Origin of the sequence: Frigoribacterium sp. VKM Ac-2836 (assembly GCF_013248995.1) — a bacterium.
Lineage (GTDB): Bacteria > Actinomycetota > Actinomycetes > Actinomycetales > Microbacteriaceae > Frigoribacterium.
On sequence record NZ_JABRPK010000001.1, the window covers coordinates 568,179 to 683,521 of the forward strand.

Genomic DNA, 115,343 nt, shown 5'->3' on the forward strand with positions numbered 1-115,343 from the left:
ACTGGGACGCCGAGCCCGAGCGGGTTGCCGGCGACGTCGAGGCGCTCGGTTACCCCCTGTTCGTGAAGCCCGCCCGAGCCGGGTCCAGCGTCGGGGTGTCGCGTGTCGATTCACCCACCGAGTTGGGCGCGGCCATGGCCAAGGCGTTCGTCGAGGACCACAAGGTGCTCGTCGAGTCCGCGGTCCTCGGCCGCGAGATCGAATGCGCCGTACTCGGTGGGCGGGACGGGGCGTCGCCGCGTACCTCGGTCGCGGGCGAGATCGTCCTGGCGAGCGATGCCTTCTACGACTTCGAGTCGAAGTACCTCGGTGCCCCCGGGGCCGACCTGGTCTGCCCCGCCGACCTCGCGCCCGACGAGCTGGCCGAGATGCAGCGGCTCGCCGCCCTGGCCTTCGAGGCCATCGACGGCACGGGCCTCGCCCGCGTCGACTTCTTCTTGACCGACGGCGGCTGGGTCATCAACGAGGTCAACACCATGCCCGGCTTCACGCCCATCTCGATGTTCCCTGCCTGCTGGCTCGCGAGCGGCCTCAGTTACCCCGAGCTGATCGACGAGCTGATCGCGCTCGGCCTCGAGACCGAGCGCTGAGCGTCCCTGCCCGGTGACCGGGCCGGTGGTGTGCAAGAAGCGAGCGCCAGGCCCCGGCAGCGCTAGGAGGTCGGGGTGGCGGAGGGCTCGTCGGCCGACCCGGCCGAGCCGGGCAGATCGCCCGCGCCGACGCACTTCTTGCCGTCGTTCGGCAGATAGCCGACCGCGTCGGCCAGGTCGCGCAGCACGTTGCCGCCGTTCGCCTTGGTGGTGTCGACGATCACCTGGACGCCGGGGTCCCGACCGTACGTGGTGAGGATCGAGGTCTCGGCGTCGTCCGGGTCCTGGTCGACCAGCCAGTCGACGCCCTGGATGTCGTAGCAGGGCAGGTCGGACACCGCGGGCGTCTCGACGCCGCAGTGCAGCAACACGCTCGTCGGCGAACCCCAGGCGCCGGTCGCCTGGGCATCGGTCTCGCGGCGGTCCTGCCCGTCGTCGACCACCTCGGGCAGGTGGACGGTGACCTGGGCGCAGGCCGGGTCGTTCGCCCCCGCGGCGGGCTGCATCGGGACGGCCTGCGCGCAGCCGACGAGCGTCGTCGCGAGGCCGGCCCCGACGAGCACGAGGGCCGAGGCGCGAAGGCGGGGACGGAGGCGCGCGGCGAGGCGCGAGGACGGGTTCGACATCGCATCCAGGCTACCGTTCAGCACATGGAACGACGCTCCACGGAACCCCGCCCGGACGACGCCGACACCGTCGAGGGCGTCGGTGAGCTCGCAACCCTCGCCCGCATCCTGCCGCGTCTGCCCCGGGGCGACGACACGCTGCTCGGGCCGGGCGACGACGCCGCCGTGGTCGCCGCCCCCGACGCACGGTTCGTCGTGACGACCGACCTCATGGTCCACGGGCCCGACTTCCGTCGTGCCTGGTCGACGCCCCACGACCTGGGGTGGAAGGCCGCGGCGTCGAACCTGTCGGACGTGGCGGCGATGGGTGCGCGGCCCACAGCCCTCGTCGTGGCCCTCGCCGTGCCCGGCGACACACCGGTGACCGACCTCGAGGACTTCGCGGACGGCCTGCGCGAGGGGTGCGCCGCCATGGCCCCGGGCACGGGTGTCGTCGGCGGCGACCTCTCGGTCTCGCCGACCTTCACCGTCGCGGTGACGGCGTTCGGCGATCTCGAAGGCCGGGCCCCGGTGCGACGGGACGGCGCTCGACCCGGTGACGTCGTGGCGGTCTCGGGGGCGCTCGGTCGGTCCGCGCGCGGACTCGACCTGCTGTTCCGCCTCGGGGTCGACCACGAGGGGGTGCCCGATGCCGCAGCCGCCCGTGCCCTCCGTGATCGAGACCCGGACGTGGGCTGGCACCTCGCGCCCACCCCGCCCGTGGCCGCAGGTCGCTCGGCAGCGCGTGCCGGTGCGACCGCGATGCTGGACCTCTCGGACGGGCTCGCCCTCGACGCCGGTCGCGTGGCACGCGCCAGTGGGGTCGTGATCGACCTGTCGGGCGCGGAACTGGGTGACGACCCGCGGCTCGCCCTCGGGGGAGGCGAGGACCACACGCTCTTCGCCACGTTCCCGCCCGACGTCTCGGTGCCCAGCGCCTTTCGCGTCGTCGGGACGGTCCGCGACCCGGCAGGAGGCGCGCCCCGCGTCACCGTCGACGGTTCCGACCTCGGCGAGGCCGGCGGGTGGGACCCGTACCGCCTGTGGTCGGGGGCGCAGGGCTGAGAACCCGACCCGCGCCTCCTGTGGTCCGGCTCAGTCGCGCAGAGCGAACCAGACCGTCGTGTCGCCGTACTGCTTCTTCACGTCGAGGGTGAGACCGTCCGGCCAGCCCGGCTCGCCGTCTCGCGAGGCGCGCTCGACGACGACGAGGGCCTGCTCGTCGAGCGAGGGCAGCAGCGCGACGAGGTCGGCGGTGAGCTCGGCGGCGGACAGCTCGTAGGGCGGGTCGAAGAAGACCAGGTCGACGAGCGCCGAGCCTCCTTCGAGGTACGACCGCACGGGCTGACCGACCACGTCGACCCGCGGGGGAGTGCCCTGCGGCGGCCGGGGTGCCCGGGCCAGCACCGATTCGACGTTGCGGCGCAGCACCTTCGCCGCGGCCGGCGCCTTCTCGACGAGCACGACCGAGGCGGCCCCCCGCGACGCGGCCTCGAGCCCGAGTCCGCCCGTGCCGGCGTAGAGATCGAGCACACGCCTGCCCCGGATCTCGTCGCGTGCGTCGAGTGACGAGAACAACGCCTCGCGCACCCGGTCGCTCGTGGGCCGGGTGCCGACCTTGGGGACGACGAGCGAGAGGTTGTCGGCGAAGCCGGAGATGATGCGGGACATGGGGTCAACCATGCCAGGTCGTCCCGGGTGGTCAGGCGCCCTCCGGTTCGAGCAACTCGACAACGCATCGCCGTCGACGGCCGCGCCCGGTCGTCGGACCTGCACAACCGAATTGTCGACGACCGCGTCGGTCGACAGCATCGGATGCCATGACCAGCGTTGATCGTACTGTGAGGCCCTCGTTCACCAAGTCGCTGTTCGCGGGGCGCATCGCCTCCGAGCTCGTCCTCCCGTACCCGGGGATGACCGTTGCCGAGAAGGCCCGGGTCGAGACGGTCTCCGCGTCCGCCCGCGAGGTGCTGGCCGGATACGACCCCCTGAAGGCCGAACGCGACGGGTGGATCGGTGACGACACGATCCGTGAGCTCGGCGAGCGGGGCCTCATGGGGCTCTTCGTCTCCGAGGAGTACGGCGGCCTGGGGCTCGGCCAGAGCGCCTACTGCCGGGTCTACGAGGAGTTCGGACGGGTCGACGGCACCCTGGCCACCGTCATGGGGGTCCACCAGTCGATCGGCACCAAGCCGCTGCACCTCTACGGCACCGACGACCAGAAGGCCCGGTGGCTGCCCGACCTGGCGAGCGGGCGGAAGCTCGCCGCCTTCGTGCTCACCGAACCGAACGTGGGCAGCGACGCCTACGCGCTCGAGACCCGGGCCGAGAGACAGAGCGACGGCAGTTGGCTGCTCAACGGCGAGAAGCGGTGGATCGGGAACGGCGACAAGGACGTCCTGACGGTCTTCGCGCAGAGCGACCTCGGGCACGTCGCGTTGATCGTCGAGAAGGGCATGGAGGGGCTGAGCACCGGGCCGCGCTTCGAGACCCACGGCCTGAAGGCCAACCACCTCCAGCGCGTCCACTTCAACGACGTCCGGGTGCCCGCGGAGAACCTCCTCGGCGAACCCGGCGACGGCTTCCGCATCGCGGTCAACACGCTCAACAACGGACGCATGTCGATGGGGACGGCCATCGCCGGCGGCATGAAGCGGTTCCTCGAGCTGAGCCTCGAGCACACGGAGGCGCGGCACCAGTTCGGCAGGCCGTTGGCCGACTTCGAGATGGTGGGTGACAAGCTCGCCTGGATGACGCAGCAGATCTACGGGGTCGAGTCGATGTCGTACCTGACCACGGGGCTCGTCGACCGCGGTGACACCGACTTCGCACTGGAGTCCGCCCTGACCAAGGTCGCGGCGAGCGACACCGGGTGGTACGCCCTGAACCGGGCCGTGCAACTGCACGGCGGCGAGGCCTACATGGAGGGCCATCCGCTGTCGAAGGCGCTGCGTGACTTCCGCATCTTCCCGATCTTCGAAGGAGCCAACGACGTCCTGCGGGCGTTCGTCGCCCTGAACGGCCTCAAGACCCTGAGCGAAGAACTGCCCGACGTGGCCTCGCTGCGCCTCGGTGACCCGGGTCGGGCCCTGGGGGTGTTGGCACCGTACGTCGCGGGGCGCGTGCAGCGTCGCGTCCGTCCCGATCGACCGGTCGGGGTTCACCCGGCGCTCGCGAAGCAGGCCGCGGCACTCGGCGACCAGGTCTCCCGGTTGCGCGAGCGCACCGAGGGCGCCCTCCGTACGTACGGCAAGAAGGTGCAAGAGAAGCAGCTCGTCCAGAAGCGCCTCGCCGACGCGGCGAGCGGCATCTACGCGCAGACCGCCGTCCTGTCCCGCGCCACGGCGGCCCTGCAGGAGGCGCGGCCCGACTCCGACGCGGAGCGTCACCTGGCCGTCGGCTTCTGCAAGCAGTCCGCCCGCGCGGTGGGGCGACAGCTGAGGGCGCTCGAGGTGAACGACGACGGGCACGTGGCCGATCTCGCGAAGGCGACCCGCGCCTCCGGCCGGTACACCTTCTCGCTCTGACCGGGTCCGATCCCGGGGCGGCCGGAAGGGGGCTCTGTCGGGGGCGGGCGCTAGCGTGGTGTCCGTGCCCGACTCACCTCTCGACGCGTCGCTGGCCGGGGCCCTCGGCGGCCGCACGGCCAGCGCCCTGCAGAAGGCCTTCGGCCTGCGCACGGTCGGCGACCTGCTGACGCACTTCCCGCGACGCTACGCTCGGCGGGGCGAGCTGACGGCACTCGACCAACTGCCGCTCGGCGAGTCCGTCACGATCGTCGCCCAGGTGCTCGACGTGCGAGAACGCACCATGCGCGCCCGGCGGGGGTCCATCCTCGAGGTGCGCATCGGCGACGGTCAGGGCATCCTCACGCTCACCTTCTTCAACCAGGCCTGGCGGGCGAAAGACCTGGTGCCCGGTGCACGCGGCATCTTCGCCGGCAAGGTCGGCGACTACCGGGGCCTGCGTCAGCTCGCGCACCCCGACTACGAACTCTTCGACGCCTCGCACGAGGCCGTCGCCGGGGTCGGCGACCAGCAGGCCCAGAAGTGGGCGAAGCAACCGATCCCGATCTACCCGGCCAGCGCCTCCGTGGCGTCCTGGCAGGTGCAGAAGTCGGTCGAGGTGCTGCTCGACGGCCTGCCGCCGATCGGGGACGCGGTGCCCGCGTCGGTCCGGTCCGAACTCGACCTGATGCCAGTGTCCGAGGCGTACGAGCGCATCCACCGTCCCGAGACCGACCGCGACCACCTCACGGCGCGTGACACGCTCCGGTTCGACGAGGCCTTCGTGCTGCAGAGCGCCCTGCTGCAGCAGAGGGCTCTCGTTCGTCGGTCGGCGGCGACTCCCCGTCGTGCCGCGGCCGCCGGTCTGCTCGCCGCGTTCGACGCCGCCCTGCCCTTCGAGCGCACGGGCGACCAACGTCTCGTCGGTGACGAGATCACCCGCGACCTCGAGGCCGACGTGCCGATGAACCGCCTGGTGCAGGGTGAGGTCGGCTCGGGCAAGACGCTCGTGGCCCTCCGGGCCATGCTCGCGGTGGCCGAGAGCGGCGGCCAGTCGGCCCTGCTCGCCCCGACCGAGGTCCTCGCCGCTCAACATCTGCGGTCCATCACGGCCACGCTCGGGCCCGATCTGGCGGCCCGCCTCCGGCCGACCCTGCTCACCGGTCAGATGACGGTCGCGCAGCGCAAGAAGGCACTGCTCTCGATCGTCAGCGGCCAGGCGCAGATCGTCGTCGGCACCCATGCCCTGATCAGCGAGACCGTCGAGTTCTTCGACCTCGGTCTGGTGGTCGTCGACGAGCAGCACCGCTTCGGCGTCGACCAGCGCGAGGCCCTGCGCAAGAAGGGCGCGACGCCGCCGCACGTGCTCGTCCTCACGGCGACGCCGATCCCGCGCACGGTGGCGATGACGGTGTTCGGCGACCTCGACGTCTCGACCATCGCCGAGCTGCCGAAGGGCCGTCAACCGATCGAGTCGTTCGTCGTGCCCCTCGCCGACCACCCGACCTGGGGCGGACGCATCTGGCAACGCTCGGCCGAAGAGGTGGCGAAGGGGCGACAGGTGTTCGTCGTCTGCCCCGCGATCGACGCGGTCACGGCCGAACCGGGCGATCCACCCGGCTCCGACCCGGCCCCCGGCGACGACCCGGGGGAGGGCGACTCCGACTCTCCCGCACCCGAGCGGGCGAGTGTCGAGGGCGTGATGGCGCGCGTGCCGACGATCCCCGTGCTCGACGGCCTGCGCATCGAGGCCTTGCACGGCCGGATGTCCTCCGACGAGAAGGACGACGTCATGCGCCGCTTCGCGGCCGGTGACATCGACGTACTCGTCGCGACGACGGTCATCGAGGTCGGGGTCGACGTCCCGAACGCCTCGACCATGGTCGTGCTCGACGCCGACCGCTTCGGCGTCTCGCAGCTGCACCAGTTGCGCGGCCGGGTCGGCCGAGGCGGCCACCCGGGGCTCTGCCTGTTGGTCACGCACGCGGCGGCCGACACGGTGGCCCGAGAGCGGGTCGACGCCGTCGCGGCGACCCTCGACGGCTTCGAGCTGGCGCAGGTCGACCTCGACCTGCGCCGCGAGGGCGACGTGCTCGGCAACCTGCAGTCGGGCGGCCGTTCGTCCCTGCGTCTGCTGCGGGTGGCTCGCGACGGCGACCTCATCGGTCTGGCTCGCGAGCACGCCGCCGAGCTGCTCGAGGCCGATCCACGTCTCGACGATCACCCCGCCCTCGCTGCGGCCATCGCCCGTCGACTCGACGACCGGGGCCGTGAGGCCATGGGCAAGAACTGAGCGCGCCGTGGTGCGTGACGTGTCCTCGAACCGTCCGCCGTCCTGGGTGTCCGTCCGGGGTCGGCGGGATACAGTGACCGGATGAGCAGGATCGCCGTCGTCCCGGGTTCGTTCGACCCCGTGACCCTCGGTCACGTCGACGTGATCGCCCGGGCCGCCAACATCTTCGACGAGGTCCACGTGCTCGTGGTGCACAATCCGGAGAAGAGCGCACTGCTGCCTCTGGCGCAGCGGGTCTCGTTGCTCACCGAGTCGCTGCGGGCCGCGGGGCTGCCCGAGACCGTCACGGTCCACAGCTGGAGCGTCGGGCTGCTCGTCGACTACTGCACCGAGGTCGGGGCGAGTGTGCTCGTCAAGGGCATCCGGTCGCAGGTGGACGTCGCCTACGAGACCCCCATGGCGATCATGAACCGCAGCCTCGCCGGCGTCGAGACCGTGTTCCTGCTGCCCGATCCGGCCCATGCGCACGTGTCGAGCTCGCTCGTCCGGCAGGTGGCCTCACTCGGCGGCGACGTGTCGCCCTACGTGCCCGAGGCCGTCGCCGCCTACCTCAGCACCACCTGACCCCGATCCCACCCCACGAGGACGCCGCGATGACCACGACCAACGACCCGACCGTCGAGCCCGCCGCCGTCCACGCGGCCGGTTCCTCGCCCACGATGTCGCTCGACGAGGTCCAGCAGCGCGCGAGGGGCATCCTCGAGGCCGTCGCCACCGTGATCGACGGCAAGGACGGTGCCATCTCGACGGCGCTCACCGTCCTCCTGGCCGAGGGGCACCTCCTCATCGAGGACGTCCCGGGCGTGGGCAAGACGCAGCTCGCCCGGGCCCTCGCCAAGGCCGTCGACGCGACCGTCACCCGCATCCAGTTCACCCCCGACCTGTTGCCGAGCGACATCACGGGCGTCTCGGTCTACGACCGGCAGAGCGGTGGGTTCGAGTTCAAGCCGGGCCCGGTCTTCGCGAACGTCGTCATCGGTGACGAGATCAACCGCGCCTCGCCGAAGACGCAGTCGGCCCTGCTCGAGAGCCTCGAAGAGCGCCAGGTGACGGTCGACGGCATCACCCATCCCTTGCCCTCGCCCTTCCTCGTGGTGGCCACGCAGAACCCGGTCGAGATGGAGGGCACGTACAACCTGCCCGAGGCGCAGCGTGACCGGTTCATGGCCCGCATCTCGCTCGGCTACCCCGACGCGCTGAGCGAACTGCGCATGCTGCAGCAGCGCGAGCGCGTCAGCCCGCTCGACACCCTGCGTCCGCTCGTCTCCCTCGACGAGCTCACTCGCATGATCGCCGCCGTGCGGACGGTGTACACGGCGCAGGCGGTCGAAGAGTACGCGGTCCGCATCGTGCAGGCGACCCGGGTCCACCCCGACGTGAGACTCGGTGCCAGCCCCCGGGCGACCCTGCAGCTCATGAGGGCGGCCAAGTCCTGGGCCGCGCTCAACGGTCGTGGCTACGTGGTGCCGGACGACGTCGACGCCCTCAGCGGTCCCGTCCTCGGTCACCGGGTGATCCTCGCCGGTCGAGCCGGGGCGGGCGCCGTCTCGGCGGCCTACGACCTCGTCGCCGAGGTCGTCGCACAGACTCCCGTGCCGCTCGGCGACGCGACCGACGCGCGCTGACCGTGAAGCGCGGTGGGGTCCCCAGACCGACCGGCCGGGGTGTCGGCGTGCTCACCGCCGGCGTGCTCGTCGTGCTCGTGGGCTGGTTGCTGCAGGCCCCGGCCCTGGTCTTCGCCGGCGCCACCCTCGTCGTCCTGATCGGTGCCGTCACCATCTCGCTCCTCTTCCGCACCGCCGACGTGCGCGTCACGCGTCGCTTCTCGCCCGACCGGGGCGTCGCCGGGTGGTCCGCCGTCGAGAGGGTCTCGATCCTCCCCCGTGGGGGCCGGACCTCCGGTGCCGTCCGGGTCCGCGAGCAGTTGCCGTTCGGGCGTCTGTCCGACTCCGAGTCCGCCGCCGTCCTGCTGGTGCCGGGCCGTGCCTCCTCGGCCGTCTTCCGCCATCACGACCTGCCGCGCGGTCGGCATCGCATAGGACCCCTGCACGTCGATCTCGTCGAGTCGTACGGCGTCGCGCGGCGACGCGTCGTGGCCGAGGGCGTGGCCGAGTTCGTGGTCGTGCCCGAGGTCGTCGAGGTGGGCCTCGGGCGCGAGTCGCGGGCCCTCGGCGACGGGTCGAGGCGGCAACGCGAGCACAGCCTCGCCGGTGGCGAGGACGACCCGGTCACCCGCGAGTACCGCCGAGGTGACCCGATGCGTCGGGTGCACTGGAAGGCCACCGCGCGTCACGGCGAGCTCATGGTCCGGCAAGAAGAACAGCACGGGCTGCCCAGCGCCCGGGTCGTGATCGCCGTCGCGGCCGATGGTTGGTCGGACGTCCGCCCGACTCGGCAGCCGACCACCGGCGTCCGGGCGAAGGCGGGGACCGCGGCGATCCCCCTCGTCAGCGACGCCTTCGAGTGGGCGGTCTCGTTCGCCGCGACGATCGCGGTCGAGGTCGGCCACGCGGGGTCGGCGACCGTGCTGGCCACTCCCGGCGGGGCTCTCGTCGCCCGGCACGACCCCGACTCGACCACGGCGTTCCTCGACGACCTCGCCGATCTCCGGCTCGACGACGCCCTCGGCGGGTCGGCCCCCTCGCCGTCGCCCCGCGAGCCCGTCGTGGCGGTCGTCTCGGGTCTGGGGCGAGCCGACCTCGACTTGCTCGTCGCCTCCAGGGCTCCCGGGTCGTCGGCGGTCGCGGTCGTCGTCACACCGGCCCTGCCCCTCGGCACCGGCCTGACGTCCCGACCCGCGCGCCCGGTCGACGGTGCCATCCGAGCGGGTGAGGGCGTGCTGGCACCGGACGAGGTCGCCGACTCCCTCCGCGACTCCGGCTGGCGGGTCGTCGAGACCGACTCGAGCGTCGACGTCGGTCGTCTGATCGTGACCACGGGGGTCCTCGATGACTGACTCGTCGACCCGCGTGGGCTTCTTCGGGGCCGAGCCCGAGGGCAGGGCCCGTGCGCAGGTCTCGGCACTGCTCTGGCTCGTGCTCGTCCTCTCGCTGGCCAGCCTGCACCCCGTCTTCGTCGGGTTCGGCTGGTGGATCGCGGGTGCCGTCGTGGCCGCGGTCGTGCTGGGTGGGTCCCTCGCGATCCGGACCCTGGGAGGCGCTTCCTGGTTGGGCGTCGTCGGTGGGGCCGTCCTCGGTTCGCTCGTGACGACGGCGTTCGCGTCGGGAGGGACGGCTCTGCTCGGCGTCGTGCCGACCGGGGCGACCTTCGCGCGCCTCCCCGAGCTCTCGGCGCAGGCGAACGCGGCGATCGTCGACGGATCGGCCCCCGTCGAGGTCAACGACGGGTTGCTGGTCACGGTGGCCCTCTCGGTGTTGATCGTCGCGGTCGTCACCGACCTGCTGTCGTCCGTCGGCCAGTTGACCGTCGTGACCGGGGTCTTCCCGGCCCTCGTGCTGGCCGTGCCGACCTTCGTCCCGGGTGTGGAGACGAGCTGGCCCTGGGTGGTGGCGACCGTGCTGGCCTACCTCGTGCTGCTGATGGTCTCCACCGGTCGGCGTCCCTCGCGTGCGGGCCTCGTCGGGGCCGCCGCCTCGGTCGCCGTGGCCGGGTTGCTCACGGCCGTCGTGCCCCTCTCGGGCGTGGCGCCGTTGACCGGCTCGGGCACCGGCACGGGTCTCGCGACCGGCGTGAACCCGATCATCGACCTGGGCGACGACCTGCGGAGGGGAGCCCCGGTGACGGTCCTCTCGTATCGGACCGACGACGCCGAAGGGCAGTACCTGAAGCTCGTCGACCTCGTCGACTTCTCCGGCCGCACCTGGAGTCCTGCCGACGTGTCGCTCGACCCCCTCAACACGCTGGACGCCCTCCCGGACGCGCCGGGCATCGATCCCGGCACCGCGCGCCGTGACGTCACGACCGACGTCACGATCGGGGCGCTCCGCAGCCCGTACCTGCCCGTCCCGGTGCCGCCGACGACCATCGAGGGCCTCGACGGCCGGTGGCGGTTCGTCGACGAGAGCGGCGTCACCGTCCGCAGCGACTCCGAGGGCACGCAGGGTCTGGAGTACGAGGTGACGAGCCGACCCGTGGACCCGAGCCCCGAGCAGGTCGTCGCGTCGCTCGACGACACGGGGCCCGACATGGCGCCCTACCTCTCGGTCGACGAGGTGCCGCAGACCGTCACCGACCTCGCCGCCGAGGTGACCGCCGGTTCGGCCAATCCGTTCGACGCGGCCGTCGACCTGCAGGACTTCTTCCGCGACGGCGATTTCACCTACTCCGAGGACACCCCGGTCGACCGTGGCTACGACGGCAGCGGGCTCGACGCGATCGAGACGTTCTTGCAGGTCCGCAGTGGTTATTGCGTGCACTTCGCGTCGGCGATGGCGGTCATGGCCCGAACTCTCGGCATCCCGTCCCGTGTCGCCGTGGGCTTCCTGCCGGGCGACCTGCAGGGCGTCGGTGACGACGCGGCCTTCCGGGTCAGCAGCGACGACCTGCACACCTGGCCCGAGCTGTACTTCGCCGGCCTCGGATGGGTCCCGTTCGAGCCGACCGTCGGGCTCGGCGCCCCGCAGCAGTACCTGCAGCAGACCGGTGTCGAGCCGAGCGACGTCCCCTCCGACGACGCCGGCACCGCCCCCGACGCCAGCGCGGCCCCTTCGGCGTCCACCGCCCCGACGAGCGCGGCCCCGAGCACGGACGCGACGGCGACGTCCGCCGCCAGCGGATCGGGCGGGGGCGGGGGAGCCCTCCCGTCGATCGTCCTCTCGGTGCTGGCGGCCCTGCTGCTCGCCTGCTTGGTCGTCCCCTCCGGCATGCGCGCCGGTCGTCGTCGCCGTCGGCTCTCGGCGCCTCCGCCCGACCTCGCCCTGCACGCCTGGCGCGAGGTCGTCGACACGGCCCGTGACCTCGGCGTCCCCGTGACGGCCGGGATGACCCCGCCGGCCGTGGCCGAGCTCCTGGCACGACGCATGGGTGAGGGCGGCCGAGGCGGAACCCCGCCACCGCCGACGACCTCCGGTCGGACGTCGAGGTCTCAGGAGGCGCGGGTCGCGACCTCCGCGCTGCTGGACGCTCTGCAGGCCGAGCGCTTCGGTGCCGCGCCGGCGGCCCCGCGGGTGCAGGCCGACGCCCGCTGCGTGATCGACGGACTCCGCGCCTCCTCGTCGCTCGGGCAGCGGGTGACCGCGACGCTCGCCCCGCGGTCGCTCGTCGGGGGCACGGAGGCGGCGTCCGGCTCGACGGCGTAAACTCCCTGCTCGTGCCTCATTTCACCAAGACCCCTTACACCGTGCCGGTGTTCGACCTCGTGCACCGTCCGGGCGAGATGCGCGAGCACGAGCTCGAGGTCGTCGTCCCCGAGAAGCTCGGCGAGGGCCAGATCTCGGTTCCGCAAGGTGCCGAGCTCGAACTCGACGTCAAGCTCGAGGGACTGCACGACGGCATCCTGGTGTCCGCCCACGTGTCGGGCACGGCGGTCGGTGAGTGCAGCCGGTGCCTCCGCGACATCTCCGAGCCCGTCGAAGTCGATTTCGCCGAGCTTTTCGCGTACGATGTCGACGAAGCTTTTGACTATCAGGTTCAAGACGATCACGTGGATCTTGAACCCGTGGTCAGAGACGCAGTGGTTCTGTCACTGCCCTTCCAGCCGGTCTGTCGGCCGGATTGTCCGGGCCTCGACCCCGAAACGGGCGAGCGTGTGGACGACATCCCCGACTACCAGCCCCGCGAAAACGTCGACCCCCGCTGGTCGGCCCTGGCAGGGTTCCAGGCTGAATCGGCGCCCGCCGACGGCACGTCACAGGGAACCGGTCGCATCGACCAGGGCCCAGCCGACGAGCAGCACTGAACACCACCGCGTCACCCACCATCGTCAGACCCAGGCACCCGTGAGGGCGCCGACAGAGAGAAGAGAAACCCATGGCCGTCCCGAAGCGCAAGCAGTCACGCTCCAACACGCACGCTCGTCGTTCGCAGTGGAAGGCCACGCCGGTCCAGCTCGTCAAGACGATCGAGAACGGCAAGGTCACCTACAGCCTCCCGCACCGTGCCAAGGTCGTCGAAGACAGCGCCGGCACCGCCCTGTACATGGAGTACAAGGGCCGCAAGGTCGCCGACGTCTGATCACCGACGTGAACCCGTCCACCCTCGCGGTGAGCGCATGAGTCAGCCCGAGTCGAGCCCTGGTGCCGACCGGGCTGTTCTCTTGTCCCGGTTGCAGATCGACCTCAGCGACGACCTGATCGATCAGGCGCTCACGCACCGGTCGTACTCGTACGAGCACGGCGGTGTCGGCAACAACGAGCGCCTGGAGTTCCTCGGCGACTCGATCCTCGGCCAGGCCGTCACGGTCATGCTCTTCACCGAGAACCCCGACCTCGACGAGGGCGACCTCGCCAAGCGCCGGGCGAGCCTCGTCAGCACCGTCGCGTTGGCCGAGGTCGCGCGCATCATCGGGCTAGGGCCGCACCTGCGTCTCGGTCGCGGCGAAGAGCTGACCGGTGGGCGCGACAAGCATTCCATCCTCGCCGATACCGTCGAGGCCATCATCGGGGCCACCTACCTCGAGGCCGGTGGCGAGGTCGCGACGGCACTCGTGCTGCGCCTCGTCGCCCCGCTGCTCGTCGACCCCGATCGCTTCGGCGCCGCCATGGATCCCAAGACCAGCCTGCAAGAGCTCTCGGCGACCCTCGGCCGGGGCATGCCGTCGTATTCGGTGACCGACAGCGGCCCGGACCACGACAAGCGGTTCCACGCGGTCGTCGCCCTGGGTGACGAGCACGGTGTGGCCGAGGGGTCGGGCAGCAGCAAGAAGCAGGCCGAGATGGCCGCCGCGCTCGAGGCCTGGACGACCCTGAACGCGTCGGCCGCCGGAGTGGCAGCCGCTCGTCGCGCCACGGCCGCCTCCGCCGGCTGACCGTGCCCGAACTGCCCGAGGTCGAGGTCGTCCGCGCCGGTCTGCACCCCGTCGTGGCGGGGGCCGTGGTGACCGGGGTCGACGTGCTCGACCAGCGGTCGCTCAAGCGGCACCGGGGGCCGAGCGACGACTTCGTCGACCGGCTCGTCGGCGGCACCATCGACTCGGCCGTCCGCCGGGGCAAGTTCCTCTGGTTCCCCTTCGAGCCGGCGGCCGCGCACAGGCAGCCCCTGGCTCTGGTGGCGCATCTCGGCATGAGCGGGCAAGTGCTGCTCCGCAGCCGAGATGCCGAGCCCGATCGCCTGATGCGCATCCGACTCGATGTCGACAGCCCCTCGCTCGGTCCCGTGCGGCTCGCCTTCGTCGACCAGCGCATCTTCGGTTCGATGGCCCTCGACGAGACGGTGCCCACGCTGGACGGGCGGGCGGCGGGATTCGCCGGCTCGCGCCTCCTGGGTGCCGAAGCCGAAGCCGAAGCCGACACCGACACCGGCGCCGGCGCCGGCACCGATGCCGACCCCGCCGCCTGGGTACGACGGATCCCGCAGCAGGTCTCGCACATCGCCCGGGACCCGCTCGACCCGGCCTTCCACGAGCCCGGGGTCATCGCCCGCCTGTTGGCGCGCCGCACCGGCGTCAAGCGGGCCCTGCTCGACCAGGGGTTGCTCAGCGGGGTCGGCAACATCTACGCCGACGAGAGCCTCTGGGCCGCGCGGGTGCACCCCGAGCAGCCCACCGAGTCGCTCTCGAGGGCCCGCGCGCGCGTGCTGCTGGCCGAGGTGCGGCTGGTGCTGCTCAAGGCCCTCGGCGAGGGCGGCACGAGCTTCGACGCCCAGTACGTCAACGTCAACGGCCAGTCGGGCTACTTCAGCCACAGTCTGAACGCCTACGGGCAGCAGGGTCGCCCCTGTCCGCGGTGCGGCACCCCGATCGTGCGTGAGGCCTTCATGAACCGCTCGAGCCACTTCTGCCCCCGGTGCCAGCGGGTGCGCACACGGTGATCCGCACCCGCTGACCGCGGCGACTCCGGGCCACCCACCGTACGGCCGAGCGTCCCGTCGAGCCGCAGGGCACGGGACACCGTCGCCGCGACGGAGTGGTGGGCGCTTACTCGCCGTAGATCGGCTGAAGGCGCACAGCGTTGGCGCGGGAGCCCAGGACGAGCGCCTGCCGTGGTGAGGTCGCGACGAACGTCGTGGGAGCCGAGGCGGGCGACAGGCTCAGACCGCCACCCACGTAGGCCCACCTGAAGTTCTGGTTCTTCGCGCCGCGGGTCGAGCAGGGCTTGGCCAGGAGACGCGAGTTCTTGGCGACACCCGAGGCCGTGAGGCACAGCCCCTCGGCCGAACCCGTCGCGCGTACCTGCCCCGAGGCGCCGATCACCGGGAAGCTCCACTCGTCGGCGTCGCTGCCCGCCTCCAGGGGGTTCGAGATGTCGTACTGGTTGTACGTCACCTGCTTGCCCGACCGGGGCGTGCCGACCGAGATGATCGCGGGGCGACCCGGGACCACGGTCGTGATGCCGACGAAGTCCACGGTGGCACGGTTGCCATCGGGCTCGTCCGCCTGGGCCGCCGCCGTGCCGACGCAGAGCCCGGTCAGGATCGTGGCCGTGGCCAAGCTGATCGCACCGAGGCGCTTGAGGATTCGATTCGTGTTCAAGGGGTTCTCCTGTGATCTGCGATGACTGTCATCACTCAGAGAAATGTTAGATGCCAAAGTAGAGATGTCAAACGTGACGATCCCTGCCCTCCGGTGCCGTGTCCGGTCCGCCTCCGCTCGCCCGCCCCGCCTCCCCGGGCGGGGGGCCTCCACCCATATCCTGGGGGACGGGTGACGACCTGCCGCCCCGTCCCGGTCCGCCCCGTCCACCACCCGCCACGAGCCCCGAGGAGGCGCGGCGCATGTACCTGAAGAGCCTCACGCTCAAGGGCTTCAAGTCGTTCGCCTCCGCGACCACGTTCGCGTTCGAGCCGGGGGTCACCTGCGTCGTCGGCCCCAACGGTTCGGGCAAGAGCAACGTCGTCGACGCCCTCGCCTGGGTGATGGGCGAGCAGGGGGCGAAGAACCTGCGTGGCGGCAAGATGGAGGACGTCATCTTCGCGGGCACTTCGACCCGCGGGCCGCTCGGGCGGGCGCAGGTCGTCCTCACCATCGACAACTCCGACGGCGCGTTGCCGATCGACTACACCGAGGTGACGATCAGCCGCACCCTGTTCCGCAACGGGGTCAGCGAGTACGCCATCAACGGCGAGGGCTGTCGTCTGCTCGACGTGCAAGAGCTGCTCAGTGACTCCGGCCTCGGCCGCGAGATGCACGTCATCGTGGGGCAGGGGCAGCTCGACGCCGTGCTGCACGCGACCCCCGAAGACCGTCGTGGTTTCGTCGAGGAGGCCGCCGGAATCCTGAAGCACCGTCGCCGCAAAGAGAAGACGCTGCGCAAGCTCGACGCCATGCAGACGAACCTCACGCGGCTCAGCGACCTGGCCGGCGAGATCCGTCGCCAGCTCAAGCCGCTCGGACGTCAAGCCGAGATCGCCCGCGAGGCGCAGACCATCGCCGCCGTGGTCCGCGACGCCCGTGCCCGCCTGCTGGCCGACGAGGTCGTCACCCTGCGCGAGTCGCTGTCGGCCCAGTCGAGCACGGAGTCCGAGCGCAAGAGTGAGCGCCTCGTCCTGCAAGAACGACTCGAGCGGAACAAGCACCGCGAGCACGGGCTCGAGCAGGCCATGGTCGGCGACTCGGTCGACGAGGCGCGCCGCGTCGCCTTCGCACTCGAGTCGGTCCACGATCGCCTCCGTAGCCTGTCGAGCCTGGCGCAGCAACGCCTCCAGCTGCTCGCCCAACAGGCGGATCAGCCGGCCGCGGTGACCACCGTCAGCTCGGGCATGGTCGCCGACGCCCGCGACGAGGCCGATCGCCTGCGCGGTGACGTCTCGCAGGCCGAGGCGGCGGTAGGAGCAGCGGGGGCCGAGTTGGCCACGGTCCGCGCATCGCTCGACGCTCTCGACGTCGAGATCCAGGCGCAGAGCGCCCTCGTCTCTCAGCACGACCTCGACGCGACCCGGTTGCTTGGTGCCCTCGAGACGGCGAGATCGGGGCTCGCCGCCGTGCGCGGCGAACAGCTGCGTCAGCGCGCCGCCCTCGAGGCCGCCCAGGCGCGACGCGACGCGGGACGCGCCGAGTACGCCGAGCTCGAGCAGCGGTCCCCGCGGGGCGACTCGGACGGCCCCGACCACGCGGCCGTCCAGGCCGAGGCGGAAGAACGGCTGACGGCCCTGACGTCGAGCGTCGACGAGCTTCGCGAGCGCCTGCACGCCGCCGAACGCGAGCGCGACGCCCTCGCGGCCCGACGCAGCGCGCTCTCGCTCGCCCTCGACCGGAACGACGCGACGACCGCCCTGCTCGCCGCCGGCCGGCCGGGCGTCCGCGGCCTGGTCGCCGAGCACGTCCAGGTACGTGCCGGCTACGAAGCCGCCATCGCCGCCGCACTCGGAAGCGTGGTCGACTCCGTGCTGGCCGACGACGTCGAGGCCGCGGTCGAGGCCGTCGCTCACGCCGCCGAGGCCGAGCTCGGCCGGGTCGAGATCGTCGTCGCCGAGCCCGTGCGGCCCCTGACGACGCTCGACGTCGACCTCCCACCCGGCGCGGTCGCCGCCACGACCGTCGTCACCGCGCCTCCCGGGGTGCTCGGCCTGCTGGCCGCCACCGTCGTCGCCGACGACCTCTCGATCGCGCGTGCGGCCTGGCGCGCCCTCGCCGGCCACCCCGTGCCGGTCACGGTCATCACCCGGACCGGCGAGGTGCTGACGGACTACGTGCTGCGCGGCGGGTCGGGCGCCGAGCGGTCGCGTCTCGAACTCGTCGCCGAGCGGGACGCGGCGGCCGATCGCCTGACGGGGGTCGCCACCGAGATCGAGCGGCTCGCCCCCGAGCTCGCCGCCGTCCGTGAGCGGCTCGCGGCGACGCGCACCCGTGCGAAAGAGGCGGCGGCGGCAGCCCGGGACGAGGAGGCGCGGGTCACCGCCCACGGGCAGGAGCTCGGCCGTCTGCGTGCGCGGGTCGAGGCCGCCGAGGCCGAGGTCGACCGGCTCTCGGCCGCGCTCGACGTGTCCGTCGAGGCCGTCGACACCGCGAGCCGCGCCGTCGACGCCGCCTCGGCCGCACACGACGAGCACGCCGCCCGCCCTCGTCCGTTGCTCGACGCGTCGGCGCGGGGCGACCTCCTGGCCGAGGTCGAGGCGGCTCGGGCCGTCGAGACCGAGCGTCGGATCGCCCTCGAGACCGTGCGCGAACGGGTCCGGGCCGAGTTCGCGCGGGCCGAGGCGCTGCAACGCCAGCTCGACGAGCAGCGCGCGGCCGCCGAGCTCCAGGCCCGTCAGACGGTCCTGCGGCAGCGGCAGACGGCTGCCACGTCGTCGGTCCTCGAGGCCCTGCCCGAGACACTCGACGCGGTCGCGCGGTCGGTGGCCGAGGCGCGGAAGGCGCTGGCCGAGGCCGAGGCCGCCCGGGCCGAACAGAACGCCGAGCTGCAGGCGCTGCGCCGGGAGGAGCGCGAGCTGCGGGATCGGCTCGGTGCCGTGACCGAGAGCGTGCACGGCCTCGAGATGGAGATCTACGAGAAGAAGCTGCACCTGTCGGGGCTGCTCGACCGGGCCGGCTCCGAGCTCGGTCTCGTCGAGGACGTCCTCGTGGCCGAGTACGGCCCGCACCTGCCGGTGCCGAGCGATGACCACGTCGCGACGCTTCGGTCAGCCGACGACGAGGTCGACCTGGTCGACGTCGACGCCGCGGGCGAGGTCGACGCCGCGGGGGAGTCCCCGGCTGAGGCGGACGACCGCGACGACGCGACGGGTGTCCGGGCCGAGGCGGCGCCTCCTCGGGGTGTGCCGTTCGAGCGGACGGCCCAGCGACGACGCCTCGCCGTCGCCGAGAAGAAACTCGAACGACTCGGCCGGGTCAATCCGTTGGCCTTGGAGGAGTTCGCCGCGCTCGAGCAGCGCCACCTCTTCTTGACCGAGCAGCTCACCGACCTGACCGGCACCCGGAAAGACCTGCTGACGATCATCGACGAGATCGACGACAAGATGCAGACCATCTTCGCCAGCGCGTTCGCCGACACGCAGGCCGCCTTCGACCGAGTCTTCCCGGTCCTGTTCCCCGGCGGCAGCGGGTCGTTGCACCTGACCGATCCGGACGACCTGCTGGCGACCGGGATCGAGGTGACGGTGAGGCCGGCCGGCAAGAAGATCGAGCGGCTCTCGCTGCTCTCGGGCGGTGAACGCTCGTTGGCCGCCGTCGCGCTGCTCATCGCGATCTTCAAGGCCCGCCCGAGCCCGTTCTACATCATGGACGAGGTCGAGGCCGCCCTCGACGACGCCAACCTCGGCCGGTTGTTGACCATCTTCGAGGACCTGCGCGAGTCGAGCCAGCTCATCGTCATCACGCACCAGAAGCGCACGATGGAGATCGCCGACGCCCTCTACGGCGTCTCGATGCGCCAGGACGGCGTCAGCGCCGTCGTCGGCCAGCGTGTCGTGGCCGAGCGCGGCAGCGCCGCTCCCGCCCCCTCCTGACCCGTCGGCCGCCCGCTCTCGTCCGCCCGGCTCAGCCCCTGCCCCTTCTCCCTGCGCATTTCGCGACGAGAGGGACTCCGACTGCCTGCTCGGAGAAGAACTGAGCGGCGCGTCGCGCAGGAACTGTCGGGTTCGGCCCGCCCTCAGTCTTGGGATCAGTCGGGTTCGGCCCGGCGCGAGCCCGCCTGGTCGCGCCTGCTGCAGAAACGCAGGAGGCGCGACCTGCCTGGTCGCGCCTCCTGCGTTCTCGACGTGCCCCGTGGGGCACCGTGCCGTCAGTCGATCGGCGTGTCGATGACCCCGCCGTTGATGCTGAGCACGCGCCAGGCGGTGCCGTCCCACTCGACGGTGTTCGCCGAGGCGTTCTCGATGTGGGGTACTTCGCGGCCGAGGATCTCGGCGAGCGTGAAGCGGATGATCGTGCCGTGGCAGACGACCACGATGTGGGCGTCGTCGCCGTCGAGGGGCAGCCGCGTGTCGCGGATCATCTCGAGCGCGCCGATGCCCCGGGCAGCGACCGACCCGCGCGGCTCGATGTCGGGGTAGTCGGTGTTCGGCTCGTCGGGGATCGGCGACTCGGGGGTGCGGCCCTCGTGCGAGGCGTAGTCGCGCTCGATCAGTTCGTCGTAGGCGTCACCCAGCTCGATGCCGAGCTCGGCGGCGATGATCTGCGCCGTCTCGCGGGCGCGTCCGAGGGGCGAGGACGCGATGGCGCTCCATTCGACGCCGGCCAGCAGGCGAGCCGCCTCGAGGGCCTGGCCTCGGCCCGTGTCGTTCAGGGGGATGTCCGACGAGCCCTGCAGCTTGTCGGCGAGGTTCCAGTCGGTCTGGCCGTGGCGGATGAGTTCGAGGCGCATCGGGGTGTTCCGTTCGTGGTGCGGTCGCGGGGGTGCCGCGGGGGAGTGGCGACGGGCGGCCCCGGGTGGAGGCCGCCCGTCGGGGGATCAGTGGTCGCCGTCGGTGTTCGTGGTGACGCTCGCCTTCGCACGGGCGTCCCGGCGGGTCTTCGCGAGGCTGGCGACCGTGGCGACGGCGATCGTCAGCACGATAAAGCCGAGCGAGAACCAGATGGGGATCTCGGGGATCCAGGTGATCGGCTCGCCGCCGTTGATGAAGGGGACCTCGTTGACGTGCAGGGCGTGGAACAGCAGCTTGACGCCGATGAAGGCGAGGATGACCGCGAGGCCCTGGGCGAGGTAGACGAGGCGCTCGAGCAGACCCGAGATCAGGAAGTACAGCTGGCGCAGGCCGAGCAGCGAGAACGCGTTCGCCGTGAAGACGATGTACGCCTCTTGCGTGAGGCCGAAGATCGCGGGGATCGAGTCGAGCGCGAAGAGGACGTCGGTCAGGCCGATGGCGACCATCACCAGGAAGAGCGGGGTGAAGAGGCGCTTGCCGTCGACCTTGGTGGTCAGCTTCTGGCCGTCGTAGTCCTTCGAGGTCGGGATGACGCGACGCAGGGCGCGGATCAGCTTGCTGTCGGCCTCGTCCTTCTCGTCGTCACCGTGGCCGCCCTTGACCTGGCTGTAGGCGAGCCAGAAGAGCAGGATGCCGAAGAGGTAGAAGACCCACGAGAAGTTCTCGATGATGACGACGCCCGCCGCGATGAACAGGCCGCGCGACAGCAGGGCGATCGCGATGCCGACGAGCAGCACCTTCTGCTGGTAGATGCGGGGGACCGCGAAGCTCGTCATGATGATCAGGAAGACGAAGAGGTTGTCGACCGAGAGGGCCTTCTCGGTGATGTAGCCGGCGAAGTACTCGCCACCGAAGGTCCAGTTCGAGAAGACGCCGACGCCGACGCCGAACAAGATGGCGATGCCGATGTAGACGCCCGACCAGACCGCCGACTCGCGGATGGTCGGTTCGTGCGGGGTGCGCACGTGACTGAAGAAGTCGAAGAACAACAGGCCGATGATGCCGGCGATGGTGATCGCCCAGGTCAAGAAGTGGACGTCCATGTGTGTACCTCCAGTACGCAGCGGGTACCGAAGGTCTCCTCCACTCGCGTCGCGCCCTGATCAGGACGGCTGCGAACCGGTGCACCGGGTCGAGATCGGTCTCTTCCGTATTGACGACGCCACCGCGCGGGAGTACTCCCCTTCAACCCGGCGAGCTTACAGCCTCTGCACGTCCGCGGTCTCGCCCGGGGCCGAATATGCTGATCCGCATGGCTTCTCCCTGGTCCCTCTCCGGTGCCCTCCGTGGCATGTTCGCCAAGAAGACGATCGACGAGACCACGTGGGACGACCTCGAGGCCGCCCTGATCGGTGCCGACTTCGGCCCCGATGTCACCGAGCAGATCGTCGACGACCTGCAGGCCAAGGTGCAGCGCTACTCCACGACCGACCCCGCCGACCTCAAGCGCATGCTGCGCGAGACGCTCGAAGAGCGGTTGTCGAAGCTCGACTCGACCCTCAAGCTCAGCGCCCGCCCGGCCGTCGTTCTGATGGTCGGCGTCAACGGGGTCGGCAAGACGACGACCATCGGCAAGTTCGCCAAGTTCCTGCGCAACTACGACCGATCGGTCGTCGTGGGTGCGGCCGACACCTTCCGTGCCGCCGCCGTCGAGCAGGTCGCGACCTGGGCCGATCGTGCCGGGGCGCGCATCGTCCGCCCTCAGCAGCAGGGTCAAGATCCTGCGTCGGTGGCGTTCCAGACGGTCGAGCTCGCGATGCGCGAAGGGATCGAGATCGTCCTGATCGACACGGCCGGTCGGCTGCAGACCAAGTCGGGCCTCATGGACGAGCTCGGCAAGATCAAGCGCGTGGTCGAGAAGCAGACCGAGATCGCCGAGGTGCTGCTCGTGCTCGACGCGACCACCGGCCAGAACGGCCTGGCGCAGGCGCAGGCGTTCATCGAGCACGCCGGGGTCACCGGGCTCGTGCTGACGAAGCTCGACGGTTCGGCCCGCGGGGGCTTCGTGCTCGCGGTGCAAGAGCAGACCGGCATCCCGATCAAGCTCGTCGGTCAGGGTGAGGGCATCGGCGACCTCACCGGCTTCACGCCGCACGTGTTCGTGCAGAACCTCATCGCCTAGTCACACGGCCTGGCGCCCGGCGCCGGCCTCGAGCAGGTGCCGCAGCGCCTCGGGCACGACCTCGCCTCTGGCCTCGGTCGCCCGGGCCCAGAGCCGGCCCGCCCGGTAGGACGACCGCACGAGCGGCCCCGCGAGCACGCCGCTGAAGCCCATGTCCTCGGCGATCTCGCGGAAGTCGACGAACTCGTCCGGGTGCACCCACCGGGCGACCGGCAGATGCCGGGGGCTGGGGCGGAGGTACTGGGTCAGCGTGATGATGTCGGTGTGCGCCTCACGGAGGCGTTCGAGGGCGTCGATCACCTCGTCGCGCTCTTCGCCCATGCCGAGGATCAGGTTCGATTTCGTCACGAGCCCCGCCTCGTGGCCCTGCGTGATGACGTCCAGCGACCGCTCGAAGGTGAACGCGGGTCGGATGCGCTTGAAGATGCGCTGCACCGTCTCGACGTTGTGCGCGAAGACCTCGGGCCGGGCGTCGAACACCTGCCCGAGCAGTTCGGGGCGACCGTTGAAGTCGGGCACGAGGATCTCGACGCCCGTGCCCGGGTTCAACTCGTGGATGCGACGGATGGTCTCGGCGTACAACCACGCGCCTCCGTCGTCGAGGTCGTCGCGCGCGACGCCGGTGACCGTCGCATAGCGCAGCCCCATCTCGCGTACCGATTCGGCGACCGAGAGGGGCTCGCGACGATCGATCGGACTCGGCTTGCCGGTGTCGATCTGGCAGAAGTCGCAACGGCGGGTGCACTGCGAGCCGCCGATCAGGAAGGTCGCCTCGCGGTCTTCCCAGCACTCGAAGATGTTGGGGCAGCCGGCCTCCTGGCAGACGGTGTGCAGCTTCTTGTCGACCACGAGCTCGGTCAGGGCCTGGTACTCGGGGCCCTGTTTGGCGGTGGTCCTGATCCAGGTCGGCTTCTTCTCGATCGGGGTCTCGGCGTTGCGGGCCTCGACGCGCAGCAGGCGTCGGCCCTCGGGGGCGGTCGTCGTCATCGGTGGGCTCCCACGGGGTCGGGTCGGGCCGGCGCGCGGCCGACGGTCTGTAGGTCGGTCAGGTAGGCGGTCAGGGCGGCCTCGAGGGCGTCGACGGCGTCGGTGACGGCCACGCGCCTCCCGGAGGCGCGGGTCAGGCTGGTCACGCCGGCGTCGGTGATGCCACAGGGCACGATCTGCGCGAAGGGCGCCAGGTCCGCGTCGCAGTTCAGCGCCACGCCATGCATCGTGACCCCCTCGGCGACCCGCACGCCGACCGCCGCGACCTTCTCGTCGGCGAGAGGTCCCCGCACCCAGGCACCGCTGCGCCCGGCGACGCGGACGGCCGGAACACCCAGGCCCGTGCAGGCCTCGATCAGGCACGCCTCGAGCGCCCGGACGTGCGCGACGACGTCGAGCGGTTCGGGCAGGCGCACGATCGGGTATGCCACGAGTTGGCCGGGGCCGTGCCAGGTGATGCGCCCACCGCGGTCGACCGGGACGACGGGGGAGCCGTCGCGCGGCAGGTCGGCCGGCTGGGTGCGGGTGCCCGCCGTGTAGACGGACGGGTGCTGGCAGAGGACGAGAGCCGAGTCGAGCCGCCCGGCCACGACGGCGGCGTGCAGTTCTCGCTGCAGGCGCCGGCCGTCGTCATAGTCGAGCGGAGCACCCGTGACGCCCAGGCGTCGCGTCGTGGTCATGCCTCGAGGGTAGCCATATTGATGCACCGAGTTCAACAAAGACGCGACCGGGAGGCGCGGGCACGCAGCGCAGGACCGTGACGGTCGGTTAAGATGGGCGCACCATGGCCACTTTTGGAACCCTCTCCGACCGCCTCGCGGAAACGTTCAAGAACCTCCGCAACAAGGGCAAGCTGAGCCCCGCCGACGTCGACGGCACCGTGCGCGAGATCCGCCGCGCGCTCCTCGACGCCGACGTCGCCTTCGGCGTCGTCAAGGCGTTCACGAACACGGTGCGCGACCGCGCCCTCGGCGACGAGGTCAGCAAGGCCCTCAACCCCGCGCAGCAGGTCGTCCAGATCGTCAACGAAGAACTGGTGCAGATCCTCGGTGGTCAGCAGCGTCGGCTCGAGTTCGCCAAGAACCCTCCGACCGTGATCATGCTCGCCGGCCTCCAGGGTGCCGGTAAGACCACCCTCGCCGGCAAGCTGGCGAAGTGGCTCGCGAAGGACGGCCACACGCCCATGCTCGTCGCGGCCGACCTCCAGCGCCCCAACGCCGTCACGCAGCTGCAGGTCGTGGGTGAGCAGGCCGGCGCGCACGTTTTCGCGCCCGAACCCGGCAACGGCGTCGGCGACCCCGTCAAGGTCGCCAAGCAGGCGATCAAGTACGCCCGAGACAAGCAGTACGACACCGTCATCGTCGACACGGCCGGCCGTCTCGGCGTCGACGCCGAGCTCATGAAGCAAGCCGCGAACATCCGCAAGGCCGTCGACCCCGACGAGGTGCTCTTCGTCATTGACGCCATGATCGGTCAGGACGCGGTCGCCACCGCGAAGGCCTTCCAGGACGGCGTGGACTTCACCGGCGTCGTGCTCTCGAAGCTCGACGGCGACGCCCGCGGTGGCGCCGCCCTCAGCGTCGCGTCGGTCACGGGTCGGCCCATCATGTTCGCGTCGACGGGCGAGTCGCTCGACGACTTCGAACCGTTCCACCCCGACCGCATGGCGAGCCGCATCCTCGACCTCGGCGACATCCTCTCGCTCATCGAACAGGCTCAGCAGGCCTTCGACGAAGACGAGGCGATGGCGGTCGCGCAGAAGATCGCGACGGACTCGTTCACGCTCGACGACTTCCTCACGCAGATGCAGCAGCTGCGCAAGATGGGCTCGATCAAGGGCATGCTCGGCATGCTGCCCGGTGCCAAGGGCATGCGCGAGCAACTCGACAACTTCGACGAGCGCGAGATCGTCCGCACCGAAGCGATCATCCAGTCCATGACCCGTCAAGAGCGCGCGATGCCGAAGCTGCTCAACGGCTCGCGTCGCCTCCGCATCGCCCGCGGCTCGGGCATGACCGTCACCGACGTCAACCAGCTCGTCCAGCGTTTCGAGCAGGCCTCCAAGATGATGAAGACCGTCGCCAAGGGCGGGGTGCCCCAGGTTCCCGGCATGGGGCCGATCCCGGGTGCCTCGTACGCGGGCAAGAAGGCCCAGCCCAAGAAGAAGGGCTCGAAGGCGGGCAACCCGGCCAAGCGGGCCGCTCAGAACGCGGCCCTCGCGACCGGTGCCAAGCCCGCGTCCTCGGCGCCCGGCGGCTCGGGCTTCGGTCTCGGCGGCGGCGGGGCCACGCCCGGCGGTACGGCACCCTCGCCCGAAGAACTGGCGTCGCTGCAGAAGATGCTCGGACGAGGCTGACGCGACCCGCGCCTCCCGACCTCTGACGCCCGTCCCGCCCTCCGGCGGGGCGGGCGTCCTCGCATCCGGGCCCGGTTCGGGGCCGGGGTCTCACTCGGCTGCCGAGAGCCCCTCGTCGAATTCGCGCACGAGCGACGCGACGACGGGCCGCAGGTCGCCCCCGTGGGCGGCGGCCACGGCGAGCTGACGCTGGTAGCTGGCCCCGCGGTCGGTGATCGTGGCGAGCGAGTGCAGTTCGTCGACGCAGCCGAGTCGCTCGGCGGCCGGCTCGAGGGAGGTGACGAGCTCGCGCAGATCGTCCGTCACGAGTCGTTCGTCACCGGCCGCGTTCTGGATCACGATGGCGTCCATGCCGTACCGGGCAGCGCGCCACTTGTTCTCGCGAACGAACCACGGTTGCATGCGTGGCAGGGTCTCGCCGCGGTCGAGACGCTCGGACATGTCGTCGACCAGGCACTGCACCAGGGCCGTCACGGCCGCGAGTTCGTCGGTCGTCGCGATGCCGTCGAAGACCCGGGTCTCGAGGGTGCCCCACTTCGGTGAGGGGCGGAGGTCCCAGCGCAGTTCGCTGTGGTCGTCGATGACGCCGGTGTGGGTCATGTCGGCGACCATGGCTTCGTAGTCGGACCACGAGTCGAACTGGGGCGGCAGGCCCGCCGTCGGCAACTGCTGGAACATCAACGCACGGTTCGAGGCGTACCCGGTCTCCTCGCCGACCCAGAACGGGCTCGACGCGGTCAGGGCTTGGAAATGCGGCAGGTAGGTCAGCATGCCGTTCGAGATCGGTAACACCTTGTCGCGGTCGTCGATGCCGACGTGCACGTGCACGCCCCAGATCATCATCTGGCGGCCCCACCAGCGCGTGCGGTCGATCAAGGTGGCGTACCGCTCCTTGTCGGGGGTCACCTCTTGGTCGGAGTAGCGGCTGTACGGGTGCGTCCCGGCGCACATCAGGTCGGCACCGAGTACCGAGGCGGGTCCGCGGACCTGGTCGATCGTGCCCTTCAGGTCGTCGACGGCGTCCGCCACCCGGTGGTGGACCCCCGTCACGACCTCGACCGTGTTGGTCAGGAGCTCGTTCGTCAACCGCTCGGGGCCGCCGTCGTTGACGTGGGCGAGGTCGGCCAGGATCGCCGGTGCGTGCGGAGCCAGCTCACCGGACTCGTGGTCGACGAGCGCGAGCTCCCACTCGACGCCGAGGGTCGACCGCTCTGAGGTCGTGAAATCGATGCGCATCCGCGTGGCCTTCCCGTGGGCGTCAGGGCGGGTCCATCCTGCCAGTCGGCTGACCGAGGGGGCCGTCGGGCGGGCGGTCCGGCGCCACCGGACACGTCGCGCGACGCCGAGGAGGCGCGGTGCCGAACACGAGGACGCGCAATTCGTGCAGATGGCCTTTCGTCTGCAACAATGGGAGGTCGAGTCTTCTGTCGTCCGACCCTCTAATCAGACGACGTTCGACTCCCATCAGAGCTTTCGAGCCGAGTGTGCCCCCACGCTCACGGCTGGCAACTCGCCCACATCACATCACACAGGAGAATTGTGGCTGTCAAGATCCGTCTCAAGCGCATGGGCAAGATCCGCGCCCCCTACTACCGCATCGTCGTCGCCGACTCGCGCACCAAGCGTGACGGTCGCGTCATCGAAGAGATCGGCAAGTACCACCCGACCGAGGAGCCCTCGTTCATCGAGGTCGAGTCCGAGCGTGCTCAGTACTGGCTCAGCGTCGGCGCCCAGCCGACCGAGCAGGTCGCCGCGCTGCTGAAGCTCACGGGCGACTGGGGCAAGTTCAAGGGCGACGCCGACGCCGTCAGCACCGTCAAGACCAAGGCCCCCAAAGAGGCCTTCGTCGCCGACGAGAAGAAGAAGCCGGTCCTCGTGCCCAAGACCGAGAAGCCCGCGGTCAAGGCCGAGGCTCCCGCCGAGTCCAGCGACGACGCCGAGACCACCGAGGCGTAGTCGGTGCTCGCACCTGCACTCGAACACCTCGTCCGGGGGATCGTCGATCACCCGGACGAGGTGCAGGTCGTGGAGAAGAACTCCCCGCGGGGTGACGTCCTCGAGGTGCACGTCCATGCTGACGACCTCGGTCGCGTCATCGGTCGTGCCGGTCGCACCGCCAAGGCTCTTCGCATCCTGATCACGGCATTGGCCGACGGCAAGCGTGTCCGGGTCGACGTCGTCGACGGCGATCTCTAGAACCGTGCCGTCCGATCGCAAGACCGAACTCCGGGTGGGGCGCCTGACCAAGGCTCACGGCCTCAAGGGCGCCCTCAAGCTCGAACTCTTCACCGACACCCCCGAGCAGCGTTTCGTGCCGGGTGCCGTGTTCCGCCTCCAGGTTCCCGCCGAGAGCGCTTGGCACGAGAAGACCCTGACCCTCACCGAGTTGCGCTGGTACAACAGCCACCCGGTGGGCTTCTTCGAGGGGGTCGACGACCGCACGGCCGCCGAGTCCCTCGTCAAGGCGATCCTCTGGGTCGATCAAGACATCGATGAACTGCCGCACGAAGACGACGCCTGGTACGACCACCAGCTGGTCGGCCTCCGCGTCGAGCGTGACGGCGTCGTGGTGGGAACCGTGGCCCGGGTCGACCACCTGCCGGCCCAAGACCTGCTCGCGGTCGACACCGCCTCGGGCGAAGTGCTCGTCCCGTTCGTCTCGGCCCTCGTGCCGAAGGTCGACGTCGAAGCCGGCGTGGTCGTCGTGACCCCGCCCCAGGGCCTCTTCGAGGAGCTGGCCGACGACTCCGACGACGAGGACGAGACGGCCGTCGTCGACCCAGCCGTCTCCGGCGACGACGAGTCGGCCGCCGACGCCGTGCCCGCCTCCGACGACGAGCGCTGACCCGTGCGCATCGACATCGTGTCGATCTTTCCCGAGTTCTTCGGGGTGCTCGACATCTCGTTGCTGGGCAAGGCCCGTCAGCAGAAACTGCTCGACGTCGAGGTGCACGACCTCCGTGACTTCACGCACGACAGGCACCGCACCGTCGACGACACGCCCTATGGTGGCGGCGCCGGAATGGTGATGCGCCCCGAGCCCTGGGGCGAGGCGCTCGATCACGTCTTCGGCGAGACGTCCACGCCCGACGACACGATCATGATCGTTCCGTCGCCCGCGGGCACTCCCTTCACTCAGGCCACGGCGCGCGAGCTCGCCTTCGCGCCGCACCTGGTCTTCACCTGCGGCCGTTACGAAGGCATCGACCAACGCGTCGTCGAGCACGCCGCCACCCGCGCGACGGTGCGAGAGATCAGCCTCGGCGACTACGTCCTGAACGGTGGCGAGGTGGCGGTCACGGCGATGATCGAGGCCATCGGGCGGCTCGTCCCCGGTGTCGTCGGAAATCCCGAGAGCCTCACCGAAGAGAGCCACGAAGACGGCCTGCTCGAGTACCCCAGTTACACGAAGCCGGCGTCCTGGCGGGGCCTCGACGTGCCTCCTGTGCTGTTGAGTGGTAACCACGCGGCCATCGCGACGTGGCGACGGGAACAGCAACTCGAACGCACCCGCCGGGTGCGGCCCGACCTGCTCGACTGACCCGTCACGGCTCGTCGATCTACCCGGCGTGTGTCACGGGCCCGCCACGGGGTGTCGGGCGGTCAGCACGAGCGGCCCGTCCTCGGTGACGGCGACGGTGTGTTCGACATGGGCGGCCCGAGAACCATCGGCGCTCCGCAACGTCCAGCCGTCGACGTCGGTGACGATCCGGTCGGTGCCCCGCATGAGCCACGGTTCGATCGCGACCACGAGTCCCGGCCGCACCGGCCAGCCCTCGCCCGCTCGGCCGTCGTTGGGCACGTGCGGGTCGCCGTGCATCGTCCGTCCGACTCCGTGGCCGCCGAACTGCAGGTTGACCCCGTAGCCCGCGGCCCGGGCGACCCGCCCGATCGCCGCCGAGACGTCGCCGAGCGTGGCACCCGGCCGCAACTCCTCGATCCCGGCGTCGAGCGCTCGCTCGCACGTGTCGATGAGGTGGAGGTCGTCGGGCGAGGCGTCCCCGCCGACGACGAACGACACCGCCGAGTCGGCGACCCAACCGTCGACCGAAGCCGCGAAGTCGAGGCTGAGCAGGTCCCCGTCATGCAGGCGGTAGCGGTGGGGGAGGCCGTGCAGGGCCGCGTCGTTGACCGACGTGCAGATCACCTTGCCGAACGGACTCGCGCCGAATGCGGGGTGGTAGTCGACGTAGCAACTCTCGGCGCCGGCCTCGCGGATCATGCGGTGGGCGAGCGCGTCGAGGTCGAGCAGGTCGACCCCGGGTCGAGCGGCCGCTCGTGTCGCGTCGAGCACGCGCGCGACGAAGTCTCCGGCCGGACGCATCCTCTCGATCTCGTCCGGTGTGCGCAGTTCGACCATGCAGCCATTCTTCACGATCGTTTCGTAGCCTCGATCGCATGACGATGCGCCGGGTCTTCTACCGCCTCCTGTGGGTGGCCGTGTTCGTGCTCCCGCTCTGGGTGCTGCTCGGCCGGGCCTTCTTCGGAGTTCCCCTGGGGCTGCAGTTCGTGGGCCAGCTCCTGCTCGTGCCCCTGCTCTTCGTGGGGCAGGCCGTGGCCACGGGCGTGGTCGTGGGCCGCCGCAGCGTTCGGCAGGCGAGGGCCGTGTCGTGGGCGGACGCCGGTCTGCTCGCCCTCTCGTGGCTGGGGCAACTCGGTCTCGGGTTCTTCATCGTCGACAGCTCGGCCGAGTCCGCCTCGGCGTCGGCTTTCACGCGGGTCGCCGGTGGGGCGTCGTCCCTCGACCTCTCCACCGCCCTGTTCGCCCTCTGCGCGGTCGTGACCATCGCCGCGGGCGTCGGCCTCTTCGCCTGTGCCCTCTGGCAGTTCGCGAAGGAGGCTCGGGCCCGGATGGCCACGTCGCTGTCCGATCTCGAGCGGGCCGCGTCGGGTGCCGCCACCGCCGCGGCGCGTCGGCCCGGCTACGGGGACGACGGACCCGTCATCACGATCACGCCGCGAAGCTGACACAGGTGCCCGCGCTGTGGCACACTTGACACTTGTGCCTGCGCACGACTCTGCCACAGGGGAGTCTGCCGATCCAGTGCACACCTTCTTCATCATGACGGGCGCGTGACGCGCCCCAGACACGCAGTCGACCTGTGGCGGTTGCAGAGAGCGAACGACAATGCACATCCTCGACGCGGTTGACTCCGCCAACCTCCGTACGGACGTCCCCGACTTCCGCGCCGGCGACACCGTCAAGGTGCACGTCAACATCATCGAAGGCACGCGCTCGCGCGTCCAGGTCTTCCAGGGCGTCGTCATCGGCAAGCAGAACGAGGGCATCCGCGAGACCTTCACGGTCCGCAAGGTGAGCTTCCAGGTCGGCGTCGAGCGCACGTTCCCCGTGCACTCCCCGGTCATCGACCACATCGAGGTCGTCAGCCGCGGCGCCGTGCGTCGCGCCAAGCTCTACTACCTGCGCGAACTGCGCGGCAAGAAGGCCAAGATCAAGGAGAAGCGCGACAACTAGTCACGCCCTCACGCGACATCCTCCGAGCTCCCCGCCGTCTAAGATGGCGGGGAGCTCGGGTGGTTAAATGACGAATGACACAGTGAGGCGCGCCGTGCGTCCTCGACGCGACGACGGCACGAAGCGCGGCATCGGCACGTTCGTGCGCGACGTCCTCGTCATCTTCCTGGCGGCGCTCCTCATCTCGTTCCTCATCAAGACGTTCTTGATCCGGTCGTTCTACATCCCGTCGGGCTCGATGGAGCAGACGCTCCAGATCAACGACCGCATCATCGTCAACGAGCTCGTGCCCGATCTCGTCGACGTCAAGCGAGGCGACGTGGTCGTGTTCACCGATCCCGGGGGGTGGCTCGACGGCACCGCTCCGATCGACACCACGACCGGCAACCCGGTGTCCGACGGCATCTCGTGGTTCCTCACGCAGGTCGGACTCGGCGCTCAAGACAGCAACGACCACCTGATCAAGCGGGTCATCGGCCTTCCCGGCGACACGGTCGAGTGCTGCAACGACTTCGGTCAGATGTCGGTCAACGGCGTCCCGCTCGACGAGCCCTACGTCAACTTCCCTCCGGGTGAGACCCGTGCCTCTGCCATCGACTTCTCGGTCACCGTGCCGGCCGACTCGTTGTGGGTGATGGGCGACAACCGGTACAACTCGAAAGACAGCCGCTACAACGGTGCGACGCCGAGCAAGGGCTTCGTACCCCTGAGCGACGTCGTGGGGCGCGCTTTCGTCATCAGCTGGCCCACCGACCGCTGGACGTGGCTCGGTGACTACCCCGACGTCTTCCGCGGCACCGAGCGAGAAGGCGAATGAGCCCCGCTGTCGACCCGACCCTCCAGTTCGAACGTGAGTTGCACGCCGCCGGGGCGACCTGGGTGATCGGTTGCGACGAGGTCGGCCGGGGTGCCATCGCGGGGCCCGTCGCCGTCGGACTCGGTGCGGTCCGTGTCGGGTGTCTCGAGATCCCCACCGGCCTGCGGGACTCGAAGCTCCTGTCCGAGAAACGCCGCGAGGCGTTGTACCCGGTGGCCACCTCCTGGGTGTCACACCACGCGGTCGGCTTCGCCGAGGCGCACGAGGTCGACCAGCTGGGCATCGTGGCCGCGCTCGGTCTCGCGGGCAAGCGAGCCCTCACCGCACTGCACCATGCCGGCGTCGGCATCCTGCAGTCGGTCGTCGTGCTCGACGGCAACCACGACTACCTCTCGCCCCAGCTCGCGACGCCGCCCCGCATCACGACCCGGGTGAAGGCCGACCGTGACTGCGCCTCGGTCGCAGCGGCGTCGGTCATCGCCAAGGTCGAGCGCGACCGGCTGATGATCGAGGCCGACGGCGTGCACCCCGGTTACGGCTGGGCGGGCAACAAGGGCTACGGCTCGTCGGCGCACTACGGGGCCCTGTCCGAGTTGGGGCCGTCTCCGCTGCATCGACTCACCTGGTTGCACTGACTTCCGGGCTCACGCCGGCGTCGGACCGCCCTCGGCGTCCGCCGCCCCGGGGGCCGCGTAAGCTCGACTCCGATGGACGAGGACGATTTCGAAGACTACGACCGCGAGGTCGAGCTGGCGTTGTACCGCGAGTACCGCGACGTGGTGTCGCAGTTCCGCTACGTGGTCGAGACCGAGCGGCGTTTCTACCTGGCCAACGAGGTCGATCTCGTCCGACGTGACACCGAGCACGACTTCTACTTCGAACTCTCGATGACCGACGTCTGGGTCTGGGACGTCTACCGTTCCGATCGCTTCGTCAAGTCCGTCCGGGTGCTCACCTTCAAAGACGTGAACGTCGAAGAACTCACCACTCGCGACCTCGAGCTGCCGAAAGAACTCGCGCTCGACGAGTGATCCCGATCGTGTCGCGCCCCAGCGTGACGCGGTTCGTCTCGACACGGCTCGTCCCCAGCCGTCGCCGGGATCACGCTGTCCCCGGCTGTTCTCCGGTCCCGCGTTCGAGAGCCAGAACTCCGCCAGCCTCCTGGCAGGAGGTCAGACATGGCGAAGAAGGACGAATTGGGCCGGCACGGCGAAGACGTCGCCGCGGAGTACGTCGAGGCGCAGGGCATGCGGGTGGTCGAGCGCAACTGGCGATGTCGCGAGGGCGAGATCGACGTGGTCGCCCTCGACGGGGACGAACTCGTCGTCGTCGAGGTCAAGACACGGTCGGGTACCGGGTACGGCCACGCGCTCGAGGCGGTGACGCCGGCCAAGTTGGCCCGCCTCCGACGGCTGGCGGGGGCCTGGTGCCAGGCGCACCCCTCCCTCACGCCCCGGGGGTTGCGCATCGACGTCGTGGGCATCACGGTCGAGCGCTGCGCGGGGCACGAACGCATCGACCACGTCCGCGGGGCCGGCGCATGAGCGTCGCGCGGACGAGGGCGGTCGCCCTGTTGGGCGTCGACGGTGCTCTCGTCGAGATCGAGGCCGACATGGGTGCCGGGCTGCCGGCGTTCGTGATCATCGGTCTGCCCGACACGTCGCTGGGTGAGGCCCGCGACCGGGTCCGGTCCGCTGCGACGAACTCCGGGTGCGCCTTGCCGGCGCGCAAGCTGACCGTCAACCTGTCACCGGCCTCGCTGCCCAAGCAGGGGTCGTCGTTCGACCTCGGCATCGCCATCGCGGCCCTGGCCGCCGCCGAACTCGTCCCGGCCGACTCCGTCGAGCGCGTCGTCCACCTCGGCGAGCTCGGCCTCGACGGTCGACTCAGGCCCGTCGACGGCGTCCTGCCCGCCGTGCTCGGTGCTCGCCGGGCCGGGGCGACCACGGTCATGGTGCCGACCGACAACGCCGACGAGGCGGCCCTCGTCCCCGGCATCCGTGTCGTGGCCGTACCGAGCCTCCGCGAGGCCGCCATCTGGCACGGGGCGACGCTCGAGCCCGAACCGGTCGAGGCCATCACGAGGTCGCGCTCAGAGTCGGTGGTACCCGCCGAACTCGATCTCGCGGACGTCATCGGCAACGTCGACGCCGTCGAGGCGCTCGTCGTCGCCGCAGCCGGTGGGCACCACCTCTTCATGGTGGGACCTCCCGGGGCGGGCAAGAGCATGCTGGCGGCCCGACTCCCGGGGCTGCTTCCCGACCTCGACGCCGACTCGGCCCTCGAGGTCGCGTCGATCCGTTCGTTGGCCGGTGTGGCCGTCACCGGTGACCTCGACCGCAGGCCACCGTTCGAGGCCCCTCATCACACCTGCAGCGCGGCGGCCCTCGTCGGCGGTGGCAGCGGGGTGATCCGGCCCGGTGCCGCGTCGAGGGCGACCCGGGGCGTGCTGTTCCTGGACGAGGCCCCCGAGTTCCAGCAGTCGGTGCTCGACTGCCTCCGGCAGCCTCTCGAGTCGGGCGAGACGGTGGTCCATCGGTCCCGGGCCGTGGCACGTTTCCCGGCGAGGTTCCAACTCGTCGCCGCGGCCAATCCCTGCCCCTGCGGTCACTACGGTTCGCGTGACTCGGAGTGCAGTTGTTCCCCGCACCAGCGACGTCGGTACCTCGGAAAGCTCTCGGGGCCGCTCGTCGACCGCATCGACCTGCAGTTGCGGGTCGCCCGCATCAGCTCCTCGCAGTTCCGTGCCTCGTCCGACACGGTCTCGACGACGACACGGCAGGCCCGCGATCGGGTCGACCGCGCACGCAGCCGCGCCGCGCGACGACTCGACGGGACACCCTGGCGGCTCTCGGGTGAGGTGCCGGGCGCCTGGCTGCGTGATCCGGCGAACCGCCTGGCCGTGGCGGACTCGCAGCCCGTCGACCGGGCCCTCGAAACGGGTTCTCTGACGATGCGGGGGTACGACCGCGTGCTGCGCGTCGCCTGGACCCTCGCCGATCTCGACGACGAAGGCGCTCCCGTCCGCCGTCACGTCGTGCGGGCCCTGAGCATGAGGCAGTCGCGGTGAGCGACCTCCTCCGGGCGACCCGTGCCGAGCTGGCCGATCTCGTGCGTCCGGTCCTGCCAGGGGGCGACGACCTCGACGAGGCACAGGCCGTCCGGGCGTTCGCCCTGGGCGCCTGGACGGGTGTGGTCGAGCCGGGCGACGCGGTCGGTGGGGTCGTCCGGGCACTGCTCGGGCCGACCGTCGGACTGCGCGTGGTGCTCGAGGCGGCGGCCGTCGGTCGTGACGAACCCCGCCCGGGGCTTCTCGCGAGAGCCCTCGTCGAGGCCGGGGCGACGGGAGACGAGGTCGGACGGCTCGATCTCGTGCGAGCACTGAACAGATGGCGGCCCCGTCTCGAGACCGCCGTGGTCCTCCGAGTGTTCCGCACGGCGACGGCGGTGGGGTCGAGGCTGCTCGTGCCGAGCACGCCGCTCTGGCCCGAGGCGCTCGACGAACTGGGCGACCACGCACCCGTGGCCCTCTGGGCGCGAGGCCCCGCGTCCGTCCCGGTGCCGGCGTCGAGCATCGCGATCGTGGGTGCTCGAGCGGCCACGGCCTACGGCGAACAGATGTCGGCCGAACTCGCCGGCGGCCTCGCCGACCGCGGCCTGGCCGTCGTCTCGGGTGCCGCATACGGCATCGACGGGGCCGCCCATCGGGCGGCCCTGGCCGCGTCGGCTACGACGATGGCGGTGATGGCCGGGGGAGTCGACCACCTCTACCCGGCCGGACACGACGACCTCCTCCGACGCATCGTCGACACGGGTGTCCTGGTCTCCGAGGCGCCGTGCGGCGGCAAGCCGTCCCGGTGGCGGTTCCTGCATTGCAAACGTAGGGTTTATGCGTGAGCATCCGAACCGCAATCTACGTGCGCCAGAGCCTTGACAAACAAGAGGGCATCGACCGGCAGCTAGCTCGCACCCGCGAGTTGGCTGCCGTTCGTGGATGGACGGTGGTGCGTGAATTTGAGGATAACGCGCAGTCCGCCACCAAATCGCGAGGCGTCAAGAGCGGCTGGGGCCAGATGCTCGCTGCCGCAGACGCCGGGGCCTTCACGCACGTTGTGGCCGTGGACCTGGACAGGTTGATCCGTTCTCAGCGAGACCTGCTGGAACTCATCGACCGGCATCTGAAGGTTGTGACCGTAGACGGCGAGGTGGACCTGTCCACCGCAGACGGCGAGTTCCGCGCGTCCATGATGGCCGCGCTTGCCCGCTTCGAGGTGCAGCGCAAGGGTGAGCGCCAGCGCCGGGCGAACCTAGACCGCGCGGCCCGAGGCAAGGCCAACCCCGGACGGCGACGGTTCGGCTACGAAACAGACGGCAGGACGCCCCGAGAGGCCGAGGCCGTTTGGGTGCGGTGGATGTTCGACCAGGCCCGGGATGGGGCCAGCATTCGGAGCATCACAGCCCGACTCATTCAGGAGGGCGTCAACCCGGGCACAGGAACCGCCTGGTCGAACCGCCGTATCCGGGACACGCTCAATAACGAGGTGTACGCGGGTGCGGTCCGTCACCTCTCTGTCGTCAACTTTGAATCGAACGTCACGCCCATTGTCGATCCCGAGGTAGCTGCCGAGGTTCGAGCCATTCTTGCTGAGCCCTCTCGCCGCAACACTCCGGGGCCGGGGGTGCGGCACCTCATGTCAGGCATCGTGCGGTGTGGTGTGTGTGACGGCCCCATGCACTACATGCGGGCCTATCGCTGCAAGGCGGATGCCAGCCACCCAAGTATCGAAAAGCGATTCGTAGACGAGCGGGTGGCCGAGGAGGTCTTTCTCTGGATTGCAGAGCACCCCGAAGCCGAGGACGGGCCGGACGGTGCCGCACTAGCACCTCTGCTGGCCGAGGCTGCCGACGTGGACCGCCAGCGCGCTCAGGCTCAAGAGATGGCTCTGTGGGATGGCGCAGACCTTCCTACCCTCCGGAAGACTCTTGCAACTCTCGGGAAGAGGGCTGAGACCTTGCGTGAGGCGATAGAAGCTATTCGGGGAGCGTCCGCCCGGTCCGGGTTTGTCGAGGCCGTACGCGGCGAATGGTGGTCTCGCCGGGAGGTGCGGGAGTTCACCGAGAACGAGCAGGCGGCTTTAGACGCCTGGCCCGCCTTCTGGGATGCCGCCGACCTGGACAAGCGGCGCGAGCTTGTGCGCTCGACCATGACCGTGACCGTCCACCCGGGGCGGGGTCCCGAACGAATAGAGGTCGAATGGTATTGACCGAGTTGGGGGGCATACTAAGACCGCCGTGGCGCGCGACACGCCGGTGGCCCGAAATGGGGCCGTGGAAAATTTTCTCCCCAACGTGTGGATAAACCCCCGGATTCCGTGCAGAACCAGGGGAGAACCGGCTTAGAAGTGTTCACAACCTGTGCATGGGCCTGTGGATAATTACAGCCGTGTAACTAACACCCGACGAGCGACAAATTCGCGTCGTAGACTCGGGGTTACCGCAGGCGGACTTGAAAGAGCCCCGCCGAACCAAACGGTTCATGCGGGGCTCTACCTTCATCGGGCGACGATCCGGTTCCTACATCTTCTCGTCGCTCACCAACCGAAAGGCACCACCATGGCCGACGGCCATTCGAGGTGCACCCCCGGGTGCACCTCCGACATTAGCAGGATTACCAATCCTGTCCGCAACGGCTCGCACGGGCTCGTACACGGATTACGGCTCGTGCAAGCCGTACTCCGAACGTTGTCCATGTTCGTCGTGTTCGTCATGAGTGTCATGGACTTGTTCGGTCTCACCGGCTAGTTCACGTACACCAACCGGAACGCCCCCACCAAATGGTGGGGGCGTTTCTCTGTTCGGTGGCCCTCCGCTGACAACCCTCAACCACTACATGAGGATAGTTCTCCTGATTGTCACATGACACGGTCACGTCGATGATGCGGATCACGGAGGCCGGACTTACTGTCGAATCAGAGGTCGTCCCCCGGCCACCAGGACCGGGGGACTACTCCTCAGGAACCGGGGGCGCAACCCCGGAACCGCTGACCGTAAGGAAGTCCCGTGCTGGAACGCATCGAGATTCACATCACTAGTCCCGCTCAGTGTAGCCATTGCGCGACACACCCTGTAGAGGGGGCCTGGCGTGTTTCCCGGGCCTGGGAGGGGGTAATTCCGCTGATTCCGGGGATTGCTCGCGCTTACGACCTCTTCAAGGGAGACGGGAGCTAGCCCAGAAAATGAGAAGGGCCCCGCGAACTACTCGCGGGGCTCTTCTTGTTTAACCGAGTGACATATTGGCTAATTAGCGTGTGGCCCACTTCGAATATAGGAAGTGAAGGCTTAGGCCATGATCCTCATGAGCGTGAATGCTTTGCCGTCGTCGGTCGGGAGCAGTGTTGGCTCAGACGAGTCAGTCCATTTCTTAAACTTCCGGTCCCACTGGCGATACTCTTTCGAGCTATCCGCCTTCTCGAACCCGCAGGCCTGACGAATGTCCACTTTGGTGCGTGGGGCGCCGTCAGACATAAGAGCCCGGACAGCCTCCAAATCGGCGTCGGTGTAGGCGGTGTGGTCACGCTGGATGACCGCAGAGTCTTTGTGGCTCGCAACCACGAACCCGTCCAGCTTCACCGGAGCCCCGTCCTTCTGTTTCCCGTCCTGGGCTGTGTCGGTAGACAGGTAAAAGCCCGCGCTTCCGGCCTTCGCAACAATCACGGTGTCCGCGTTGGACCGGATGACCGAGGACCCACGGACCCCGCCCGAGCCCTTATTGACGTGGTGGACGAGGATCACGCTTGAGCCCTCTTTGCGGTCCCGGAGCAGTTTGGCCGCGCGAAAAACCTTGGCCATCTGAGCCGCATCGTTCTCGTTCTCGATGGCTGCCAGTTGGCTCAGGGTGTCCAGGATGATGAGGTCCGGCTGGAGGTCATCAAGCAACTCGGTGAGCCGAGTGACGCTCTCTGGGTCTGACAGGTTGACACCAGACTCCAGGTAGTTGACCGCGCCCGGGGCGGGGGAGGTGTGGTGATAGTCATCCCACGCACGCACTCGTGCACCGAATGAGGACGCGCCCTCAGCAGCTACGTACAGGACGGTGCCTTGCATGGCCTTGTGGTTGGGGAACGGCGGGATGCCCGCCGCCACGCACCGGCTCAAGTGAATGGTGAGGAAGGTCTTACCAATGCCCGCCTCACCGGCCAGCACCGCAACGGTCCCCTTTTGGATCAGGTCCGGCACCCACCACTCCGGCGCGGGCCGGGCCAGAACCTCAGCCTCAGGAACTAGCCGTAGCTCATCCGCTCCAGCCATTGCCGCTTTGTAGACGGTTTCGGCTGCGTCCTTGAGGATCATTTGCTCAAGGAACTTGGACACGGCCTTGTTGAACTTCGGGTCCGACTTCGAGCTTTCGATGGTGTCTTGGACCTGCTGGGCCGTGAGGGGCGTGGAGAAGAATTGATCCTCTAGCTCATTGGCTGCCCGCTGGCGCTCATTCATCGCATCGATGCGATGCTGAGCCTCATTGGCATTGTGCTGCCGGGTAGCGGCTAGCTGTGCCTCATCGCCGGGTGATAGGTCGAATGGGGGCGGAGGTAGCTCACTCATCGCGGTCACCGCCGTGCAGCTCGTCTACGGCCTCAGTGAGCCAACGGAGCATGGCCCACGCCTCGCCAGCCGAGATGGCGTCATCGGGGGCGCTCATGACCGGACCTCGAAACGTCCGGTCTCGATCTTGAATTCAACAATCAGGGACGAGCTGCCGACCAGGTCGCCCCAAAGTAGAGGATCGTCTACGACCCTGATTGGTAGGCGCTGGTGCAGAATGCGGCGATTCATCGCCTCATGGACCTGGTGGACGGTGAAATCATCGTCATGCAGGGGCACGGTGTAATTAGGGCTGCCCTTTTCATCTGGGTCCCTGTAGAGGGCGATCCCCAGAATGCGGCGGGCCTCGTAGCGGTCGTCTTCAAGGTAGATGGCAACGAGAGTTTGTGATGATGTCATGGTTACATCAACTGCTGTGTAGGACACTGTGTATTCTTTCTCTTGTGAGGTACGCACTTTGGTGGCGCATGTCTATGATTACACAATAATCAAACATCAAGGTGAGCCTAACATATATGACTTTCGAGTCAAGTTTCGGAAAGTTAGACACAGAATTAGACACTCTTTTAGACACCTGAGGCACCCTCTACCCCCTGGGATCGTTGATTTTCCGGGGTTTAGACACGTTAGACACCGAAAGTTAGACACCCATGCCACACCCGTAGGGTGGCGTGTGTCTAATGGTGGTATGTCTAGAAATAAACTGTTGCATGGTTGTCTGCTTGACATATGACGGGGTGCAGTAGGCTCCCGTCACTTGTTTGAGTGTATGCCATAATATAAGTATGAACAAGACATGTCAGATAGAGGGGTGCGCAGGTGTGCACTATGCCCTCGGCATGTGCCAGCGCCACCACAAGGCGGATTGGCTAAGGCGGACCACCGCACCTATCCGCCACCACTCTGAGGCCGGATACCAGCGTGGCTGCCGTGAGGAATGCTGCCGCACAGCACACGCCACGTACGCACGTGAGCGTCGAGCAGGGGATGCCTCATGAGCCAGTACTCATCATCAGGGCCTGAGTGGCAGGCCCTGCGGCTACAGGTGTTGGCCCGTGACAACCACCAGTGCCAGTGGTGTGGGAAGCCTGACCTTGCAGGTGCAGACGCGACGGTTGACCACTTGATTAGTCGCAAGTCAGGCGGCGAAGACTCGCTCACCAATTGCATAACGTCCTGTAGGTCATGCAACAGCATCAAGGGTGCGAACGAGCTGGTCCGAATGGCCGGATACAACCCGAAATATCTCGATCACCTCTGACCCTCAGGCCCGGGGGCTTTTCCGTCAGAGCACGGAACACCCCGCCTCCACCTCTTCTCTACGCAAACCAAACCCGAAAGATTTGAAATGGCCCGTCTGCCAACCACCTATACCGGGGCCGTCCGCGCATTCATCACGGCACACCCCGAGCTGACGGCCACCGACACCCCGGCACTCGTACAGCTCAAGGCTCTCGCGAAAGAACTCGACGCCGATCCGAGTCAGGGCGCATTGCAGTCCCAGTTTGGGCTCGTCTATCGCAGCCTGGTCAAGCGTGTGGACGCCATGGCCAACCCCGTGACCACCGACCCTCTTGAGGCTGAACTCGCCGCTCTCGAAAAGCGGTAAGCGCGGTGAGAGTTACCCCGCCCCTGTCACCGGATTTCGAGGCCGACATAGATCGGTATCTGCCGGTCATTCAGCGAGCCTGGAAATCGGGGACGGGGTACTTTCTCGCCGCCTGGCAGGTTGCGATTCTCCGCGGTGCGACCGAGCTGTACCCCGAGGGTCACCCTCGCGCGGGTCAACTGAGACACCGCCAGGCCTTCCTTTCGGTGGGACGCCAGGCCGGAAAGTCCGAACTCACGGCGGCATTCGGTTTGTATTTGCTGCTCCGCGATCTTCGGGGCGCGTACGTGGTTGGTGTCGCCCGCAGCCGGGAACAGGCGGCGTTGATTTATGACAGGACCCTCGCCGTCATCCAGTCGAATCCGGCCCTTGCCAGCCGGTTCAAAAAGCTCACAGAGACCCGGGGCATCCGAGCGGTCGCGGGTGGACGCTACGAGCTAAAGGCCTCATCCTCGGCCAGCCTCCAGGGCATCCCCGTCAGCGGGGGAGTGTGCGACGAGCTGCACCTCCTGAAGCCTGAGGTGTGGGACGCACTAGTCGCCGGAACCGGTGGACGAGCGAACACCCTTGTCTTCGGTGCCACGACAGCCGGTGACGATGACTCGGAACTCCTGCTCCGTCTCTACGACAACGCCGAGAAGAGTTTCACCGGCGAGCTGGACCGATTCTTTGCATGCATTTACGAGGCCCCTGAGGCCCGTGTACCGGACGATGACGAGACGTTGGCCGCGTATCTCACCGCCGCGAATCCCGCCGTTGCTGCCGGATATAAGGATGTCGAGGCCGTCATCTCGGATGTTCGCGCCCTACCGGCTAGTGAAGCCGTTCGGTACTTTCTCAATCGGTTCACCTCTGGGGATGCCGGGTGGATGGACCTGAGCATGTGGGCGCAATGCACTGCGACCGAGCCATTCCCCGAGGGTCGGCCCATCATCTCGATTGACCGCACCAATGACTGGAAGTCCGCCACCATCGCCGCCGCGGTCAAAGACGATGCCGGAACAGTTTTCACCGAACTCGTTGCGTGGCCGCGCAACCCATCCATCGACCGCCTCGAACGCCTGTGCGTCCATCTCTACGGGCGGGGAGTTGCCCTATTTGTCATGGACAGCTTCACCCTGAAAGAGCTGGGGATGCGTCTCAAGGGGAGGGGTATGCCGGTTCGTTTCATCGGCATGAGCGAGGTCTACAGCAGTGCCAGCCTCTTCTACTCGAAGGTCGCGCACAAACAGGTGCAGCACGGCGGAGACCTGCTCTTGACCGTGCAGGTGCCCCGGGCTGCAACGAAGGCCAGAGGAGACGCATACCGGATCGTCAAAGGCCCCAGCCTGACTGATATCGATTCGGTTATCGCGACGGTGAACGCGGTCTACATTGCGGAAACCTATAACGATTCCGGGCTACAAATCTTCTAACCCTCACATCACTATCCTACATATCAGGTAGAATGTTAGAAGTAAACATTCGAATGTAGGGAACACTGTGGGCCGCTTCGCGGATTGGTGGATGGGCGTTGAGACCCGTGCTGATGACAGCACCGGGACTCCGCCTGTCAGCGCGCCCTCAAGCATCACGATTGCCCCAGCGCGTGACGAGAATCCCCGAGGCGTCAACGCTGCACAGGCTATGACCCTCGGCACCGTCTATCGGGCGGTCGCGCTCTACGGCACCGCCTCAAAGCAACTCAGCTTTGACGTGTACCGCGGGGAACGCCTAGTTGCAGCCCCGGCTCACATTCGCCAGCCCAATACGTCACTCTCGCAGCGGGCCTTCATCGAGACCACCGTCACGTCTCTCGCTCTGGACGGGAATGCGTTTTGGCTAGTCACTCGTGACTCATCGGGCAAGGTGCTGAACCTCGACGTGCTCGACTCCACAAGGGTCAACATCGAGAAAGATACAGACGGTGGGATCACCGGCTACCGATCCGGCACCGAGTTCTATCGCCCTGACCGAATCCGTCATCTTCGCCTCACGCGAGTGCCCGGCCAGGATAGGGCGCTCGGCCCGATTCAGGCGGCTCAGCTCGAACTACGCGGTGCCATTGATACCCGCGACTACGCATCGAATTGGTTCAAAGACTCGGGTGTCCCTAACGGCGTTCTCAAGTCAGACCAGGCTCTCACCTTGGAATCCGCCAAGCAGTTCCGCGAGGCGTGGGAAGAGTCCCGCGGGGGTAAGCATGGCACCGCCGTTCTCGGACAGGGCCTCGACTACAAGCCTGTTTTCCTTGACCCCAAGTCTGCTCAGTGGCTTGAGTCTCAGCGATTCAGCACCACCCAGGTAGCCCGACTCTTCGGCATCCCCGCCGCCCTTCTGCTCGCAGACGTGGAGGGCACCTCTCAGACGTACTCGAACATCTCGCAGTCCTGGACCGAATTCGCCCGCTTCGGGCTCACGGCCTATATCTCCGAAATCGAAGACGCCTTCTCGGCTCTCGTTCCCGGCACGGGCATCGTCCGCGCGAACTATGAGGGGCTGCTCCGTGCAGACACCACGACGCGATACCTCGCGCACCAGGTTGCCCTCACATCCGGATTCCTCACGCCAAACGAGGTCCGCGCCATCGAGGGCCTTCCTCCGCTCACCGGAGGGGACGTGCTCAGCGCCGGCTCTGCTCCGGCGCCAACTTCCGATACCCCCGAGGTGACCTCGTGACCGAACTCGAAACTCGCTCAGTCGAGCTACGCGCAGATGCCGACACCGGCACCGTTGAGGGCATCGCCGTCCCATGGGGCCAGCGCGCCACCATCGGCGGTGCATTCGAAGAGATGTTCGAACGTGGCTCTATTGTCGCCCAGGACGTGAAGTTGTTCTGGCAGCACCGCGAAGTCATCGGCAAGGTCATCGCCTCCGAGGATCGCGAGGATGGTCTCTTCATCCGCGCCCAAATCAGCGACACAACGCAAGGTCGTGACGCCCGAGCGCTGCTGAAAGACGGCGTTGTGGATCGGTTCTCGGTCGGCTTCATCCCCATGGAGCACCGCACTGAAAAGGACGGCCTGATCGTCCGTACTCGCGTGGACCTTCGTGAGGTCTCTGCCGTCACATTCCCCGCCTACTCCGGAGCCACGATCACCGAGGCCCGTAACCAAACACCACCTATCCCTAAGGAAAACACCGTGTCCGAAAACACCGACTTCACCGCTGACCTCACCGAGGTTCGCGAGTCCGTTGAGTCCCTTGACCGCCGATTTGAAGTACTCGCAGCTTCACGACTATCCGAGCGGGGTGAGCCCGCAATCGACAAGCGTTCCGCGGGTGCCGTTCTCAAGGCAGCCGTAGAGGGTGACGAGCCCACCATCGAGATGCTGAACCGTGCCTACACCGGTGGCGTTCTGGCCGATGGCTACACGCCCAACGCATACGTCGGTGACCTCACACGTCTTATCGACAACGCGTCCCCTATCCGTTCCGTCTTCTCCAAGGGCACCCTGCCCAGCACGGGACGTTTCCTTGAGTACACGCAGCTCAAGAGCAACACCAGCACGGTCAGCCAGCAGGTCAAGGAAGGCGACACACTTGCCTACGGCAAGGTCGCTGTTGAGTCCAAGACCGCCCCGATTTTTACTTACGGTGGCTACACCTCACTCAGCCGCCAGGAAATTGAGCGCAGCCAGGTCAACATGCTGACCCTCGCCCTTAACGCCCAGGCCATCGCCGCAGCTCGCCAGCTTGACGCTAACTTCCGCGTCGAGTTTGACAAGGCTGTCGCTGACGCCCGCACGGCTGGCAACAACATCGGCACAGGTGGCGTTCCAGGCACGGCCACCGACTGGCTCGGCACCATCGTTGACGCCGCGGGCCAGTTCCAGGACAACGGCCTCAGCCTCGACGGTCTGCTCGTGGACTCCTCCACGTTCAAGCAGTTCCTAGGTCTCTCGGGTTCGGACGGTCGTCCGCTCATGAGCATCTCGGGCCAAGCCGTCAACACGGTCGGCACCGCAGTTCCCCGCACTCTCCGCGGTGAGATTGCCGGAGTGCAGATCGTTGCTGACCCTGCCCTGACCGTTGACAGCGTGGCGTTCTACAACGCCGACGCCCTCCGTGAGTACACCAGCCCCTTCGTCCGTCTCTCGGACGGAGACATCACGAACCTGACCAACCAGTACTCGCTCTATTTCTACGGAGCTATTGCTCACGAGCTACCCGTAGGAATCGTTCCTGTCGGAGTCGGTGCGTAACCCGTGATCACGCTGGAAGACCTCCGAGCCTACGTCGGGGCCACGGCCCGTGACGATGCCGACCTCCAACGCGCCCTGGCAACAGGTGTCGCGTTGGTGGATCGGTTCATCGGCGCGGCCACGGTCCCGGCACCGGTTGTCGAGCAGGCCTATTTGGTTGCCGCCTCGGAGGTCTTCCAGCGCAAGAGCGCGCCTATGGGAATCAGTCAGTTCGCCACGGCGGACGGGGCACCCATGCGAGTGAACCGTGACCCCATGGTTTCGGTCCTGCCGATCCTCGCCCCATTCATCGGGCCGGGGGTCGCATGAATCTCGCAGCCGAACGGGAGTACGTCCGCAACATCCTCGCTGACCTGATCGGTGAGAACGGTGCCGCGTACACGTACATCCCAGAACGCACCACGCTCCCGGCGTACCTCGTGACACCGAACAGCCCGTACATCAGCAACGGGCAGACCTATGGCACCGCAACCCTCCGCCTGGAAGTGACATACGTGTCCTCTCACGGGGGCAACGAAAAGGTCACACAAGAGGTGGATGACGCAATCTCCGCCGCCGTGGTCGCCCTCATGCAAGACCCCGCCTCGCGAATCGCCATTGACGGTGCCGATCAGCCACATAGCATCCGGCTCAACGGCCAGGACTACCTCTCCCAATCCATCCAGATCAGTTTCAAAATCGACCTTTAGGAAAACCCAAAATGCCTAGCACTCGCCTCAAGGGCTCCGGCCTGAGCTTCACGGTCGGAACCACCGACTTTGCCGCAGACGCCACGAACGTGCGCATCACATACGGTGACGCCGATTCCGGAACCGTCACCTTTGCAGATGCCGCCGCTGGCACCACGCAGCAGGCAACCATCGCCGGAACCATGATTCAGTCCCTCACCAGTTCCAGCTTCTGGCGTTATGCCTACGCGAACTCCGGTAAGGAAATCGCGTTCAAGTACGCTCCCGGCCTCAACACCACAGCCACCGCCGACAAGCCAATTTTCTCGGGCACTGTCCGTATTGGTAACCGCCCTGACTTGGGTGGCGACGCCCAGGTGAGCGGTGACGACTGGACCGCCGACTTCGAGTGGAAAGTCATCGGAGACGTAGTTATGGCGGTCTCCTAAGCATGGCCGCACCCGTCACCGTCCGCGTGGAAGGCCTGAACAAAACGATTCGGGCCCTCCGCAAAAGCGGTGCCGACATGCAGGACATGAAAAACCTTATGCACGAAATTGGCCAGTTGATCGTCAACGCGACCGACGCGCCTCGTGCATCAGGCAACCTCGCCGGAACCGTCCGCGCTGGACGGGGAGCCACGAAGGCCGTCGTCCGAGCCGGGGGAGCGCGAGCCCCCTACGCCGGAGTCCAGAACTACGGCTGGCCCGCTCGCAACATTCCTGGCACTCGCTACCTCAACGAGGCAGCAGAACGCGAGAAGGGCAACGCCCTCTCGACTCTCGATCAAGGCATCGGAGAAATCCTCCGCCGCAACGATCTGCAATAACCATCACAAGAAACGGAAAACAAATGTCCAACAAATTTGACTTCGAGAACCTGACCATCGGGGAAATCGACTTCATCGAAAAGACCACCGGTCGATCCGCCAGCACCATCGGTCGAGACGAGACCCCGCAGGGTGCCCTTCTCATGGCCCTAGTCACAGTCTTCAAACGCCGCAACGGTGAGCCCCAGTTCACCACCGTTGATGCCTCGCTTCTCACCCTCTCCGAAGCAAACGCGATCATCGGCGGTGACGAGGACGAGAACTCCCAAGCGGGGGAATAGCAAACCGGAGGGCTCAGGACTTGGCGACATTCGTCGTCCACCTCGGGCTCTCGCCCTCCGAGTACCGAGCCCTCACCGTTCGCGAACGGAACGCGATCATTCGCGAAGCGAACAAGCGCAAGTGACCCCTTAGCCGCTCTGGCAGGTTTTCCGTTTCCTGCCAGAGCCCATATTTTCCCACGATGAAAGTAGCACGAAATGGCCGGGCAAACCGTCATCGTCAGCATTCTTGCTGACGGAAAGAAGGCAACGCAGGGCCTTGGCGAGGTTGCGTCCAGCTTCGAGAAGCTCGGCAAGATCACCGCAGGCTTCGCCGTTGGAGCGGGTATCGCCATCGGGGCCGTGGCTCTCGGTGTCGGCAAGCTTGTTGCGGATTCCATCGCCGCAGCCGCCGAGTCCGAGAAAGTCGCCGCTCAAACAGATGCCGTGGTCAAGTCCACCGGCATGGCTGCTGGCCGTAGCTCTGAGCAAATCGGAGACCTCGCTCTCAGACTGTCGAATTTGACGGGAATCGATGACGAGGTAGTCCAGTCCGCCTCGAACATCGTCGCGACGTTCACCCAGATCAAGGGTGATCAGTTCGACGCGACCACCGCAGCCGCTCTAGACATGTCCACCGCTCTAGGAACGGACGCCAGCTCCGCAGCTCAAATGCTCGGCAAGGCCTTGAACGACCCCATCGCGGGAATCGGCAAGCTCTCGAAAGCCGGTGTCACTTTCACCGATCAGCAAAAAGCTCAGATCAAGGCCATGACAGAGGCCGGTGACGTTGCCGGTGCTCAGGGCGTCATCCTGGCCGAGGTTCAGAAAGAGTTCGGCGGATCAGCCGAGGCCTACGGAAATACCTTCCTGGGTCTCAAAGACAAGGTTTCGAACGCCTTCGGCAACATCCAAGAGACGTTCGGCTCCGCGTTCCTGCCGGTCCTCTCTCAGGGGCTCGGGCAGATTGCAACCCTGCTCCAAAACGTAGGGGAGTCCGACCGATTCCTGGCGATCACCCAGAGCGTCGCTGACTTTGTAGGGGGTCTGCTCGCCGGTGCACCCGCCATCGGTTCATTCATTGGACCCCTCGCCGGTGCCGTGGCTTCGGTCTCGCCGCTCGGGGCAGTCCTCTCTTATGTGTCGCAAAACCTTGGCTCGGTTCTCCCTGCCTTCCAGGCATTCGGCGCAGCCCTCGGGTCGGCTTTCATCGCGCTGGCACCGGTGGCCGTCACCCTACTCACGAGCCTTGGCAACGTACTCGGAACCGTCATCGGTGCCGTCATGCCGGTAGTCGTCGGCCTCATCGGCACCTTTGCCGGAATCCTCACAACCCTTGTGCCCGTCATCGCTCAGGTGGCCTCCACCATCGGGGGGGCACTCATCACGATCCTGACGACTCTCGCCCCGATCATCGCGCAACTCGTGACCGCCCTCGGTCCTCTCCTGACCACGATCCTGACCGCGCTGGCACCGATCATCACGATTGTTGCCACGACGATTGGCACCCTGCTCACGGCCATCATGCCGCTAATCACCGGCGCAATCCTGCCTCTCGTCTCAGCCGTCCTGACCCTCATCACGCCGCTGCTGCAACTGGCCGTGATGATCCTGACGCCGCTCATTCAGCTATTCGTCACGATCCTGACTCCGATCCTTGGGCTCGTCAGTGTCATCGTCGGTGCCCTTGTTCCCGTCATCGGCTTCCTAGTCAACATCCTCACGGTTGTTATTGGGGTCATCACCGGGGCACTCACCGGAGCCGTCAACGGAATCACCGCTCTCTTCAACGGTGGCTTTGCCGCGGGCATTCGGAACGTCGGCAAGGTGTGGGGCGACATTTGGAACACCGTGCAGCGCGTCTTCACTGTCGTGGTTGCAGCGGTCCGCGCTGGTGTCTCTGCTCTCGTCGGATTTTTCTCCGGCGTCTGGGGCTCCATCGTCTCGGGCATCTCAGGATTCGCCACATCCATCAGCAACGGAATCGGCAATGTCGTCGGATTCTTCCGCGAGCTACCCGGACGTGTCGTCTCTGCAATCGGCAACCTCGGCTCGCTCCTGCTCTCGGCAGGTGGAGACATCATCAACGGCCTCGTGAACGGTGTCCGCAACAGCTTCGGCAAGATCGGCTCCATTGCCGCGGACATTGGTCGAAATCTGCTATCCGGTGTCAAGGGTGCCCTAGGCATCGCCTCACCATCCCGCCGCATGAAAGAGCTTGGAAAGTTCGCCATTCAGGGATTCGCCGGTGGGCTCTCCGACCTCACCCCGGTCCGCCGCGCCATGTCGAGCCTGACCGACCTTGTGACCACCACGCCCACCCTCATGGCCACCGCCGACTTCTCCGGCTCCGGCGCGGGACGCGCGGGAGTCGTCAACTACGTAACCGTCGAAATGCTCTCGCCCACACCTCAGAACGCCCGCCTCCTGGCCGAAATGCTCGATGACCACGCCCGAATGGGAGGCGCACGATGATCCGAGAACAACCCGTAATCAACAGCCTGAACGTCGAGCTAGCGGCCCCCAGTGCCGGGCTTGCTCTCAGCACGGGTCGCCTCGGGGCCGACAGCCTCAGTGCCACCGCCACCACCTGGACGACCTATTTGGGCTCAGCCCTAGACGTGTCCATTCGTCGCGGTGGGAAACGTCAAGGTGTAAGCACGTCCATCGACGTTGGCACTCTGACGATGACGCTGCTCAATGTAGGTGACCCTCGGACGGACGCCGCCGTACGCCCGAACACAGCCATTCGTGTGCGTTCAAGGGCCACAGGAGCAGCCATTTTCACGGGCCGAATTCTCGACGTAAACATGGCGCACCAGCGCAATAAGGTCACCGGCAACTTTGACCGCTACATCACTTTGACCGCGGTCGATTCGGTGACCGCCCATGCGAACACAAAGCGTTACGGAGCCATCGCCCCCAACGATCACGAGACCTTCGAACAGCGCATCAATCGTCTAGCCCTGTCCAGCCGGGCACCCATCACCACCCCTGCAATTGCCCCTGCCCGTGTGCTGTATCAACTGCCTCCCGGTGGGACGGCTGCCGAGACCGAAGCGGGATGGACAAACCTGGGAGGTGCTGCTCCTCGTGAGCAGTTCCGGGCTAACTCGGTCTTCGCCAGTCAGACGTACGTGGGCACGACCCTGAAACAGGTTGTCTACCGTCAGGCCTATTACACGGGCACGTGGTCGGATTCGTCCGCGCTCACGACATACCTTGACCCTGCAGAGGGCGCTCTAGGGCTTGTCCGCACGGTGACCGGTCTAACCCCCGGCAAGATGTACCGTCTCCGAGCCACGGCCCTTCTGCAACTAGACGGGTTTGGCGGAGACTCTGCCGGATTGGCCGCAAACGTCTACCGGCTGACTGCTGTCGGTATCGGCTCTGGGGTATCCCAGCGCCTCTCCCTCGGCGCGTCCGTTGGGTACAAGTTGCCCGCTTACGAATTCATCGCCACCGGCACGTCCGCAACTGTCGGCATAGAACTAGCAGACCGCTTCGACGCCTCCACGGGTCGCGGCGGGTACATCGAACGGGTCGGGCTAGGAGAGTTCGTCCTGGAAGAGATGGTGACCGCAGGGTCGCACATGCTCGCCTCGGTCGCTTTCGAGTCCTCTCTCGCAGAGCACTTTGACGTGGCGTGTGCATCCGTTGCCGGTGGCCGTTGGTGGGTCAACGCTGGGGGCGTAACCCAGTTCGCTGCCGGGCCGCTGACAGGATCAGCGGTCGCCTCATTCTGTGACGTGCGCCCTACTGCTACCTCTGCCCGGGCCACCTACGCCTGGGCTGGCACCGCGAACCGCTCGGAATCCACGGAGACCGTTGGCGGTGTCTCTCGACGTAACCTCGCGACCCTGCCAAATGCCGTGGCGCTCTGGACGGGGTGGGCTGGCACCAACGGAACGCTTACCTACAGCTACCTGCCTGACTCCGGTCTCGACTTCCCGTCAACGTTTGTTCGCCTGACGCAGACGAAAGACGCGACCGCGCTTCTCGTCGGACCTGGTGTCTCGTCGGTGGCTGACGTTGTGGCTGGAAAGACGTACACCGTCTCCATGTTTGGCCGCTCATCAAGGGCGGGCGCGTCACACGTCCGAGCCCGTTTCACGGGTGGGGGAGCCGAGGTAGTCAGCGCTTTGACGACGCACCAGGTGGGGGCATGGGAGCGCCGCAGCCTCACGTTCACGGCACCCTCAACGGGCAAGCTGACTGTCTATTTCTGGTGGAACGTCATTGCCAAGGTCGGCGACACCTTCGATGGCACGGCCCTTCTCGTCGAGGAAGGGTCTACCACCGCCGCCTACTTCGACGGGTCTCGCACAACACCGAACGAGTATGTCGGCCTGGACACCAGTTTCGACACTCGAAACATGGTCAATGACCTCACCCTGACCAACCGAGTCACGGGCGTCAATGACCAGGGCGAAACGGTCGGGGTAGACACCGATTCCGGATTCACCGACCCGACCAGCATCGCCACGTGGGGTACCCGCAGTGACTCGCTCAAGGTGTCGATTTATGGCTGGGACGGCTTTACGGGTGCTGTCGCTCGTCGCGCATCCGAGGTGCTGGCCGCATCGTCTAGCCCGGTTCTGACTCTTTCGAGCATCCAGTGGAACGCCTCGGAAGACCCGGCCCTAGCGGGGTCCATCGACGTGTACAGCCCCATCACGGTCACCTTCCAGGGCACCACTCAGCCCTCCCAAATCATCTCCGTCAGCCACGACATCACACCGTCCCGATGGTTGATCACCCTCGACTTAGTAAGGAACACATAAATGCCCGGCTACAAGCAATTCGCGAACGGTGCCGTACTCACCGCCGACGACGTAAACAGCTACCTAATGAGCCAAGTGCTCGTAGAGGTAGGCTCCGTCGCCGAGCGTGACGCCCTGCCCGTCCGACCCCGCACCGTCTACAGGACAGATAAGGAATGGGCCGAGAGGTACTACCCAACCTGGAACGCGACGACCGCACCCAAGGGCGTGAAGACCGCCGGGTACTACCCAATCGACCACCAGCCGACATTCAACGCAGACGTGCCCGCCGCGACCCTCGCCGCGAACACGGAGTACTTCATCGGCGCGACCACCGGCACTCCGGCACTCCCCATGACGGAGCTTGAAGACTTTGAAAACTGGCGAGCCCCGTCCACCAACCCGAGTCGCATCACACCCAACTATGAGGGGGTCTACCGCGTCACTTCATGGTCACAGTGGAATGCGAATGCAACCGGATATCGGGCAATGCGCTGCCGCAAAAACGGTGCATACGTCAAGGCTGGTCAGCAGTCCATCCTCGGAACCGGCCCCGCCGCACACATGTTCGCGCAGTGGACAACCGAGATGAATGGGACAACCGACTATCTCGACCTCGCGACAATCCACACGGGATCACAAGACCTCGGCTTCTCGGCAACCATCCTGGTCGAGTTTGTGAGGCCGATCCACCATGGCTAACACTGCCGGTGTTCAGGCCTCCATCGGCAATGTCCAGACGATGAATGCGGACGCAGCGATCTACTGGCGTCTTCTCGTGGCCGCTGTCGCCGCCGCGTGTGGTGTGTGGGTTGTCGCTACTGAGGGCACCCGCACGTACGCCCGCCAAAAGTACCTATTCGACAACCGGAACCGGCCGGGGTTTAACCCTGCCTGGTCTCCGGACAGTCCATTCGCCTACCACCTCTCCGGACGTGCAGTCGATGTGGGCTCGCAGGTCGGTTTCATTCTGACCCTCGTCTCCAAGGCCTTCTACGCCCGAGCCGGGGCCTACGGCTTCCGCGCCACAGTCAAGGGTGAGCCCTGGCACTTCGAATGGCGCTTGGAGTGGGTTCGGGCAGATATCCGCGCCTCGGTTGGCACCACCCCGGCCTCGCCAGCACCCGTCCCCTACGTCTCCCCAGAACAGAAAGATGACAACGAAATGATCACCCCCGAAGCGCAGCGCTTCATCACCGACACGGTTCGAGCCGTCGTCACCCGTGACAACCGCTACCGCCTGTACCGAAACACCGAAACCCAGAAGCTTGTGGCCGTCCGTTGGGACCTGCCTGTGGGTGACCCCGCCCGCACGATCTACCCGAACGATGACGCGCACGCCCGCCGACTCCGAGACCCGTACCAGGTGTTCGGTGACTCGCCGGAACAGGCCAAGGGTCTTAGCCCCCAGGAGTGGGCCTCACTCCATCGCCTCATCGACGGCACAGACGTTGCCTACGAGAAGAAATAGGAATCATGAATAAGACCGCCGCCTTCATTTGCTTCTCTGCTCTCGCAGCCGTGGGCCTCATCGGAGCCGTTGTGCTCGCCATCCACAGGCCTGACGCCACCGCAACATTCACGAGCTTGATCGTGACCGTCCTCGGCCTCGCCAGCGTCGCAGCCGGAACGTTCTACCAACTGGGCAAGCAGTCCGACAAGATCGACACCATTCGCACCCAAACGAACGGCACCCTCTCAAAGCTTCGTGAGGACAACGAGTCTCTGCACCAGCAAAACGCCGAGCTACGGGAGAAGCTGGGACCTGCATCGGGAAGGCATCGAGAGTTCCCTGAGTGAAGTGTCCGCAGGAGCTACTTGGACTTATCTGCGGCGAACATCGCCTGGGCGTAGTGCAGGGTCTCGGGGATAAAGAAAAGAGACTCCTTACGACGCCCTTCTAGGGCGATCATGTCTGCGACGGTGGTCATCGGGGCGCTGTTCATCCGGCTTTCGACGTGTCCCATTAAGACGGCGTACATGACGTGGATGACGACTTGTTGATCTAGTTCCAGCTTGGGTAGCTTCGAGAGGTCAAACTCAAGAGGATCTCGCCCATAGCGGTTCAGCTCTACTTTTCCTCCGACGTCGGAGGAGCCAGCAAAGTAGTCATTAAAAGAGTCCACCGCAGAATGAGCGAGGCGATTCCGGCTCTCGTTGATGTTTCTGAGTTGCTTGATGAGGACGTGGCCGTCGCTTATCTCATCGGGAAGAACCTTGCTGAGGAGGCGAAGCTTCTCCTCAGCCCCTGGCTTCTCAAGCAACGGACGGACTTTGTCAGGGTCAAGAGGATTCACAAAAACGGCGACGAGATTGCTCACCATCGAATCTAGTTGCGCCGCCCGACTGAGATACCTGCCGATGTGGGCGTACATGCGTTCCTGGGCCTCAGACAGCGCCTCAAAATCAGACTCGAAGGAGTTAGTAGTCACGTCGAAAGACTACGAGGCTTGACACACGCATAGGACTTGCATTTACTGCAACGCAACCGGCTCATCGCGGCCCTCACCGCGGCGACGGTCGTGGTCGAGGCCGGCGGACACTCGGGGTCCTTGAACACGGCCGCCCACGCGCAATCACTCGGGCGCCCCGTGGGCGCGGTGCCGGGCCCGGTCACCTCGTCATCGTCGAGCGGCTGTCACGCCCTGATCCGATCCGGGCTGGCCGAGTGCGTGACGAACGCCCAGGACGTGCTCGAGCTCGCCGGCGTCCCCACCGACCTCGTCGCCGCGTCCTACCACGGGCGTCGGCTCGATCCCGAGACGACGAGGGTGCTCGACGCGCTCAGCACGACGGCCACCCGCGAGACCGACGAACTGGCCGTCGCGAGCGGACTGTCGCTCGAGACGGTCCGCGACGTACTCGCCGAGCTCGACCTCTCGGGTGCGGCCCGCCGTCACGGGTCGGGGTGGCGGCGGGTGAGGGGGCGTCGCGATGGCTAGCCTGGCGACATGCACGAGCCGGGGGCCGAGACGCGAGGGGCGGGTCTGGCCGTGACGCGCCTCCTGGGCGAGGTCGAACGGTTCGCCGACCACCTTCACGACGGCCGCGGTCTCAGCGACCACACGGTGCGGTCGTACGGAGCCGACCTCGACTCGCTCGTGGCCTTCGCCGAACACCGGCTGGGTCGACCGGGCGAGGTGGGCGACCTCGACCTCGACCTGCTGCGCGACTGGCTCTGGCAGGGCACGCAGGCCGGGCTCGCCCGGGCCACCCTCGCGAGGCGGTCGGCGAGCGTCCGGGCGTTCACCCGATGGCTCGACGAGACCGACCGGATGCCCATCGACGTCGGTGCGCGGCTGCGCGCGCCGAAGCCCGAGAGTCGCCTGCCCCGCGTCCTCACGCGTGAGCAGGTCGACGGACTGCTGGCCTCCCTCGCCGTGCGAGCGGACACGGGTGACCCCGGAGCGCGGCGGGACCTCGCCGTCGTCGAACTGCTCTACGGAGCAGGTTTGCGCGTCTCCGAGCTCGTCGGAGCCGACCTCGGCGACGTCGACCTCGATCGTCTGACGGTGCGGGTGACCGGCAAGGGGGCGAAGCAGCGCGTCGTGCCGTTCGGGGTGCCGGCGGCCGAGGCGCTGGGGCGCTACCTCGAGCTCGCCCGCCCGACGCTCGCCACCCCGGTCACGGATGCCGCCTTCTTCGTGGGGGCGACGGGAGGGCGGCTCGGCACGAGAGCGGTCTACCGGCTCGTCGCCGGTCTGCTGGCCGATCTCCCGGGAGGGGGACCGGCGGGGCCACACGCCCTGAGGCACACCGCCGCCACGCACCTGCTCGACGGCGGTGCCGATCTCCGGGCCGTCCAAGAGCTGCTCGGTCACGCGAGCCTCGGCACCACGCAGATCTACACGCACGTCTCGACCGACCGGCTGCGGGACAGCTACCGCTCGGCCCACCCGCGCGCCTGACGGCGGCGAGGGTATCTGAGGGAGCCGAGGGCCCCGACGACGCCTCGTGCCGACGACGGGTCGGCCGAGTCACGGGGCCTGCCGCGCTACGTCTGTCGTGTCCGGTCCGGTGCTCACCGGGGCCGCGTGGGCAGCAGCACCGAAGGCTCGATCTCGCCCAAAAACAGCAGGGGCGAGACGTACTCGCCGTCGACGCGGGCCCCCAGGTGCAGGCACGGCCGATCGGCGCAGTGCCCCTCGTCGAGGACACCGACCGTCTGGCCTCGGGTGACCGCGTCGCCTCTCGCGACCTCGGCCACGACGGGCTCGACGCTGCTCAGCACCCCGTCGGCATGGCGTATCGACAGCACGGGCCGGTCGACCACGACCCCGGCGAAGTGCACGACGCCGTCGTCCGGGGCGGTGACGACGGAGCCCGGGACGGTCCCGACGTCGATGCCCCGGTGCCCCGGCGACCACGGATTCGGCGGCCCGACGAAGGGCCTGACCACGGGATGCGGCGAGGCGACGGGCCAGGCCCACACCGCGCCTCCAGCGGGGGACGCTCCAGAGCTCGCGACCGCCGGCCGGGTCGGGAGCGACCCCGCGAGGACGGCGACCAGGATGGCTGCCGAGACCATGGCGAGGCGTCGTGACGACAGCTGAGAGAGGTGACGCATACCGGCACATTGCCGGTTGCGCAAGCTTTCTCGGCGAGGCGTAAGGTTCACCCGTGCACGAACACCCCGTGCACACCGTTTGTGGGGGAGTCGTGGCCACGAGCCCTGCTCCTCGAGCCGTGAAGGAGTACAGGTGTCGAACACCACTGCAACGACGAAGAGTTTGAACAGGCGGGTGACCGCGCTCGCCGTGGCGGCGGCCATCGGCGGGTTCCTGTTCGGTTTCGACTCATCCGTCATCAACGGCGCCGTCCAGTCGATCACCGACGAGTTCGGCCTCACCGAGTTCGCCTCGGGCTTCGCGGTCGCCTCCGCCCTGATCGGTTGTGCCATCGGTGCCTACGTCGCCGGTCGCCTCGCCGACAAGATGGGCCGCATCAAGGTCATGCTGATCGGTGCCGCGCTCTTCCTCATCAGCTCGATCGGAGCCGCCGCGGCCTTCGCCGTCTGGGACCTCGTGCTCTGGCGCGTCATCGGCGGGCTCGGCATCGGCATCGCATCGGTCATCGCCCCCGCCTACATCAGCGAGGTCTCGCCCAAGGCCATCCGCGGCCGCTTGGCGTCGTTCCAGCAGCTCGCCATCACGCTCGGCATCTTCGCCGCCCTGCTGTCGGACCAGCTCTTCGCGGTCACGGCGGGCGGTGCCTCCGAGCCCTCGCTCTTCGGTCTCGCCGCCTGGCGCTGGATGTTCCTCGTCGGCATCGTCCCGTCGGTCGTCTACGGCATCCTGGCCTGGCGTCTGCCCGAGTCGCCGCGGTACCTCGCCGGTGACGGGCGCGAGGACGAGGCCAAGAAGGTGCTCCAGTCCATCGTCCCGGCCGAGACGGTCGAGACGAGCCTGAAAGAGATCACGGACTCGATCCGCACCGAGGCCGAGCTCGAGAAGAAGTCGTCCATCCGTGGCACCCGCTTCGGTCTGCAGCCCATCGTCTGGGTCGGCATCATCCTCGCCGTGCTGCAGCAGTTCGTCGGCATCAACGTGATCTTCTACTACTCGACCACCCTCTGGCAGGCCGTCGGCTTCCAAGAAGAGGACTCGTTCCTCATCTCGACCATCACCGCCGTGGTCAACGTCGCCGTGACGTTCATCGCGATCGGCCTGGTCGACAAGGTCGGTCGCCGACCCATGCTGTTGACCGGCTCGATCGGCATGTTCCTGAGCCTCGCCGTGACCGCCCTGGCCTTCAGCCAGGCCACCACTTCGGCGAGCGGCGACCCGTCGCTGCCCGGCGCCTGGGGCCCGGTGGCCCTGGTCGCGGCCAACCTCTTCGTCGTGTCCTTCGGTGCGACGTGGGGCCCGCTCATGTGGGTGCTGCTCGGCGAGATGTTCCCGAACAGCATTCGTGCCACGGCACTCGGGGTGGGCAGCATGGCGAACTGGATCGCCAACTTCGTCGTGACGGTCTCGTTCCCGACCCTGGCGGCACTCAGTCTCACGCTGTCCTACGGAATCTTCGCGTTCTTCGCGCTCGTCTCGTTCTTCTTCGTCCTGGCGAAGATCCCCGAGACGAAGGGGCGCTCGCTCGAAGAGATGGGTACGTCGGCCGGCCAGGCCGACACGGGGCGGACCGCGAAGGCCTGACCTCGGCACGCCCGACGACCGTCCCGTCCAGATCCTGGGCGGGACGGTCTCGTTCTCGGAGGACGTCCGGTGAGCCTTGCGGACGGCCTCGGTCGGTGCCGCTCGTCGTCGGCGCGCGGGTGCGCGGTGGTCCCCGTACCCGGGCGACGACCACCGCCTCCTGGTGACCGTCGGTGGTGCTAACATGAGCGATGCAGTCTGCTCGGCAGGCTGACTTCGCGTGCCCTGTGCGTCTTCGGACGCACCGACGTCGAGGCGACCCGCTCGTCTCGCGCCGCATCCGGCCTCCACGTCCACTCGGTCCGAACTCGCCTCACGGTGTGCTCGGCGGACGTGTGCCCGGGCACCAGGCAGTGGCGACCGACCGGTCGCCCGACAACCGACAAGCAGGCGCCCCCGCGGGTGCGCCCAGAATCAAGGAGAACGACCATGGCCGTCGTCACCATCCGCCAGCTGCTCGACAGCGGCGTCCACTTCGGACACCAGACCCGTCGCTGGAACCCGAAAGTGAAGCGCTTCATCCTCGCCGAGCGCTCGGGCATCCACATCATCGACCTGCAGCAGTCGCTCGGCTACATCGACAAGGCCTACGACTTCGTCAAGGAGACGGTCGCCCACGGCGGCACCATTCTCTTCGTCGGTACCAAGAAGCAGGCTCAGGGCTCCATCGCCGAGCAGGCCAACCGCGTCGGCCAGCCCTTCGTCAACCAGCGCTGGCTCGGTGGGCTCCTGACCAACTTCCAGACGGTCTCGAAGCGCCTCGCCCGCATGAAAGAGCTCGAGGACATCGACTTCGACGACACCACGCAGGGCTTCACCAAGAAAGAACTGCTGATCAAGAAGCGTGAGCTCGACAAGCTCCACAAGACGCTCGGCGGAATCCGCAACCTGACCAAGACGCCGTCCGCGCTCTGGGTCGTCGACACCAAGAAAGAGCACCTCGCCATCGACGAGGCCAAGAAGCTCGGCATCCCGGTCATCGGCATCCTCGACACGAACTGCGACCCCGACGAGATCAACTTCCCGATCCCGGGCAACGACGACGCCATCCGTTCCGTGGGCCTGCTGACCCGCATCGTGGCCGACGCCGCGGCCGAGGGCCTCGTCCAGCGTCACCAGAAGCCCGAGGACGCCGACCAGCCCGTCGAGCCCATGGCCGAATGGGAGGCCGAGCTGCTGGCGCAGGGCGAGGCCAAGGCTGCCGACGCCGCGGCCGAGGCACCTGCTGCCGAGGCTCCCGTCGCAGAGGCCCCCGTCGAGGAGAACGACGCCGACGCTCAGGTCGCCGCCAAGCCCCTGGGCGAGCCGGTCGTCGAGCCCGTCGCCGAGGCGACCGAGGCCACCGCCGCCGAGCCGGCCGACGCCGACTCGAAGTAGTCCTCTCTTCACCCTTCCGACTCCACGAAAGGAAGTCAGACACATGGCCAACTACACCATCGCTGACGTCAAGATCCTCCGTGACCGCCTCGGCGCGGGCATGGTCGACAGCAAGAACGCCCTCGAAGAAGCCGACGGCGACATCGAGAAGGCCGTCGAGATCCTGCGCGTCAAGGGACTGAAGGGCGTCGCCAAGCGCGAGGGCCGTCAGACCACTGCGGGTCTCGTCGCCGCGAAGCCCGGCTCGGGCTACGCCACGCTGATCGAGCTCGCCAGCGAGACCGACTTCGTCGCCAAGAACGAGAAGTTCGTCGCCCTGGCCGACCAGGTCCTCGAGGCCGTGCACGCGGCCGGCGCCTCCAGCGCCGCCGAGGGCAACGCCTCCGCGATCGGCGGCCAGACCGTCGAGGCCTTCGTCAACGACGAGGCCGCGCTCATGGGCGAGAAGGTCGAACTGCGCACCGTCAGCCGCATCGAGGGCGAGCAGTTCGCCATCTACCTGCACAAGACCTCCAAAGACCTGCCCCCGCAGGTCGGCGTGGTAGTGGGCTACACCGGTGACGACGCCGAGACCGCTCGGTCGATCGCGCAGCACATCGCCTTCGCCGCGCCGACGTACCTGTCGCGCGACGACGTGCCCTCCGAGCAGGTCGACAAAGAGCGTGCGATCGTCGAAGAGACCGCGAAGAACGAGGGCAAGCCCGAAGCGGCCCTGCCCAAGATCATCGAGGGTCGCCTCACCGGCTTCTTCAAAGAGATCGCCCTGCTCGACCAGGCCTACGCGAAAGACAACAAGTTGTCGGTCGCGAAGGTCGTCGACGAGGCCGGGCTGTCGATCACGGGCTTCGCCCGCATCAAGGTCGGCGCCTAAGCAGCACCGTGACGGGGTCCGAGACGAACGTGTCTCGGGCCCCGTTCCCATGCCCGGCCGAGGCGACGACGCCGGGTGCGACATCGGCGACGGACGGCGCCCAGCCCGAACTCGCTAACCTGGCTACGGCCACGACGAGACGGAGACTCGCATGACATCGCAAACCACCGGACGCCGACGCGTCCTGTTGAAGCTCTCGGGCGAGGCCTTCGGCGGCGGTCAGCTCGGCGTCAACCCCGACGTGGTCGGTGCCATCGCCCGCGAGATCGCCGACGCGGCGACCGACGTCGAGATCGCCATCGTGGTGGGCGGCGGCAACTTCTTCCGGGGGGCCGAGCTCAGCCAGCGTGGCATGGACCGCGGACGCGCCGACTACATGGGCATGCTGGGCACCGTCATGAACGCCCTCGCGCTCCAGGACTTCCTCGAGCAGGCCGGCGCCGCGACACGTGTCCAGTCGGCCATCGCCATGACGCAGGTCGCCGAGCCCTACATCCCTCGTCGTGCCGAGCGACACCTCGAGAAGGGGCGCGTCGTCATCTTCGGTGCCGGGGCCGGGTTGCCCTACTTCTCGACCGACACCGTCTCGGCCCAGCGAGCCCTCGAGATCGGCGCGACCGAGGTCCTCGTGGCCAAGAACGGCGTCGACGGGGTCTACTCGGCCGACCCGCGCCACGACCCGTCGGCGGTCAAGCTCGACCGGCTCACGTACCAAGAAGCGCTGATGCAGGGGCTCAAGGTCGTGGACTCGACCGCGTTCAGCCTCTGCATGGACAACGGCATGCCCATGCACGTGTTCGGCATGGAAGGTGAGGGCAACATCGCCCGCGCCATCCGAGGCGAACGCATCGGAACCATCGTCAGCAACTAGACGACTAAACTCGACCGCGAACCGAACAAGGAGCACCAGTGGCGATCAACGACGTACTCACCGAGACGCGCGAGAAGATGGACAAGGCGCTCGACGCCGCCAAGAACGATTTCGGCACGGTGAGAACCGGCCGCATCAACCCGGCTCTGTTCCAGAAGATCCCGGTCGACTACTACGGCACACCGACGCCGCTGGCGCAGCTCGCATCGTTGCAGGTGCCCGAGGCCCGCACCATGATCGTCACGCCCTACGACAAGACGGCCCTCAAAGAGATCGAGAAGGCCATCGCGACCTTCCCGAACCTCGGTGCCAACCCGACGAACGACGGCACCATCGTCCGCGTCACGATCCCCGAACTGACGCAGGAGCGTCGCAAGGAGTTCGTCAAGATCGTGCGAAGCAAGGGCGAGGACGCCAAGGTGCAGGTGCGCAACGTCCGTCGCAAGTCGAAAGAGGCGCTCGACGCGCAGAAGACCGAGGTCGGTGACGACGAGGTCGCTCGTGCCGAGAAAGAGCTCGAGTCGATCACCAAGGGGTACATCGACTCGATCGACGACGCGCTGAAGAAGAAAGAAGCGGAGCTGCTCGAGGTCTGATGAGACAGCGACCCGACGACGCCGGCCCCGACGACTCGTCTCCGGCGCAGAAGAGCACCCTCGGCAGTCGCCGGGCCGACTTCGACGCTCGTGCGCAGGCGGCGAGGCACGACATCGAGAACCAGCTGCGGGCCGGCAAGGCGCGCCTCGACTCCCGCAACGAGAAATTGACGGCACGGACCGGTCGCAATCTGCCGGCGGCCATCGCCGTCGGGGTGTTGCTCGGTGCTGCAGTCCTGCTCAGCCTGATCTTCGTCAAGGCGTTCTTCATGATCGTGGCCGCGGCCCTGATCGGTTCGCTGTGCTTCGAGCTCGCGAGTGCTCTGCGGTTCGCCGGCCGCGACGTCCCTCGGCTGCCGAGCGTCCTGGCGGGGCTGGCGGTCGTCCCTGCCGCTTTCTACGGTGGGGCGGGCGGACAATGGGCGGCCCTCGTCGGCGGCATCGTCGTGGTGTCGCTGTGGCGCCTCGTCGAGTTGGCGCGTCCCTCGCACCGGAGCGGCGCCTCCTCGCTCGGTCGCGATCTGGGGGCCGGTGCCTTCGTCCAGATCTACTGCTCGTTCCTCGGCAGCTTCATGGTCCTCCTGGCCGCCCGCCCCGACGGGCAGTGGTGGACGCTGTCGGCGCTCATCGTCGTGATCGCCGTCGACACCGGTGCCTACGCGACGGGTCTGAACTTCGGCAAGCACCCGATGGCCCCGCGCATCAGCCCGAAGAAGACCTGGGAAGGTTTCGCCGGCTCGGTGGCCGCCAGCTTGATCGCGGCCGTGTTGCTCTCGGTGTTCCTGCTCGACGAGCCGTGGTGGTTCGGCCTGGTGTTCGGAGGCGTGATCATCGTCACCGCCACCATCGGTGACCTCTCCGAGTCGCTCATCAAGCGCGATCTCGGCATCAAGGACATCAGCACCTGGCTGCCGGGTCACGGCGGGTTCCTCGACCGCCTCGACAGCACCCTGCCCTCCGCGGCGGCGGCCTTCGGGATGTACCTGCTCTTCGCCTAGGCACGACCGGCCGAGGCCGACGAGCCGCGCGTCCAGCGGGTGGTCATGTGGCGATGCGGCATGATGGTCGCCGTGAGCAGCACATTTCCGACCGTTCCCAAAGGCAAGCGGGGCTATGTCGTCGACGAGGTCGACGCGTTCCTGGCCGAGGCACGCAAGGCCTACGCCGGCGACGCGAGCCGCGGCATCGATTCGGCGCGCATCCGCCGGACGGCCTTCGGCCTGACGAAGAACGGCTACTCGACGGCGCACGTCGACGCCGCGCTGGAACGACTCGAGGACGCCTTCGCCAGCCGCGAGCGTGAACGCGCCGTCTCGTCCGGGGCGGAGTCCACGTGGTTCTCGTCAGCGCGTTCCGGGGCCGAAGACATCGTCGCCCGGCTCGAGCGACCGCAGGGGCATCGGTTCGACCGAGTCGGCATCCTGACGACGGGCTACCACCCGCGAGACGTCGACCGTCTGACCCGCCGCCTGCACGGCTACTTCACCGACGGACGGCCACTCAGCATCGACGACGTGCGGGCCTCGGTCTTCCGGTCGAAGCGTGGGGGCTACCGTGAGAGCCAGGTCGACCTCCTGCTCGACACCGTGGTCGACGTCATGCTCGCCGTGCGCTGATCGTCGCCGAGGGTTCCGTCACCGGCGACGAGATCGCCCCTCCGACACGCAGCAGGCCGCCGTCCCTGGTCCTCCGGCGCCCCATCGGTTACCCTGGATGGACTCATGGGCAGGCACGCAGCGAATCCGATCCCCGGTCCCTCTCGACAAGAGCATCCGGCCGCCGTCGAACGACCCTCGAGCCGTCGACGCGTTCGCGTCCCGGCCTCGCAGACCGTCGCTCGTCGAGCCGCCGCCGGTTCGCTGGTGTCCACCGCTTCTGGTGACACCACCGGCACGTCCGTTCGCGGCGCGGGCGTCCCTCGCCGGGTCGTGCTGCCCCTCATCGGATTCTGTGCATCGTTCGCCTTCGTGTCGGCCTCGCTCGTCAACCCGCTGGCCGGTGCCGAGGCGGCGACGACCGTCCCGGGCGCCGCGTCGGTGCTGACGGCCCCTGGCCAGACCCTCACCGTCGCTGGTGCGGCGGTGACGGTCGCCGATCGTGACGCGTACGGCGTCACCGAATACGTCCCGCCGCCGCCTCCGCCCGTCGTGGTGGCCGAGACCGAGAAACCAGCGGCCACGCCGGGTGCGTCCTCCGGTTCCGCCAAGAAGTCCTCGGCCGCCCCGGTGGCCGGTACTCCCGACCCCGGCAGCGCCAAGGCCGTTGCGGCCGAACTCGTCGCGGCCCGCGGGTGGGGTTCCGACCAGTACGACTGCCTCGTCTCGCTGTGGCAGAAAGAGTCGGGTTGGAACGTCTACGCGTCCAACCGTTCCAGCGGTGCCTACGGCATCCCCCAGGCCCTGCCCGGCAGCAAGATGGGTTCCGTCGGCGCCGACTGGCAGACCAACCCCGCCACGCAGATCACGTGGGGCCTCAACTACATCGGTGGTCGGTACGGCAATCCTTGCGGTGCCTGGGCCCATTCCGTCGCCAGCAACTGGTACTGAACCGTCGCACGGCCCTCGTCCTCGCAGGGCCGTTGCTACGCTGGTCGTCATGCCCCGAAGCAACCGCTCCCGTCGCTCGCGCGACCGGCGTGAGGCCGATGAGGCGTACGACATCACCCGGGCGTCTTTCGGCGGCCTGACGGTCGAGACCAAGCACGGGCGTTCGTTCAACGTGCAGTCGGTGTCGGCCTCGTCCGCCGTCAAGGAGTACGTCTGCCCCGGCTGTTCGCTGGGCATCGTCCCGGCGACTCCCCACGTCGTGGCGTGGCGGGCCGACGGGCTCTTCGGGGCCGAAGACGACCTGGCGGCCCGCCGACACTGGCACACCCACTGCTGGAGGATCTCGTGACGACTCCCGACACCGACACCGACACCGACTCCGTCGACATCCGCGGGGGAGTCCTCCTGCCCGCGCGCCGTGAGGACGTCGAGCTGCACACCGGTGACGGTCTCACCTTGGTGGGCGAGCTGAGCCTTCCCGCCGATCGCGAACCCGTCGGGACCATCGTCGCCCTGCACCCCTTGCCCACAGCCGGTGGGTTCATGGACTCGCACGTCATCCGCAAGGCTGCGGCCCGTCTGCCGGCGCTGGCCGACCTGGCCGTGCTCCGGTTCAACTTCCGCGGGGTGTCGTCCCCGCGCGGGCGGTCCGAGGGCGAGTTCGGCGACGGAGTGACCGAAGCGGCCGATCTCGCCGCCGCCGTGGCGTTCGTGCGCGACCGGGGACTGCCGCTGCCGTGGCTGGTGGGCTGGTCCTTTGGCACCGAGGTCGCCCTCAAGCACGGCCTCGACGTCGAGATCGCGGGCGTCGTCCTGCTGTCCCCGCCGCTGCATCGCACGTCGGACGCCGAGCTCGGGGCGTGGCACGGGGCCGGATTGCCCGTCGTGGCCGTCGTCCCCGAGTTCGACGACTACCTGCGGCCCGACGAGGCCCGTCGTCGATTCGCTCTCGTGCCCGAGGCCGAGATCGTCGATGTCGAGGGGGGCAAGCACCTCTGGGTCGGAGAGAAGCAGACCAGCCGCGTGCTGACCGAGATCGTCAGCCGGGTCGCTCCCGGTGCGCTGCCCTTGCCGTCCACCTGGCCGCCCCGCGCCTCCTGAGGGCCTCGGGCACCCGGGGCGGCATCGCCCGTCGACGGTGCCCCGACGACGGCGGAGGCGGCCGCCCTCAGAGCTGGTTCTGGCGAGGCACGTAGACCTCACGGATGATCAGCAGGACCGACGCGGCGACCGGGATCGCGATGAGGGCACCGAGTACGCCCAGCAGCGTGCCGCCGACGAGGGCGGCGATGACGACGATCACGCCCGGGACGCGCACAGCGCGACGCATGATGCGCGGGCTCAGGAGGTAGGCCTCGACCTGCATGTAGACGAGGTAGTAGATGGCGGCGGTGATCCAGGTGGCCGGCGACTGGGGCAGCAGCGCGATCTGCGCCAGCACGATGACCGCCGAGCCGCTGATGGTGCCGACGAGGGGGATGATCGAGCCGAGGAACGCGATGAAGGCGAAGACGGCCGGCTGTTGGGCGCCGATGATGCTGAGGAACACGAAGCTGAGGATGCCGTTGAGCGCCGCGAGCGTGAACTGGCCGATGACGTAACGACCCACCGACTGGCTGATCTGCTCGGAGATGTCGACGAACTGCGCCCGTTTCGAGGCCGGGACGAGCTGGTACAGGGCACGCTTGACGCTGTTGATCGACGAGGTGAAGTAGATCGTCAGGATGACCACCACGACCGTCCCGAACAGTCCGTTGCCGATCGCCACGCCCACGGCGAGGACCCCGCCGCCGATCGTGACGACGTTGTCGGGGTTGGTCAGGAAGTCGACGATGGAGTCCAGCGAGTCCTGCACGTCGAAGACGTTCTGCGGGACGAGTTCTTGCAGGTTGTCGACGAACTGCTGGGTGGTGACGCTCTGCAGGTACGAGGTCAACGCCTGGATCAGGCTCGTGGTCTGCTGCACGATGACGGGCACGATCGCGAAGACGACGCCCACGAAGGCACCGACCACCGCCACGAGGACGATCACGATGGCGATGCCGCGGGGCACCCGGCGCTTCTCGAGCCACGAGACGATCGGGTCGAGGCCCAACGAGATGAACAGGGCCGCGCCCACGTAGGTCAGGATCGTCGAGAGCTGGCCGACGGCGCCGCCGATCACGAGGGCGACGAGGACACCCAGGCCCGCGAGCAGACCGATGCGGAACGGGTTGTGGATCTTCACGGGCGGGCTCCTGTCGACGGCGCGGGCCGGTCGAGGCCAGGGCGGCGCCGACTGCCCGACACGGCCTGTCGCCCTACTCTGGCGTACCGCCGCCGACTTGTCCGATCATGCCACGCAGGTTCTCGAAGTAGTCGGCGACGGCATCGCGTTCGCGCGTGATCTCGGCGAGGCGCTCTTCCGCGTCGCCGACGAGGTCGTCGGCTCGCTGCTGGGCGTCCGCCAGGATCGACCGCGCACGTTCGTCGGCATTGGTCAACACGTCGTGGGCCGTACCGTCGGCCTCGGCCCGGGTCGTCCGTGCGTACTCGTTCGCACTGCGCTCGAGCTCGTCGGCCTCGCGCCGCACCTCGGTGGCGCGTCGGGTGGCCTCGGCGAGCTGCCCGGCCGCCGCGTCGAGCAGTTCTTGGGTCTCGGCGACGGCCTGCTGGTGTCGCTGCGTGAGCTCGGTCTCGGCCTCGTCGCGTCGGGCCAGCAGCTCGACCTCGAGGTCGGCCCGCCCCTGGTCGACGTCACGACGCAGGTCGGCGGTGGCTCGCTCGCGGTCGGCCTCGAGGCCTGCCCGGACGCGGACGTCGTCGGCAGCCAGCCGAGCGCGCTGGGCCTCGGTCTCGTCCGCCAGGGCGGCACGGGCCTCTGCCATCTCGGCGGCGAGTTCTGCTCGTGCCTGCTCGAGTTCGGTCGCGAGTTCGGCCCGCCGGTCGGCGTCCTCGCGTGCGAGACGGTCGGCCTGCGCGTCGCTCTCGCGGGTCAGGCGTTCGTCCGTCTCGAGGGTGACGCGCTCGATGCGTTCCCGGGAGGTCGTCTCGGCCAGGTCGAGTTCGTCACGGCGCCGTCGCGTCTCGCGCTCGAGTTCGGTGCGGGCGTCGGTCGCCTCTTTCTCGAGCTCGGCACGAGCCACAGCGATATCGGCCGCGAGGCGATCACGTCCGGTGGCGATCTCGCGCTCGAGCTCGACGCGGGTGGACTCGACCTCGTCGGTGAGGTCGGCACGGGTGGCGTCGACGTCGCGGGCGAGGAGGGCCCTGGTCTCGGCGACCTCGTGGGCCAGGTCGGCGCGGGCAGCGGCGACGTCACGCTCCAGCTGGGCGCGCTGATCCGCGACGTCATCGGCCAGCTCGGCGCGCGCGGTCGTGATCTCTCGCTCGAGTTCGGCGCGACGTGCACCGACTTCGGCGTCGAGGTCGGCACGGGTGGTCTCGTCGAGCCTGGCGAGTTCGGCGCGGATCGTGACGCCTTCGCGGTCGAGGTCGGCACGCTGACGTTCGGAGTCGCTCTCGAAGACGGCGCGGGCCTCGCGTGTGTCGGCCGCCAGGGTGTCGGCCTCGTCGCGGGCCTCGGCGAGGTCGCGGGCCACGGCGGCTCGCTGCTCGGCGACCTCGTGCTCGACCTCGGCCCGGAGCGCCGCCGCTTCGCGTCGCGCCGTCGAGACGTTCTGGGCTGCCTCGGTGGCCGCCGAGCCGCGGATCGAGATGGCGTCGCGCTGTGCCTCTTGCAGCAGGCCACGCGCCTCGGCCTTGGCGCGCGCGACCAGGCGGTCGGCGTCGGCGGTGGACTCGGCGACCTGGGCCGCGGCCCGGCCTCTGGCGTCGTCCAGCACGGCCGTGGCCCGTTCGGTGGCGTCGTCGAGCAGGCGCTTCGCCTCGGCTGTGGACGAGGAGCGCAGGGCCTCGGCGTCGATGTCGGCCTGGCTGATCAACAGGGTGGACTGCTGCTCGGCCAGACGGAGGGTCTGCTCGAGCTTGCTGCCGAGACCCGAGTAGGTGGGGGTGCCCGCCTCTTCGAGTTCGGCGCGGATCTCGTCGACACGCTGTTGCAGGAACGCGACTTCGCTCGCTCGGTCGGCGCGGTCGGCGTTGGCCTTGATGAGCTCACGCCGCAGGTCACCGAGTACGCGGTCGACCTCGTCCTTGCGGTAGCCCCGGAGTTCAATGCCGAAATCGGCTTCGTCAGCGGCCACGATGTCTCCTTCGGTGCAGGGATCGGACCAGGGGAGCGCGGTCCGCGTCACGATGTTAGTGGGAGCTCCTCGACGGACGCCGACCCACGGGTTAGGTGCCTCTCAGCCTCGTCGGATACGCTGAGCCGTCTTAAATTCTGCTGCCGCGCCCGGCCTCCTGGCCAGGCTCGTGCGAGGCCCGTCGTCGACCACGGCGGTTCCTGGCGCCCCGACCGGGATGGTGGCTCGGAGGGAGAGAAACGTGCGTTTCATCGTCGCAGTCGTCGTCGTCGTCCTGGCGGCGGTGATGGTGGCGTTGGGCTTCGCCCAACGCACCGTCTTCGCACCCCCGCCGAGCGTGTCGTCCCAGGTCGACACCACCGACTCGGACGCGACCGTCACCGTCGTCCCCGCCTCGGCGCTGCACGGCCACGACGGGCGTCAGACGGTGTCGGTGTCGGGCGGCGACACCGCGTTCGCCGCCTACGGCCGCACGTCCGACGTGCTCGGCTGGGTGGGCGACGCGAGCTACAACGAGGTCGAGTACGACCAGTCCAGCGGCGAGCTCGTCAGCCGGACGGTGGCCGGTGACACCACCGAGGTGCCCGACCCGACCGACTCCGACCTCTGGTTCGACCAGTTCGCCGGCAGCCAGCTGACCTTCTCGCTCGACGCACCCGACGACGTCTCGCTCGTCATCGTCTCGGACGGCACCCAGCCGGCCCCGTCCGACCTCCGCATCACCTGGCCGCTCTCGACCGCGACGCCCCTGGCCGGTCCGCTGATCGTCGGCGGGCTCGTGGTCCTGCTGATCGGCATCGGGCTCTACGTCTGGGCGATCCTGCACCACCGTCGCACGCGGGGCCCGCGTCGGCGCTCGGGCGACGGCAAGCGACCCCGACTGTCGCGTCGGGCCGGCCGCAAAGCGGTCAAGGCGCTCGACGCCGGGGGCACCGAGAACGCATCACCCGTCCGGGGTCGTGCCCGCGGCATCCGTCGTCTCGTCGCCGTGGCGCCGCTCGTGCTGGTCTCGTCGCTCGCTCTGTCGGCGTGCACCGCGGACTACTGGCCCCAGCAGGCGCCCTCGACGGGGTCGGACTCGTCGACCCCGACCCCGACACCCACCTCGACCGACGGGACGGGGGCGGGCGACCAAGGCAACGCCCTGCAGCCGCCCGTGATCAGCGTGGCCCAGGCGAAACGCATCGTCGAGCGCATCTCGGCGACGGCCACCGAGGCCGACGCTTCGCTGAACGCCGACCTCGCCGCCACCCGCTTCACGGGTCCGGCCCTCGAACAGCGTCAGGCGAACTACACGATCCGTTCCAAGGACGCCGCGGCCGCGGCCCCCCTGGCCATCCCGACCGGCACCGTCACGCTCACGCTGCCGCAACAGGCCGACTCGTGGCCACGGTCCGCCTTCGTCGTCGTGCAGGACGCCGACACGAGCGTCGCCCCCGTCGCTCTCACCCTCGAACAAGAGTCCGCGCGGGACCCCTACAAGGTCGAGTACGCGGTCAGCCTGCAGACGCAGACCCCGTTGACGGTGGCACCCGCGTCGATCGGCGCTGCGCGGCTCTCTCCCGACGTCAAGCTGCTCAAGCTGCAGCCCGACCAGCTGGCCGAGGCTTACGGCGACATCCTGCGCAACGGCGACGAGAGCCAGTACGCCGCGCAGTTCCAGGCCGACGGCGACTCCCTGCGCGAGAAGATCGGCAAGACCTACAAGGACGCCAAGCGTGCGGCCCTGCCGACCACGGCGTCGATCGACTACACGTCGCAGGCCAGCGACGAGACCCCGGTCGCGTTCGCGACCAACGACGCCGGTGCCATCGTCTCGGTCGCGTTGAATGAGATCGAGACCGTCAAGCCGACGGCCACGGGCGCCAAGGTCAACCCCGAGGGCACCGTCAAGACCCTGTTGGGCCTCGACGAGTCGTCGAAGGGCATCGAGGCGACCTACGGCGTCGAGCTCTTGTTCTCCGTGCCGCCCGTCGGCAGCGACGACCCCATCGTCCTGCTCGGTTTCAGCCAGGCCCTCACCTCTGCCAAGGAGCTGCCATGACCAACCTTCCTCCCGTCCCCGCCGGTCTCCGCGGCGCCGTCGACCTCTCGTCGCTCGTCAACCGACCACCCGCGCCGGCCGGTCCGTCCGGCGGGCCGCCCGCCGAGGGCGCGACCGCAGGAGGCGCGGGGGGCGCCCCGGCCCCCGCTGCCGGTCAGGTCGCGGTGCCGGGTCTCGTGCTCGACGCGACCGACGAGACCTTCACGCAGGTCCTCGAGATCAGCAACACCGTTCCGGTGATCGTCGACCTCTGGGCGGAGTGGTGTGGCCCGTGCAAGCAGCTGTCGCCGGTCCTCGACAAGTTGGTCGGAGAGTACGCCGGCCGTCTGCTGCTCGTCAAGGTCGACGTCGACGCCAACCCGCAGCTGACGCAGGCCTTCCAGGCCCAGTCGATCCCCGCGGTGGCCGCGGTGATCGGTGGCCGTCCCGTCCAGCTCTTCGTGGGTGCCCTACCCGAGGCCCAGGTGCGCGACGTCTTCGAGCAGGTGCTCGAGCTCGCCGCGCAGAACGGCGTGACCGGCACGGCCGTGGTCGACGGCGCTCCCGTCGACGAGGCCGACGAGGTCGAGCCCGAGCCGCTTCCGCCGCACCACCAGGACGCCTACGACGCGATCGACCGGGGTGACTACGCCGCGGCGATCACGGCGTACAAGACGGCCATCGCCCAGGACCCGCGCGACCAGCTCGCCGTGGCGGGACTCGCCCAGGTGTCGTTGCTCGAGCGCCTCCAGGGCGCGTCGCTGGCCGACGTCCGTGCGGCGGCCGCGGCCGCCCCCACCGACCTCGACGCCCAGCTCGACGTGGCCGACCTCGACCTCAGCGGCGGGCACATCGAGGACGCCTTCGACCGCGTGCTGACCGTCTTCCCGTCGCTCGACCCCCCGGGCCGTGACGTGGCCCGGGCCCGCCTCCTCGAGTACTTCGAGATCGTCGGCGTGGACGACCCGCGGGTGGCGACCGCCCGTCGTCGTCTGGCGATGCTGCTGTACTGAGCCGCGCCTCCTGCGGGTACGACGAGACCCCCGCGGCCCTGACGGGTCGCGGGGGTCTCGTCGTCGGAGCAGGGACTCAGCGGCGCAGCTTGAGCCAGACGACGCCGAGCGGCGGCAACTGGACGTCGGCCGCGGCGGGGCGACCCGCCCACGGCTCGTCGGTCGCGGTCACGCCACCGTAGTTGCCCACGCCCGAGCCGCCGTAGACCTCGGCGTCGGTGTTGAGGATCTCGTCCCACCGGCCGGCCTCGGGCAGACCGAAGCGCATCCGTACGGGCTGACCCGAGAAGTTCGCCAGCACGGCGAACGATTCGCCCGACCCCGACTTGCGGAGGAACGCCACGACGCTGTGCTCGGCGGCGCCGCCTTCGATCCACTCGAAGCCGTCGGTGTCGAAGTCGTGCGCCCAGAGCGCCGATTCGTCGCGGTACACCTCGTTGAGGCGGGCCACGAGCCCGTGCAGCCCCTGGTGGACGGGCTGGTCGAGAATCCACCAGTCGAGCCCTCGCTCTTCGCTCCACTCGCTGGGCTGACCGAACTCGCTGCCCATGAAGAGCAACTGCTTACCCGGGTGGCCCCACATGTAGGCGAGGTAGGCCCGCAGGTTGGCGAGCTTCTGCCACTGGTCTCCGGGCATCTTGGCCAGCAGCGATCCCTTGCCGTGCACGACCTCGTCGTGGCTGATCGGCAACATGAAGTTCTCGCTGAAGGCGTAGACGAACGAGAAGGTGATCTCGCCGTGGTGGTAGGCGCGGTAGAGGGGGTCCTTCTCGACGTAGTCCAGGGTGTCGTGCATCCAGCCCATGTTCCACTTCAGGCCGAAGCCGAGGCCACCCTCGCTCGTCGGGCGGGTGACGCCGGGCCAGCTGGTGCTCTCTTCGGCGATCATGACGATGCCGGGGTGACGCTTGTAGGCCGTCGCGTTGGCCTCTTGCAAGAAGCTGATCGCCTCGAGGTTCTCGCGTCCGCCGAACTCGTTCGGCAGCCACTCGCCCTCGTTGCGGCTGTAGTCGAGGTAGAGCATCGAGGCGACGGCGTCGACGCGCAGCCCGTCGATGTGGAACTCCTCGAGCCAGTAGAGGGCATTCGACACGAGGAAGTTGCGCACCTGCGAGTCACCGAAGTTGAACACCAGCGTGCCCCAGTCGGGCTGTTCGCCGCGGCGGGGGTCGGAGTGCTCGTAGACGGCGCGACCGTCGAAGGTCGCCAGGGCCCACTCGTCCTTGGGGAAGTGCCCGGGCACCCAGTCCATGATCACGCCGATGCCGGCCTGGTGCAGCCGGTCGATCAGGTAGCGCAGGTCGTCGGGGCTGCCGAACCGGCTGGTCACGGCGTAGTACCCGGTGACCTGGTAGCCCCACGAGCCGCCGAAGGGGTGCTCGGCGAGGGGCATGAACTCGACGTGGGTGAATCCCAGGTCGCCGACGTACTCGATGAGCTGGTCGGCCAGCTCGCGGTAGCCGAGGCCCGGGCGCCACGAGCCGACGTGCAGCTCGTAGACGCTCATCGGGCCGGCGTGGACGTCGTTCTCGGCCCTGGCGGTCATCCAGGCGTCGTCGGCCCAGGCGTGACCGGCTTTCGTGATCACTGTGCCGGTGAGCGGCGGCACCTCGGAGGTGCGGGCCATCGGGTCGGCGCGCTCGACCCAGACGTCGTCGGGGGTGAGGATCTCGTACTTGTAGATGCCGTCCGTGATGCCGGGCACGAAGAGCTCCCAGACGCCGTTGCCGTCGAGACGGCGCATCGCGTGCCGTTCTCCGTTCCAGCCGTTGAGGTCGCCCTTGACGCGGACGGCGCGTGCGTGCGGCGCCCAGACGGCGAACGAGGTGCCGGTGACGCCCTCGTGTTCGCGCACGTGGCTGCCGAGCATCTTCCAGAGCTGCTCGTGACGGCCCTCGCCGAAGAGGTAGAGGTCGAACTCGGTGACGGTGGGGGCGAAGCGGTAGGGGTCGTCGGAGACCCACGCCGCGCCTCCTTCGTAGGTCGCTTCGACCGTGTACGCACCGAGGGGCTCGTCGCTGACGCCCTGCCAGAGGCCGTGGGCCACGTGTTCGAGGGCGAGCGGGGACCCGGAGGCGCCGGTCACCGTGACCGCGTCGGCCAGCGGTCGGACGACGCGCACGGCGGTGCGGCCGCCGCGGGGGTGTGCGCCGAGGACGGCGTGGGGGTGGCCGTGGGTGCCGGTGGCAGCCGCGTACACCTCGTCGTCGCCGAGAGCGAAGGTGGTGTGGGGTCCGGTCGGGGGAGTGGTGGTCATCGGGTCGCTCCTACGGGGCTCGGTTGAGGTCGACGGAGAGGACGTGCACCGGTTCGACGAAGGCGTCCAGACGGACGTAGTTGTCGTCGCCCCAGGTCCACGACTGACCGGTGATGAGGTCGCGCACGGTATATGTGCCACCGGGCTGCAGCCCGAACTTGGTCACGTCGAGGTGGACGGTCGTCTCGCGCGCCGAGTGCGGGTCGACGTTGGCGACGACGATGATGCCGTCGGCGCGACCACTGCGGGTGTGGGCACGCGAGAGGTACTTCGAGAAGACGAGGATCGACTCGTCGTCGCTCGAGTGGATCTCGAGGTTGCGCAGCTGCCGCAGGGCCGGGTGGGAGGCGCGGATGCGGTTGAGCTGCGTCAGGTACGGCGCCAGCGATGCCCCGGCCTCTTCGGCGGCGGCCCAGTCGCGGGGCTTGTACTCGTACTTCTCGTTGTCGATGTTCTCTTCGCTGCCCGGGCGAGCCACGTCCTCGAAGAGTTCGTAACCCGAGTAGACGCCCCAGGTCGGCGAGGCCGTCGCGGCGATCGCGGCGCGGATCTTGTAGGCAGCGGGCCCACCGAACTGCAGGTAGGGCGTGAGGATGTCGTGGGTGTTGACGAAGAGGTTCGGACGCAACCAGGCGCTCGTCTCCTTCGACAGCTCGTCGAGGTACTCCTCGAGCTCCCACTTCTCGTTGCGCCAGGTGAAGTACGTGTACGACTGGTGGAAGCCCACCTGCGCCAGCGCCTGCATCATGGCCGGCTTCGTGAACGCCTCCGACAGGAACACCACCTCGGGGTTCGTCTCGCGGATCTCGTGCAGCAGCCACTCCCAGAAGCGCACCGGCTTGGTGTGCGGGTTGTCGACCCGGAAGATCGTCACACCGAGCTCGATCCAGTGCCGCACGATGCGCAGCACCTCGCGGCTGACGCCCTCGTAGTCGTTGTCGAAGTTCAGGGGGTAGATGTCCTGGTACTTCTTCGGCGGGTTCTCGGCATAGGCGATCGTGCCGTCGGGCAGCGTCGTGAACCACTCGGGGTGCTCGGTGACCCAGGGGTGGTCGGGAGAGCACTGCAGGGCCAGGTCGAGGGCGAGCTCGAGGCCCGCGTTCTTCGCGGCGTCGACGAACCAGCGGAAGTCGGCGACCGTGCCCAGGTCGGGGTGGACGGCGTCGTGCCCGCCGTCGGGGGAGCCGATGGCATAGGGGGACCCGGGGTCGGCCGGCCCCGCGGTCAACGAGTTGTTCGGCCCTTTGCGGAACGTCGTACCGATCGGGTGCACGGGCGGGATGTACACGACGTCGAAGCCCATGCGGGCGATCGAGGGCAACCGGCGGGCCGCGGTGCGGAAGGTGCCGCTCTTCCAGGTGCCGTCGGTCTGCTTGCGGGCGCCTTCGCTCCGGGGGAAGAACTCGTACCAGCTGCCCAGGCCGGCACGGCTGCGTTCGACGCGGAGGGCCTCGGGTGCGCTGCGCGTGACGAGACTCGCGAGCGGCTTCAGCGAGAGAACCGCGGCGAGGCGCGGGTCGGTGGCGACGCGGAGGCGCGAGGCGGGGGAGAGGGCGGGGTTCGCGAGCGCCTTGGCCGCGTCGCGGATGAGTGTCGTGTCGGGGTAGTCGTCGACGGCGTCGGCCAACAGCCGACTGCCGAGGGCGAAGGTGACCTCGACGTCGAGTCCGGCCGGCACCTTGATCTCGGCGGCGTGCAACCACGTGGCCCAGTCGTCGGTGTAGGCCTCGACCTGCCAGGCCCAGTCGCCCTCGGTCTCGAGCTGCACCTGCGCCGTCCAGCGGTCGGTCCCGGGGACGCCCGCAGCCATGCGGTGTCGGCTCTCGACGCCCTCGGGGTCGATCGTGACGAGTTCGGCCCCGATCAGGTCGTGGCCTTCTCGGAAGACGGTCGCCCCGAAGGTGACCACCTCGCCGGAGAAGGCCTTCGTCGGGAACACGCGGTCGGGGGTCGTCGGGGTGAGGCCCGTGATGGGGATCCGCCCGACTCTGGGTTCGTATGCTGTCGCCACGTTGTCGACCGTACCCGGTCTGGCCCGCCCGGTCCCGACCCGGGGCGGGCCCGGGCCCGACTCGGCGTGGTGACGGTGCATCCGGGTGCGAAACGCTGATTTCGGGGTACGAAGCTGTGTCCGCCCTGTCACGGACAGACGTCAGGGTCCGGTTTGTCCCCCCAACTGGGTGCATGCATGAGCATGAATGACCTGTCGGCACTTTGGGGGACCGCGTACTGTCGGATCTGTCGCCGCGGCCTGCCCGCCCGAAGAACCCGAACTCCTCGAGAGCCCGGCGTCCGACGACACCGATCGGCCACCCGACCCGGAGCCGACAGCCCTGCAACGCCGTGCGCCACCCCGACGTCGACCTGACCGACGGCGCACGGCGGCGCTCGAGCGCGCCTCGGTGCGCGGAACAGGACCGACATGAACAAGCTCGTCACGGGTGCCGTCGCCGGCGCGGCCGGCATCGCCCTCCTCCTCGGTGGCGCGGGGACCTTCGCCCTCTGGAACGCCAGCACCGAGGTCGACGCCGCCAGCGTCGCCTCGGGCACCCTCTCGCTGACCCAGGCGTCGGCGGGCAGCTGGACCGACGTCACCAACGGCCGGAGTACGGCCCTGACGAGCGCCCAGGTCGCCGCCTACAAGATCGTCCCCGGCAGCAAACTGCAGTTCACGCAGCCGATCACGATCGCCGCCTCGGGCAACGACCTGCGCGCCGACCTCACCTACGACGCCACGTCGGTCACCGGCAGCCTCAAGCCCTACGTGACGAACGCCCTGACCGTCTCGACCGCCGTCGGCACCACGACCCTGCCGTCCGGCGTCACCGCGGGGGGAGCGCCAGGCAGCTACGTCGTCGCCCCGGTCTCCGCCGGCAGCACCTCGGCCGTCGTGACCTTCGTCGTCGAGCTGCCCTCGTCGGAGACCGACGCCGCGAGCCAGGGTGGCACGCTCGACCTGAGCAAGCTGACCTTCACGCTCACGCAGCGCCCCATCGCGTAGCGGCGCCCCGGCCGGACGGCCGCAGCAGCCGCGTCACCGACGGGCGACCGGGCCGCACCCGACGCGGCCCGGTCGCCACCTCGCGGCGACCCACTCGACCCGACCTCCCGACCGACCCGACCGACTCGTCCGACCAGCGGGCCCCGGACCACCGCATCGCACGACCGACCACCAGGGGGTGAGACGTTGACCGGACCGTTCCGCGCACGCGCGCGTCACCGCTCCACCGAGCGCGCCTCCTCGTCCCGTCGTCCGCTGCGATCGCTGTGGGCGGGGACGGCCGTCGTGGCCGGTGCCGTCACCGTCGCCCTCGTGGCGACGGGCGGCACGTACGCGCTGTGGAACACGTCCGCGACCTCGAACGCCCAGATCGTGAGGTCGGGAACGGCCGCGCTCTCGATCGCCGGGCAGCCGGACCTCGACACGCCCCTCGCCCCGGGGCAGGCGACCGCGACCACCTTCTCGGTGACGAACGGCGGCGACGTCCCGCTGTCGATGCGGGTGGCTGTCACCGCGACCACGACGTCGTCCGGCGCATCGGGCACCGGCGCGGACTCGCTCGACGAACTGACACTGCGCATCACGCCGGTGTCCTCGGCGTCGGAATGCACGGCGACGACCAGCGGCGGGTACTCGGCCCGGCCCGCCGGCTTCGACACCGGCTCCGGGTACTTCACGCTTCCCTCGGGCGTCTCGGCCCTCGCGTGTCTCGTCCTCGCCCTCGATCCGGACGCCCCCCTGGCCACGTCGGGTTCGGTCGCCGACCTGACGATCACCGTGTCGGGGACGCAGGTGACGTCGTGAGGCCCGCACGCCTTCGGGTCGCGCTCGTCGTGGGACTGGTCGTGCTGCTCGTCGGCAGCGGCACCGGCACGAGCTGGGCATTGTGGAGCGCCTCGACGTCGTTCGACCAGACGGCCACCCTCGGCACGCTCTCGACCTCCGTCGACGGTGTCTCGAGTCTCGGGACGACGTACGAGAGCCGGTCGGCGTCGGTCACGGCGCCCGTGACCCTGCGGAACACCGGCAACGTGGCGGCCACGGGGACGATCCAGGCCTCGACGGCCCCGACGAACACCCCGGCCTCGACCACCCTGCTCTCGGAGATCTCGGTCGTCACGTGGCCGGTCGACTCGACCACCGCCTGCACGCCGAGCGCGACCGCCCCCTCGACCGCCCTGGCCGGTACCTGGGCCTCACCGCCCGCACCCCCGTCGGTCGTGCTGCCCGCGGGAGGGTCGGCCTCCTGGTGCTATCGCACGACGCCGACGGCCGACGCGCCGGCGTCCGCCACCGTCGACGCGAGCCTCACGACGACGGTCACCGCCGGCTCGTGGACCGCTAGCAGCTCGGCCGGCTTCTCCCAGGCCACCGCCGACTCGCTCCCGCCCGTCTATTGCACCGACACCGGAGCCTGGTACGTCACCATCCGCTACGACAAGTCCACCCGTCCCCTCGACACCTACTACGGCCTGAGCATCGACGGCACCCTCGTGGCCGATCCCGACCAGGGATACAACGGCTATTTCCAGCTCGACGCTGCGGAGATCAGCACGGACCTCGCCCCCGACGGGCGCGTGTTGACCCGGGTCGTCGTCCTCGACCAGGCCGGGGCGCCGACGTCGACCGTGGTGTCGAGCGGTTACGTGACCTTCGGTCAGCACTCGACCAGCACGGCTCGCACCGTGGTGTGCTCGTGACCGCGACCCGCCGCTCCGTCGTGGCGGCCGTCCTCGGGGTGGCTGCCCTGGTTACGGCTCTGGTGGGTGGCGGTGCGCTCACGGCCCCGACGTCCGCAGCGGCGGCCACCGCGCCGCGTCTGATGGTGAGCGACGACGGGGAACACTGGCAGGGTCGGCTCGACTCCGCGCTGTTCGGCGACGACCTGAGGCTCGTTCCCGGGGCGAGCGCGACCGGCACCTTCTGGGTGAAGAACCTGTCGAGCGAGCCGGCCACACTCACCGCCCGCCTCGTCGACGTCACCACCTCGTCGCCCGCGTTCGCCGAGGCCGTCACCGTCAGCTCGCGTTCCGACCTCGACGTCGGCGCCCTGCCCCCCGTCACCCTGGCCGGCGACGGCTGCACCCGCGTCCTCGCCCCGCTCCGGCTCGCCGCGGGGCGCGAGGTCCCGGTCACCGTCTCGGTCGCGCTCGCCGAGTCCGCCGCCGACGGCACCGGGGGCCAGACGCTCGACTTCGGCGTGCTCGTCACGCTCACCGGCCTCGCCGGTGCGGCCGTGCCCGCGGACTGTGCTCCGACGGGGACCGCCGCTCCCGCGGACTCGGCGGGCTCCGTCGAGACGAGCGCAGGAGGCGCGGGTGGCGGCGGCGTCTCGAGCGCGACGATCGAGGCGGTGACGACCCGCGCCTCCTCGGCTGCCGGAGCCGGCGGGGCCGCGTCCTCCGGCGGCGGCCCGGCCGGAGTCGGTGGCACCGAGCTGCCCCTCCACGCACTCGACGCGCTCGACGACTTCGTGCCCGTGCCGTTGCGGGGCACGTGGCTGCCGCTGATGATCGCGGCGATCGCCGTGTCGTCTGGCGCGTTCGTGGCGGTCGGACGCCGCCGCCCGACGGAGGACGACAGGGCGTCGGACGACCCGGCGAGGCAGCGGCCGTGAGCGGCCGCCGTGCCGCGGTGCGCGAGAAGGGTCTGCTGCACGCCCTCGGCCTCGGCCTCAGCGCGGGGCTGTTCGCCGTCGTGGTGGGACTCGCGCTGGTGCTGATCGTCGTGCCGAAGGTCGCCGGGGCCACACCGCTGACCGTGCTGACCAGTTCGATGGAGCCCCGGTTGCCCCCGGGCACCCTGATCGTGGTCGAGCCGACAGCGGTCGACGAGATCCATCTGGGCGACGTCGTCACGTACCAGATCGAGAGCGGCCGTCCCGAGGTGATCAGCCACCGGGTGATCGAGGTCGTGTCGTCGTCGGACGGCGGTACGGCCTTCGTCACGAAGGGCGACAACAACTCCGAGCCCGACGAGGCCCTCGTGCTGCCCGAACAGGTGCGTGGCACGCTCTGGTACTCGGTGCCGTGGCTCGGATTCGTCAACCAGGTCGTGAACGGTGACGCCCGGTCGTGGATCGTGCCACTCGTGGCCATCGCCTTGCTCGGCTACGCGGGCTACGCCCTGGCCGCCGGCCTGGTGGAGGCGCAGCGTCGGCGGGCGCGGGCGCGGACGCGGAAGGCCCGCCCGGCCCCACGCTGAGCGAGGGGCCGGACGGGCCTCGGGCGGTGCTCCTACTTCGTGAAGCCGACGATCGTCCAGTCCACGTCGCTCGCGCCGGCGCGAGCGCCGTAGTTCGCGAGCTTGGGGCTCTGGAACGAGATGAACGGCGCCTGGATGATCGGCATCGAGTGCCCGATCTCCCAGATCTTCTCGTCGGCCTGGTTGTACAGGTCGGCGGCCTTCTCGGGGTCGCCCTCGGCGACGGCCTGGTTCAGCAGCTCGTCGATCTCGGGGCTCGAGACACGGCCGTAGTTCTGGCCCTGCTCGTCGGAGTTGTAGATGCTGACACCGGACGCCTGGTAGCCGGTGCCCTGCCAGACGAAGATCGTCATGTCGTAGTTGCCGGGGGTGACGTTGTCCTCGAAGAACGCGTCGACGGCCACGGCGTTGATCTTCAAGGTGATGCCGACCGCGGCGAGCTGGCTCTGCATGACCTCGGACAGCTGCTGCGAGATGGGCGTGCCCGACGGGATCGTGATGGCGATCTCGAGCTTCTCACCGTCCTTCTCGAGCACGTCGCCGTTCAGCTCCCAGCCGTCGTCGGCGAGGATCTTCTTCGCCTTCTCGACGTCGTAGTCGCCGGTCTCCTTCGCGTTGTCCTGGTAGGCCCCGTCCGTGCTGAGGAACAGGTGGTTGTTCAACGGCGTCAGTTCGTAGGGGAGCGTGCCGGTGATGACCTTGCCGAGCGCCTCACGGTCGACCGCGTGCTGGATCGCCTGACGGATCTTCTCGTCGGCGAGGACGCCCTTCGTGCTGAAGTCGACGTGGGTGTACCGGGCCGACGGTGCAGCACGGATGTCGGTGTTCTTCGCACCCTTGAGGCGGTCGTACCGCTCGGACGAGTTTCCCGTCACGAAGTCGATCTCACCGTTCAGGTACGCGTCGACGTCGGCGTCGCTGTCGAGGGCGCGGAAGACGATCGAGTCGAGCTTGGGCGCGTCGCCCCACCACGCCTCGTTCGGGACGATCGTCACGGTCTGCGCCGTCGTGTCGATCTTCTCGACCTTGTACGGTCCTGCCGAGACGGGCAGGGTGTCGACGTACGCGGTGTTGAAGGCGGTCGGGTCGTTGTAGAGGCTCGCCGGGTAGAGCGGGGCGAACATGCTCTTCCAGTCCGAGAACGGCTCGGAGTAGGTCACGACGACCTGCTTGTCGCTCGAACCCGCCTCGACCGAGGCCATGCGGTCCGGGCCGAGCGTGCTGCCGACCTGGTACTCGGCGTTCGAGCCGTCGAGGGCGGTCTTCCAGGCCTGGAAGTCGGCGACCGTGATCGGGGTGCCGTCGTTCCACACCGCGTCGGGGTTGATGTCGTAGGTCACCACGAGCGGGTCCTGGCTCGTCGCCTCGGCACTCGTGACGAGGTTCTCGTCGATCTGCGGCACGCCCTTCTCGTCGATGCGGAAGGGCTGCGGCAGCACGGCGCTCTCGATCAGCGAGGCATCGCCGAGGGCTCCGTCGAGCTGCGCGTAGTTCCACTGCGAGGGCAGCTGCTGCAAGGGGAGGGTCAGGTCGCCCCCCTGCTGGACGTCGGCCGCGGCCGTGGCATTGATGTCGCCATCGGGGGACAACTGGCCGTTCTTGGCGGCCCCGTTGCCGTCGTCGCCGCCGCCACCGCTGCACGCCGTGACGACGAGGGCGATGCTGACGAGGCCGGCCGCCAGGCCGAGCTTCTTCGTGATCTTCATGGCACTCCGAACTGAAGGGTGGTGAAAAGTGCTGATCAGCGGGAACGTACTGCGTCGTCGACCTGTGCGGGCACGTGTCGCGACGCGTCCCGAGAACTGACCGCGTGTGCCCAAATGTACGGATGCCTTGAATCCACGCAAACTTTCATGTGAATTTGTTACACGCTCGAAACCTGGCCAGCTGGTCGGGCCGCGGGGTACGTCTAGTGTGATCTGCCATGGCTCGATTCCTCGCCCGCCGGCTGGTGTACTACGTCGCCCTGGTCTTCATCGCGACGTCGCTCACGTACTTCCTCGCCTCGGCGACCCTCAACCCCCGTGCCGTCTACGCCGACCGCAATCCCCGGCCCTCGGCCGAGGTGGTCGACGCCAAGCTCACCTCCATCGGCGTCAACGACAAGGACCCCCTGGGCGAGCGGTACGTCCACTGGCTCGGGGGTGCGGTCACGGGAGACCTCGGTCAGACCATCCAGGACAAGCCGGTCACCCAGGAGTTCGGGCCGAGGCTGGGGGTCAGCCTGCGCCTCCTGCTGGTGGGCTCGATCCTCGGCATCGTGCTGGCCGTCGTGGTCGGCACCTGGAACGCCATCAGGCAGTACAAGTTCTCGGACCGTGTGTCGTCGGTGTTGTCGTTCATCCTGATCTCGACGCCGGTGTTCCTCACGGCGGTGCTGTTGAAGATCGGGGCGACGAAGCTGAACGACGTCCTGGGCTATCAGCTGATCACCTTCACCGGTGAGGCGACGCCGAACCTGACCGGGGGCTTCGGCACGATCGCGTGGGACCGCATCGCGCACCTCTTGCTGCCGACGATCTCGATCGGCGTCGGTCTGATCGCGGTCTACAGCCGGTACCAGCGGGCGACGATGCTCGACGTGCTGCAGGCCGACTACATCCGCACGGCCCGCGCCAAGGGACTCCGTCGTCGCCCCGCGATCTTCAAGCACGGGCTGCGCACGGCCTTGATCCCGATGACGACGCTGTTCGCCTTCGCGTTTCTCGGCGTGCTGACCGGGGCGACCTTCACCGAGAAGATCTTCGCCTGGAACGGCCTCGGTGCCTGGTTCATCGATGCCGTCCAGTCGAACGACATCAACATCGTCGTCGCGTACACCCTGTACAGCGCCATCGTCGTCCTGCTCGCCGGCTTCGTGTCGGACGTGCTGAACGCGGTGCTCGACCCGCGCGTCCGAGCGCAGAAGTAGGGCCGCCCCATGACCCGGTTCACACCCGACCTGCTCGAGGGTCCGTCCGACGCGGTCGTCCCCGAGTCGCGCGAAGAAGTCGCGGCGACGACGCCGAACCGCTTCGTGCTGACCTTCCGTCGCCTGTTCGCCAACCGCGGCGCCACCGTCGGCCTGGTGGTCGTGCTGCTGCTGTTCGTGTTCGCGTTCGTCGGCCCGCTCGTCTCGCCGTTCGCCTACGACTACATCGACTACACGGCCCTGTCGTCGCCGCCGACCGGCACGCATTGGTTCGGCACGAACAACATCGGCCAGGACGTCTTCGCCCAGACCGCCCGGGGCCTGCAGAAGTCGCTGCTCATCGGTCTGCTGGTCGCCCTGTTCTCGACGGTGATCGCCGGGATGCTCGGTGCGATGGCGGGCTACTTCGGCGGCTGGATCGACCGGGCCGTGATGGTCTTCGTCGACCTGCTGCTCGTGCTGCCGTCGTTCCTCATCATCGCCATCCTCTCGCCGCGCCTCAAGCAGTACGGCTGGCTGATCCTGGTGGCCCTGCTCGCCCTCTTCGGCTGGATGATCACGGCCCGTGTGGTGCGCTCGCTGACCCTCAGCATCAAGGAGCGGGAGTTCATCCGCGCCGCCCGCTACATGGGCATCGGCCACTTCACGATCATCCTGCGGCACATCCTGCCGAACGTCGCGTCGTTCCTGGTGATCGATGCCACGATCGCGATCGGGGCCGCCGTGCTCACCGAGTCCGGGCTGTCCTACTTCGGCTTCGGAGTCCAGCCGCCGGACGTGTCGCTCGGAACGCTGATCGCCCAGAACCAGAGCGCCGCGACCACCAAGCCGTGGCTGTTCTTCTTCGCGGCCGGCGCCCTGATCGTGTTCGCCCTCGCGAGCAACCTGCTCGGCGACGGGCTGCGCGACGCGCTCGACCCGACCTCGACGGCCGGCCGCACCGGTCGCCGCCGACGCTCGCGCGGCCGGACGCCCGAGAGCACAGGAGGCGCGACGCCCCTCGGTCGCGCCGGCGGCGTCTCCGAGGCGGCGAGCCCCGCCCCATCCCGCACGAACGACGAGAAGGGGGAGCGCGCATGACGCTCACCGAACCGGTCGACCGCACCCGCGCCTCCTCGGCTCCGGTGCTCGAGGTGCACGACCTCACCGTGACCTTCCCGACCCCGGACGGCGACGTGCGCGCCGTGCGCGGTGTCGACCTGACGCTGCGCCGCGGCGAGGTGCTCGGCATCGTCGGCGAGTCGGGCTCCGGCAAGTCGGTCACGAGCCTGGCCGTGCTCGGCCTGCTGCCCTCCACCGCCAAGGTGACCGGCTCGATCACGCTCGACGGCGAAGAACTGCTCGGCCGCGGCGACAAGGCGATGTCGGCGATCCGCGGCAAACGCATCGCGATGGTCTTCCAGGACCCGCTGTCGGCGTTCACGCCGGTCTACACGGTGGGCCAGCAGATCGCCGAGACCGTGCTGATCCACCGCGGGGGCTCGAAGAAGCAGGCGCGCGAGCGGGCGATCGAGCTGCTCGGACTCGTGGGCATCCCCGAACCCGAGCGGCAGGTCGACTCGTTCCCGCACGAGTTCTCGGGTGGCATGCGGCAGCGCGCCATGATCGCCATGGCCATCGCGAACGACCCCGACGTCATCCTCGCCGACGAGCCGACCACGGCCCTCGACGTGACGATCCAGGCACAGGTCATCTCGGTGCTGCGCACGGCCCAACGCGAGACGGGGGCCGCGCTGCTGTTCGTGAGCCACGACCTGGGCGTCATCGCCGGGTTCGCCGATCGGATCGCCGTCATGTACGCCGGACGCGTCGTCGAGACGGCGACGGCCGACGACCTGTTCGCCCACCCCCGCATGCCGTACACGGTCGGTCTGATCGGCGCGTTGCCGCGGCTCGACCAGCGGTCGGACCAGCCGCTCGTGCCGATCCCCGGGACGCCGCCGTCGCTGCTGTCACTGGCCCCGGGCTGCCCGTTCGCGGCGCGCTGCCCGCTCGTGACGGCCGAGTGCCGCGTCGACGAGCCCGCGCTCGAGCAGGCCCCGGCGGTCGAGGTCGGCCACCGGGCCGCCTGCCTCCACGCGGACCAGCTCGTGGGCGAGGGCACCGACCCCGAGGACGTCTACGACCTCCCGCCCGCCCTCACCTCCGACCTGGCGGCCGTGCCCCGGGCGTCGCGGGACCGGGTGCTGCACGTCGACGGACTCGTCAAGACGTTCCCGCTCACCAAGGGGTCGGTGTTCAAGCGACGCGTGGGCAGCGTGTGGGCGGTCGACGGGGTCGACCTCGACGTGCGCGAAGGCGAGACGCTCGGACTCGTGGGCGAGTCCGGCTCGGGCAAGAGCACGACGCTGCACGAGATCATGGACCTCCGCGTGCCCGAGGCCGGCACCATCGAACTGCTCGGCACGGCCCTCGACCGCAAGCTCGACGGCTCGACGGTGAAGAGGCTGCGCGGCGCCGTGTCGATGGTCTTCCAGGACCCGATGGCCAGCCTCGACCCGCGTCAACCGGTCAGCGACATCATCGCCGAACCGTTGCTCGCGATCGGTCGACCCCGCGACGAGGTGTCACGCCGGGTGCCCGAGCTGATGCGCCTCGTCGGGCTCGAGCCTGCCGCGGCCACCCGCTACCCCCACGAGTTCTCGGGCGGGCAGCGGCAGCGCATCTCGATCGCGCGGGCGCTGGCGGCCGATCCGAAGCTGATCGTGCTCGACGAACCGGTGTCGGCGCTCGACGTGTCGATCCAGGCCGGCGTGCTCAACCTGCTGGCCGAGCTCAAGGCGAAGCTCGACCTGTCGTACCTGTTCGTGTCGCACGACCTCTCGGTCATCCGGCACGTGGCCGACCGGGTCACGGTGATGTACCTCGGCCGCACCGTCGAGACGGGCCCGGTCGACGAGGTGTTCGAGCACCCGCTGCACCCGTACACGCAGGCACTGCTGTCGGCCGTGCCGGTACCCGACCCGGTCAAGGAGCGGGCACGTGAGCACATCGTGCTGCCGGGGGACCCGCCGACGCCGACGGTCAAGCAGACGGGGTGCCGGTTCCGCAGCCGCTGCCCGCTCTACGCGATGCTGCCCGAGGCCCAGCGCTCCCGCTGCGAGGACGAGGTGCCCACGATGCTGCCGCACGGTCGCGACGGCGCCGACCACACCGCCGCGTGCCACTTCGCCCGGGAGAAGCAGCTCGTCTGAGGCTGCTGGGGTCTGAGCCCGCCGGGGGTCAGCGCAGCAGCGCGAGCGAGAGGGTGACCACCAGCACGTTCATTCCGACCGTGGCCCAGAAGGCGAGCTGGAACGAGCGTTTGCTCGTCTTGTGGCGCAGCAGCTGTTGCGCGACGAGGGCTCCGGGCCAGCCGCCGAGCAGACCGAGCAGCAGCAGCGTCCGCTCCGGTACGCGATGCCGTCCTCGCCGGGCCGCGGATTTGTCGAGTGCGTAGACGAGGGCCGTGAGGACGGTGACGCCGACGAGTCCGCCGATCAGCCAGGGGGTGAGGACGCCGAGCAGGGGTGACGTCGACCCTCGGGTCAGGGCCCAGGCGCCTGCGGCGACGCCGAGCACGACCACCAGCCCGACGACGAGGGCGACCCTGCCTGCCCGCGTGGGGCGGGGTGCCCGGGCCCGGGGTACGGACCAGCGCGTGCCGACGGACGACACCCGCACGGCCGCCGGCCCCCGGTCACCGTGACGGTCGACCTCGTACGAATAGATGTCGCCGACCCGGGGCCGGGCCGTGCCGCGGCCGAACGCCGTGATGTGGACGAACGCGCGGCCCCGCCCCGAGGTCGGGGTGAGGAACCCGAAGCCGCGGTCGTCGTCCCACGAGGTGAGCGTGCCCTCGACCCGGGCCGGTCCGCCGGTCATGCGCCCGACCCTAGCCCGCGCTCGCCGTGTGCCCGCCGCCTTCGCTTCGCGCCATGAAGTGGACACCGCGTCACGTTCTAGCGCGGCGCGGTGTCCACTTCGTGGCGGCGTGGGCTCCGCGGGCTGATGGCGGGAGGCGCGGCGCGGGTCAGTCGCGGCGGATCGACGCGTAGGTGCCGCCGGTGGCGCGCACGAGGTCGTCGGGGGCGATCTCGATGTCGAACCCGCGCCTCCCGCCGCTGACGAAGACAGAATCGAGGGAGGCGGCGCTCGCGTCGACCACGGTCGTCGCCGCGGTCCTCTGGCCGAGCGGGCTGATGCCGCCGACCACGTAGCCGGTGCGGCGTTCGACGAGGGCGGGGTCGGCCAGCGAGGCCTTCTTCGCCCCGACGGAGGCGGCGAGCGCCTTGAGGTCGAGACGGCCGGCGACCGGGACGACGCCCACCACGAGGGTGCCGTCCGCGTCGACCACGAGGGTCTTGAAGACGCGTTCCTCCGAGAGGCCGAGCTCGGCGGCGGCCTCCGCACCGAAGTTCGTCGCCGTGTCGTGGTGCTCGTAGGTGTGTGCCGTGAACGGGATGCCGGCGGCGGCGAGCGCGACGGTGGCCGGCGTCGCGGGGCCGCGCGCCCCTCCGGCGTCCTTCGTGCTCACGGGGCGTCCTCGACCGTCGTGGCGCCGAACACCACGACGGTCGGGCCCGACACGAGCAGCTCGTCGCCAGGGGCGGCGGCCGTGGGCACGCTGCGATCGTCGCTGGTCCAGAGCGCCGTGTACGCCGTCACGCCGTGGTGCCGGGGGAGCGTCACCGTGACGCTGGTCTCGGCCCCGTGCACCACCACGAGCACCGTGTCGGGCGCCTCGTGTTCGGGGGTCGAGGTGGCGAGGTACTGGAGGGTGCGGACACCCGGGTCGTTCCACTCGTCGGGACGCATCTCGTCACCCGAGGCCGAGTACCACGACATCTCGTTGGCGCTGAGCGTGCAGGCGCCGTCCAGGCCGAATCGCGACGGGCGGAGGGCGGGGTGCTCGGCACGCAGCCGGGCCAGGGTCGCGACGTCGTCGTGCAGGGCCCGGTGCCAGGGCTCGTCGGACCAGTCGACCCAGGTGAGTTCGCTGTCGGTGCAGTAGGCGTTGTTGTTGCCGTGCTGGGTGCGACCACGCTCGTCGCCGGCGGTCAGCATCGGGATGCCGGCCGACACGAAGAGCGTGGCGAGCAGGTTGCGCATCGACCGGCGGCGGGCGTCCGAGATCCAGGGATTGACGCTGTCGCCCTCGACCCCGTGGTTGAACGACCGGTTGTCGTCGGTGCCGTCGCGGTTGTCCTCGCCGTTGCTGAGGTTGTGCTTTCCGTCGTACGAGACGAGGTCGAGCAGTGTGAAGCCGTCGTGCGCCGTGACGAAGTTGACGCCCGACAGCGGGCCGCGGTCGTGGGCGTAGATGTTGCTCGACCCGCTGAGCTTCGACGCGAAGCTGCCGAGGCCCGACGGGGGAGCGCCCTGGGAGCGGGCGGCGGCGACGTCGGTCAGCCAGAAGTCGCGGGCCCGGTTGCGGAACCGGTCGTTCCATTCGATCCAGCCGTCGGGGAACGCGCCGGTCTGCCAGCCGCCCATGCCGACGTCCCACGGCTCGGCGATCATCTTGACGCCCTCGAGGACCGGGTCGGTCACGATCGCCTCGAGGAGCGGGTGCTCGGGGTCGAAGACGTGGTCGGCCCCTCGCCCGAGCGTCGCGGCCAGGTCGAAGCGGAACCCGTCGATCTGCACCTCGTCCGCCCAGTAGCGCAGCGAGTCGAGCACGAGCCGAGACGCGGCCGGCGTGCTCGTGTCGAGGGAGTTGCCGCACCCCGTCACGTCGACCGGGCGGCCCTCGGCGTCGTGGCGGTAGTAGGCCGAACCGTCGAGGCCGCGCAGGCTCGTGACCGGGCCGCCCACCTCGCCCTCTTCGGCCGTGTGGTTGTAGACGACGTCGAGGTACACCTCGATGCCGGCCTCGTGCAGCAGGCGCACCATGCCCTTGAACTCGCGGAGCACCGCCGAGGCGCCAGCCAGTTGGGCGTCGCGGCTGGCGTAGGCGGCGTGCGGGGCGAAGTAGCCCAGCGTGTTGTAGCCCCAGTAGTTCTCGATGCCCTGGGCGACGAGACGCTGCTCGTCGACGTGCTGGTGCACGGGCAGCAACTGCACCGCCGTGACACCGAGGCCCGTCAGGTAGGCGATGGTCGACTCGGCGGCGAGGCCGGCATAGCTGCCGCGCAGTTCTTCGGGCACGAAGGGGGCCAGTCGGGTCAGACCGCGGACGTGCGCCTCGTAGACGACCACCCGGTCGAGGGGCGTGCGGGGCTTGGCCACCCCGCCCCAGTCGAACGACTCGTCGACGACGGTCGACTGCCACGTGCCACGTCCCGTGCGACCGAGCCCCCGCGCGTACGGGTCGAGCAGCTCGAGCGAGGGGTCGAAGGCGTTGCCGGCACCGGTGGGCCCGTCGGCTCGCAGCCAGTACCGCCGCCCGGGGGTGAGGGCACCGTCGGTGGCGCTCCACACGTCGTGTTCGTCGCGGGTCATGGGCACGACGCGGTCGTGCGGGGCGTCGTCGATCACGACGTCGACCCGGGACGCGGACGCCGACCAGACGCGCAGCGTCGGCCCGTCGGGCCCGGGACGGATGCCGAGATCGCGCAGAGGGTCGAGGTCGGTCACGCGTTTACAGTAGAGGAGGCGCGCGTCGGCCCCGAAATCATCGAGCGTCACCGCCCACCCCAGCCTGAGGACCCGAACATGAGCGTCTACCTCGACCACGCGGCCACCACGCCGATGCACCCGGCGGCGATCGCCGCCTACGCCGAGGCGCTCGGCACGGTCGGCAACCCCTCGTCCATCCACTCGGCCGGCCAGAACGCCAAGCGCGTCCTCGAAGAGGCGCGAGAACGCGTCGCCGCGACCCTCGGGTGCGACCCGATCGAGATCGTCTTCACCTCGGGCGGCACCGAGGCGGTCAACCTCGCGATCAAGGGGCTCTGGTGGGCGAGGCAGTCCGACCGCCCGCGCCCGCGCCTCCTCGTCCCGGCCGGCGAGCACCACGCCACCGTCGACACCGTCGAGTGGCTCGAACGCTACGAGGGGGCCGTCGTCACCTGGCTGCCCCTCGACGAGCGGGGCCGGGTACGCGTCGACGCCCTCGCCACGGCCCTCGACGAGGACGACGACGTCGCCCTCGTCAGCCTGCTCTGGGCCAACAACGAGGTCGGCACCATGCAGCCCGTGGACGAGGTCGTGGCGCTCGCCGCGGCTCACGGGGTGCCGGTGCACTCGGACGCCGTCGCGGCGTACGGGCAGGTGCCCATCGACTTCGCGGCCTCGGGGCTCGCGGCGCTCAGTGTCAGCGCCCACAAGATCGGCGGGCCCATCGGTATCGGCGCGCTCGTGTTGTCGCGCTCGGCGACCGTCGTGCCGCTGATCCACGGCGGAGGGCAGCAGCGGCAGGTCCGCTCGGGCACCCAGGACGCCCCGGCCGCCGTGGCCTTCGCCGTCGCCGCCGAGCAGCGGCACGGGGACTACGAGCCGTTGCGCGACCGGCTGATCGCCGGGGTGCTGCAGTCGGTGCCCGGGGCGGTGCTGCGGGGCGATCCCGTCGACCGGCTGCCGGGCAACGCCCACTTCACCTTCGACGGCTGCGAGGGCGACTCGCTGTTGTTCCTGCTCGACGCCGCGGGGGTCAGCGTGTCGACCGGGTCGGCCTGCCAGGCCGGCATCCCCGAGCCGTCGCACGTGCTGCTCGCCATGGGGCTGCCGGCGGACGCTGCCCGCGGTGCGCTGCGGATGACCATCGGGCACACGAGCACCGACGCCGACGTCGACGCGCTGCTCGCGGCCTTGCCGTCCGCCGTGGCGCGCGCCGGCCGGGCGGGTTACGCGGACCGCGCTCCCGCGCTCGGCGCCCGCTGACCCGGGGCAGGGCTCCACGAGGTCCCGTGGCCCCCGAACGGGTGGGTTGTCGGACCCCGCAGGGGGTGGTCTACTCGACGTCATCACACGTGAGCACGTCTCACGGGCAGGGCCTCACCATCCCTCGCCCCCGCCGCTGACTCGCGGCCCGCCGCCCACTCACCACGGGCGTCCATCGCAACATCCGAGCGACGCCCTCACCGGTCGTCGCGGATCAGGAGCACCACCATGACGCAGCACAGCCCTGCCTCCGACACCCCTCGCGAGGCCGACGCGTCCTCCGAGCATCACGCCCCGAGGTCCCGCAGGTTCCGCAAGGTCGCGGCACTGGCCGCCGGAGGCGCCCTGGTCGTCGGCGGGCTCGGCTACACGGTGGCCGCCTGGACCGACAGCGAATGGGTCTACGCCGGTGACGGCGCCGGTGGCCCCGGCATCGGCACGGGCACCTTCGAGGTGCAGCAGAGCGTCACGTCGCCCTACACGGCGGGCTTCGCCGACTTCGAGGCGAACCCCGGCCAGGCCATGCTCTTCACCCCCGGCGCCCAGACCCTGAGCCCCGGCGAGAGCGTCTACGCCGGCGTCGCCCTCCGCACGACCGCGACCACGACCGTCCCGGCCGACGTCCAGGTCCGCGCCGCCGTCCCCGCGACGGGCGTGGCCGTCGCCGACGCCGGGGGCACGCTCTTCGCCGCCCTGACCGTCCGCGTGGCGACCGTGGTCGTCCCGGCGACCGGAGCCGCCCCGACCTGCACGGCGGCCGCCTTCACGGCTCCGACGACCATCGGCACCGGTCCCCTCGCCTCGACCGGTGCGACGGGCACGCAGCGTCTCGCCGCCGGGTCCGGCACCACGCAGTTCTACTGCTTCGAGGTGACCCTGCCGCAGAGCGCGGCGACGGCGGCGTCCTCGACCCTCCAGGGCCGCACGGTCGCCCCGGCGTGGGAGTTCGCCTCGACCAGCGTCGAGTGACGGAGCCCCTCGTGGTCGACACCGACACACGATCCCCGGCCCGCGGCGACGCATCGTCGACCGGCCGGGTGGCGGATGCCGAGGCGACGCTCGGTCGTGCCGCGACCCGGGCCGCGACCCGGGCCGCGACGCGGGCCTCCGCCCGCCCGCGGCGCCCGAGCCGCCCGCGTCGGCGCCCGGTCGACGTCGCCTCGACGGTCCTGCTCTCGGTCGTCGGACTCGTGGGTGCGGTCTGCCTGCTCTGGATCGCCGTCTCGACGGTGCTCGGCCTGTCGCTCGTGGTCGTCCTCACCGGCTCGATGAGTCCGACCGTGCCCGCGGGCGGAGCAGTCGTCACACGGGCCGTCGCGGCGGCGGAGGTGCGACCCGGCGACGTGGTCACGGTGCCGCGGCCCGGCTTCGAGGTACCCGTGACGCACCGTGTGGTCTCGACCACCGCCGTGCCCGGAGACGCCGCCGCGCGGTCCCTCGTGCTGAGGGGCGACGCCAACGACTCGGACGACCGCGACCCCTACGTCGTGCGCGACGCCCGTCTCGTGGTCGCCTCGGCCCCCGGGCTCGGCTTCGTCCTCACGACGATGTCGACCCCGCCGGCCCGGGGCCTCGCGGTCGCCGTCGTCGGTGCCGCGATCGTGCTGGCCTTCTGGCCGACGCGACGCGACGCCCGCCGTCGAGGGTGAGGTCGATCGTGGACCCCGTGAGCCGTGGGCAGCGTGGCCCCGCGCACCGTGAACCCGGCCGAGCGTCGACGCTGTTCGCCGTGGTCGGGGCCGCGGCGTTCGTGCTCGGTGGTGCTTTGACCGTCCAGGCCGGCACCGCCCGCGCCCTCGAACCCGTGCCCGAGACCGGCCTCGACGGCCACCTCGTCCTCTCGGACGATCTGACCGGGACCGCCGACATCGCGCCGTCCTCGCCGGGACGCTGGCAGATCGCGACGGAGGTCACCACCGGCGACCGGGTGGCCCTCAGCATCGAGCTGGTCGGTTCGGGCTCGCTCGTCGAGCGACGCGACGGCCTCGCCCTCGGGGTGGACGCCTGTGACGTCGAGTGGCAGCAGCTCGAGACGACTCCGCGCTGCGCGACCGGGGCGTGGCCCGTCGCCGAGCCGACCCGCGCCTCCTCGTTCGTCGACGGCGGTCCGGCTTGGCCGGTGCGGTCGGCAGGAGGCGCGGGCCGGGTGTTCCTGCTGGTCAGCCTCGGTCTCGTCGACGGTCCGACGGGCGACGACGGCTCGCTGATGGGCCAGACCGCACGCGTGGGAGTGGGCATCACCGCGACCGCCCTCGACCCGATCCCGACCTTGCCCGCAGAACCCGGCCCCGACCCCACGGACGAGCCCTTGCCGGGTGGGTCGAGCACCGCCGTCCCCGGAACCGACCCCGGGGACGGAGGCGCGGCGACCCTCGGCGACGGAGCGGACGGCACCGAGGTCGTGACCGCCGGTGCCGAGGTCGCCGTCGTCCGGGCAGACCCCACCCGCTTCCTCGCCTACACCGGCGGTCTCGCGTTCGGCCCGGCCGTCGCCGGCGCGGGTGCCCTGCTCATCGGTCTCGCCCTGCACCTGCGCGGCCGAGGCCGGTCGGTGACCCCGTGACGCGCGGACGGCACACGGCCGGTCGCCCGTCGCTGCGGACGCGGCTCACCCCGCGTCGGGCCCTGGTCGCCGCGGTCGCGGTGGCCGCCGTCCTGGGGGCCGTCATCGTGCCCCCGCCGGCCACGACGACCGCCGCCTGGACCGATTCCGAGCGGACGTACGGCCTGGTCGGCACGTCGAGGTTCACCTGCGGCACCGACACGGGGTACGCGGCGGCGGCCTCCAGTCGGTTCGCGCGCGGTAGCCTCGCCGGCACCGACCTCGACACCGTCGCCGCCCTGCGCGGTGCGGACCTGGCCCGCACCCGGGCCGGGGTCGTCACCGCGGTGCCCACGTCGCCCGCTCCGACCACGGACGCCGGAGGCACGACGACGTTCCGCAATCCGCTGTCGGTGAGCGCCGGTTCGGGTCTCGTGGGCCTCGACCTCACCGGACTCGGCACGAACCTGCCCGTCGGGTCGGCCGGAGCCCTGAACCAGTTCACGCGGGTCGCCCCGACCGGTACGGCGGCCGCCGCCTCGGGCCTGGTGAGCGACTCGGGCGGACTCGGCGTGACGCCCACGACGCCGAGCACCTCGCTGCCCGGCCCCGCGCGGATCGGACTGACCTCGGTGCTGCCCGCGACGACCGCGCTCGACCGGGCCGACCTGACCGTCGGCGCGGTCGCCTCGTCGGCGACGCTCGACGGCTGCCGCGCGCTCGAGAGCCGCATCTGGGGCGACGGCAGCGTGACCGGGGTCGTCCGCGACTACGGTGTCGCCGGTCTCGGCCTCGAGCTGCGCAGCCCGGCGGTGGCGGGACTGGCGGGCCAGGTGTCGAGCACGGTCACGAGCCTGAACTTCGCGGCCGCGGGGTTGGCCGGCCCGAACGGAACGATCTCGGGCGTCGTGAAGTCGGGTGTGCTGGGCACGGTCACCGCCCTCACGAACCTGCTCAGCCTCGGGTCCGTGAGCGGCGACGTCGTCGTCTCGGGCCTGAACCTGCAGGCCGCCGTCGATCCTCTGCTGGCGGGCTCCCTGACGAGCACCGACGGAACGGTGACGATCACCCCGTCGACCGGCCTGGTGAGGGTCGACCTGGTCAAGCTGGTGGGGCCCACGGGTGGGATCAACGGCCTGGCGCCGAACACCGAGCTGGTTCTCAGCGCGACGGCGATGAACTCGATCACGGCCTCGGTGGGCGGGCTGCTCGACGGGTTGACCTCGTCGATCGTCACGGCGCTGAAGGCCGCGGTCGACAGGGTGAACCTCGACGTGGCGTTGAAGGTCGACCTCACGGCGACGCTGCTCGGCGCCGCCGTGCCTGTCCTCCGGGTGGACGTGGTCGTCAAGGGGTCGCTATCCCAGGTGCTCGCGTCGCCGTCGACCGCCCAGGCGTCGGTGACCGGAACCGTGTTGCCCGTGCTCGGTCTCGGTGCGGCCCTGAGTGCGGTGCTGAACGGGCTCCTCACGCCCCTGGCGAACTCCGCCCCCGCTCTCGTGGGGTCGATCGCCACCCTGGTGACGGCCACCCTCGTCACCCCGATCACGACCCTCGGCAGCACCCTCTCGACCACGCTCGCCCCGGTCGTCACCGCCGTGGGCGCCCTCACCGCACGCCTGCCCTCGGCGCTGTCGCTGCGTGTCAACCTGCGACCCGACCAGCCGGGTTACCCCGGCGGCGTCGTGACCACCGCGCCGGCCGACAAGTGGTCGACCAGTCCGTACCAGGTGGGGGCGTTGCGGGTGGCCCTGTCGGCCGGTGCGACGACGGTCACCTCGCTCGACTTCGCGACGTCGAGGGTCGGCCCCGTCAGCACCGTGCCCCGATAGTCGTCGCGCCGGCGCCGGCCACGGACCCGAGGAGGCGCGGGTCGGCCTCGCGCGCTCCGCCTCGCGTCAGACTGGGGTCATGCAGCTCTACTCGTCCTCCCCCCTCGTCCGCACCCGTCAGGTGACCGGTGACGTCGTGGCGATCGGTCTCGTCGTCGTGTTCGTCGTGCTCGGCGTCAGCATCGCCGGGTTCATCGGCACCTTCGCCGACCTCGGGAGGCAGCTCGAGGAGGCGGGGGCCGGTTTCGAGGGGACGATGCAGGACGCGTCGCGCGCCCTGGCCGGGCTGCCCCTGGTCGGTGGCGCCGCCAGCGCACCGTTCGACGGGGCCAGCGGTGCCGGGCAGTCCCTGGCCGACGCCGGCAGGCAGCAGCAGGACGGTGTCGCGCGGGCGGCGCTCGTCGCCGGCCTGGTCGTGGCCGGGGTGCCGAGCCTCGTGGTGCTGTGGGTCTGGCTGCGTGGGCGGATCGCGTTCGTGCGCCGCGCCTCCTCGGTCCGTTCGCTGCTCGCGCTGCCGGGCGGAGAGGACCTGCTCGCGCTGCGCGCCCTGACCGGCCGGGACGCGAAAGCCGCGCTCGCGGTCGCGCCCGACCCCGTCGCCGCCTGGCGTGCGGGGGAGCCCGCCGTCGTCCGTCGCCTCGCGGACGTGGCCCTGCGCGAGGCGGGCGTCGCCCGGCGCTGAGCGTCGGGGGCCCGGACGGGGCGGCCCCGCACGTCGCGCCCACCCGCGCCGGGTAAGCTCGGCAACCATGATCGCACTGGATTTCTCTGAGCAGATTGCCGCCCTCCGGGCCACGTTCGAAGACATCCGCGCGGTGATCGGGCAAGACCGTCTCGTCGCCGAGATCGCCGAGCTCAGCGAGCAGGCCTCGGCGCCCGACCTGTGGGACGACACCGAGAACGCGCAGAAGGTCACCAGCGCCCTCAGCCACCGGCAATCCGAGCTCGAGAAGCTCGAGACGACCGAGGCACGGCTCGACGACCTCGAGGTGCTCGTCGAGATGGCGAACGACGGCGACGACCAAGAGAGTGCCGACGAGGCCCAGGTCGAACTCAAGGCCCTGCAGAAGATGATGGACGTCCTCGAGGTGCAGACGCTGCTCGACAGCGAGTACGACCCCCGGCCGGCCGTCATCACGATCCGTGCCGGTGCCGGGGGCGTCGACGCCGCCGACTTCGCCGAGATGCTGCTGCGCATGTACCTGCGCTACGCCGAGAAGCACGGCATGTCGGCCACGGTCATGGACACCAGCTACGCCGAAGAGGCCGGCATCAAGAGCGCCACCTTCGAGATCGACGCCCCGTACGCGTTCGGCACGTTGAGCGTCGAGGCCGGCACGCACCGACTCGTGCGCATGAGCCCCTTCGGTGCCGCCGGCAAGCGCCAGACCAGCTTCGCCGCGGTCGAGGTGATCCCGCTGATGGAAGAGACCGAGTCGATCGACATCCCCGAGAACGACATCCGCGTCGACGTCTTCCGCTCCTCGGGGCCCGGCGGGCAGAGCGTCAACACGACCGACTCGGCCGTTCGCCTGACCCACATCCCCACCGGCACGGTCGTCTCGATGCAGAACGAGAAGAGCCAGATCCAGAACCGCGCGGCCGCCATGCGCGTGCTGCAGTCGCGCCTCCTGCTGCTGCAGAAAGAGGCCGAGAACGCCAAGAAGAAAGAACTGGCCGGCAACATCACCGCCAGCTGGGGCGACCAGATCCGCAGCTACGTGCTCGCGCCGTACCAGATGGTCAAAGACCTCCGCAGCGAGCACGAGGTGAACAACCCGTCGAACGTCTTCGACGGCGATCTCGACGGCTTCATCTCGGCGGGCATCCGCTGGCGCAAGCGCGACGACCAGGACTGACCCGCCCCACCCCGCCGACGGCTCCCAGCACATCCATAGCCGCCCGGCCGCAGCGAGTCGCTGCGACGATCGTCGCGGCCCGCGCTTAGGGTGATCCCCGTCATGATTCGGTTTGATGAAGTCACCAAGGTCTACGTCGGCAACCCCCGGCCCGCGCTGAACGCCGTCACCCTCGAGATCCTCAAGGGCGAGTTCGTGTTCCTCGTCGGGGCGAGCGGCTCCGGCAAGTCGAGCTTCCTGAGGCTCGTGCTGAAAGAAGAGAAGCCGTCCCAGGGGCAGATCCACGTCCTGGGTCAGCGCCTCGGCACGCTTTCGAGTCGCAAGGTGCCGTATTTCCGGCGCAACCTCGGCGTCGTGTTCCAGGACTTCCGGCTGCTGCCGCAGAAGAACGTGTTCGACAACGTCGCGTTCAGCCTGCAGGTCATCGGGAAGAGCAAGGGCTTCATCCAAGAGGCCGTACCCGACGTCCTGAAGATGGTCGGCCTGGTCGGCAAGCAGCACCGTCTGCCGCACGAGCTCTCCGGTGGTGAGCAGCAGCGTGTGGCCATCGCCCGGGCGATCGTCAACAAGCCGGCCATCCTGCTGGCCGACGAGCCCACGGGTAACCTCGACCCCTCGACGAGCGCGGGCATCATGACCCTGCTCGAGCGCATCAACGCCGGTGGCACGACCGTCATCATGGCGACGCACGACGCCGGCATCGTCGACCAGATGCAGCGCCGCGTGATCGAGCTCAGCGCGGGTAACATCCTGCGCGACGAGCGCCACGGCGGCTACCAGACCCAGGCGGTGCCCATCCAGGCCATCGGGGTCGAAGACCTCAGCACGAGAGGGGCCGACGCATGAGACTCGGACTCGTCATGAGCGAGGTCGGGAGCGGCCTCCGCCGCAACGCCTCGATGGTCGTCTCGGTCGTGCTCGTCACGTTCATCTCGCTGACCTTCGTCGGCACGGCCGCCCTGCTGCAGATGCAGATCACGCAGATGAAGGGCTACTGGTACGACAAGGCCCAGGTCGCCGTCTACCTCTGCACCGACACCGACACCACTGGCAACTGCACCGGTGCGATGGCCACGCAGGACCAGATCGACGGCGTCGAGGCGCAGCTCGACAGCGACGTGCTCACGCCCTACGTGGACAAGTTCTACTTCGAGGACCAGACCGAGGCCTTCGACCGCTTCAAGCAGCAGTTCGCCGACAGCCCGGCCACCGAGTTCGTGCAGCCGGCCTACCTCAACGAGACCTTCTGGGTGAACCTGAAAGACCCCACGCAGTCCGACGTCCTCACCGAGAGCCTGTCGAGCCTGGCCGGGGTGCAGAGCGTGGTCGACCAGCGCGGGTACCTCGACCCGATCTTCGCCGTGCTGAACGCGGCGAGCTACACGGCCATCGGTATCGCCTCGCTCATGCTGATCGCCGCCGTGCTGCTGATCGCCACGACCATCCGGTTGAGTGCGTTCAGCCGGCGTCGAGAACTCGGCATCATGCGCCTGGTCGGCGCGTCGAACCGGTTCATCCAGACGCCGTTCATCCTCGAGGGGGTGATCGCGGCCCTCGTGGGATCGTTGCTCGCGGGTGGGGCGATCATCGCGATCGTGAACTTCTTCGTGAAGGGCTACCTCGCCGTGACCTTCCAGGGGACGCCGTTCATCGGCCTGCGTGACGCCGCACTGGTCGTGCCGATCGTCATCGTGGTCGGCATCCTGCTCGCGGCGCTCAGCGCGAACGTGGCCATCCGGCGCTACCTCAAGGTCTAGAACCGGCCATGCAGAAGGAGGCGCGGTGCCCGTGAGACGGGCACCGCGCCTCCTTCGCTGTATACTGAACGGCTGCCTGTCGGCAGCATCCCCACCCGAACGACCAGGAGGCCAGCGTGGCGAAAGAACGCGGTGAGAAGGTCGTGGCGACGAACCGCCGCGCGCGCCACGACTACACGATCGACACCACGTACGAGGCGGGCATCGTTCTGAGCGGTACCGAGGTCAAGTCGTTGCGGCAGGGGCGGGCGTCGCTGGTCGACGGCTACGCGTTCGTCGACGGTGGCGAGGCGTGGCTCGACGCGGTGCACATCCCCGAGTACACCGAGGGCACCTGGAACAACCACGCCCCACGGCGCAAGCGCAAGCTGCTGCTGCACCGCCACGAGATCGACAAGATCGGGCAGAAGACCAAAGAGGGCGGCTTCACGGTCGTCCCCCTCAAGATCTACTTCAGCGACGGCCGGGCCAAGGTCGAGATCGCCCTCGCCAAGGGCAAGCGCGAGTACGACAAGCGTCAGACCCTGCGCGAGCGAACGGCGACGCGCGAGGCGCAGTCGGCGATGTCGGCGCGCAAGCACCTGGGGGAGTGACCGATCGGCTCGTGTGCCCCCGTGGGCGGAGTGCCGCCGGTGGCGCGAACGCGTCGGACGACGTAGACTAATAGGCCGCACGGAAACGTGCGTTGGTAACTCAAGAGCGTGTGACGACGGCCCCCTCATGGGGATGATCGGTTTCGACATCGCCTGTGTGCGAACGAGAAGCGGGCCGAGGATCCAGGGTTATCTCGTAAACGATCTCTGGAAAACAATAAGTGCCAATAACAAGCGCACTGACTTCGCTCTCGCTGCGTAAGCAGTAGAGCCACATGGAGTCCGTCAGTCTGGTGACCGCCTTCTAACCAGATCCTGACGTCATTTAGATGGCTTGCTGTGTGACTACGCCTGGGGGTCACACGGGACTTGCACTCGGGCTGGGCTCGTCGACCTAGAAGCCAGTAACAAAGGTCGGAGCCGAGCAGAACGTCTCATCTGGCTACGCCCGTAGAATGCGTGCAATCTCAGCGATGGACGGGGGTTCAATTCCCCCCATCTCCACCATCGGTCGTCGTCACACTCTCTCGAACACCGAACGCCCCCACCTCTCGAGATGGGGGCGTTCGTGCGTCCTGGGCCTAAGGGCTTCGCGCCGAGTCGCACCGCCGAATGAACATTGCGCCGCCCATTTCGATGGTGCGATGTTCACCCGGCGGTGCGACACCGCTGCGGCCGCGCCGGGTGTGGCCGCCGCCGGATGCGGAACGGCCCCCGTCACTGCCGAGGCAGCGACGGGGGCCGTCGTCGTGGTGCGGGTGTTACTCGCCGGCCACGTCGGTGGTCGCGAGCTTCGCGCGGCGGCGAGCGAGGACCATCAGGGTCGAGCCGAGCAGCAGGACGGCGGCGCCGATGCCGATGGCGGCTTCGGTGCCTTCGCTACCCGTGTACGCCAGGCCGGTGGTGCCGGTGGTGCCGGTGGCGATCGGGGTGGCGGGGGTGCCGGCCGGGACGACCGCGGCGACGAGGCTGAAGGCCACGTCGGCCGAGGGGGCCGACACGATCGGCTGACCGGCGGCGTCGAGAACCGGCAGGCCGTCGGCGTCGAGCAGGAACGCCACGGCGGCAGCCGTGTAGTCGTCCGGCGTCAGGGCGAGGGTGACGGTCCAGTTGCCGTCCGCGTCGACCACGATCGGGTCGGCGGGGTCGGCAGGCTCGGCAGCGGCGCGCATCTCGTCAGCGGGTGCCTCGAGCTCGGGCAGCTGGTCCGTCGGGACGACGGCGAGCAGGATGTTCGAGCCGGGGGTGCCGGTGCCCTCGAAGGTGACCTGGTCACCGACGACGACCTGGCCCTCGGTGGGCGAGGTGATGACGGGTGCGTCCAGCACGACGGGCGTGGTCGGGGGAACGACCACGGCGGGCAGGTTGAAGCTACGGGTGATGTCGCCCGAACCCGAGGCGCCCGTGACCTGGGTCACGCGAACGGTCTGAGCGACGGCTGCGTCCTCGGCGTACACGTACGTGGCGGTCCAGTTGCCGTTGTCGTCGACACGGGCCTGAGGAGCGAGGCGGTCGCCCGCGGCGTCAAGGACGTTGACCGAGGAGCCGGGGTTGCCGGTACCCGAGAACACGACGGTGCGCGAGTCCGTGGTGCTGCCTTCGGCAGGCGTGTTGACCACGAGGGTCTGGCCGGTCGGCAGGTTGAAGGTGACGTTCTCGTCGCCCGTTCCGGCGCCTCCGGTGACCTGGGTCACGCGGACCGTCTGCTGACGGTCAGCGAACTCGTCGTAGGTGTAGTCGAGGCTCCACGCGCCGTTCTGGACGACGGCGGGGCCGACCAGGCGAGCGTTGTCGTTCGCGGGGTCGAGGACGTTGACCGTCGAGCCGTCGTTGCCCGTGCCCGTGAAGGTGACGGTACGTGAGCCGAGCTGCGAGCCTTCGACGGGGGCCGTGACCGAGAAGGTCTGGACCGGCGCGACGGCGGGCAGGTTGAAGGCGATGGTCTGGGGGTCGATGCCGGACAGTCCGACCAGGCCCGAGACCGTGATGTTCTGTGCGACGTCGTCGGTCTCGCTGTACGTCAGAACGGTCGACCAGGTGGTCTGGTTGCCCACGGTGATGCGGGCTTCGGCGGTGCCGGCGACGGCCGTGCCCTTGTAGACGTCGACGCGTGAGCCTGCGCGGACGGTGCCAGAGACGGTCACCTCGCGCGAATCAGCGGTGCTTCCGGCGACAGGCGTCGAGACGACGAGGTCGGCGGGGGCGGCCTGGGCCGCGGTGGAGGAGAGGAGGGCCCCTCCGAGGGCGAGCGTGAGGACGGCCGGAACGGCCACCGCACGACGCCAAGAGAACTTGGTGATCACGTGGTGAGTGCTTTCTTGATCGGTGGTGCAAGCGTCATCGCTTGTCCGCCCCCAGCCCAGCGCTAGGTGAGACATGCTGTGCCGGCCCGGAGGGCAGCACCAAAGAAACCTATCGCGAAGCTGAGAGAACAACACCGTTCGGTCCATCACGCGCCGGGTGAATGCCGATCCACCCCCGCGTCACCCGTTCGCGGGTGGCGTTCTGAACTCGATCTGCTACAGCCCCGTTCGGGGGGTGTTCACTCGCCGTCCTCGACGAAGGAACAGGGCAGAACCATCAGCCACGGGCCTCCGGGAGCGATGCTCGCGTCGCCCACGGCTGCACCGGCGTCGCACTCGTCCACGACGGTCGTCGCCTGGGGAGGCCAGACCGGTCCAGCCGCGCGGGCACCGTGCACGGAACCGAGTTGGGTGGCCTGCACCACGAGCAAGATGAGAAGGCCGGCGGTGATCAGAAGCGTGGGCACGCGCGCCGATCGGGATCGCGCTAGGGAGAGGGCGAGCGGCAGCAGGGCGACGAGCAGCATCCCGGGCACCACGCCATAGCGCGTGTATTGGAAACCATCCAGCCAGGCATCGGGTGTGTACGTGGAGTACATCGCCCGGTGATAGCCGTTCGCGAGGTAGGCGCCGGCGTAAGCGCCGAGCGAGCCGAGGGCTAGTGCCGCCGTGGCGACGCGATGCAGGGAGTCTCCGCGCACGAGGAGGTAGGCCGTGGCGCAGACGAACGGCAGGGCCACGGCGACGAGCAGGGGCCACCGTGATGCGACGACCTCGCCCACCTGGTGCGCGTCTGCCCACCAGACACCACCGATGACGTTGACGAGATAGCCCGTGACGAGGTCGGACAGATCGCCGGCCGCCCCCGCGACCTCGGCCCGGGGGGACCGGACCGTGGCCAGGACCTGCGCGCCCAGACCGAGCAAGAGGGTGACGCGAGGCGGCCACCGACGGGCGTCGCGAAGGTGCCACAACATCAGGGGCACGAAGAGCACGGCTTGGATCTCGGTCAGCGCGATGACGGCGGCGCCGATGGTGGCCAGCACGAGGCCGGTCCGCGTGCGGTAGCGCCGCAGGAGCAGCCAGGGCGTCACCCACAGCAGGAACCAGTGCAGGTTGGCGAGGTTCCCGAGGACCTCCCACGACGTGATCGGAAGCAGTATCGGAACGAGTGCGACGACGGCTCGGCTGGTCCGGTCGCCGATGACGTCACCGGCGCAGACGTAGACCACGACCGCGACGACGGCGACGACGAGACAGCTGACGGCCGTGACGGCCACGGCGTACCGGGGCAGCGGCGCCAGCGCGGTGACGAGATCGGCTGACAGGCGAGGCAGCAGGTGGAGGTAGCCGGCGTAGGGGTCGAACCACGCGCCTCCTACTCGTGAGCCCGCGCTGTCGGCGAGGAAGTTCCGGCCGTCCTCGGCCCAGAGGCTGTCCCGGGCGCTCGGCGCCAGGCGCCACCACGAGACGGCCAGGGTGACGGCGAAGAGCAGAGCCGAGACGACGACGTCCACGATCGAGACGGAGAACCGCGAGGCGCGTGACGTGGACGCGGGCGCGTGAGCGATGGAGGTGATGGGGGAGCCGTTCTCGAGTCGGTTCGGGGCTTCACGACCCTAGCAACGCGTCGGTCGCGGCACGGTCACCCGACACGTGTCGGCGTGGCCGGAGGCCGTCAGGCCGGTGCCGGCCCCGAGGACCCCCGCCGCACGAGCGAAGCGGGCGGCGCCTCGACCGAGGCGACGTCCTCACCCGCCAGCACGGCGAGCAGCATGCCGGCGGCGACCTCGCCGATGCCCTGCACGTCGTGGCTGACCGCCGACAGCGGTGGCGTCGACAACTGGCACTGCGACGAGTCGTCCCAGGCGACGAGCGTCAGTCGCGCGGGGACGTCGATCCCCAGCCGGTGCGCCGCCGCGAGCCCGCCGAGCGCCATCTGGTCGTTGTCGAAGACGACGGCCGTCGGGGGCGTCGGTCCTGCGAGCAGACGCGAGACGGCGATCGAGCCCGCGTCCCACGAGTAATCGCCCTCGATCGTCTCGACGACGGACGAGGAGGCGCGACTCGCGGTGACCAGCGCCTCCTGCCTCACCTGCGTGTGCAGCAGCGCGGCGGGGCCCGACACGTGCGCCAAGCGGCGGTGACCGTCGGCGACGAGCGCCGCGACGGTGTCGCGCATGGCGAGGCCGTCACCCGTCCAGACGGCGGGCAGGTCGCCCGAGAGCGCGGGGTCGCCGAGCACGACCGCGGGCAGACCGAGTTCGCGCAGCAGGGCGGGGCGGGGGTCGTCGTCGGTGAGGTCGACGAGCACGACCGCGCCGAAGTCGCCCGAGGCCGCCCAGCGCCGGTAGGCCGCCAGTTCGGCGGCGCGATCGGCCAGGGCCTGCAGCAGCAGGGTGTGGCCCCGGGGTCGCAGCACGCGTTCGATGCCGGCGATGAGTTCGTGGTAGAACGGCTCCGCCCCCAAGATCTCGCCGGGGCGGACGAGGGCGAGACCGACGCGACGGCGGTCACCCGGCCCGACAGGGGCCACCCGGGTGTCGACGATGGAGTCGGTCATGCGCCCGAACCTACAGCCCCCGACAGGTCGGAGCGACGCCCGTGGTGACCCGCGACCCCGACCCGACCCCGCCGCGCACCCCGGCTCAGCTCGCCCCGTCGCCTCAGCCTCAGACCAGCCGCGAGCTCGTCGTCGACCTGGTGCGGTCGTCGGGCCCGATCAGTCGGGTCGAGCTCGCCCAGGCCAGCGGCCTGACGCAGGCCTCGATCTCGACGATCGTCCGGCGGCTGCTCGACGAGGGGCTCGTCCGCGAGACCGGCCGGGCCGCGTCGACCGGCGGCAAGCCGCGCACGATGGTCGAGGTCAACCCGCGTGCCGTGTACGGCATGGGCGTGCAGATCGGCGGGGACGCGCTCACCTACGTCGTCACCGACATGCGCGGCGGAGTCGTGGGCCGCCTGCAGGTCGACGCCGGCCCCGCCGCCTCCGACGACGTCACGGCCGCAGCGGTCCGTATCGTCGACGGCTTCCATGACGTCGTCGGCAGCCTCGGCCTCGCCAGCGGCGCGGTGGCGGGCCTCGCCGTCGTCCGCCCGCGGGCCACCCTCGCGCACGGCGTCCGCACCGGGCCCCGCTCGACCGAGAGCGCCCTCCACGCCGGCCTGCACGCGGCCGTGGCGCTGCGTCTCGGCCTGCCCGTCGTGGTCGACAACGACGCGGCGGCCGCAGCGCTCGGCGAGTTCTGGAGCCGCCAGGTGCCGCGCTCCGAGACGTTCGCCTGCGTGTACCTCGGCACGGGGGTGGGATCGGGCATCGTGCTCGACGGAGAGCTCCACCGCGGCGCGAGTTCGGGTGCCGGCGAGCTCGGCCACGTCTCGATCGACCTCGACGGCGAGCCCTGCTACTGCGGAAACCGTGGCTGTCTCGAGCTCGCCGCGTCGCCCGGTGCCGTCGTCGCCCGGGCGCACCGGGACGCCTCCTCGTTCGACGACCTCGGCCTCACCTGGGCCCTCGGCGGGGTCGCGCGGGACTTCGACCTGCTCGCCCGGGCCGCGATCGCCGGCCACGTCGCAGCCGACGCGCTCGTGACTCGTGCCGCCGAGCAGCTCGCCGCAGGGGTCGTGACGCTCACCAACCTGTTGGACCTCGACCGAGTCGTCCTGAGCGGCCCCGGGGTCGCGGTCGCCGGCTCGATCTACGCCCGCGCGGCCGTTGAGGCCCTGGGCCGCACGGCGTTCTCGCGCGGCGTGCACACCACCCGGGTCGAGGTCTCGACCGACCCGCGCGACGCGGCCGCCATCGGTGCCGCCGCTCTCGTCGTGCAACGCGCCCTCTCGCGCTGACCCCGCGGCGGTGGCCGCGGCGCAGCGGGTCGGCGCCCCGAGGAGGCGCGGGTCACGATCCCGACACGGCCTCATGACTTTCTTGACTCGCTTACGTAAGTCGTCTAAGAAAGACCTCGGGACCAGGCGACGGCGCCTGGCACGACGAAGGGTCGACGATGCCTCTCTCCATGACCAACCGCCGACGGGCCGGGTTCGGCGCGATCGCGCTCGCGGCCGCCGCAGGCCTGGCGCTCACCGGCTGCACCGCCTCGAGCGGCGGCGACGAAGGCGGCATCACCGCCAACACGGGCCCGGCCGGCGATCTGACGGCCAACTTCAACCCGTTCTCGGCCACCGCCGACAGCACGTCGCAGGGTCTGCTCTACGAGCAGCTCTTCTATTACAACGTGCTCACGGGGGCCGACCCCAAGCCGATGCTGGGTGAGAAGTACGAGTGGAACGACGACGGCACCGAGCTGACCGTCGACCTGCGGACCGGTGTGCAGTGGAGCGACGGCGAGGACTTCACGGCCGACGACGTCGCCTACACGTTCCAGACGATGCTCGACAAGCCCGAGCTCAACCGCGTCGGCTTCGAAGGCACCGTCGAGGCGACCGACGACGACACCGTCGTCTTCTCGTTCGACTCGACCTCGTTCGTCAAGGGCCCCGACATCCTCGGCCAGGCCGCGATCGTTCCCGAGCACGTGTTCTCGCAGTTGTCCGACATCGCGACCGATCCGGTGAAGGAACCGATCGGCACCGGGCCGTACATGCTCGACACCTTCACGCCGCAGAGCTACGTGTACAAGGCGAACCCGAACTACTGGCAGTCGGGCAAGCCCGAGGTCAAGAGCATCCGCTACATCGCCCTGGCCAACAACACCTCGGCCACCGACGCGATCGTCGGCGGCGACCTCGACTGGTCCAGCATCTTCATCCCCGAGGCCGACAAGGTGCTCGGCAGCAACCCCGACGTCAGCTACGTGGCGACCCCGCTGCAGCAGATCACGCTGATGACCTGCTCGAACGCCGACCTCGGCTGCACGGGCCCGCAGACCGACCCGGCCGTCCGCCAGGCGATCTACAAGGCGATGAACCGTGACCAGCTCAACGACCTCGCCTTCTCGGGCACGAACAAGCAGATCTCGCCGACCTTCATGACGCTCGGTCGTGACGACGCCTACATCAGCCCCGACGTCGAGAAGGAGACGCCGATGACGGCCGACACCGAGGGCGCCGACGCACTGCTGCAATCGGCCGGCTACGTGAAGGGTTCCGACGGCATCTACGCCAAGGACGGGCAGAAGCTGCAGCTCGAGATCCAGGTCGTCACCGGCTACTCGGACTACATCGCGGCCATCGACGCCATGGCCGAGCAGCTGCGCGCCGTCGGCATCGAGATCACGCAGAGCGCCAAGTCGTACAACGAGTGGGTCGCCGCCCGCAACAACGGGCAGTTCCAGCTGACGATGGACTCGCTCGGCCAAGGCCCGTCGACCGACCCGTACTACGTCTACAACGGCAACTTCGACTCGACCACGACCTCGCCGGTGGGCGAGCAGGCGATCAACAACTTCGCCCGGTACTCGAATCCGACCGTCGACGCCGCGATCGTCGCGGCCGAGCAGACGGACGACGTCGCCGCCAAGACCGAGCAGTACTTCACGATCCAGAAGGAGATCGTGAAGGACATGCCGTACATCCCCGTGCTGCTGCAGTCCACGCTGACCGAGTTCAACAGCTCGAAGGTGACCGGCTGGCCCACGGGCGACGACGACACCGAGAACTTCCCGGCCACGTGGAAGACCTGGGACAACGCCCAGACCGTCCTGAACCTGAAGCTCAAGTGATCGTGGTCGGAACCGAGAAGGTCAGGAGGCGCGGATGAGGTACGTCGCGCAGAAGATCGGCTTCTACGCGGTCGCGTTGTTCGCGGCCCTGACGTTGAACTTCTTCATCCCGCGGTTGCTGCCCGGTGACCCGGTGGACATCCTGCTGGCCAAGATGCAGCAGAAGGGACCGGTCAGCGAGGCGACCGTGACCAGCCTGCGCCTCCTTCTCGGCTCCGACTCCGACGAACCGCTGTTCTCGCAGTACGTGCAGTACCTCGGCAACCTGGCCCGGGGGGACCTCGGCATCTCGGTGTCGTACTTCCCGGCCGGGGTGTCGACCATCATCGGCCAGGCCATTCCGTGGACGATCGCCCTGATCGGCATCGCGACCATCTTGTCGTTCGTCTTCGGGGTGGGGCTCGGGACCCTCGCCGGGTGGAAGCGCGGCTCGGTGCTCGACAACTTCATCCCCGTGACGACGATGTTCCAGGCGGTGCCGTACTTCTGGCTCGCCCTCATCCTGTTGTACGTGTTCGGCAGCATCCTGCGGGTGTTCCCGCTGTCGGGTGGCTACAACGTGTACGAGGCGACGCCCGGCCTCAACGGGACGTTCGTCCAGAGCGCCGTGCTCTACGGCACCCTGCCGGCCCTGACGATCATCATCTCGTCGGTCGGCGGCTGGCTGCTCGGCATGCGCAACATGATGGTCTCGACCCTCAGCGAGGACTACATCGTCACCGCCGAGGCCAAGGGGCTCTCGCCGATGCGCATCCGCCAGAGCTACGCGGCCCGCAACGCCGTTCTGCCGCAGTTCGCCGGCTTCGCGATCTCGCTCGGGTTCGTCGTCTCGGGGTCGATCGTGACCGAGCAGGTGTTCTCGTACCCGGGCATCGGCAACGCGCTCTTCACGGCGACGCAGAACAACGACTACGCGCTGATGCAGGGCATCTTCCTGGTCATCACCCTCGCCGTGCTGGGGACGAACTTCATCGTCGACCTGATGTACGGCTTCATCGACCCGCGCACGCGCGCCAAGCGTTAGGACGACGAGCATGTCCACGATCGACCTCGGCCAGCTCGCCGACCCGACGTCGCCCACGGGCGACAGCAGTCCGGGCACCGGCCGGAAGGGCCTGAAGCGGGTCTTCCCGCAGGTCACCCCGAAGCTCTGGGTGGGGGCGGGCATGATCGCCGCCATCGCCCTGTTCGGCCTGATCTTCCCCCTCGTCGTGCAGAACCCGCAGGCCATCAGCGACATCGGCCTCAGCGGGCCGAGCGGCGAGCACCTGCTCGGCACCACGCAGACCGGGCAGGACGTGTTCGCGCAATTGGCCTACGCGACCCGCGGTTCGCTGCTGATCGGGGTGCTGGTCGGCGTCGTCGCGATGGCGCTCGCCATCGTCTTCGGCGTGATCGGCACCTACGTGGGCGGGTTCGTCGACGAGGCGTTCTCGTTGTTCTCGAACGTCGTGCTGGTGATCCCCGGCCTGCCGCTCGCGATCATCGTGTCGAGCTACGTGCCGCAGAAGGGACTCGTCGTGATCGCCTTCGTGATCGTCATCACGAGCTGGGCGGCCAGTGCCCGCGTCCTCCGCGCCATCACGCTGAGCCTTCGATCGCGTGACTACGTGGCGGCGTCGCGGGTGTCGGGCGAGAAGACCTGGCGCATCGTCGCCGTCGAGATCCTGCCGAACGTGTTGCCGGTGCTGGCCAGCCAGTTCTTGTTCGCGGTGATCTTCGCGATCCTCGCCGAGGCGGGACTGTCGTTCCTCGGGCTGGGCGTCTCGGGCCAGTTCACCTGGGGCTCGATGCTGTACTTCGCCCAGAACGGCCTCGCGCTGCGACTCGGGGCCTGGTGGTGGTTCGTGCCGCCGGGGCTGATGATCGCCCTGCTGGGCTGCGCGCTGTCGCTGATGAACTTCGCCATCGACGAGATCATCAACCCGAAGCTGCGCGACCAGACCCGGGCCGGTGTCAGCCGGGCCGACCGCAAGCGACTGGCGCGGGCCGAGGCCGCCGCCGGCACCACCGAGGGGGCCACCGCATGAGCACCGTCCTGACCGTCGAGGACTTCAGCGTCGACTACGCCGTCGAGCACCCCGTCCACGCCGTCAAGAACGTCAGCTTCGAACTCGCCCGGGGCGAGATCCTCGGCCTGGCGGGCGAGTCGGGCTGCGGCAAGACGACGCTGGCGTACGGCATCAACCGGCTGCTCAAGTCGCCGGCCGTGATCACGGGCGGCCGGGTGGTGTTCCACGACGCCGAGGGCGCCGACATCCTGCTGCCCGAACTCGACGACAAGGCGCTGCGGGCGTTCCGCTGGGACAAGCTCTCGATGGTGTTCCAGGGGGCGATGAACGCGCTCAACCCCGTCACGACGATCCAGGCGCAGCTCGAGGACGTCTTCAAGACCCACCGCCCGTACTGGAAGAAGGCCGACCGCGTCGAGCGCGCGGGCAAGCTGCTCGAGACCGTGGGTGTCGACCGCAGCCGGCTGAAGTCGTACCCACACGAGCTGTCCGGCGGCATGCGCCAACGCGTGATGATCGCCATGGCGCTGGCCCTCGGCCCGCAGATGATGATCATGGACGAGCCGACCACGGCCCTGGACGTCGTGGTGCAGCGCGAGATCCTGCGCGAGATCGCACGGTTGCGCGACGAGCTCGGCTTCGCGGTCATCTTCATCACCCACGACCTGCCGCTGCTGCTCGAGATCAGCGACCGCATCGCCGTGATGCGGGCGGGCGAGATCGTCGAGATCGGAGAGTCGACCGAGCTCTACACGAACCCGCAGCACGAGTACACGAAGACCTTGCTCGGGTCGTTCCCGAGCCTCACCGGCGACCGCGGGGCGTTCATCCGCAGCGGGGTCGACGAGACGGCCGGGGGCGGCGCGACCCGCGCCTCCTCGGGGCACGAGCAGGCGACGTCGGTCGCCACGAGCACAGGAGGCGCGGCGTGAGCACGCTCGAGTTCCGTAACGTCGTCAAGGACTACCGGGTACGCGGGGGCCGGGGTGAGAAGGGTCACCTCCGCGCGGTGAACGACGTGAGCTTCACCCTCGAGGCCGGCAAGACCGTCGCGCTCGTCGGTGAGAGCGGGAGCGGCAAGTCGACGATCGCGAAGATGCTGCTGCAGCTCGAGCGGCCGACGAGCGGCTCGATCGTGCTCGACGGAGCCGTCGCGCCCCGGCACGGCGAGGCCCTGCGGCGTTATCGCAGTGACGTGCAGATGGTGTTCCAGGACCCGTTCGCCTCGCTCAACCCGTTCCACTCGATCGGGCACCACCTGGCCCGGCCGCTGCTGCTGCACGGCAAGGCGACCCGCTCCACGGTCGACGAGAAGGTGCGCGAGCTGCTCGGGCGGGTGCAGCTCGGCCCGGCCGCCGACGTCGCCGCGCGTCGACCGCACGAGCTGTCGGGCGGGCAGCGGCAGCGGGTCGCGATCGCCCGGGCCCTGGCGCCCGAGCCGCGCATCCTCATCGCGGACGAGCCGGTCTCGATGCTCGACGTGTCGATCCGGCTCGGAGTGCTCAACCTGCTGGCCGAGCTGCAGCGGCAGGAGGACCTGGGCGTGCTCTACATCACGCACGACCTGGCGACGGCCCGCCACTTCTCGGACGAGATCCTCGTGATGTACAAGGGGCAGGTGGTCGAGCGCGGGACCCCCGACGACGTCATCCTCGACCCGCAGCACCCCTACACGCGGCAGCTCGCCGAGGCCGCGCCCGACCCCGAGAAGCGCATCGCCGAGCGGCGCGCCGCCCGGGCCTGACGCGGCCCGCGCCTCCTGCACCTGAACCGCGCCGCCCCCGGGGCGGGCCCGACTCCACGCCACACCCTCGATCGCTGGGAGCGACATGAGCACCACCGAGACCACCACGACCACGACCACCCACGCGACACAGCGCGCCGTCCGCCCCCTGCACACCGGCTGGAGCCTGCGCAGCACCGCCGGCCCCGTGCCGCCCGAGATCGCGGCCGTCGACGTGCCCGCGACCGTCCCCGGCACGGTGCACACCGACCTGTTGGCGGCGGGCCTGATCGTCGACCCGTACCTGGACGCGAACGAGCACCTGCTCGCCTGGATCGGCCGGGCCGACTGGTCGTACACGACGAGATTCGACTGGGCACCCGACGGGCACGACCGTCACGAGCTGGTCTTCGCCGGTCTCGACACGGTGGCGACCGTCCTGCTGAACGGCGAGGTCGTGGCCGAGACGCGCAACCAGCACCGCACCCACAGGGTCACGGTCGACGGACGGCTGCGCGAGGGCGCGAACGACCTCGAGGTGCGCTTCGGCTCGCCGGTGGCCTACGCCGACGCGCAGAGCCTCTCGCTCGGCTACCGGCCGCACGTGAACCACCACCCCTACAACGCCGTCCGCAAGATGGCGTGCAGCTTCGGCTGGGACTGGGGGCTCGACACGGCGACCTCGGGGATCTGGAAGCCCGTGACGCTCGAGTCGTGGTCCTCGGTGCGGCTGGCGGCGGTGCGTCCGGTGGTGACCGTCGACGGGTCGCGGGGCGTCGTCGACGTGCACGTCGACCTCGAGCGCGCGGGGGTGTCGGCAGGTGCGGCGGTCGAGCCGGTGACGGTCCGGGCGACCGTCGGCGAGGTCACGCAGGAGGCGCGGGTCGAGCCGGGCACGGACTCCACCGTCCTGCAGGTGGTCGTCGACGACCCCGAGCTGTGGTGGCCGAGGGGCCACGGCGGGCAGCCGTTGTACGACGTGAGCGTGTCGGTGACCGGGGGAGAGGGCGGGGACGCGACCCGCGCCTCCTCGGGTGTCGGGGCGCCGGCCGGCGCCGTGCTCGACGCGTGGTCGTCGCGCATCGGGTTCCGCTCCGTCGAGGTGCAGGTCGAGCCCGACGACATCGGCACGAGTTTCACGGTCGTGGTGAACGGGGAGGCGCTGTGGATCAAGGGGGCCAACTGGATTCCGGACGACGCGTTCCCGCACCGCATCGGGCGCGACCGTTACCGGCAGCGCATCGAGCAGGCCGAGTTCGGCAACGTGAACCTACTGAGGGTGTGGGGTGGCGGCATCTTCGAGTCGGACGACTTCTACGAGCTCTGCGACGAGCGCGGCATGCTCACGTGGCAGGACTTCCTGTTCGCCTGTGCGGCCTACGCCGAGGAGGACCCGCTGCGCGGCGAGGTCGAGGCCGAGGTGCGTGACAACGTGACCCGGCTGATGACGCATCCGAGCCTGGTGCTGTGGACGGGCAACAACGAGAACATCTGGGGTCACGACGAGTGGGGCTGGGAGCGGCGGCTCGACGGGGCGACCTGGGGTCTCGGCTACTACCTCGAGTTGTTGCCCGCGCTGGTGGGCGAGCTCGACCCGGGGCGTCCGTACGCGGCGGGCAGCCCCTGGTCGGGCAGCCTCGACGTGGCGCAGAGCGACCCCGATCACGGGTCGGTGCACCTGTGGGAGCAGTGGAACCGCAAGGACTACCCGACCTACCGTGACGTCGTGCCGCGTTTCGTGGCCGAGTTCGGCTGGCAGGGGCCGCCGACCTGGTCGGCGATGACGCGGGCCATCCACGACGAGCCGCTGACGCCCGAGTCGCCGGGCATGATCGTGCACCAGAAGGCGATGCAGGGCAACGACAAGCTGACCGACGGGCTGCTGGCGCACTACCGGCTGCCGAACGAGATCGAGGCGTGGCACTGGGCGATGCAGCTGAACCAGGCGAACGCCGTGCAGGTCGCCCTCGAGCACTTCCGGTCGCACGCTCCACGGTGCCAGGGAGCCGTGGTGTGGCAGATCAACGACTGCTGGCCGGTGACGTCGTGGGCGGCGGTCGACGGCGACGGACGGCGGAAACCGCTGCTCTACGCCATGCGGCACGCGTTCGCCGATCGACTGGTGACCATCCAGCCCCGCGAGGCAGGTCTCGCGGCCGTCCTCGTCAACGACACCGGGGAGGCGCTGGCCGGCCCGCTCACGCTGCGGCGCCTCGCCTACGACGGTCGTGTCCTGGCTTCGGAGTCGGTGGCGCTCACGGTGGGGGCTCGCGAGACGGTGACCGTGCCGGTGCCCTCGTCGGTCGGGGAGTTCGGGTCACCCGGATCGGAGTTGCTCGTCGCCTCGGTGCCCGGGGTCGCCCGGGGGTTGTGGTTCCCGGTCGAGCCGCGGGACTCGGGCCTCGCCGAGGCGTCGCTGTCGACCTCGGTGACGGTGGTGCCCGAGGGGCAGGAGGCGCGGGCCGGCTATCGCGTCGAGGTGACGGCTGCGTCCTTGGTGCGTGACCTGACTCTGCTCGTCGACAAGGTCGACCCCGCGGCGACGGTGGACGAGATGCTGATGACGTTGTTGCCGGGGGAGACGGCCGTGTTCACGGTGGTGTCCGATGTGCCGGGCGTGGGGGAGCAGCTCGTGGCGCGACAGGTGTTGCGTACTGCGAACGAGCTGGTGGGGTGACCGAGCTGCAGCACGTCCTGCAGGTCGGCAAGGCCGATCAGCACGTCGGTCAGGCCGACGACGCCCCGAGGCCCAGCGTGTCAGCCAGGTGGGGCAGACGCAGGTCACCGTCGACCACGTCGACCACGTCGACCACGTCGACGGTGGCGCCGGTCTCGGCGAGGGCCACCGCGAGGTTGGCCGTCGTGGTCGTCTTGCCCTCTCCGGGCAGCGACGACGTGACGACGAAGCAGCGACTGGCCGACTCCACGTTGACGAACTGCAGGTTCGTGCGCAGGGTGCGGAACGACTCGGCGCGCGGGTTGCGCGGGTCGACGTGCACGATCAGCGGGTGCTTCTTCGCCCCGGGGTCGTAGCAGATGCCGCCGACGATGGGGGCGTCGGTGACGAGCTCGACGTCGTGCGAACCGTGGATGCGCGTGTCGAGGGTGCTCCGCAGCACGGCGGCACCGACACCCAGGGCGAGGCCGATCAGCAGGCCCAAACCGAGGTTCAGCGCCGTGCGGGGGGTCGAGGGCGCCGAGGCCACCGACCCGGGGACGATCGTGGCGATCTTGACCAGGCTCGCGCCTCCATCGGCGGGCGTCTCGAGCTCGTTGACGACGACCTCGGTAAGGGAGGTGCCCACCGCGTTGGCGACGTCGGCCGCCCGCTGGGCATCGGTGTCGGTCACCGTGATGTTGATCAACACGGTGTTGAGGGGGGAATCGGCAGTGATCTGACCGGCCAGCGCCGCCGCGGTCGTGTCGAGGCCGAGCTGGTCGATCACCGGGTCGAGAACGGCGTCGCTCGTCACGACGTCGACGTAAGACTGCACCTTCTGCTGTGCCGCGCTGCTGCCCTGGACCGCATCGCCCGTGGTCGACGAATCCTGGGCCTGCACCGAGACGAACAGCCGGGTCGACGACACGTAGGTCGGCGTGGCGAGAAGAGAGGCGAGGGCACCGACGGCGACGCCGGCGAGCGTGAGGGCGGCGATGAAGATCCAGCCCTTGCGGAGAATGCGGATGTAGTCACGGAGTTCCACGTGGCTGAGGTCCTGTCCTGATCGGGTGCGAGCACCGTCGCAGGTACCCGGGCATACGCCGCGCGGACCATGCCTCCCGGCACCCTGATGGCTCCCCGCGGCTCTGCGCCGTGACCAATACTCACACATGTGCCGCCCAGGCGGGGTACATATGTTGCGTCATCCGCTGAAGTGGCCCCCGAAGGGGGGTCGACTGCGACACCCGTCGTCCAACGAGCAGGCTGGGTGCTCGCTGAGATTCGGTCGTGCCTCGTGCCGGGCGCAATAGCGTGACGACGACGGGCACGCCCCGTGCTCGCATGTGATCAAGGAGGATCACCATGGCAACGAATCACGCGGTCGCTTACAAGGGCCCCGGCCAGGTCGAGGTCATCGACACCGAGTACCCGACCTTCGAGCTGAAGGACGGCCCGGGCGTCAATCCCGCGAACGTCGGCCGCAAGGT

General features: G+C 69.1%; 108 protein-coding genes and 1 other RNA gene (2 of these 109 cut by a window edge). 84 read left to right on the forward strand and 25 right to left on the reverse strand.

All coding sequences use genetic code 11. The annotated features are described in order from the left end of the window. Positions 1-590, forward strand: partial view of a D-alanine--D-alanine ligase family protein gene (locus tag HRF36_RS02665; protein WP_371740047.1) — the 3' portion only. The gene continues 502 nt to the left of window position 1, outside the view; the window shows 590 of its 1,092 coding nt (coding positions 503-1,092); its start codon lies off the left edge, out of view; its stop codon occupies positions 588-590. A 62-nt stretch (positions 591-652) separates the two neighbouring features. Here the strand turns inward: HRF36_RS02665 and HRF36_RS02670 are convergent, their stop codons facing one another. Beyond that, the gene (locus HRF36_RS02670; RefSeq protein WP_173205810.1) at positions 653-1,216 is read right to left on the reverse strand and encodes a DUF3515 family protein; all 564 of its coding nucleotides are present in this window, start codon (positions 1,214-1,216) and stop codon (positions 653-655) included. Positions 1,217-1,240: 24 nt separating this feature from the next. Here HRF36_RS02670 and HRF36_RS02675 point away from each other — a divergent pair, with 24 nt between their 5' ends. Beyond that, a complete protein-coding gene (locus tag HRF36_RS02675) occupies positions 1,241-2,260 on the forward strand; it encodes a thiamine-phosphate kinase (RefSeq protein WP_173205813.1) in 1,020 nt (339 codons plus the stop codon). A 30-nt stretch (positions 2,261-2,290) separates the two neighbouring features. Here HRF36_RS02675 and rsmD read toward each other — a convergent pair whose 3' ends face one another. After that, positions 2,291-2,866 (reverse strand): 16S rRNA (guanine(966)-N(2))-methyltransferase RsmD, encoded by a 576-nt coding sequence (gene rsmD / locus HRF36_RS02680; protein ID WP_173205817.1) that lies wholly within the window; start codon positions 2,864-2,866, stop codon positions 2,291-2,293. Positions 2,867-3,015: 149 nt separating this feature from the next. On the opposite strand from rsmD, the gene HRF36_RS02685 reads away from it, so the two are divergent. From HRF36_RS02685 to HRF36_RS02730, 10 genes are all read left to right on the forward strand, one after another. Continuing rightward, positions 3,016-4,722, forward strand: coding sequence for an acyl-CoA dehydrogenase family protein (locus HRF36_RS02685; RefSeq protein WP_173205820.1), 1,707 nt, complete (start codon positions 3,016-3,018; stop codon positions 4,720-4,722). 64 nt (positions 4,723-4,786) lie between these two features. After that, the gene (locus HRF36_RS02690; RefSeq protein WP_173205823.1) at positions 4,787-6,994 is read left to right on the forward strand and encodes an ATP-dependent DNA helicase RecG; all 2,208 of its coding nucleotides are present in this window, start codon (positions 4,787-4,789) and stop codon (positions 6,992-6,994) included. 81 nt (positions 6,995-7,075) lie between these two features. Then, positions 7,076-7,558, forward strand: coding sequence for a pantetheine-phosphate adenylyltransferase (gene coaD / locus HRF36_RS02695; protein WP_054145631.1), 483 nt, complete (start codon positions 7,076-7,078; stop codon positions 7,556-7,558). A 29-nt stretch (positions 7,559-7,587) separates the two neighbouring features. Beyond that, positions 7,588-8,619 (forward strand): AAA family ATPase, encoded by a 1,032-nt coding sequence (locus HRF36_RS02700; protein ID WP_371739975.1) that lies wholly within the window; start codon positions 7,588-7,590, stop codon positions 8,617-8,619. A gap of 47 nt (positions 8,620-8,666) precedes the next feature. Continuing rightward, complete coding sequence (locus HRF36_RS15695) at positions 8,667-9,950, forward strand: DUF58 domain-containing protein (RefSeq protein ID WP_173205826.1); 1,284 nt, start codon at positions 8,667-8,669, stop codon at positions 9,948-9,950. Next, positions 9,943-12,252 (forward strand): DUF3488 and transglutaminase-like domain-containing protein, encoded by a 2,310-nt coding sequence (locus HRF36_RS02710; protein WP_173205829.1) that lies wholly within the window; start codon positions 9,943-9,945, stop codon positions 12,250-12,252. The genes HRF36_RS15695 and HRF36_RS02710 overlap by 8 nt, the downstream gene beginning before the upstream one ends. 47 nt (positions 12,253-12,299) lie before the next feature. After that, positions 12,300-12,851, forward strand: a complete 552-nt coding sequence (locus tag HRF36_RS02715) for a DUF177 domain-containing protein (RefSeq protein ID WP_371739976.1) — start codon at positions 12,300-12,302, stop codon at positions 12,849-12,851. A 71-nt stretch (positions 12,852-12,922) separates the two neighbouring features. Further along, complete coding sequence (gene rpmF / locus HRF36_RS02720; protein WP_043593937.1) at positions 12,923-13,126, forward strand: 50S ribosomal protein L32; 204 nt, start codon at positions 12,923-12,925, stop codon at positions 13,124-13,126. 37 nt (positions 13,127-13,163) lie between these two features. Further along, positions 13,164-13,919, forward strand: a complete 756-nt coding sequence (gene rnc / locus HRF36_RS02725) for a ribonuclease III (RefSeq protein ID WP_173205832.1) — start codon at positions 13,164-13,166, stop codon at positions 13,917-13,919. 2 nt (positions 13,920-13,921) lie between these two features. Next, complete coding sequence (locus HRF36_RS02730; protein ID WP_173205835.1) at positions 13,922-14,920, forward strand: Fpg/Nei family DNA glycosylase; 999 nt, start codon at positions 13,922-13,924, stop codon at positions 14,918-14,920. A 106-nt stretch (positions 14,921-15,026) separates the two neighbouring features. On the opposite strand, the gene HRF36_RS02735 is transcribed toward HRF36_RS02730, so the two are convergent. After that, positions 15,027-15,581: a hypothetical protein gene (locus tag HRF36_RS02735; protein ID WP_173205837.1), complete on the reverse strand. Its 555-nt coding sequence runs from the start codon at positions 15,579-15,581 to the stop codon at positions 15,027-15,029. A 242-nt stretch (positions 15,582-15,823) separates the two neighbouring features. Here HRF36_RS02735 and smc point away from each other — a divergent pair, with 242 nt between their 5' ends. After that, positions 15,824-19,495 carry a chromosome segregation protein SMC gene (gene smc / locus HRF36_RS02740; protein ID WP_173205839.1) on the forward strand — a complete coding sequence of 1,224 codons (3,672 nt, stop codon included), beginning with the start codon at positions 15,824-15,826 and terminating at the stop codon, positions 19,493-19,495. A 275-nt stretch (positions 19,496-19,770) separates the two neighbouring features. Here smc and HRF36_RS02745 read toward each other — a convergent pair whose 3' ends face one another. After that, complete coding sequence (locus HRF36_RS02745) at positions 19,771-20,352, reverse strand: histidine phosphatase family protein (RefSeq protein WP_173205842.1); 582 nt, start codon at positions 20,350-20,352, stop codon at positions 19,771-19,773. 87 nt (positions 20,353-20,439) lie between these two features. Continuing rightward, positions 20,440-21,456, reverse strand: a complete 1,017-nt coding sequence (locus tag HRF36_RS02750; RefSeq protein WP_173205845.1) for a TerC family protein — start codon at positions 21,454-21,456, stop codon at positions 20,440-20,442. A gap of 209 nt (positions 21,457-21,665) precedes the next feature. Between HRF36_RS02750 and ftsY the strand changes: the two genes are divergently transcribed. Next, positions 21,666-22,535: a signal recognition particle-docking protein FtsY gene (ftsY, locus tag HRF36_RS02755; protein ID WP_173205848.1), complete on the forward strand. Its 870-nt coding sequence runs from the start codon at positions 21,666-21,668 to the stop codon at positions 22,533-22,535. Here the strand turns inward: ftsY and lipA are convergent, their stop codons facing one another. Further along, positions 22,536-23,522, reverse strand: coding sequence for a lipoyl synthase (gene lipA, locus HRF36_RS02760; protein ID WP_173205851.1), 987 nt, complete (start codon positions 23,520-23,522; stop codon positions 22,536-22,538). Continuing rightward, positions 23,519-24,202, reverse strand: a complete 684-nt coding sequence (gene lipB / locus HRF36_RS02765; RefSeq protein WP_173205854.1) for a lipoyl(octanoyl) transferase LipB — start codon at positions 24,200-24,202, stop codon at positions 23,519-23,521. Before lipB ends, lipA begins: the two co-directional genes overlap by 4 nt. Before the next feature lie 104 nt (positions 24,203-24,306). Here lipB and ffh point away from each other — a divergent pair, with 104 nt between their 5' ends. Next, entirely contained in the window at positions 24,307-25,878 is a 1,572-nt protein-coding gene (gene ffh / locus HRF36_RS02770) for a signal recognition particle protein (protein ID WP_173205857.1), read from the forward strand. Between the two features lie 90 nt (positions 25,879-25,968). Here ffh and HRF36_RS02775 read toward each other — a convergent pair whose 3' ends face one another. Further along, entirely contained in the window at positions 25,969-27,114 is a 1,146-nt protein-coding gene (locus HRF36_RS02775; protein ID WP_173205860.1) for a glutamate--cysteine ligase, read from the reverse strand. A gap of 303 nt (positions 27,115-27,417) precedes the next feature. Between HRF36_RS02775 and rpsP the strand changes: the two genes are divergently transcribed. From rpsP to trmD, 4 genes are read left to right on the forward strand one after another with little or no spacing between them, the layout of a single operon-like run. Continuing rightward, the gene (gene rpsP, locus HRF36_RS02780) at positions 27,418-27,834 is read left to right on the forward strand and encodes a 30S ribosomal protein S16 (protein WP_043596307.1); all 417 of its coding nucleotides are present in this window, start codon (positions 27,418-27,420) and stop codon (positions 27,832-27,834) included. 3 nt (positions 27,835-27,837) lie between these two features. Further along, a complete protein-coding gene (locus HRF36_RS02785; protein ID WP_173205863.1) occupies positions 27,838-28,074 on the forward strand; it encodes an RNA-binding protein in 237 nt (78 codons plus the stop codon). A gap of 4 nt (positions 28,075-28,078) precedes the next feature. After that, a complete protein-coding gene (rimM, locus tag HRF36_RS02790) occupies positions 28,079-28,723 on the forward strand; it encodes a ribosome maturation factor RimM (protein WP_371739977.1) in 645 nt (214 codons plus the stop codon). Between the two features lie 3 nt (positions 28,724-28,726). After that, complete coding sequence (trmD, locus tag HRF36_RS02795) at positions 28,727-29,419, forward strand: tRNA (guanosine(37)-N1)-methyltransferase TrmD (RefSeq protein WP_054145618.1); 693 nt, start codon at positions 28,727-28,729, stop codon at positions 29,417-29,419. A gap of 33 nt (positions 29,420-29,452) precedes the next feature. On the opposite strand, the gene map is transcribed toward trmD, so the two are convergent. Next, positions 29,453-30,238 carry a type I methionyl aminopeptidase gene (map, locus tag HRF36_RS02800; protein WP_173205866.1) on the reverse strand — a complete coding sequence of 262 codons (786 nt, stop codon included), beginning with the start codon at positions 30,236-30,238 and terminating at the stop codon, positions 29,453-29,455. Between the two features lie 38 nt (positions 30,239-30,276). Here map and HRF36_RS02805 point away from each other — a divergent pair, with 38 nt between their 5' ends. The 9 genes from HRF36_RS02805 to HRF36_RS16030 all read left to right on the forward strand — a co-directional run bounded on the left by HRF36_RS02805 (position 30,277) and on the right by HRF36_RS16030 (position 37,435). Continuing rightward, a complete protein-coding gene (locus HRF36_RS02805; RefSeq protein WP_173205869.1) occupies positions 30,277-30,846 on the forward strand; it encodes a hypothetical protein in 570 nt (189 codons plus the stop codon). Between the two features lie 160 nt (positions 30,847-31,006). Continuing rightward, positions 31,007-31,354, forward strand: coding sequence for a 50S ribosomal protein L19 (gene rplS, locus HRF36_RS02810; protein WP_054145615.1), 348 nt, complete (start codon positions 31,007-31,009; stop codon positions 31,352-31,354). Positions 31,355-31,421: 67 nt separating this feature from the next. Then, positions 31,422-32,171, forward strand: coding sequence for a signal peptidase I (lepB, locus tag HRF36_RS02815; RefSeq protein ID WP_173205872.1), 750 nt, complete (start codon positions 31,422-31,424; stop codon positions 32,169-32,171). Next, entirely contained in the window at positions 32,168-32,806 is a 639-nt protein-coding gene (locus tag HRF36_RS02820; protein WP_173205875.1) for a ribonuclease HII, read from the forward strand. The genes lepB and HRF36_RS02820 overlap by 4 nt, the downstream gene beginning before the upstream one ends. Positions 32,807-32,878: 72 nt before the next feature. After that, the gene (locus HRF36_RS02825) at positions 32,879-33,202 is read left to right on the forward strand and encodes a DUF2469 domain-containing protein (RefSeq protein WP_043596320.1); all 324 of its coding nucleotides are present in this window, start codon (positions 32,879-32,881) and stop codon (positions 33,200-33,202) included. A gap of 147 nt (positions 33,203-33,349) precedes the next feature. Next, positions 33,350-33,715, forward strand: a complete 366-nt coding sequence (locus HRF36_RS02830) for a YraN family protein (RefSeq protein WP_173205878.1) — start codon at positions 33,350-33,352, stop codon at positions 33,713-33,715. Next, entirely contained in the window at positions 33,712-35,241 is a 1,530-nt protein-coding gene (locus HRF36_RS02835; protein WP_173205881.1) for a YifB family Mg chelatase-like AAA ATPase, read from the forward strand. The genes HRF36_RS02830 and HRF36_RS02835 overlap by 4 nt, the downstream gene beginning before the upstream one ends. After that, a complete protein-coding gene (locus HRF36_RS16210; protein ID WP_173205884.1) occupies positions 35,238-36,068 on the forward strand; it encodes a DNA-processing protein DprA in 831 nt (276 codons plus the stop codon). The genes HRF36_RS02835 and HRF36_RS16210 overlap by 4 nt, the downstream gene beginning before the upstream one ends. After that, entirely contained in the window at positions 36,065-37,435 is a 1,371-nt protein-coding gene (locus tag HRF36_RS16030; RefSeq protein ID WP_173205887.1) for a recombinase family protein, read from the forward strand. Before HRF36_RS16210 ends, HRF36_RS16030 begins: the two co-directional genes overlap by 4 nt. A gap of 1,075 nt (positions 37,436-38,510) precedes the next feature. Here HRF36_RS16030 and HRF36_RS02850 read toward each other — a convergent pair. Together HRF36_RS02850 and HRF36_RS02855 are read right to left on the reverse strand one after the other, a co-directional pair. Further along, positions 38,511-39,665, reverse strand: coding sequence for an AAA family ATPase (locus tag HRF36_RS02850; protein WP_173205890.1), 1,155 nt, complete (start codon positions 39,663-39,665; stop codon positions 38,511-38,513). Between the two features lie 201 nt (positions 39,666-39,866). Further along, on the reverse strand, positions 39,867-40,199 hold the full coding sequence (locus HRF36_RS02855; RefSeq protein WP_173205893.1) for a hypothetical protein: 333 nt from the start codon (positions 40,197-40,199) through the stop codon (positions 39,867-39,869). Between the two features lie 568 nt (positions 40,200-40,767). On the opposite strand from HRF36_RS02855, the gene HRF36_RS16215 reads away from it, so the two are divergent. The 15 genes from HRF36_RS16215 (at position 40,768) to HRF36_RS02930 (ending at position 53,886) form a co-directional block, all read left to right on the forward strand. Beyond that, positions 40,768-41,034 carry an HNH endonuclease gene (locus tag HRF36_RS16215; RefSeq protein WP_173205896.1) on the forward strand — a complete coding sequence of 89 codons (267 nt, stop codon included), beginning with the start codon at positions 40,768-40,770 and terminating at the stop codon, positions 41,032-41,034. Positions 41,035-41,121: 87 nt separating this feature from the next. Further along, positions 41,122-41,382, forward strand: a complete 261-nt coding sequence (locus HRF36_RS02865) for a hypothetical protein (protein ID WP_173205899.1) — start codon at positions 41,122-41,124, stop codon at positions 41,380-41,382. A 5-nt stretch (positions 41,383-41,387) separates the two neighbouring features. Continuing rightward, entirely contained in the window at positions 41,388-42,797 is a 1,410-nt protein-coding gene (locus HRF36_RS02870; protein WP_173205901.1) for a terminase large subunit domain-containing protein, read from the forward strand. A 211-nt stretch (positions 42,798-43,008) separates the two neighbouring features. Then, entirely contained in the window at positions 43,009-44,040 is a 1,032-nt protein-coding gene (locus tag HRF36_RS02875; RefSeq protein ID WP_173205904.1) for a phage portal protein, read from the forward strand. Then, complete coding sequence (locus HRF36_RS02880) at positions 44,037-45,566, forward strand: HK97 family phage prohead protease (RefSeq protein WP_173205907.1); 1,530 nt, start codon at positions 44,037-44,039, stop codon at positions 45,564-45,566. The genes HRF36_RS02875 and HRF36_RS02880 overlap by 4 nt, the downstream gene beginning before the upstream one ends. 3 nt (positions 45,567-45,569) lie before the next feature. Continuing rightward, the gene (locus HRF36_RS02885; RefSeq protein WP_173205910.1) at positions 45,570-45,875 is read left to right on the forward strand and encodes a hypothetical protein; all 306 of its coding nucleotides are present in this window, start codon (positions 45,570-45,572) and stop codon (positions 45,873-45,875) included. Beyond that, positions 45,872-46,255, forward strand: coding sequence for a hypothetical protein (locus HRF36_RS02890; RefSeq protein ID WP_173205913.1), 384 nt, complete (start codon positions 45,872-45,874; stop codon positions 46,253-46,255). The genes HRF36_RS02885 and HRF36_RS02890 overlap by 4 nt, the downstream gene beginning before the upstream one ends. Before the next feature lie 11 nt (positions 46,256-46,266). Further along, on the forward strand, positions 46,267-46,683 hold the full coding sequence (locus tag HRF36_RS02895; protein ID WP_173205916.1) for a hypothetical protein: 417 nt from the start codon (positions 46,267-46,269) through the stop codon (positions 46,681-46,683). 2 nt (positions 46,684-46,685) lie between these two features. Further along, positions 46,686-47,063 carry an HK97 gp10 family phage protein gene (locus HRF36_RS02900; RefSeq protein WP_173205918.1) on the forward strand — a complete coding sequence of 126 codons (378 nt, stop codon included), beginning with the start codon at positions 46,686-46,688 and terminating at the stop codon, positions 47,061-47,063. A 23-nt stretch (positions 47,064-47,086) separates the two neighbouring features. Next, positions 47,087-47,344: a hypothetical protein gene (locus HRF36_RS02905; RefSeq protein ID WP_173205921.1), complete on the forward strand. Its 258-nt coding sequence runs from the start codon at positions 47,087-47,089 to the stop codon at positions 47,342-47,344. 198 nt (positions 47,345-47,542) lie between these two features. Beyond that, positions 47,543-49,798 (forward strand): phage tail length tape measure family protein, encoded by a 2,256-nt coding sequence (locus HRF36_RS02910; RefSeq protein ID WP_173205924.1) that lies wholly within the window; start codon positions 47,543-47,545, stop codon positions 49,796-49,798. A gap of 335 nt (positions 49,799-50,133) precedes the next feature. Continuing rightward, positions 50,134-52,107 (forward strand): hypothetical protein, encoded by a 1,974-nt coding sequence (locus HRF36_RS02915; protein WP_173205927.1) that lies wholly within the window; start codon positions 50,134-50,136, stop codon positions 52,105-52,107. Then, positions 52,108-52,788 (forward strand): hypothetical protein, encoded by a 681-nt coding sequence (locus tag HRF36_RS02920; protein ID WP_173205930.1) that lies wholly within the window; start codon positions 52,108-52,110, stop codon positions 52,786-52,788. It abuts the gene before it with no gap. Beyond that, complete coding sequence (locus HRF36_RS02925) at positions 52,781-53,557, forward strand: hypothetical protein (RefSeq protein ID WP_173205932.1); 777 nt, start codon at positions 52,781-52,783, stop codon at positions 53,555-53,557. The genes HRF36_RS02920 and HRF36_RS02925 overlap by 8 nt, the downstream gene beginning before the upstream one ends. 5 nt (positions 53,558-53,562) lie before the next feature. After that, positions 53,563-53,886 (forward strand): hypothetical protein, encoded by a 324-nt coding sequence (locus tag HRF36_RS02930; RefSeq protein WP_173205934.1) that lies wholly within the window; start codon positions 53,563-53,565, stop codon positions 53,884-53,886. A gap of 14 nt (positions 53,887-53,900) precedes the next feature. Here HRF36_RS02930 and HRF36_RS02935 read toward each other — a convergent pair whose 3' ends face one another. Further along, positions 53,901-54,518, reverse strand: a complete 618-nt coding sequence (locus HRF36_RS02935; protein ID WP_173205936.1) for a hypothetical protein — start codon at positions 54,516-54,518, stop codon at positions 53,901-53,903. 36 nt (positions 54,519-54,554) lie between these two features. On the opposite strand from HRF36_RS02935, the gene HRF36_RS02940 reads away from it, so the two are divergent. Both HRF36_RS02940 and HRF36_RS02945 read left to right on the forward strand, forming a co-directional pair. Next, the gene (locus HRF36_RS02940; protein ID WP_173205938.1) at positions 54,555-55,028 is read left to right on the forward strand and encodes a DNA-processing protein DprA; all 474 of its coding nucleotides are present in this window, start codon (positions 54,555-54,557) and stop codon (positions 55,026-55,028) included. A 9-nt stretch (positions 55,029-55,037) separates the two neighbouring features. Beyond that, positions 55,038-55,994, forward strand: coding sequence for a tyrosine recombinase XerC (locus tag HRF36_RS02945; RefSeq protein ID WP_173205940.1), 957 nt, complete (start codon positions 55,038-55,040; stop codon positions 55,992-55,994). A 113-nt stretch (positions 55,995-56,107) separates the two neighbouring features. On the opposite strand, the gene HRF36_RS02950 is transcribed toward HRF36_RS02945, so the two are convergent. Beyond that, a complete protein-coding gene (locus HRF36_RS02950; RefSeq protein ID WP_173205942.1) occupies positions 56,108-56,653 on the reverse strand; it encodes a murein hydrolase activator EnvC in 546 nt (181 codons plus the stop codon). Between the two features lie 133 nt (positions 56,654-56,786). Here HRF36_RS02950 and HRF36_RS02955 point away from each other — a divergent pair, with 133 nt between their 5' ends. The 10 genes from HRF36_RS02955 to HRF36_RS03000 all read left to right on the forward strand — a co-directional run bounded on the left by HRF36_RS02955 (position 56,787) and on the right by HRF36_RS03000 (position 65,597). After that, on the forward strand, positions 56,787-58,235 hold the full coding sequence (locus HRF36_RS02955) for a sugar porter family MFS transporter (RefSeq protein WP_173205943.1): 1,449 nt from the start codon (positions 56,787-56,789) through the stop codon (positions 58,233-58,235). A gap of 429 nt (positions 58,236-58,664) precedes the next feature. Beyond that, complete coding sequence (gene rpsB / locus HRF36_RS02960; protein ID WP_056046166.1) at positions 58,665-59,612, forward strand: 30S ribosomal protein S2; 948 nt, start codon at positions 58,665-58,667, stop codon at positions 59,610-59,612. A 43-nt stretch (positions 59,613-59,655) separates the two neighbouring features. Next, positions 59,656-60,483, forward strand: a complete 828-nt coding sequence (gene tsf, locus HRF36_RS02965; protein WP_173205946.1) for a translation elongation factor Ts — start codon at positions 59,656-59,658, stop codon at positions 60,481-60,483. Between the two features lie 151 nt (positions 60,484-60,634). Next, positions 60,635-61,354, forward strand: a complete 720-nt coding sequence (gene pyrH, locus HRF36_RS02970; protein ID WP_173205948.1) for a UMP kinase — start codon at positions 60,635-60,637, stop codon at positions 61,352-61,354. Between the two features lie 77 nt (positions 61,355-61,431). Further along, the gene (gene frr / locus HRF36_RS02975; protein ID WP_217270968.1) at positions 61,432-61,950 is read left to right on the forward strand and encodes a ribosome recycling factor; all 519 of its coding nucleotides are present in this window, start codon (positions 61,432-61,434) and stop codon (positions 61,948-61,950) included. Continuing rightward, on the forward strand, positions 61,950-62,948 hold the full coding sequence (locus HRF36_RS02980; RefSeq protein WP_173205951.1) for a phosphatidate cytidylyltransferase: 999 nt from the start codon (positions 61,950-61,952) through the stop codon (positions 62,946-62,948). The genes frr and HRF36_RS02980 overlap by 1 nt, the downstream gene beginning before the upstream one ends. Before the next feature lie 63 nt (positions 62,949-63,011). Continuing rightward, on the forward strand, positions 63,012-63,566 hold the full coding sequence (locus tag HRF36_RS02985) for a DivIVA domain-containing protein (protein WP_217270969.1): 555 nt from the start codon (positions 63,012-63,014) through the stop codon (positions 63,564-63,566). Between the two features lie 246 nt (positions 63,567-63,812). Continuing rightward, entirely contained in the window at positions 63,813-64,496 is a 684-nt protein-coding gene (locus HRF36_RS02990; protein ID WP_371739979.1) for a lytic transglycosylase domain-containing protein, read from the forward strand. Between the two features lie 49 nt (positions 64,497-64,545). Next, positions 64,546-64,845, forward strand: coding sequence for a hypothetical protein (locus HRF36_RS02995; RefSeq protein ID WP_173205957.1), 300 nt, complete (start codon positions 64,546-64,548; stop codon positions 64,843-64,845). Beyond that, positions 64,842-65,597, forward strand: a complete 756-nt coding sequence (locus HRF36_RS03000; protein WP_173205960.1) for an alpha/beta fold hydrolase — start codon at positions 64,842-64,844, stop codon at positions 65,595-65,597. The genes HRF36_RS02995 and HRF36_RS03000 overlap by 4 nt, the downstream gene beginning before the upstream one ends. Positions 65,598-65,664: 67 nt before the next feature. On the opposite strand, the gene HRF36_RS03005 is transcribed toward HRF36_RS03000, so the two are convergent. Together HRF36_RS03005 and HRF36_RS03010 are read right to left on the reverse strand one after the other, a co-directional pair. Further along, positions 65,665-66,723 carry an AI-2E family transporter gene (locus HRF36_RS03005; protein WP_173205963.1) on the reverse strand — a complete coding sequence of 353 codons (1,059 nt, stop codon included), beginning with the start codon at positions 66,721-66,723 and terminating at the stop codon, positions 65,665-65,667. A gap of 73 nt (positions 66,724-66,796) precedes the next feature. Then, positions 66,797-68,680 carry a hypothetical protein gene (locus HRF36_RS03010; protein ID WP_173205966.1) on the reverse strand — a complete coding sequence of 628 codons (1,884 nt, stop codon included), beginning with the start codon at positions 68,678-68,680 and terminating at the stop codon, positions 66,797-66,799. A 241-nt stretch (positions 68,681-68,921) separates the two neighbouring features. On the opposite strand from HRF36_RS03010, the gene HRF36_RS03015 reads away from it, so the two are divergent. Next, complete coding sequence (locus tag HRF36_RS03015) at positions 68,922-70,724, forward strand: hypothetical protein (protein WP_173205969.1); 1,803 nt, start codon at positions 68,922-68,924, stop codon at positions 70,722-70,724. After that, complete coding sequence (locus HRF36_RS03020; RefSeq protein ID WP_173205972.1) at positions 70,721-71,716, forward strand: tetratricopeptide repeat protein; 996 nt, start codon at positions 70,721-70,723, stop codon at positions 71,714-71,716. Before HRF36_RS03015 ends, HRF36_RS03020 begins: the two co-directional genes overlap by 4 nt. A gap of 76 nt (positions 71,717-71,792) precedes the next feature. Here HRF36_RS03020 and glgB read toward each other — a convergent pair whose 3' ends face one another. Next, on the reverse strand, positions 71,793-73,973 hold the full coding sequence (gene glgB, locus HRF36_RS03025) for a 1,4-alpha-glucan branching protein GlgB (RefSeq protein WP_173205974.1): 2,181 nt from the start codon (positions 73,971-73,973) through the stop codon (positions 71,793-71,795). A 10-nt stretch (positions 73,974-73,983) separates the two neighbouring features. Beyond that, positions 73,984-75,984: an alpha-1,4-glucan--maltose-1-phosphate maltosyltransferase gene (locus HRF36_RS03030; protein ID WP_371739980.1), complete on the reverse strand. Its 2,001-nt coding sequence runs from the start codon at positions 75,982-75,984 to the stop codon at positions 73,984-73,986. Between the two features lie 411 nt (positions 75,985-76,395). Here HRF36_RS03030 and HRF36_RS03035 point away from each other — a divergent pair, with 411 nt between their 5' ends. The 5 genes from HRF36_RS03035 to HRF36_RS03055 all read left to right on the forward strand — a co-directional run bounded on the left by HRF36_RS03035 (position 76,396) and on the right by HRF36_RS03055 (position 80,178). Continuing rightward, positions 76,396-76,974: an alternate-type signal peptide domain-containing protein gene (locus HRF36_RS03035; protein WP_173205980.1), complete on the forward strand. Its 579-nt coding sequence runs from the start codon at positions 76,396-76,398 to the stop codon at positions 76,972-76,974. Positions 76,975-77,160: 186 nt separating this feature from the next. Next, complete coding sequence (locus tag HRF36_RS03040; RefSeq protein ID WP_173205983.1) at positions 77,161-77,778, forward strand: TasA family protein; 618 nt, start codon at positions 77,161-77,163, stop codon at positions 77,776-77,778. After that, positions 77,775-78,674 carry a hypothetical protein gene (locus HRF36_RS03045; RefSeq protein ID WP_173205986.1) on the forward strand — a complete coding sequence of 300 codons (900 nt, stop codon included), beginning with the start codon at positions 77,775-77,777 and terminating at the stop codon, positions 78,672-78,674. Before HRF36_RS03040 ends, HRF36_RS03045 begins: the two co-directional genes overlap by 4 nt. Further along, positions 78,671-79,591, forward strand: a complete 921-nt coding sequence (locus HRF36_RS03050; protein ID WP_173205989.1) for a hypothetical protein — start codon at positions 78,671-78,673, stop codon at positions 79,589-79,591. Before HRF36_RS03045 ends, HRF36_RS03050 begins: the two co-directional genes overlap by 4 nt. Continuing rightward, positions 79,588-80,178 carry a signal peptidase I gene (locus HRF36_RS03055; RefSeq protein ID WP_173205992.1) on the forward strand — a complete coding sequence of 197 codons (591 nt, stop codon included), beginning with the start codon at positions 79,588-79,590 and terminating at the stop codon, positions 80,176-80,178. The genes HRF36_RS03050 and HRF36_RS03055 overlap by 4 nt, the downstream gene beginning before the upstream one ends. 32 nt (positions 80,179-80,210) lie before the next feature. Here the strand turns inward: HRF36_RS03055 and HRF36_RS03060 are convergent, their stop codons facing one another. Continuing rightward, positions 80,211-81,884, reverse strand: a complete 1,674-nt coding sequence (locus HRF36_RS03060) for an ABC transporter family substrate-binding protein (protein ID WP_173205995.1) — start codon at positions 81,882-81,884, stop codon at positions 80,211-80,213. Positions 81,885-82,102: 218 nt separating this feature from the next. On the opposite strand from HRF36_RS03060, the gene HRF36_RS03065 reads away from it, so the two are divergent. The 3 genes from HRF36_RS03065 to HRF36_RS03075 are packed head-to-tail and all read left to right on the forward strand — an operon-like array spanning position 82,103 to position 86,283. Then, complete coding sequence (locus HRF36_RS03065) at positions 82,103-83,089, forward strand: ABC transporter permease (protein ID WP_173205997.1); 987 nt, start codon at positions 82,103-82,105, stop codon at positions 83,087-83,089. Between the two features lie 9 nt (positions 83,090-83,098). Then, positions 83,099-84,169, forward strand: coding sequence for an ABC transporter permease (locus tag HRF36_RS03070; RefSeq protein ID WP_173206000.1), 1,071 nt, complete (start codon positions 83,099-83,101; stop codon positions 84,167-84,169). Further along, positions 84,166-86,283 (forward strand): ABC transporter ATP-binding protein, encoded by a 2,118-nt coding sequence (locus HRF36_RS03075; protein WP_173206003.1) that lies wholly within the window; start codon positions 84,166-84,168, stop codon positions 86,281-86,283. The genes HRF36_RS03070 and HRF36_RS03075 overlap by 4 nt, the downstream gene beginning before the upstream one ends. A 28-nt stretch (positions 86,284-86,311) precedes the next feature. On the opposite strand, the gene HRF36_RS03080 is transcribed toward HRF36_RS03075, so the two are convergent. The 3 genes from HRF36_RS03080 to glgX form a co-directional block, all read right to left on the reverse strand. Next, entirely contained in the window at positions 86,312-86,953 is a 642-nt protein-coding gene (locus HRF36_RS03080; RefSeq protein ID WP_173206006.1) for a cold shock and DUF1294 domain-containing protein, read from the reverse strand. Positions 86,954-87,101: 148 nt separating this feature from the next. Then, positions 87,102-87,605, reverse strand: coding sequence for a Cys-tRNA(Pro) deacylase (gene ybaK, locus HRF36_RS03085; protein WP_173206021.1), 504 nt, complete (start codon positions 87,603-87,605; stop codon positions 87,102-87,104). Beyond that, on the reverse strand, positions 87,602-89,647 hold the full coding sequence (glgX, locus tag HRF36_RS03090; RefSeq protein WP_173206024.1) for a glycogen debranching protein GlgX: 2,046 nt from the start codon (positions 89,645-89,647) through the stop codon (positions 87,602-87,604). Before glgX ends, ybaK begins: the two co-directional genes overlap by 4 nt. 78 nt (positions 89,648-89,725) lie before the next feature. On the opposite strand from glgX, the gene HRF36_RS03095 reads away from it, so the two are divergent. The 11 genes from HRF36_RS03095 (at position 89,726) to ssrA (ending at position 99,982) form a co-directional block, all read left to right on the forward strand. Continuing rightward, positions 89,726-90,892, forward strand: a complete 1,167-nt coding sequence (locus tag HRF36_RS03095) for a cysteine desulfurase family protein (RefSeq protein WP_173206027.1) — start codon at positions 89,726-89,728, stop codon at positions 90,890-90,892. A 228-nt stretch (positions 90,893-91,120) separates the two neighbouring features. After that, positions 91,121-91,861: an acyl-CoA dehydrogenase gene (locus HRF36_RS03100; protein ID WP_254280989.1), complete on the forward strand. Its 741-nt coding sequence runs from the start codon at positions 91,121-91,123 to the stop codon at positions 91,859-91,861. Positions 91,862-91,872: 11 nt separating this feature from the next. After that, complete coding sequence (locus tag HRF36_RS03105) at positions 91,873-92,541, forward strand: signal peptidase I (protein ID WP_173206030.1); 669 nt, start codon at positions 91,873-91,875, stop codon at positions 92,539-92,541. A 17-nt stretch (positions 92,542-92,558) separates the two neighbouring features. Continuing rightward, positions 92,559-93,455 (forward strand): hypothetical protein, encoded by an 897-nt coding sequence (locus HRF36_RS16220; RefSeq protein WP_173206033.1) that lies wholly within the window; start codon positions 92,559-92,561, stop codon positions 93,453-93,455. After that, positions 93,452-95,266 carry a choice-of-anchor G family protein gene (locus HRF36_RS03115; RefSeq protein WP_173206036.1) on the forward strand — a complete coding sequence of 605 codons (1,815 nt, stop codon included), beginning with the start codon at positions 93,452-93,454 and terminating at the stop codon, positions 95,264-95,266. Before HRF36_RS16220 ends, HRF36_RS03115 begins: the two co-directional genes overlap by 4 nt. A gap of 79 nt (positions 95,267-95,345) precedes the next feature. Next, positions 95,346-95,948: a hypothetical protein gene (locus tag HRF36_RS03120; protein WP_173206039.1), complete on the forward strand. Its 603-nt coding sequence runs from the start codon at positions 95,346-95,348 to the stop codon at positions 95,946-95,948. 67 nt (positions 95,949-96,015) lie between these two features. After that, positions 96,016-97,125: a peptide chain release factor 2 gene (gene prfB, locus HRF36_RS03125; protein WP_173206042.1), complete on the forward strand. Its 1,110-nt coding sequence runs from the start codon at positions 96,016-96,018 to the stop codon at positions 97,123-97,125. Between the two features lie 102 nt (positions 97,126-97,227). Continuing rightward, positions 97,228-97,971 carry a cell division ATP-binding protein FtsE gene (ftsE, locus tag HRF36_RS03130; protein WP_043593759.1) on the forward strand — a complete coding sequence of 248 codons (744 nt, stop codon included), beginning with the start codon at positions 97,228-97,230 and terminating at the stop codon, positions 97,969-97,971. Continuing rightward, positions 97,968-98,882, forward strand: coding sequence for a permease-like cell division protein FtsX (gene ftsX / locus HRF36_RS03135; RefSeq protein ID WP_173206045.1), 915 nt, complete (start codon positions 97,968-97,970; stop codon positions 98,880-98,882). The genes ftsE and ftsX overlap by 4 nt, the downstream gene beginning before the upstream one ends. Positions 98,883-98,998: 116 nt before the next feature. After that, positions 98,999-99,475: an SsrA-binding protein SmpB gene (gene smpB / locus HRF36_RS03140; protein ID WP_123518241.1), complete on the forward strand. Its 477-nt coding sequence runs from the start codon at positions 98,999-99,001 to the stop codon at positions 99,473-99,475. Positions 99,476-99,604: 129 nt separating this feature from the next. Then, positions 99,605-99,982, forward strand: a transfer-messenger RNA (tmRNA) gene (gene ssrA / locus HRF36_RS03145). Positions 99,983-100,236: 254 nt separating this feature from the next. Here the strand turns inward: ssrA and HRF36_RS03150 are convergent. From HRF36_RS03150 to HRF36_RS03160, 3 genes are all read right to left on the reverse strand, one after another. Further along, complete coding sequence (locus HRF36_RS03150; protein ID WP_173206048.1) at positions 100,237-101,778, reverse strand: hypothetical protein; 1,542 nt, start codon at positions 101,776-101,778, stop codon at positions 100,237-100,239. A gap of 239 nt (positions 101,779-102,017) precedes the next feature. Next, positions 102,018-103,295: a hypothetical protein gene (locus HRF36_RS03155; protein ID WP_173206051.1), complete on the reverse strand. Its 1,278-nt coding sequence runs from the start codon at positions 103,293-103,295 to the stop codon at positions 102,018-102,020. A 161-nt stretch (positions 103,296-103,456) separates the two neighbouring features. Beyond that, positions 103,457-104,341 (reverse strand): LacI family DNA-binding transcriptional regulator, encoded by an 885-nt coding sequence (locus HRF36_RS03160; protein WP_173206054.1) that lies wholly within the window; start codon positions 104,339-104,341, stop codon positions 103,457-103,459. 41 nt (positions 104,342-104,382) lie between these two features. Between HRF36_RS03160 and HRF36_RS03165 the strand changes: the two genes are divergently transcribed. From HRF36_RS03165 to HRF36_RS03195, 7 genes are all read left to right on the forward strand, one after another. Beyond that, on the forward strand, positions 104,383-105,624 hold the full coding sequence (locus HRF36_RS03165; protein ID WP_217270855.1) for an ROK family transcriptional regulator: 1,242 nt from the start codon (positions 104,383-104,385) through the stop codon (positions 105,622-105,624). Positions 105,625-105,782: 158 nt separating this feature from the next. After that, positions 105,783-107,459 carry an ABC transporter substrate-binding protein gene (locus HRF36_RS03170; RefSeq protein WP_217270856.1) on the forward strand — a complete coding sequence of 559 codons (1,677 nt, stop codon included), beginning with the start codon at positions 105,783-105,785 and terminating at the stop codon, positions 107,457-107,459. Positions 107,460-107,493: 34 nt separating this feature from the next. Beyond that, positions 107,494-108,483 (forward strand): ABC transporter permease, encoded by a 990-nt coding sequence (locus HRF36_RS03175; RefSeq protein ID WP_173206063.1) that lies wholly within the window; start codon positions 107,494-107,496, stop codon positions 108,481-108,483. Positions 108,484-108,493: 10 nt separating this feature from the next. Continuing rightward, positions 108,494-109,489, forward strand: a complete 996-nt coding sequence (locus HRF36_RS03180) for an ABC transporter permease (RefSeq protein ID WP_173206066.1) — start codon at positions 108,494-108,496, stop codon at positions 109,487-109,489. After that, entirely contained in the window at positions 109,486-110,403 is a 918-nt protein-coding gene (locus tag HRF36_RS03185) for an ABC transporter ATP-binding protein (protein ID WP_173206069.1), read from the forward strand. Before HRF36_RS03180 ends, HRF36_RS03185 begins: the two co-directional genes overlap by 4 nt. Next, a complete protein-coding gene (locus HRF36_RS03190; RefSeq protein WP_173206072.1) occupies positions 110,400-111,215 on the forward strand; it encodes an ATP-binding cassette domain-containing protein in 816 nt (271 codons plus the stop codon). Before HRF36_RS03185 ends, HRF36_RS03190 begins: the two co-directional genes overlap by 4 nt. 85 nt (positions 111,216-111,300) lie before the next feature. Further along, a complete protein-coding gene (locus HRF36_RS03195) occupies positions 111,301-113,871 on the forward strand; it encodes a glycoside hydrolase family 2 protein (RefSeq protein ID WP_173206075.1) in 2,571 nt (856 codons plus the stop codon). Between the two features lie 49 nt (positions 113,872-113,920). On the opposite strand, the gene HRF36_RS03200 is transcribed toward HRF36_RS03195, so the two are convergent. Next, positions 113,921-114,898, reverse strand: coding sequence for a Wzz/FepE/Etk N-terminal domain-containing protein (locus HRF36_RS03200; protein WP_173206078.1), 978 nt, complete (start codon positions 114,896-114,898; stop codon positions 113,921-113,923). Positions 114,899-115,218: 320 nt separating this feature from the next. Here HRF36_RS03200 and fdhA point away from each other — a divergent pair, with 320 nt between their 5' ends. Continuing rightward, on the forward strand, positions 115,219-115,343 hold the 5' end (the start) of the coding sequence (gene fdhA, locus HRF36_RS03205) for a formaldehyde dehydrogenase, glutathione-independent (protein WP_173206081.1). Its footprint extends 1,096 nt past the window's final position; the window shows 125 of its 1,221 coding nt (coding positions 1-125); the start codon lies at positions 115,219-115,221; its stop codon lies beyond the right edge, outside the window.

Excerpts from the sequence above, each read along its gene's own strand:
- coaD (WP_054145631.1), top strand. The coding sequence starts at position 7,076 with ATGAGCAGGATCGCCGTCGTCCCGGGTTCGTTCGACCCCGTGACCCTC.
- rsmD (WP_173205817.1), bottom strand. The coding sequence starts at position 2,866 with ATGTCCCGCATCATCTCCGGCTTCGCCGACAACCTCTCGCTCGTCGTC.
- HRF36_RS02890 (WP_173205913.1), top strand. The coding sequence starts at position 45,872 with ATGAATCTCGCAGCCGAACGGGAGTACGTCCGCAACATCCTCGCTGAC.
- HRF36_RS02820 (WP_173205875.1), top strand. The coding sequence starts at position 32,168 with ATGAGCCCCGCTGTCGACCCGACCCTCCAGTTCGAACGTGAGTTGCAC.
- HRF36_RS02775 (WP_173205860.1), bottom strand. The coding sequence starts at position 27,114 with ATGCGCATCGATTTCACGACCTCAGAGCGGTCGACCCTCGGCGTCGAG.
- rplS (WP_054145615.1), top strand. The coding sequence starts at position 31,007 with ATGCACATCCTCGACGCGGTTGACTCCGCCAACCTCCGTACGGACGTC.
- HRF36_RS03070 (WP_173206000.1), top strand. The coding sequence starts at position 83,099 with ATGACCCGGTTCACACCCGACCTGCTCGAGGGTCCGTCCGACGCGGTC.
- HRF36_RS02825 (WP_043596320.1), top strand. The coding sequence starts at position 32,879 with ATGGACGAGGACGATTTCGAAGACTACGACCGCGAGGTCGAGCTGGCG.
- HRF36_RS02895 (WP_173205916.1), top strand. The coding sequence starts at position 46,267 with ATGCCTAGCACTCGCCTCAAGGGCTCCGGCCTGAGCTTCACGGTCGGA.
- prfB (WP_173206042.1), top strand. The coding sequence starts at position 96,016 with ATGATCGCACTGGATTTCTCTGAGCAGATTGCCGCCCTCCGGGCCACG.
- HRF36_RS03185 (WP_173206069.1), top strand. The coding sequence starts at position 109,486 with ATGAGCACCGTCCTGACCGTCGAGGACTTCAGCGTCGACTACGCCGTC.
- HRF36_RS03020 (WP_173205972.1), top strand. The coding sequence starts at position 70,721 with ATGACCAACCTTCCTCCCGTCCCCGCCGGTCTCCGCGGCGCCGTCGAC.
- smc (WP_173205839.1), top strand. The coding sequence starts at position 15,824 with ATGTACCTGAAGAGCCTCACGCTCAAGGGCTTCAAGTCGTTCGCCTCC.
- HRF36_RS02835 (WP_173205881.1), top strand. The coding sequence starts at position 33,712 with ATGAGCGTCGCGCGGACGAGGGCGGTCGCCCTGTTGGGCGTCGACGGT.
- HRF36_RS02850 (WP_173205890.1), bottom strand. The coding sequence starts at position 39,665 with ATGAATGAGCGCCAGCGGGCAGCCAATGAGCTAGAGGATCAATTCTTC.
- lipA (WP_173205851.1), bottom strand. The coding sequence starts at position 23,522 with ATGACGACGACCGCCCCCGAGGGCCGACGCCTGCTGCGCGTCGAGGCC.
- HRF36_RS02915 (WP_173205927.1), top strand. The coding sequence starts at position 50,134 with ATGGCGCACCAGCGCAATAAGGTCACCGGCAACTTTGACCGCTACATC.
- HRF36_RS03065 (WP_173205997.1), top strand. The coding sequence starts at position 82,103 with ATGGCTCGATTCCTCGCCCGCCGGCTGGTGTACTACGTCGCCCTGGTC.
- HRF36_RS02910 (WP_173205924.1), top strand. The coding sequence starts at position 47,543 with ATGGCCGGGCAAACCGTCATCGTCAGCATTCTTGCTGACGGAAAGAAG.
- HRF36_RS03095 (WP_173206027.1), top strand. The coding sequence starts at position 89,726 with ATGAGCGTCTACCTCGACCACGCGGCCACCACGCCGATGCACCCGGCG.
- HRF36_RS02805 (WP_173205869.1), top strand. The coding sequence starts at position 30,277 with ATGACGATGCGCCGGGTCTTCTACCGCCTCCTGTGGGTGGCCGTGTTC.
- ftsY (WP_173205848.1), top strand. The coding sequence starts at position 21,666 with ATGGCTTCTCCCTGGTCCCTCTCCGGTGCCCTCCGTGGCATGTTCGCC.
- frr (WP_217270968.1), top strand. The coding sequence starts at position 61,432 with ATGGACAAGGCGCTCGACGCCGCCAAGAACGATTTCGGCACGGTGAGA.
- HRF36_RS16215 (WP_173205896.1), top strand. The coding sequence starts at position 40,768 with ATGAGCCAGTACTCATCATCAGGGCCTGAGTGGCAGGCCCTGCGGCTA.
- HRF36_RS02670 (WP_173205810.1), bottom strand. The coding sequence starts at position 1,216 with ATGTCGAACCCGTCCTCGCGCCTCGCCGCGCGCCTCCGTCCCCGCCTT.
- rpmF (WP_043593937.1), top strand. The coding sequence starts at position 12,923 with ATGGCCGTCCCGAAGCGCAAGCAGTCACGCTCCAACACGCACGCTCGT.
- rnc (WP_173205832.1), top strand. The coding sequence starts at position 13,164 with ATGAGTCAGCCCGAGTCGAGCCCTGGTGCCGACCGGGCTGTTCTCTTG.
- HRF36_RS03100 (WP_254280989.1), top strand. The coding sequence starts at position 91,121 with ATGACGCAGCACAGCCCTGCCTCCGACACCCCTCGCGAGGCCGACGCG.
- rpsB (WP_056046166.1), top strand. The coding sequence starts at position 58,665 with ATGGCCGTCGTCACCATCCGCCAGCTGCTCGACAGCGGCGTCCACTTC.
- ftsE (WP_043593759.1), top strand. The coding sequence starts at position 97,228 with ATGATTCGGTTTGATGAAGTCACCAAGGTCTACGTCGGCAACCCCCGG.
- HRF36_RS03195 (WP_173206075.1), top strand. The coding sequence starts at position 111,301 with ATGAGCACCACCGAGACCACCACGACCACGACCACCCACGCGACACAG.
- HRF36_RS02920 (WP_173205930.1), top strand. The coding sequence starts at position 52,108 with ATGCCCGGCTACAAGCAATTCGCGAACGGTGCCGTACTCACCGCCGAC.
- HRF36_RS02675 (WP_173205813.1), top strand. The coding sequence starts at position 1,241 with ATGGAACGACGCTCCACGGAACCCCGCCCGGACGACGCCGACACCGTC.
- HRF36_RS02900 (WP_173205918.1), top strand. The coding sequence starts at position 46,686 with ATGGCCGCACCCGTCACCGTCCGCGTGGAAGGCCTGAACAAAACGATT.
- HRF36_RS03160 (WP_173206054.1), bottom strand. The coding sequence starts at position 104,341 with ATGACCGACTCCATCGTCGACACCCGGGTGGCCCCTGTCGGGCCGGGT.
- glgB (WP_173205974.1), bottom strand. The coding sequence starts at position 73,973 with ATGACCACCACTCCCCCGACCGGACCCCACACCACCTTCGCTCTCGGC.
- ftsX (WP_173206045.1), top strand. The coding sequence starts at position 97,968 with ATGAGACTCGGACTCGTCATGAGCGAGGTCGGGAGCGGCCTCCGCCGC.
- HRF36_RS03120 (WP_173206039.1), top strand. The coding sequence starts at position 95,346 with ATGCAGCTCTACTCGTCCTCCCCCCTCGTCCGCACCCGTCAGGTGACC.
- HRF36_RS02945 (WP_173205940.1), top strand. The coding sequence starts at position 55,038 with ATGCACGAGCCGGGGGCCGAGACGCGAGGGGCGGGTCTGGCCGTGACG.
- HRF36_RS03035 (WP_173205980.1), top strand. The coding sequence starts at position 76,396 with ATGAACAAGCTCGTCACGGGTGCCGTCGCCGGCGCGGCCGGCATCGCC.
- HRF36_RS03060 (WP_173205995.1), bottom strand. The coding sequence starts at position 81,884 with ATGAAGATCACGAAGAAGCTCGGCCTGGCGGCCGGCCTCGTCAGCATC.
- HRF36_RS03075 (WP_173206003.1), top strand. The coding sequence starts at position 84,166 with ATGACGCTCACCGAACCGGTCGACCGCACCCGCGCCTCCTCGGCTCCG.
- HRF36_RS02875 (WP_173205904.1), top strand. The coding sequence starts at position 43,009 with ATGACCCTCGGCACCGTCTATCGGGCGGTCGCGCTCTACGGCACCGCC.
- HRF36_RS02700 (WP_371739975.1), top strand. The coding sequence starts at position 7,588 with ATGACCACGACCAACGACCCGACCGTCGAGCCCGCCGCCGTCCACGCG.
- HRF36_RS02710 (WP_173205829.1), top strand. The coding sequence starts at position 9,943 with ATGACTGACTCGTCGACCCGCGTGGGCTTCTTCGGGGCCGAGCCCGAG.
- ffh (WP_173205857.1), top strand. The coding sequence starts at position 24,307 with ATGGCCACTTTTGGAACCCTCTCCGACCGCCTCGCGGAAACGTTCAAG.
- HRF36_RS02980 (WP_173205951.1), top strand. The coding sequence starts at position 61,950 with ATGAGACAGCGACCCGACGACGCCGGCCCCGACGACTCGTCTCCGGCG.
- HRF36_RS03180 (WP_173206066.1), top strand. The coding sequence starts at position 108,494 with ATGTCCACGATCGACCTCGGCCAGCTCGCCGACCCGACGTCGCCCACG.
- HRF36_RS02985 (WP_217270969.1), top strand. The coding sequence starts at position 63,012 with ATGGTCGCCGTGAGCAGCACATTTCCGACCGTTCCCAAAGGCAAGCGG.
- lipB (WP_173205854.1), bottom strand. The coding sequence starts at position 24,202 with ATGACCACGACGCGACGCCTGGGCGTCACGGGTGCTCCGCTCGACTAT.
- HRF36_RS02925 (WP_173205932.1), top strand. The coding sequence starts at position 52,781 with ATGGCTAACACTGCCGGTGTTCAGGCCTCCATCGGCAATGTCCAGACG.
- HRF36_RS02830 (WP_173205878.1), top strand. The coding sequence starts at position 33,350 with ATGGCGAAGAAGGACGAATTGGGCCGGCACGGCGAAGACGTCGCCGCG.
- tsf (WP_173205946.1), top strand. The coding sequence starts at position 59,656 with ATGGCCAACTACACCATCGCTGACGTCAAGATCCTCCGTGACCGCCTC.
- pyrH (WP_173205948.1), top strand. The coding sequence starts at position 60,635 with ATGACATCGCAAACCACCGGACGCCGACGCGTCCTGTTGAAGCTCTCG.
- HRF36_RS02865 (WP_173205899.1), top strand. The coding sequence starts at position 41,122 with ATGGCCCGTCTGCCAACCACCTATACCGGGGCCGTCCGCGCATTCATC.
- HRF36_RS03175 (WP_173206063.1), top strand. The coding sequence starts at position 107,494 with ATGAGGTACGTCGCGCAGAAGATCGGCTTCTACGCGGTCGCGTTGTTC.
- HRF36_RS03170 (WP_217270856.1), top strand. The coding sequence starts at position 105,783 with ATGCCTCTCTCCATGACCAACCGCCGACGGGCCGGGTTCGGCGCGATC.
- HRF36_RS02950 (WP_173205942.1), bottom strand. The coding sequence starts at position 56,653 with ATGCGTCACCTCTCTCAGCTGTCGTCACGACGCCTCGCCATGGTCTCG.
- lepB (WP_173205872.1), top strand. The coding sequence starts at position 31,422 with ATGACGAATGACACAGTGAGGCGCGCCGTGCGTCCTCGACGCGACGAC.
- map (WP_173205866.1), bottom strand. The coding sequence starts at position 30,238 with ATGGTCGAACTGCGCACACCGGACGAGATCGAGAGGATGCGTCCGGCC.
- HRF36_RS03080 (WP_173206006.1), bottom strand. The coding sequence starts at position 86,953 with ATGACCGGCGGACCGGCCCGGGTCGAGGGCACGCTCACCTCGTGGGAC.
- HRF36_RS02995 (WP_173205957.1), top strand. The coding sequence starts at position 64,546 with ATGCCCCGAAGCAACCGCTCCCGTCGCTCGCGCGACCGGCGTGAGGCC.
- HRF36_RS02685 (WP_173205820.1), top strand. The coding sequence starts at position 3,016 with ATGACCAGCGTTGATCGTACTGTGAGGCCCTCGTTCACCAAGTCGCTG.
- HRF36_RS02930 (WP_173205934.1), top strand. The coding sequence starts at position 53,563 with ATGAATAAGACCGCCGCCTTCATTTGCTTCTCTGCTCTCGCAGCCGTG.
- HRF36_RS02905 (WP_173205921.1), top strand. The coding sequence starts at position 47,087 with ATGTCCAACAAATTTGACTTCGAGAACCTGACCATCGGGGAAATCGAC.
- HRF36_RS02745 (WP_173205842.1), bottom strand. The coding sequence starts at position 20,352 with ATGCGCCTCGAACTCATCCGCCACGGCCAGACCGACTGGAACCTCGCC.
- HRF36_RS02750 (WP_173205845.1), bottom strand. The coding sequence starts at position 21,456 with ATGGACGTCCACTTCTTGACCTGGGCGATCACCATCGCCGGCATCATC.